101 protein-coding genes and 1 pseudogene (2 of these 102 cut by a window edge) are annotated in these 112,618 nt (G+C 71.6%); 48 read left to right on the top strand and 54 right to left on the bottom strand.

Translation table 11 applies throughout. From position 1 onward, the window contains the following. Together AB0J66_RS29840 and AB0J66_RS29835 are read right to left on the bottom strand one after the other, a co-directional pair. Positions 1-413: the 5' portion of a GNAT family protein gene (locus tag AB0J66_RS29840; RefSeq protein WP_364667473.1), read on the bottom strand. 220 nt of this gene lie to the left of the window's left edge; only the first 413 of its 633 coding nucleotides appear in the window; its start codon is at positions 411-413; its stop codon lies off the left edge, out of view. 9 nt (positions 414-422) lie between these two features. Further along, complete coding sequence (locus AB0J66_RS29835) at positions 423-1,181, bottom strand: GNAT family N-acetyltransferase (RefSeq protein ID WP_364667471.1); 759 nt, start codon at positions 1,179-1,181, stop codon at positions 423-425. 147 nt (positions 1,182-1,328) lie between these two features. Between AB0J66_RS29835 and AB0J66_RS29830 the strand changes: the two genes are divergently transcribed. Continuing rightward, complete coding sequence (locus tag AB0J66_RS29830; protein ID WP_364667468.1) at positions 1,329-1,793, top strand: cupin domain-containing protein; 465 nt, start codon at positions 1,329-1,331, stop codon at positions 1,791-1,793. 24 nt (positions 1,794-1,817) lie between these two features. Here the strand turns inward: AB0J66_RS29830 and AB0J66_RS29825 are convergent, their stop codons facing one another. After that, positions 1,818-2,228, bottom strand: coding sequence for a hypothetical protein (locus tag AB0J66_RS29825; protein ID WP_364667465.1), 411 nt, complete (start codon positions 2,226-2,228; stop codon positions 1,818-1,820). Between the two features lie 242 nt (positions 2,229-2,470). On the opposite strand from AB0J66_RS29825, the gene AB0J66_RS29820 reads away from it, so the two are divergent. Next, a complete protein-coding gene (locus tag AB0J66_RS29820) occupies positions 2,471-3,751 on the top strand; it encodes an FAD-dependent monooxygenase (protein WP_364667463.1) in 1,281 nt (426 codons plus the stop codon). Positions 3,752-3,775: 24 nt separating this feature from the next. Here the strand turns inward: AB0J66_RS29820 and AB0J66_RS29815 are convergent, their stop codons facing one another. Further along, positions 3,776-4,117: a helix-turn-helix domain-containing protein gene (locus tag AB0J66_RS29815; protein WP_364667460.1), complete on the bottom strand. Its 342-nt coding sequence runs from the start codon at positions 4,115-4,117 to the stop codon at positions 3,776-3,778. Between the two features lie 863 nt (positions 4,118-4,980). Between AB0J66_RS29815 and AB0J66_RS29810 the strand changes: the two genes are divergently transcribed. The 3 genes from AB0J66_RS29810 to AB0J66_RS29800 all read left to right on the top strand — a co-directional run bounded on the left by AB0J66_RS29810 (position 4,981) and on the right by AB0J66_RS29800 (position 6,993). Beyond that, on the top strand, positions 4,981-5,469 hold the full coding sequence (locus tag AB0J66_RS29810; RefSeq protein WP_364667457.1) for a sigma-70 family RNA polymerase sigma factor: 489 nt from the start codon (positions 4,981-4,983) through the stop codon (positions 5,467-5,469). A 142-nt stretch (positions 5,470-5,611) separates the two neighbouring features. Next, a complete protein-coding gene (locus tag AB0J66_RS29805) occupies positions 5,612-6,526 on the top strand; it encodes a sigma-70 family RNA polymerase sigma factor (RefSeq protein WP_364667455.1) in 915 nt (304 codons plus the stop codon). 200 nt (positions 6,527-6,726) lie between these two features. Beyond that, entirely contained in the window at positions 6,727-6,993 is a 267-nt protein-coding gene (locus tag AB0J66_RS29800) for a helix-turn-helix domain-containing protein (protein ID WP_364667452.1), read from the top strand. 38 nt (positions 6,994-7,031) lie between these two features. Here AB0J66_RS29800 and AB0J66_RS29795 read toward each other — a convergent pair whose 3' ends face one another. Next, positions 7,032-8,000 carry an alpha/beta hydrolase gene (locus tag AB0J66_RS29795; protein WP_364667449.1) on the bottom strand — a complete coding sequence of 323 codons (969 nt, stop codon included), beginning with the start codon at positions 7,998-8,000 and terminating at the stop codon, positions 7,032-7,034. 2 nt (positions 8,001-8,002) lie between these two features. Continuing rightward, positions 8,003-8,512, bottom strand: a complete 510-nt coding sequence (locus AB0J66_RS29790; protein WP_364667446.1) for a hypothetical protein — start codon at positions 8,510-8,512, stop codon at positions 8,003-8,005. Between the two features lie 220 nt (positions 8,513-8,732). On the opposite strand from AB0J66_RS29790, the gene AB0J66_RS29785 reads away from it, so the two are divergent. After that, positions 8,733-8,897 carry a hypothetical protein gene (locus AB0J66_RS29785; protein ID WP_364667444.1) on the top strand — a complete coding sequence of 55 codons (165 nt, stop codon included), beginning with the start codon at positions 8,733-8,735 and terminating at the stop codon, positions 8,895-8,897. Positions 8,898-8,907: 10 nt separating this feature from the next. On the opposite strand, the gene AB0J66_RS29780 is transcribed toward AB0J66_RS29785, so the two are convergent. The 3 genes from AB0J66_RS29780 to AB0J66_RS29770 all read right to left on the bottom strand — a co-directional run bounded on the left by AB0J66_RS29780 (position 8,908) and on the right by AB0J66_RS29770 (position 13,588). Beyond that, the gene (locus tag AB0J66_RS29780) at positions 8,908-9,948 is read right to left on the bottom strand and encodes a S66 peptidase family protein (protein WP_364667441.1); all 1,041 of its coding nucleotides are present in this window, start codon (positions 9,946-9,948) and stop codon (positions 8,908-8,910) included. 106 nt (positions 9,949-10,054) lie between these two features. Next, a complete protein-coding gene (locus tag AB0J66_RS29775) occupies positions 10,055-12,862 on the bottom strand; it encodes a BTAD domain-containing putative transcriptional regulator (RefSeq protein ID WP_364667439.1) in 2,808 nt (935 codons plus the stop codon). A 186-nt stretch (positions 12,863-13,048) separates the two neighbouring features. After that, positions 13,049-13,588 carry a sigma-70 family RNA polymerase sigma factor gene (locus tag AB0J66_RS29770; protein ID WP_364667436.1) on the bottom strand — a complete coding sequence of 180 codons (540 nt, stop codon included), beginning with the start codon at positions 13,586-13,588 and terminating at the stop codon, positions 13,049-13,051. A gap of 299 nt (positions 13,589-13,887) precedes the next feature. Here AB0J66_RS29770 and AB0J66_RS29765 point away from each other — a divergent pair, with 299 nt between their 5' ends. Beyond that, on the top strand, positions 13,888-15,024 hold the full coding sequence (locus AB0J66_RS29765) for an FAD-dependent monooxygenase (RefSeq protein ID WP_364667433.1): 1,137 nt from the start codon (positions 13,888-13,890) through the stop codon (positions 15,022-15,024). A 357-nt stretch (positions 15,025-15,381) separates the two neighbouring features. Here AB0J66_RS29765 and AB0J66_RS29760 read toward each other — a convergent pair whose 3' ends face one another. Together AB0J66_RS29760 and AB0J66_RS29755 are read right to left on the bottom strand one after the other, a co-directional pair. Beyond that, positions 15,382-16,188: a hypothetical protein gene (locus AB0J66_RS29760; protein ID WP_364667430.1), complete on the bottom strand. Its 807-nt coding sequence runs from the start codon at positions 16,186-16,188 to the stop codon at positions 15,382-15,384. Between the two features lie 4 nt (positions 16,189-16,192). Then, on the bottom strand, positions 16,193-16,720 hold the full coding sequence (locus AB0J66_RS29755) for an RNA polymerase sigma factor (RefSeq protein ID WP_364667427.1): 528 nt from the start codon (positions 16,718-16,720) through the stop codon (positions 16,193-16,195). 210 nt (positions 16,721-16,930) lie between these two features. On the opposite strand from AB0J66_RS29755, the gene AB0J66_RS29750 reads away from it, so the two are divergent. After that, a complete protein-coding gene (locus AB0J66_RS29750; RefSeq protein WP_364667424.1) occupies positions 16,931-17,803 on the top strand; it encodes a methylenetetrahydrofolate reductase in 873 nt (290 codons plus the stop codon). 10 nt (positions 17,804-17,813) lie between these two features. Here the strand turns inward: AB0J66_RS29750 and AB0J66_RS29745 are convergent, their stop codons facing one another. Continuing rightward, positions 17,814-20,558 carry a BTAD domain-containing putative transcriptional regulator gene (locus AB0J66_RS29745; RefSeq protein WP_364667423.1) on the bottom strand — a complete coding sequence of 915 codons (2,745 nt, stop codon included), beginning with the start codon at positions 20,556-20,558 and terminating at the stop codon, positions 17,814-17,816. A gap of 260 nt (positions 20,559-20,818) precedes the next feature. Further along, positions 20,819-21,342, bottom strand: a pseudogene (locus tag AB0J66_RS29740) (helix-turn-helix transcriptional regulator); the annotation flags it as partial. A gap of 119 nt (positions 21,343-21,461) precedes the next feature. Here AB0J66_RS29740 and AB0J66_RS29735 point away from each other — a divergent pair. Next, positions 21,462-21,770, top strand: a complete 309-nt coding sequence (locus tag AB0J66_RS29735; protein WP_364667420.1) for a hypothetical protein — start codon at positions 21,462-21,464, stop codon at positions 21,768-21,770. Further along, complete coding sequence (locus tag AB0J66_RS29730) at positions 21,767-22,264, top strand: hypothetical protein (protein WP_364667417.1); 498 nt, start codon at positions 21,767-21,769, stop codon at positions 22,262-22,264. The genes AB0J66_RS29735 and AB0J66_RS29730 overlap by 4 nt, the downstream gene beginning before the upstream one ends. Here AB0J66_RS29730 and AB0J66_RS29725 read toward each other — a convergent pair. Then, positions 22,252-23,295, bottom strand: a complete 1,044-nt coding sequence (locus tag AB0J66_RS29725; protein ID WP_364667415.1) for an Lrp/AsnC family transcriptional regulator — start codon at positions 23,293-23,295, stop codon at positions 22,252-22,254. The genes AB0J66_RS29730 and AB0J66_RS29725 overlap by 13 nt on opposite strands. Before the next feature lie 56 nt (positions 23,296-23,351). Between AB0J66_RS29725 and AB0J66_RS29720 the strand changes: the two genes are divergently transcribed. The 3 genes from AB0J66_RS29720 (at position 23,352) to AB0J66_RS29710 (ending at position 26,417) form a co-directional block, all read left to right on the top strand. Continuing rightward, complete coding sequence (locus tag AB0J66_RS29720; RefSeq protein ID WP_364667412.1) at positions 23,352-24,338, top strand: amidohydrolase family protein; 987 nt, start codon at positions 23,352-23,354, stop codon at positions 24,336-24,338. Positions 24,339-24,371: 33 nt separating this feature from the next. Beyond that, positions 24,372-25,661 (top strand): serine hydrolase domain-containing protein, encoded by a 1,290-nt coding sequence (locus AB0J66_RS29715; protein ID WP_364667410.1) that lies wholly within the window; start codon positions 24,372-24,374, stop codon positions 25,659-25,661. A gap of 345 nt (positions 25,662-26,006) precedes the next feature. Continuing rightward, positions 26,007-26,417 (top strand): hypothetical protein, encoded by a 411-nt coding sequence (locus AB0J66_RS29710; RefSeq protein ID WP_364667409.1) that lies wholly within the window; start codon positions 26,007-26,009, stop codon positions 26,415-26,417. On the opposite strand, the gene AB0J66_RS29705 is transcribed toward AB0J66_RS29710, so the two are convergent. The 4 genes from AB0J66_RS29705 to AB0J66_RS29690 all read right to left on the bottom strand — a co-directional run bounded on the left by AB0J66_RS29705 (position 26,400) and on the right by AB0J66_RS29690 (position 31,711). Continuing rightward, a complete protein-coding gene (locus AB0J66_RS29705; RefSeq protein WP_364667406.1) occupies positions 26,400-27,221 on the bottom strand; it encodes an SAM-dependent methyltransferase in 822 nt (273 codons plus the stop codon). The two genes, AB0J66_RS29710 and AB0J66_RS29705, sit on opposite strands and share 18 nt — an antisense overlap. Then, positions 27,218-28,648 (bottom strand): glycoside hydrolase family 76 protein, encoded by a 1,431-nt coding sequence (locus tag AB0J66_RS29700; protein ID WP_364667405.1) that lies wholly within the window; start codon positions 28,646-28,648, stop codon positions 27,218-27,220. Before AB0J66_RS29700 ends, AB0J66_RS29705 begins: the two co-directional genes overlap by 4 nt. A 78-nt stretch (positions 28,649-28,726) precedes the next feature. Next, positions 28,727-30,700 (bottom strand): AarF/ABC1/UbiB kinase family protein, encoded by a 1,974-nt coding sequence (locus AB0J66_RS29695; RefSeq protein WP_364667403.1) that lies wholly within the window; start codon positions 30,698-30,700, stop codon positions 28,727-28,729. Between the two features lie 24 nt (positions 30,701-30,724). Continuing rightward, on the bottom strand, positions 30,725-31,711 hold the full coding sequence (locus tag AB0J66_RS29690; RefSeq protein WP_364667400.1) for an aldo/keto reductase: 987 nt from the start codon (positions 31,709-31,711) through the stop codon (positions 30,725-30,727). Between the two features lie 81 nt (positions 31,712-31,792). Between AB0J66_RS29690 and AB0J66_RS29685 the strand changes: the two genes are divergently transcribed. After that, positions 31,793-32,656: an AraC family transcriptional regulator gene (locus AB0J66_RS29685; protein WP_364667398.1), complete on the top strand. Its 864-nt coding sequence runs from the start codon at positions 31,793-31,795 to the stop codon at positions 32,654-32,656. Here AB0J66_RS29685 and AB0J66_RS29680 read toward each other — a convergent pair. The 5 genes from AB0J66_RS29680 to AB0J66_RS29660 all read right to left on the bottom strand — a co-directional run bounded on the left by AB0J66_RS29680 (position 32,628) and on the right by AB0J66_RS29660 (position 35,911). Further along, the gene (locus AB0J66_RS29680; protein WP_364667395.1) at positions 32,628-33,500 is read right to left on the bottom strand and encodes a PhzF family phenazine biosynthesis protein; all 873 of its coding nucleotides are present in this window, start codon (positions 33,498-33,500) and stop codon (positions 32,628-32,630) included. The two genes, AB0J66_RS29685 and AB0J66_RS29680, sit on opposite strands and share 29 nt — an antisense overlap. A gap of 51 nt (positions 33,501-33,551) precedes the next feature. Then, positions 33,552-33,785: a hypothetical protein gene (locus AB0J66_RS29675; protein WP_364667392.1), complete on the bottom strand. Its 234-nt coding sequence runs from the start codon at positions 33,783-33,785 to the stop codon at positions 33,552-33,554. 160 nt (positions 33,786-33,945) lie between these two features. Beyond that, positions 33,946-34,587, bottom strand: a complete 642-nt coding sequence (locus AB0J66_RS29670; protein WP_364667389.1) for a fasciclin domain-containing protein — start codon at positions 34,585-34,587, stop codon at positions 33,946-33,948. A gap of 81 nt (positions 34,588-34,668) precedes the next feature. Next, positions 34,669-35,376, bottom strand: a complete 708-nt coding sequence (locus tag AB0J66_RS29665) for an anti-sigma factor (protein WP_364667387.1) — start codon at positions 35,374-35,376, stop codon at positions 34,669-34,671. Next, entirely contained in the window at positions 35,330-35,911 is a 582-nt protein-coding gene (locus AB0J66_RS29660) for a sigma-70 family RNA polymerase sigma factor (protein WP_364667384.1), read from the bottom strand. Before AB0J66_RS29660 ends, AB0J66_RS29665 begins: the two co-directional genes overlap by 47 nt. A 157-nt stretch (positions 35,912-36,068) precedes the next feature. Here AB0J66_RS29660 and AB0J66_RS29655 point away from each other — a divergent pair, with 157 nt between their 5' ends. From AB0J66_RS29655 to AB0J66_RS29630, 6 genes are all read left to right on the top strand, one after another. Next, entirely contained in the window at positions 36,069-36,893 is an 825-nt protein-coding gene (locus AB0J66_RS29655) for a DUF4397 domain-containing protein (RefSeq protein WP_364667381.1), read from the top strand. Continuing rightward, positions 36,890-37,552: a class F sortase gene (locus tag AB0J66_RS29650; RefSeq protein WP_364667379.1), complete on the top strand. Its 663-nt coding sequence runs from the start codon at positions 36,890-36,892 to the stop codon at positions 37,550-37,552. The genes AB0J66_RS29655 and AB0J66_RS29650 overlap by 4 nt, the downstream gene beginning before the upstream one ends. 20 nt (positions 37,553-37,572) lie before the next feature. Beyond that, the gene (locus AB0J66_RS29645) at positions 37,573-40,242 is read left to right on the top strand and encodes an AAA family ATPase (RefSeq protein ID WP_364667376.1); all 2,670 of its coding nucleotides are present in this window, start codon (positions 37,573-37,575) and stop codon (positions 40,240-40,242) included. Positions 40,243-40,381: 139 nt separating this feature from the next. Continuing rightward, positions 40,382-42,016: a methyl-accepting chemotaxis protein gene (locus AB0J66_RS29640; RefSeq protein ID WP_364667724.1), complete on the top strand. Its 1,635-nt coding sequence runs from the start codon at positions 40,382-40,384 to the stop codon at positions 42,014-42,016. A gap of 47 nt (positions 42,017-42,063) precedes the next feature. Next, complete coding sequence (locus AB0J66_RS29635) at positions 42,064-42,702, top strand: GntR family transcriptional regulator (protein WP_364667373.1); 639 nt, start codon at positions 42,064-42,066, stop codon at positions 42,700-42,702. Next, positions 42,689-43,702 (top strand): 1-aminocyclopropane-1-carboxylate deaminase, encoded by a 1,014-nt coding sequence (locus tag AB0J66_RS29630; protein WP_364667370.1) that lies wholly within the window; start codon positions 42,689-42,691, stop codon positions 43,700-43,702. The genes AB0J66_RS29635 and AB0J66_RS29630 overlap by 14 nt, the downstream gene beginning before the upstream one ends. Here the strand turns inward: AB0J66_RS29630 and AB0J66_RS29625 are convergent. Then, the gene (locus tag AB0J66_RS29625; protein ID WP_364667368.1) at positions 43,695-44,585 is read right to left on the bottom strand and encodes a hypothetical protein; all 891 of its coding nucleotides are present in this window, start codon (positions 44,583-44,585) and stop codon (positions 43,695-43,697) included. The two genes, AB0J66_RS29630 and AB0J66_RS29625, sit on opposite strands and share 8 nt — an antisense overlap. Before the next feature lie 61 nt (positions 44,586-44,646). Between AB0J66_RS29625 and AB0J66_RS29620 the strand changes: the two genes are divergently transcribed. Continuing rightward, positions 44,647-45,426, top strand: coding sequence for a hypothetical protein (locus tag AB0J66_RS29620; protein ID WP_364667366.1), 780 nt, complete (start codon positions 44,647-44,649; stop codon positions 45,424-45,426). A 3-nt stretch (positions 45,427-45,429) separates the two neighbouring features. Here AB0J66_RS29620 and AB0J66_RS29615 read toward each other — a convergent pair whose 3' ends face one another. From AB0J66_RS29615 to AB0J66_RS29585, 7 genes are read right to left on the bottom strand one after another with little or no spacing between them, the layout of a single operon-like run. Continuing rightward, positions 45,430-46,530 (bottom strand): Gfo/Idh/MocA family oxidoreductase, encoded by a 1,101-nt coding sequence (locus AB0J66_RS29615; protein WP_364667363.1) that lies wholly within the window; start codon positions 46,528-46,530, stop codon positions 45,430-45,432. Then, positions 46,500-47,201 carry a ThuA domain-containing protein gene (locus tag AB0J66_RS29610; protein WP_364667361.1) on the bottom strand — a complete coding sequence of 234 codons (702 nt, stop codon included), beginning with the start codon at positions 47,199-47,201 and terminating at the stop codon, positions 46,500-46,502. Before AB0J66_RS29610 ends, AB0J66_RS29615 begins: the two co-directional genes overlap by 31 nt. Positions 47,202-47,219: 18 nt before the next feature. Further along, on the bottom strand, positions 47,220-48,041 hold the full coding sequence (locus AB0J66_RS29605; protein WP_364667358.1) for a carbohydrate ABC transporter permease: 822 nt from the start codon (positions 48,039-48,041) through the stop codon (positions 47,220-47,222). Between the two features lie 2 nt (positions 48,042-48,043). Then, entirely contained in the window at positions 48,044-49,015 is a 972-nt protein-coding gene (locus AB0J66_RS29600; protein ID WP_364667355.1) for a sugar ABC transporter permease, read from the bottom strand. Positions 49,016-49,020: 5 nt separating this feature from the next. Then, the gene (locus AB0J66_RS29595; RefSeq protein ID WP_364667353.1) at positions 49,021-50,319 is read right to left on the bottom strand and encodes an extracellular solute-binding protein; all 1,299 of its coding nucleotides are present in this window, start codon (positions 50,317-50,319) and stop codon (positions 49,021-49,023) included. Between the two features lie 3 nt (positions 50,320-50,322). Then, entirely contained in the window at positions 50,323-51,999 is a 1,677-nt protein-coding gene (locus AB0J66_RS29590) for a glycoside hydrolase family 43 protein (protein ID WP_364667350.1), read from the bottom strand. A gap of 33 nt (positions 52,000-52,032) precedes the next feature. Beyond that, positions 52,033-53,403 carry an endo-1,4-beta-xylanase gene (locus AB0J66_RS29585; RefSeq protein WP_364667721.1) on the bottom strand — a complete coding sequence of 457 codons (1,371 nt, stop codon included), beginning with the start codon at positions 53,401-53,403 and terminating at the stop codon, positions 52,033-52,035. 489 nt (positions 53,404-53,892) lie between these two features. On the opposite strand from AB0J66_RS29585, the gene AB0J66_RS29580 reads away from it, so the two are divergent. Beyond that, positions 53,893-55,416: a sigma-70 family RNA polymerase sigma factor gene (locus AB0J66_RS29580; RefSeq protein WP_364667347.1), complete on the top strand. Its 1,524-nt coding sequence runs from the start codon at positions 53,893-53,895 to the stop codon at positions 55,414-55,416. 57 nt (positions 55,417-55,473) lie between these two features. Here the strand turns inward: AB0J66_RS29580 and AB0J66_RS29575 are convergent, their stop codons facing one another. Continuing rightward, positions 55,474-56,946 carry a non-reducing end alpha-L-arabinofuranosidase family hydrolase gene (locus tag AB0J66_RS29575; RefSeq protein ID WP_364667345.1) on the bottom strand — a complete coding sequence of 491 codons (1,473 nt, stop codon included), beginning with the start codon at positions 56,944-56,946 and terminating at the stop codon, positions 55,474-55,476. Between the two features lie 31 nt (positions 56,947-56,977). Beyond that, positions 56,978-59,008 (bottom strand): RICIN domain-containing protein, encoded by a 2,031-nt coding sequence (locus tag AB0J66_RS29570; protein WP_364667342.1) that lies wholly within the window; start codon positions 59,006-59,008, stop codon positions 56,978-56,980. 199 nt (positions 59,009-59,207) lie between these two features. Here AB0J66_RS29570 and AB0J66_RS29565 point away from each other — a divergent pair, with 199 nt between their 5' ends. Continuing rightward, positions 59,208-60,830 carry a ricin-type beta-trefoil lectin domain protein gene (locus AB0J66_RS29565; protein ID WP_364667339.1) on the top strand — a complete coding sequence of 541 codons (1,623 nt, stop codon included), beginning with the start codon at positions 59,208-59,210 and terminating at the stop codon, positions 60,828-60,830. Positions 60,831-60,837: 7 nt separating this feature from the next. Here the strand turns inward: AB0J66_RS29565 and AB0J66_RS29560 are convergent, their stop codons facing one another. Continuing rightward, positions 60,838-61,851 carry a LacI family DNA-binding transcriptional regulator gene (locus tag AB0J66_RS29560; RefSeq protein ID WP_364667336.1) on the bottom strand — a complete coding sequence of 338 codons (1,014 nt, stop codon included), beginning with the start codon at positions 61,849-61,851 and terminating at the stop codon, positions 60,838-60,840. A 203-nt stretch (positions 61,852-62,054) separates the two neighbouring features. On the opposite strand from AB0J66_RS29560, the gene AB0J66_RS29555 reads away from it, so the two are divergent. The 6 genes from AB0J66_RS29555 to AB0J66_RS29530 all read left to right on the top strand — a co-directional run bounded on the left by AB0J66_RS29555 (position 62,055) and on the right by AB0J66_RS29530 (position 70,069). Continuing rightward, on the top strand, positions 62,055-63,026 hold the full coding sequence (locus AB0J66_RS29555) for a glycoside hydrolase family 6 protein (RefSeq protein ID WP_364667333.1): 972 nt from the start codon (positions 62,055-62,057) through the stop codon (positions 63,024-63,026). 207 nt (positions 63,027-63,233) lie between these two features. Beyond that, positions 63,234-64,598, top strand: coding sequence for an endo-1,4-beta-xylanase (locus tag AB0J66_RS29550; protein WP_364667330.1), 1,365 nt, complete (start codon positions 63,234-63,236; stop codon positions 64,596-64,598). 72 nt (positions 64,599-64,670) lie between these two features. After that, positions 64,671-65,897 carry a cellulose binding domain-containing protein gene (locus AB0J66_RS29545; protein ID WP_364667327.1) on the top strand — a complete coding sequence of 409 codons (1,227 nt, stop codon included), beginning with the start codon at positions 64,671-64,673 and terminating at the stop codon, positions 65,895-65,897. Continuing rightward, positions 65,894-67,249, top strand: a complete 1,356-nt coding sequence (locus tag AB0J66_RS29540) for a glycoside hydrolase family 43 protein (RefSeq protein WP_364667325.1) — start codon at positions 65,894-65,896, stop codon at positions 67,247-67,249. Before AB0J66_RS29545 ends, AB0J66_RS29540 begins: the two co-directional genes overlap by 4 nt. Further along, positions 67,242-68,603 (top strand): non-reducing end alpha-L-arabinofuranosidase family hydrolase, encoded by a 1,362-nt coding sequence (locus AB0J66_RS29535; protein WP_364667322.1) that lies wholly within the window; start codon positions 67,242-67,244, stop codon positions 68,601-68,603. Before AB0J66_RS29540 ends, AB0J66_RS29535 begins: the two co-directional genes overlap by 8 nt. Before the next feature lie 101 nt (positions 68,604-68,704). Next, positions 68,705-70,069, top strand: coding sequence for an aromatic acid exporter family protein (locus tag AB0J66_RS29530; protein WP_364667319.1), 1,365 nt, complete (start codon positions 68,705-68,707; stop codon positions 70,067-70,069). Between the two features lie 5 nt (positions 70,070-70,074). On the opposite strand, the gene AB0J66_RS29525 is transcribed toward AB0J66_RS29530, so the two are convergent. From AB0J66_RS29525 to AB0J66_RS29515, 3 genes are read right to left on the bottom strand one after another with little or no spacing between them, the layout of a single operon-like run. Further along, the gene (locus AB0J66_RS29525; RefSeq protein ID WP_364667317.1) at positions 70,075-71,520 is read right to left on the bottom strand and encodes a S8/S53 family peptidase; all 1,446 of its coding nucleotides are present in this window, start codon (positions 71,518-71,520) and stop codon (positions 70,075-70,077) included. A 4-nt stretch (positions 71,521-71,524) separates the two neighbouring features. Further along, complete coding sequence (locus AB0J66_RS29520; protein WP_364667315.1) at positions 71,525-71,998, bottom strand: hypothetical protein; 474 nt, start codon at positions 71,996-71,998, stop codon at positions 71,525-71,527. Next, positions 71,976-72,596: a sigma-70 family RNA polymerase sigma factor gene (locus AB0J66_RS29515; RefSeq protein ID WP_364667312.1), complete on the bottom strand. Its 621-nt coding sequence runs from the start codon at positions 72,594-72,596 to the stop codon at positions 71,976-71,978. The genes AB0J66_RS29520 and AB0J66_RS29515 overlap by 23 nt, the downstream gene beginning before the upstream one ends. A gap of 158 nt (positions 72,597-72,754) precedes the next feature. Here AB0J66_RS29515 and AB0J66_RS29510 point away from each other — a divergent pair, with 158 nt between their 5' ends. From AB0J66_RS29510 to AB0J66_RS29470, 9 genes are all read left to right on the top strand, one after another. After that, a complete protein-coding gene (locus AB0J66_RS29510) occupies positions 72,755-75,391 on the top strand; it encodes a CHAT domain-containing protein (RefSeq protein ID WP_364667309.1) in 2,637 nt (878 codons plus the stop codon). A 72-nt stretch (positions 75,392-75,463) separates the two neighbouring features. Then, complete coding sequence (locus AB0J66_RS29505) at positions 75,464-76,057, top strand: adenylate/guanylate cyclase domain-containing protein (protein WP_364667306.1); 594 nt, start codon at positions 75,464-75,466, stop codon at positions 76,055-76,057. Further along, entirely contained in the window at positions 76,054-77,841 is a 1,788-nt protein-coding gene (locus AB0J66_RS29500; RefSeq protein WP_364667304.1) for a hypothetical protein, read from the top strand. Before AB0J66_RS29505 ends, AB0J66_RS29500 begins: the two co-directional genes overlap by 4 nt. 352 nt (positions 77,842-78,193) lie before the next feature. Beyond that, positions 78,194-78,367: an FxSxx-COOH cyclophane-containing RiPP peptide gene (gene fxsA / locus AB0J66_RS29495; protein ID WP_364667301.1), complete on the top strand. Its 174-nt coding sequence runs from the start codon at positions 78,194-78,196 to the stop codon at positions 78,365-78,367. Then, the gene (locus tag AB0J66_RS29490; RefSeq protein WP_364667299.1) at positions 78,367-80,673 is read left to right on the top strand and encodes an FxsB family cyclophane-forming radical SAM/SPASM peptide maturase; all 2,307 of its coding nucleotides are present in this window, start codon (positions 78,367-78,369) and stop codon (positions 80,671-80,673) included. Before fxsA ends, AB0J66_RS29490 begins: the two co-directional genes overlap by 1 nt. Then, positions 80,673-81,458 carry an AAC(3) family N-acetyltransferase gene (locus tag AB0J66_RS29485; RefSeq protein ID WP_364667719.1) on the top strand — a complete coding sequence of 262 codons (786 nt, stop codon included), beginning with the start codon at positions 80,673-80,675 and terminating at the stop codon, positions 81,456-81,458. The genes AB0J66_RS29490 and AB0J66_RS29485 overlap by 1 nt, the downstream gene beginning before the upstream one ends. A 163-nt stretch (positions 81,459-81,621) precedes the next feature. Next, a complete protein-coding gene (locus AB0J66_RS29480) occupies positions 81,622-82,632 on the top strand; it encodes a hypothetical protein (protein WP_364667297.1) in 1,011 nt (336 codons plus the stop codon). A 14-nt stretch (positions 82,633-82,646) separates the two neighbouring features. Continuing rightward, positions 82,647-86,537, top strand: a complete 3,891-nt coding sequence (fxsT, locus tag AB0J66_RS29475) for an FxSxx-COOH system tetratricopeptide repeat protein (protein ID WP_364667294.1) — start codon at positions 82,647-82,649, stop codon at positions 86,535-86,537. 11 nt (positions 86,538-86,548) lie between these two features. Then, positions 86,549-87,373, top strand: coding sequence for a hypothetical protein (locus AB0J66_RS29470; protein WP_364667291.1), 825 nt, complete (start codon positions 86,549-86,551; stop codon positions 87,371-87,373). Here AB0J66_RS29470 and AB0J66_RS29465 read toward each other — a convergent pair. Next, positions 87,363-88,229: an alpha/beta hydrolase gene (locus AB0J66_RS29465; RefSeq protein ID WP_364667289.1), complete on the bottom strand. Its 867-nt coding sequence runs from the start codon at positions 88,227-88,229 to the stop codon at positions 87,363-87,365. The genes AB0J66_RS29470 and AB0J66_RS29465 overlap by 11 nt on opposite strands. Before the next feature lie 71 nt (positions 88,230-88,300). Here AB0J66_RS29465 and AB0J66_RS29460 point away from each other — a divergent pair, with 71 nt between their 5' ends. Genes AB0J66_RS29460 through AB0J66_RS29445 form a run of 4 tightly spaced genes read left to right on the top strand, consistent with a single transcriptional unit; the run spans position 88,301 to position 90,609 of the window. Further along, a complete protein-coding gene (locus AB0J66_RS29460) occupies positions 88,301-89,632 on the top strand; it encodes a DNA polymerase IV (protein WP_364667287.1) in 1,332 nt (443 codons plus the stop codon). Positions 89,633-89,642: 10 nt separating this feature from the next. Continuing rightward, positions 89,643-89,783 carry a hypothetical protein gene (locus AB0J66_RS29455; RefSeq protein WP_364667284.1) on the top strand — a complete coding sequence of 47 codons (141 nt, stop codon included), beginning with the start codon at positions 89,643-89,645 and terminating at the stop codon, positions 89,781-89,783. Positions 89,784-89,787: 4 nt separating this feature from the next. Further along, a complete protein-coding gene (locus AB0J66_RS29450; RefSeq protein WP_364667282.1) occupies positions 89,788-89,916 on the top strand; it encodes a hypothetical protein in 129 nt (42 codons plus the stop codon). Positions 89,917-89,931: 15 nt separating this feature from the next. Then, entirely contained in the window at positions 89,932-90,609 is a 678-nt protein-coding gene (locus tag AB0J66_RS29445) for an enhanced serine sensitivity protein SseB (RefSeq protein WP_364667279.1), read from the top strand. A gap of 3 nt (positions 90,610-90,612) precedes the next feature. On the opposite strand, the gene AB0J66_RS29440 is transcribed toward AB0J66_RS29445, so the two are convergent. From AB0J66_RS29440 to AB0J66_RS29415, 6 genes are all read right to left on the bottom strand, one after another. Next, positions 90,613-90,873, bottom strand: coding sequence for a hypothetical protein (locus tag AB0J66_RS29440; protein WP_364667278.1), 261 nt, complete (start codon positions 90,871-90,873; stop codon positions 90,613-90,615). 15 nt (positions 90,874-90,888) lie between these two features. Then, positions 90,889-91,173 (bottom strand): hypothetical protein, encoded by a 285-nt coding sequence (locus tag AB0J66_RS29435; protein ID WP_364667275.1) that lies wholly within the window; start codon positions 91,171-91,173, stop codon positions 90,889-90,891. Continuing rightward, on the bottom strand, positions 91,170-91,859 hold the full coding sequence (locus AB0J66_RS29430; RefSeq protein ID WP_364667273.1) for a CHAT domain-containing protein: 690 nt from the start codon (positions 91,857-91,859) through the stop codon (positions 91,170-91,172). The genes AB0J66_RS29435 and AB0J66_RS29430 overlap by 4 nt, the downstream gene beginning before the upstream one ends. 25 nt (positions 91,860-91,884) lie before the next feature. Continuing rightward, on the bottom strand, positions 91,885-95,550 hold the full coding sequence (locus AB0J66_RS29425) for a CHAT domain-containing protein (protein ID WP_364667270.1): 3,666 nt from the start codon (positions 95,548-95,550) through the stop codon (positions 91,885-91,887). A gap of 89 nt (positions 95,551-95,639) precedes the next feature. Continuing rightward, positions 95,640-96,854 carry a pectate lyase gene (locus AB0J66_RS29420; protein ID WP_364667268.1) on the bottom strand — a complete coding sequence of 405 codons (1,215 nt, stop codon included), beginning with the start codon at positions 96,852-96,854 and terminating at the stop codon, positions 95,640-95,642. Positions 96,855-96,989: 135 nt separating this feature from the next. After that, a complete protein-coding gene (locus AB0J66_RS29415; protein WP_364667265.1) occupies positions 96,990-97,604 on the bottom strand; it encodes a TetR family transcriptional regulator in 615 nt (204 codons plus the stop codon). Between the two features lie 64 nt (positions 97,605-97,668). Between AB0J66_RS29415 and AB0J66_RS29410 the strand changes: the two genes are divergently transcribed. Continuing rightward, on the top strand, positions 97,669-98,805 hold the full coding sequence (locus AB0J66_RS29410) for an FAD-dependent monooxygenase (protein ID WP_364667263.1): 1,137 nt from the start codon (positions 97,669-97,671) through the stop codon (positions 98,803-98,805). A gap of 6 nt (positions 98,806-98,811) precedes the next feature. Here the strand turns inward: AB0J66_RS29410 and AB0J66_RS29405 are convergent, their stop codons facing one another. Further along, positions 98,812-99,453, bottom strand: a complete 642-nt coding sequence (locus AB0J66_RS29405) for a GntR family transcriptional regulator (protein ID WP_364667260.1) — start codon at positions 99,451-99,453, stop codon at positions 98,812-98,814. An 84-nt stretch (positions 99,454-99,537) separates the two neighbouring features. On the opposite strand from AB0J66_RS29405, the gene AB0J66_RS29400 reads away from it, so the two are divergent. Continuing rightward, positions 99,538-100,227, top strand: a complete 690-nt coding sequence (locus AB0J66_RS29400; RefSeq protein WP_364667258.1) for an alpha/beta hydrolase — start codon at positions 99,538-99,540, stop codon at positions 100,225-100,227. A gap of 100 nt (positions 100,228-100,327) precedes the next feature. Here AB0J66_RS29400 and AB0J66_RS29395 read toward each other — a convergent pair whose 3' ends face one another. Continuing rightward, positions 100,328-101,653, bottom strand: coding sequence for a hypothetical protein (locus tag AB0J66_RS29395; protein WP_364667256.1), 1,326 nt, complete (start codon positions 101,651-101,653; stop codon positions 100,328-100,330). 73 nt (positions 101,654-101,726) lie between these two features. After that, positions 101,727-102,962 (bottom strand): family 16 glycosylhydrolase, encoded by a 1,236-nt coding sequence (locus AB0J66_RS29390; RefSeq protein ID WP_364667253.1) that lies wholly within the window; start codon positions 102,960-102,962, stop codon positions 101,727-101,729. A 182-nt stretch (positions 102,963-103,144) separates the two neighbouring features. Here AB0J66_RS29390 and AB0J66_RS29385 point away from each other — a divergent pair, with 182 nt between their 5' ends. The 3 genes from AB0J66_RS29385 (at position 103,145) to AB0J66_RS29375 (ending at position 106,543) form a co-directional block, all read left to right on the top strand. Continuing rightward, the gene (locus AB0J66_RS29385) at positions 103,145-104,449 is read left to right on the top strand and encodes an FAD-binding oxidoreductase (RefSeq protein WP_364667251.1); all 1,305 of its coding nucleotides are present in this window, start codon (positions 103,145-103,147) and stop codon (positions 104,447-104,449) included. A gap of 64 nt (positions 104,450-104,513) precedes the next feature. Next, the gene (locus AB0J66_RS29380) at positions 104,514-105,152 is read left to right on the top strand and encodes a hypothetical protein (RefSeq protein WP_364667248.1); all 639 of its coding nucleotides are present in this window, start codon (positions 104,514-104,516) and stop codon (positions 105,150-105,152) included. A gap of 23 nt (positions 105,153-105,175) precedes the next feature. Beyond that, entirely contained in the window at positions 105,176-106,543 is a 1,368-nt protein-coding gene (locus AB0J66_RS29375; RefSeq protein ID WP_364667246.1) for a protein kinase, read from the top strand. Here AB0J66_RS29375 and AB0J66_RS29370 read toward each other — a convergent pair. From AB0J66_RS29370 to AB0J66_RS29360, 3 genes are all read right to left on the bottom strand, one after another. After that, entirely contained in the window at positions 106,516-107,073 is a 558-nt protein-coding gene (locus AB0J66_RS29370) for a hypothetical protein (RefSeq protein ID WP_364667243.1), read from the bottom strand. The two genes, AB0J66_RS29375 and AB0J66_RS29370, sit on opposite strands and share 28 nt — an antisense overlap. Beyond that, positions 107,070-107,624 (bottom strand): RNA polymerase sigma factor, encoded by a 555-nt coding sequence (locus tag AB0J66_RS29365; RefSeq protein WP_364667241.1) that lies wholly within the window; start codon positions 107,622-107,624, stop codon positions 107,070-107,072. The genes AB0J66_RS29370 and AB0J66_RS29365 overlap by 4 nt, the downstream gene beginning before the upstream one ends. Positions 107,625-107,932: 308 nt before the next feature. Next, a complete protein-coding gene (locus AB0J66_RS29360; protein ID WP_364667238.1) occupies positions 107,933-108,364 on the bottom strand; it encodes a hypothetical protein in 432 nt (143 codons plus the stop codon). A 219-nt stretch (positions 108,365-108,583) separates the two neighbouring features. Here AB0J66_RS29360 and AB0J66_RS29355 point away from each other — a divergent pair, with 219 nt between their 5' ends. Further along, positions 108,584-108,811, top strand: coding sequence for a hypothetical protein (locus AB0J66_RS29355; RefSeq protein WP_364667235.1), 228 nt, complete (start codon positions 108,584-108,586; stop codon positions 108,809-108,811). Positions 108,812-108,824: 13 nt separating this feature from the next. On the opposite strand, the gene AB0J66_RS29350 is transcribed toward AB0J66_RS29355, so the two are convergent. The 4 genes in view from AB0J66_RS29350 to AB0J66_RS29335 are tightly spaced (at most 5 nt apart) and all read right to left on the bottom strand, a layout consistent with a single transcriptional unit that may run on beyond the window. Then, positions 108,825-109,919, bottom strand: a complete 1,095-nt coding sequence (locus tag AB0J66_RS29350) for an oligopeptide/dipeptide ABC transporter ATP-binding protein (RefSeq protein ID WP_364667234.1) — start codon at positions 109,917-109,919, stop codon at positions 108,825-108,827. Continuing rightward, positions 109,916-110,896: an ABC transporter ATP-binding protein gene (locus AB0J66_RS29345; RefSeq protein ID WP_364667716.1), complete on the bottom strand. Its 981-nt coding sequence runs from the start codon at positions 110,894-110,896 to the stop codon at positions 109,916-109,918. Before AB0J66_RS29345 ends, AB0J66_RS29350 begins: the two co-directional genes overlap by 4 nt. Positions 110,897-110,901: 5 nt before the next feature. Continuing rightward, positions 110,902-111,843, bottom strand: coding sequence for an ABC transporter permease (locus tag AB0J66_RS29340; protein ID WP_364667232.1), 942 nt, complete (start codon positions 111,841-111,843; stop codon positions 110,902-110,904). Beyond that, positions 111,840-112,618: the 3' portion of an ABC transporter permease gene (locus AB0J66_RS29335; protein WP_364667229.1), read on the bottom strand. 229 nt of this gene lie beyond the right edge of the window; the window shows 779 of its 1,008 coding nt (coding positions 230-1,008); its start codon lies off the right edge, out of view; its stop codon occupies positions 111,840-111,842. Before AB0J66_RS29335 ends, AB0J66_RS29340 begins: the two co-directional genes overlap by 4 nt.

Raw genomic sequence — 112,618 nt, 5'->3', positions numbered from 1 at the left:
CCGAGGCCCTCGAACGCCAGGTGCAGCGCGCCGGCCGCCATCAGGGTCCCGAAACCCTTGCCCTGGTCCTGACCGCGAACCCATGAACCCGTGGCGACCTCGGCCCGGACCGCGAAGTTCTCGGCCCGGATGTTGTGCAGGCCGACGGGCGTCCCGTCGACCGACGCGGCCAGGATGAGCGCCCATTTGGCGGGCGTCCACTGGCCCATCGCCGCCCAATGGGCCTGAGCCGTGCGCCGTTGCCGGGCGAGCGGGGTGTCCTCGGCGACGGCCAGGAACGGAACCGACGAGTCGTACGGCTCGGCGCCGGCATCGCGGGCAAGGTGCGAGATCTCAGCGGGCGTCGGCAGGCGTAGCTGAAGATCCCGTACCCAGACGGTCAGCCCGGCCAGCGGCCATGTCCCGGTGTCCATGGTCCCGGGTCACAGGCTGAAGAGCTGGTACTCGCTGACGTCGGCGAATCCCAGGCGCCGGTAGACCACCGCACCCCGGGCGCTGGCCGTCAGAGTAGCCACCTTGAGCCCTTGCCGGCGCGCGTCGCGAAGCAGCCGTACGGCCAGCGCAGTGGCGATGCCGCGGCTCTCGAACTCGGCCTTGGTGGCCATGTTGTAGACCCCGGCCACGCCATGGCTGACCGACAGCGCGCCGCAGGCGACCGGCTCGTCGCCGATCCAGGCGACGTACCGGTGCTGCTGCTCGTAGCGGCTGTCGCGAGCGATCTCCACCTTGGTCGCGGCCGCCGCTTGGTCCGTGCTCATACCGTTCGGCACCAGGTAGGTCGCCGCGAACGCGGCCAGCTCCTCGCCGGTCTGCGCGGGCTCGATACGCACGCCGGCCGGCGCCGGCACGTCGGGCACGTCGGCCAGCCGGGCCGCCATGACGGGGACCGTGCCCACGCGGGTGGCGCCCCGGGCGACCAGCAGATCGGCCACGTCGGTGTCGCTGTCGACGCCGTGGTACCACCACAGCCAGCTGGTGCCCGCGAGTGCTTCCCGCGCGCGGCTCACGGCGGTGTCGATGTCGATGTCCCGGGCCCGGAGAACTCCGTTGAGCATGCCGTGCGGGAGATCGCTGCGGTAGATCGGCAGCTCGGCGTCGACGTCGGAGTCGCTGCCCCATCCGAGCCAGTAGGCGCGATTGTTGGCCAGTTGCGGGGCCAGGTCGTCGATCGAGTCGACCACTGAAGTCTCTTTCTCCATGACCGGTTCGACGAAACGAACCGGAGAACGTTCACCGGGTGACTGTGGGCCGTGCCTCAAACCGTTGGCGCGTCGAACGACCGTCCGGGCCGCTCGTCGGTCCCAGCAGGAGCTATCAGGAGGTGTGTCATGGCAGTTTTCACGACTCCGGACGATCAGCCGGTCTACCGCTTGCTAAACTCGAACGCCCGGATGCTGGCGACGGAACAGCAGACCATGGGTGAGCTGACCGTGGTCGAGAGCACCGGTGGCCGGGGACACTCGACGCCGCGGCATCGGCATCTGCGCGCCACCGAGACGTTCATCCTCCTCGAGGGAGAGATGCTCATCGAAGTCGGCGATCAGCGCCACGAAGGGGCGGCCGGCCACGTGGCGGTTCTGCCTCGGGGCATCCCGCACAGTTTCGCGGTGATCAGCCCGTCGGTGCGGTACCTGACCCTGCACACGCCGGCCGGCTTCGACCGTTTCGTGCACGAGCTGAGCGAGGCCACGGCGGGAAACGGGCCGGTCGACCCGGCGACGCTGGCGGCCGTGGCCGCCCGGCACGACATCGAGATGCTCGGTCCGGGCGTCTCGCTTCCCGACCACCTGTGACGCGGCGCCCGGCCGCGGTGCCGTCTACTTCGCGAAGACCGGCAGCGCGGTCGTGGTGGTCTTCTTGGTGGCGAGGTCGGTGACCTTAGCCCGGGTGAAGACGCGGTGGCCGTCGGAGAGCTGGACGTCGGTGAAGTGCAGCTTGACGCGGGTGTGCTGGTAGTGGCCGGCGGCGCAGGCGGGGCTGCAGGTGTTGACGTTGCGGGTCGCGGTGGCGTCGCCCGCGGTCGCGGTCAGCGACGTCCACTTGACATTGGTGAAGTTGACGTCCTTGTACGGCTGGAAGGCCGTCGGCTTGACCTTGACGGTGTGGGCGGCGTAGTCGACGACGACGCCGGGCCCGGGGGTTGCCGCCTGGGCGGTTCCGGCGGTGACCAGACCGGCGACACCCAGCGCGGCGGTGGTGGCGGCCAGGACGATGCGACGCTTGTTCATTTCCGGGGACCTTTCGTGGTGGATCATGTCTCGTGATCGAGTCTGATCTCGCCGGGCGGGCGCCGGCACGGCGGGCGCGGAGCGTGGCACGAACCCGGTACGTGGCCTGTCACCTGCGTAAACTCGAGTGAAAGGGCACTACTGGAGCTGAGTTCCGGAGTCACTGTGGAAGGTGGACGTGAGCAAGAAGTCGTCGTTCTGGATCAATGCCGGCGGTGGTGCCGATCTCTAGCGTTGTCCGGGTGAGTGACGAAACCGAAGTGATCATTGTTGGCGCCGGGCCGGTCGGGCTGATGCTCGCCGCGGAGCTACGACTGGCCGGCGTCTCCACGGTCGTCCTGGAACGGGCGGCGGCGCCGGCCCCGCATGCCCGGGCCCTCGGCCTGCACGCCCGCACGCTGGAACAGCTGGCCATGCGCGGCCTGCAGGAGCCGTTCCTGTCCGCCGGTGTTCGGGTGCCGTCCTGGCATTTCGGCTTCCTGCGGGAGCGGCTCGACCTGACCCGCCTGGACAGCCCGTACCCGTTCATGCTGGCGTTCCCGCAGAACCGGACGGAAGCCATCCTCGAGCAGCGGGCCTTGGAGCTCGGCGCCCGGGTGCTGCGCGGAGTGCCGGTCACCGGCCTGACCCAGGACGCGGACGGCGTACGGGTCAGCACCGGCGACGGCCCCGGCTGGCGCGCTTCCTGGGTGATCGGGGCGGACGGCGCGGGAAGTACCGTACGGCGCAGCGCCGGTATCGAGTTCCCGGGCACCGACGCCGACACCTATGCCTATCTGGGCGATGTCCAGGCCGACGCGCCGCCCAGGCCCGGCTACGGCGTGCAGAACGAGAAGGGCGCGTTGATCGTGGCGCCGGCGCCCGGCGGTCTGCTGCGCTTCACCGGCTATGACCCGCAGGATCAGTCGGCCGGGCGGCGTGAGCTCACCCTGGACGAGTTGCGGGAGATCACCACTCGTATCGGGGGCACCGACTTCGGCCTGCACGACCCGGTGTGGCTGAGCCGCTTCGGAAACGCCACCCGAGTCGCCGCGCAGTACCGCAAAGGCCGTGTGTTGCTGGCCGGGGACGCGGCCCACATGCACTTCCCGGCCGGTGGAGTGGGCCTCAACCTGGGCCTGCAGGACGCGATGAACCTCGGCTGGAAATTGGCCGAGGTGATCGGTGGCCGGCGCGGCGACGAGCTGCTCGACACCTATCACGACGAACGCCACCCGTGGGCCGAGGACGTCGCCGAGCACACGCTCGCTCAGACCGCTCTGATCACCGCGACCAGTCCGACCGGTCAGGCCCTGCGCCACCTGCTCGGCAACCTGGTCGAAAGGCTGCCCGAGCTGTCCCTCATCCTGGCCCGCCGCCTCGCCGGCCTCGACGTTCGCTACGGCACCCCCGGCGAGCTGGCCGGGTCCCGGGTGGCGGAGACCGGAGAAGCGCTGATTGACGGCCGGCCCGCGGAAGCGGTCATCGACGGGCAGCGCGTCACCATCCGCCCCGACGGGTACGTCGGAGCCGTCATCGAGTGACCGGCCGGGGCGACGGTGGGGGAGTCACCCGTGGGTCTGCCGGTGGAGGGCGGCGGTGTGGCCCCACCACCGGCGGGCGCAGCGGCTGAGCACCGCGGGCTCGGCGAAGTCGAGGCGGGTGGCGACCTCCGCCAGCGGTAGGTCGGTGCTGGTCAGCAGATGATCGGCGCGCTCCCGGCGTACGCAGTCGAGGATCTCGGCGAACGTCAGGCCCTCGTCGATGAGACCGCGCTGGATCGTGCGCGGATGTACCGCGATGACCTGGGCCACGTCGGGCAGCGCCGTCGGCCGCACGCCGAGCCGGTCGCTCAGCGCATGCCGGACCCGCCAGGCGAGACCGGAGCGTTCGACCTGACCGGAGAGCACCCCCGGCGGGCACTCGGAGCACAGCGGTCCGGTGTCCGGAACTGACCTTCGCCCCGAACGCCTCGCTGTAACCGTGCGCCGCACCGGCCGGGATGCCGGGCAGGTCGACCGACCGCGGACCGTAGTCTCCCCGAAGCCGGCGCAGACCGTGATGCACAGCGAGCAGGGCCGGGCCGGGCGGTCGCGTGTCGTCGGTCAGGCGCAGCCCGACGACGTGCCGCGCTCCCCGCGGGTCGGGTACCACGGAGAAATCGGGGGCATCCGTCAGCCGCGGCGGTGCCAGGGGCCGCTTGACGATTTGTGGAGTCATGGGCACTGAGCTCATCCATGTCGTAGACCGGGCCGGACGGGTCCTGCGATCGGGGGAGGGGGCGTCCGCCGACAGCCGACCGTGGCCGGACGCCCCCTCATGCCGGCCGGCGGTGCCGAGGCAAGCCCCGCGGCCGAGGAGTGGTTGACGGCTCGGCGTCCCGCTAGAAGCCGGCCGCACCCCTCCGGCTGTTGAACGTGTGGGCGACGGCGAAGTTCACCATAGGCGCCGGAAGCATCCCCGCAGGCTGTCCGTCACCCCAGTCTCATATCACTAGGAGCCGGCGACGATGGTGTCGCCGGCTCCTTGTCGTTTCCTGAGATTCTGGGTGTTGGATGTGAACCCTAAACCTGGGATGCCGTTGTCATCTGTGTGAGCCGGCCGACATCAGTCGATGGCACTTTCTTTCCACTTGCGTTCCATAAACCTTGAACATGGTGGCTCCTACGCTCGGGTCGAGAAGGAATCGATCCTGGGGGTAGTTGTGACTGCGGCTTCTATGTGTTCACCGGAATGGGCCAGTGGTCCGCGTCGCCGGGAGGCGGAGTCGCGGATGGAGGCGATCATTTCTGCGTACTCGCGGCCGTTGATGCGTTTTCTGCTGGGTTTGACCCGGCATGAGCGTCCGGCTGCTGAGGATTTGCTGCAGGAGACGATGTTGCGGGCGTGGCGGCATTTGGAGTCGTTGCCCAGTGGTGAGGAGAGTGCTCGGCGTTGGTTGTTCACGGTGGCCCGGCGGGTCGCGATCGATGCGGCCCGGATGCGTCAGGTGCGGCCGGCGGAGGTCAATCTGCAGGAGGCGACCGATGTGGCGGTGGAGGATTCGTCGGATAGTGCTTTGGCGCTGCAGAGTGTGGTTGACGCGTTTCGTGGGCTCAGTGTGGATCACCGTAATGTGTTGACTGAGTTGTATCTGCGGGGGGCGTCGGTGGAGGAGGCCGCGGAGCGTTTGGGTGTGCCTCGGGGCACGGTCAAGTCGCGGGCGCATTATGCGATGCAGTCGCTCAAGAGCACGGTCGGTGACGTCGACAAGGCCGCCTGAGATGGCCGGAGGCGATCGGGTCATGGGCCAGGGGTCACGGGAAAGCTCAAGTGACGACGGCCCGGGCCGATGTGGGTTCAGGTGAGCATCACCATGGCGCAGGACACGGCGTTCAGCGCCGGGCATTCGTAACGTGGGATACATGAGTGTTGACCTGGCCCGCGCCGCCCACGACGGCGACGACGTCGCGTTCGCCGTTCTGATCGAGAAGCATCGGGCGGGTATGCGCGCGGTGGCGATCTCTCTTCTGGGCTACTCCGACGAGGCCGACGACGCCGTACAGGACGCGGTGCTCGTGGCCTGGCAACATCTGCCGGAGCTGCGTGACCCGCAAGCGGCCGGCGCCTGGCTCCGGGCCGTGGTGCGTAACAACTGCCGGATGGTGCTGAGGTCACGCCGGGCCGTGCCGGTCGCCGAGCCCGAGCCGCTGCTGCCCGCCGACGAGCGGCTCGATCCGCAGGCGATGCTGGAGCGCGCCGCGACGCGCGAGAGGGTTCAGCAGGCCGTCGCCACGCTGCCCGAGCCGGTTCGCGAGGTCACCGTGCTCCGCTACTTCTCTGACTACTCGTCCTACCGGCAGATCGCCGAGCTGTGCGCGTTGCCCGAGCACACCGTGCGCAGCCGGCTGCGTGACGGGCGCAAAGCCCTGCGCCAGTCGCTGGAGGCGGCCGCGGCGCCGGCTCTGGCCGGCGCCGGCGTGGACTTCACGGCGAGCTGGGATGCCGCCGCGGCCACCATCGAAGCCGCCCACGCCGGGGAATTCCACCGGATGCTGCCGACGTCCTATCACCCGGCGACCCGGCTCACAGTGTCGGGCGGCCTCACGGGTGACTCCGCGACCTTGCTGATGATGTTCGATTACACGCTCGACGCCGGCGTACGGATGAAGCTGAGTCACGCGACCGCGAGCCGCGACGTCATGGTGTGGGAGACCGACTTCGTGAACCCGGCCGACGCGCCGGATCACTGTCCGCCGGGCATGGTCTGGCTGCACAGCGTTCACAACGGTCGTACCGATCGGCTGCGGCTGGCCTACCGGCAGGAGGCCCCCGCCTGACCGGCGGAATCCGACGGCGAAGGCCGGGCCGGTGCCGCACGTGGCGGCCTGATTGAGGCACGTACACCCGGAAGCTCTTGGTGGCGACGTCCTTGCCGTCCCGAGTCAGCGACGGCGCCGAGTACGCGGTGTGGTCGCCGGGAGTGTTGCAGGTCGTCGACGTGGTGAGCAGGCTCTGAGCCGGCATCGAGGAGCCGGCGGTGGCTTGGGACGAGCACCCCGACCTCGTTCTGCGGGCGCGGATCGTCACCTCGTCGTGGGACGGGCTCACGGTGGCGGAGGTCGCCCAGCGGCTGTCCTGTCAGGAGCGTAAGGTCCGCGCCTGCATCCACCGGTTCAACGCCAGAGGCCTGCCCGCTCAGCATGTGCGCCGTGGCCCTGGCGGCCTCGCCGCCTCACCGAAGCCGACCGGGGACCGGCCGGGACCTACCCCCACCAGCGTGCACCAGACCGCGGACTGCATCTGAAAGCCGGCCATGCCCGCTGTTGATCCGAGTCCAGCCATTCACCCACGAGAACATGATCTGTCACAAGAAGAGCCCGGGAAGACCACGGCGTTGGCCCAGGCGATGGCCTGCCTCAGCACCTGGGCGCGGACGGCGGGGGCGGACAGCGTCAGATCGTGCATGGCGCCGGGGAAGGCGGCCGTCGTGACATGGTCGCCGAGTGTGGAACCGAGCCGGCGCATCGCCTCGACGTCGAGCACGACGTCGGTTCGGGCGGCGGACCCCGGCGGGTCATGCCGCCCCAGCGAGCGGGCGGCGCTGCCGAGGAAAACCGGGAGGGGCAGGCTGAGCCCTCGCCGCAGCCGGGTATGGGCGCGTTCGACGGCGGCGAGCCAGCCCAAGGTCACGGGGTGGCCCGCGGGCGGTTTGAGCCGAAGGTCGTAATCCCATTCGCCGTTCCATCGGCGGTGGGTGGCCTCGGCGAAGACGGTGGCGGGCCGGTGCGGCGCCGCCGCCTTCGGGAAGCGGCGGGCCAGGGGGCGCAAGGCCCGCAGCGCCGGCCCGCGGAGGATCCAGGGCAGGGGCAGTTGAAGCAGCGGACTGTTGAGGAACAAACCGCGCGCGATCGGCGGGCGCCGGTCGGCGATCCAGGCCGAAGCGATGAGGCCCCCGGTCGAATGACCCCACACCAGGACTTCCCGGATGCCGTCACCGGCCATCATCGCCGCGGTGGCGTCCAGCTCCGGGTAGTAGTCGGCGAGATCGCGGCAGAAGTTCGGGGTCTGCCCGGGCAGCAGGCTGCGGCCGTAGCGACGTGGGTCGAGCCCGTAGACCGACCACCCTTGGCCGGCCAGCCGGTCCGCGACGTGCGTCTGGAAGAAGTAGTCGGCCAGGCCGGGCAGCATGAGCACCGCGCGGCCGGAGGTGGGCGCCGATCGCCGCACGACGGTGGCGATCACCGGCCCTTCCTCGTCCACGCCGAGCTCCAGGACATGCCGCTCGTAGCCGGGCCCCAGTACGTCGTCCATGGTCACCGGCTACGAGTGGCAGAACGCGGTGGCGTCCCCGGCGCTTCGAAGGCCACCGGCGCGCTCACCTCCGGATCCGGATGGAGCACCCGGTCGGCGAAGTCGTCGTTCTCGTCGGTGCTCAGCTCCCGGACGACCAGGGGCACCAGGTCGATGTCCTCCCGGGCCAGACCGCTCTTGGTCACGGCGGCGACCGACCGGAGGTGCAGGATCAGGTCGTAGCGCTGACGCTCGGCCGGCGATCGGCGCCAGCGGCGCGCGGCCGGCCAGCACTGCCGCAGCGTGCTTTCCACGCTCCGGTGCTGGGTCGTGAGCGAGGCCAGCAACGGCTCGAGGTTCTCTCTGCTGCGGCTGAGCAGCTTCGGCCAGATGACCTCCGCCTTGTAACGATGAGTAGCGAAGATGAGATTGATGATCGAGTCGATGTGGTCACCCACCGTGGCGATGTGTCCCTTGCTGTAACCGCTGGCGGTTACGAGGCTCGAGAGCCGCCCGACCTCTCGGCGTATCACTTGATGCACCAAGTCGATTCCTGTGGCGTCCGTCCGCGACATGCTGCGTGATCTCCCATGGTGACTGCCGGCGGACCCGTAGGCCCATGCTCCAGTCGACGCGCGACGTTGAGTAAGGTTCACCATGTACGCTGAGTAATCTCATGGTGACCCCGGCGCCGGTTAGATGTACGCGGGGTGGCGGATGCACGGTCGTTGCCGGTCGAGAGACCGTGAAACTGTGAAGATCACACGTGCTGAGGAACCGGCTGATTCGCGCCCCGGCCCGTCGGCCGCGCGCCGGCTGATCGACGACCTGTTGCGCCGGCCGTCGCCGGACCCGGCGGCCGAGGACCCGGCGCGGCTGGCGACACGCGTCAACCCCATTGCGGCGCCCGCATGGTGAGGATCCTGGGTCATGCCAGGGTCTGGGTGATGCGGCCGGCGCCGCCGGCAAGGACGACGGTGGCCCGCGCCCCGTTGACGAAAGGCATGGTGGGCGGGACGTGCCCGCACTCGACGTCCGCGATGATCGGCACACCCACCGATCCGAGCGCGTCCAGCACGGCCTCGTCCTGCGTCAGGGTGGGGATCGACGGCGCGGCGGTGCGCCCGACGAGAATGCCGGTGGCACGTTCGAAGAATCCGGCCAGGCGCATGCCGTGCAGGGTCCGGCAGGCCTCGTCGGCCTCGGCGCCGGCCACCTCGACATAGACCAGCAGTCCCTCGGGGGCGTGGCGTTCGGCGAAGGCGCTGGTGTCCCCGTACGGCGTGCCGGCCAGGTTGCCCAGAGTCTCCACGCACCCACCCAGGAGCCGGCCGGTCAACCGGACCTCGCCGTCGCTGCCGCCGTTGAGAAGCCGCCAGGAACCGGCCGACTCGTAGTCGATCGCGGTGGCTTCGGGCCGCGCTGACCACTCGGGCGGGCCGCCGCCGTTGTGGTAGCGCCCGGGCGACGTCTGGGTGAAGGCGGCCCCGCCCGGGGACTCGGCGACGTCCAGCCAGCTCATCAGGCCGGGCGCCGGCTCGTACGGCGTGTCCAGCAGATTGGACCCGTGCACCGTGGCGACGCCCGTGAGCAGGGTGAACGGCAGCAGGATGGTGGAGATGTCGGAGTATCCGCACAGCCAGGTCGGCTCCGCCGCCCGGATCGCGTCCCAGTCCAACGCGGACAGCAGGTCGATCGCGACGCTGCCTCCTCGCGGCGGAACGACGGCCCGTACTCGCGGGTCGAGCAGCATTGCCGTCAGCTCGTCGCGGCGGTCGGCGAGCGGGGCGCTGACGTGGCCGTCGCCGTTCATGCAGTCTCCGACGGTCACGTCGTAGCCGCGCTTCTCGAGTGTTCGCACGGCGAAGTCCATCCGGGGGCGCAGGGCGGCGTTGACACCGGCGGACGGCGCCGTCACGCCGAGGCGGTCGCCGGGCCGTAAAGGCGCCGGGAAACGTACGGTCGACATAGCGGGAACCCCATTCTGAAGTACGTGGCGTGGGAAGCACGCCGGCCCACATCGGGGTTCGACGGAACGGGGCGGCCCGAGTTCACCGCACGGTCGTTCGGCGGCGTCAGTCCGTTTCCCAGGCCGGTTCGGACTGCCGCAACCGCTCCTGCAAGCCGACCGCGTATCGGACGCGGGGGTCGTCGAAATACGTCAGCGCCTCACGCCAGGCCTCGCGGGCAGCCTCGGCCCGCCCTAGGGTGGCGAGGATGTCACCTTGAGTGGTGAGCGCCTCGGCCTGGGTGATTCTGAAGTGACTGCCCGCCAGCCGCTCGATGCCCCGGCCGGAATGGTTCAATGCCTCGATCGCGCGGCCCTGAGCCAGCGCGCAGCGGGCGAGCAGCTCGTCACAGATGGCCAGCCCCTGGGTGTCGCCGATCGCGGCGCACAGGTCGGCCGCTCGCCGGGCCAGGGCCTCGGCCACGCGGGGCCGCTCGACGACGAAGTGGTTCGCCACGACCTGAAGGGCGGCCACCTCGGCCCGGGACAACCCGTGCGCGCGCAGGATCAGGATGGCCCGCCGGTGCTGCCGGACCGCCTCGGCATAACGCCCCTCGCTCAACAGCACCCGCGTGAGGTTCATCAGCACCTGAGCCCGGTCGGGATCCAGTCCGGCCTTCTCGAACAGCTGCTGGGCCGTCCGCAGACGGACAAGCGATTCCTCGTGATGGCCCAGGAAGTAGAGAGCGCCCGCCAGGGAACGCTCCATCTGGGCCCGGCCGAGTGGATCACCGGCCCGCTCGGCCGCTTCCACCGCCGTCTGCGCCACGTCCCGCCACTCGCTCCACCAGCCGTACCGGTGATAGAAGAACTGAGAGGCGCTCACCAGCCGCCAGGCTGTCGTGGAATCACCGCGTTCCGCCGCGTCCTCCACGACTGAGCGCAGCACCTCGTGCTCGGTGATGAACCACATCATGGCGTCCGCCACCTCGGCGTCCGAGCCGGTGGTGCCCTCGACGGCACGGTTCGCCGCTTCCGCGGCTTCGAGGTAGAAGCCGTACAGACGGTGGGCCGCGCTCGTCTGTTCCGCCCGGCTGTCGGTGGCCGCCGCCAGCTCCGCGGCGTATGTGCGCACCAGCACGTGCAGCCGGTACCGATAGAGCCGGTGCTGGGTGACCACCCGGGTCCGGATCAGCTCACCCAGCAAAGCGCGCGCCTGGACCTGGGGGATGTCGGCCAGGGCGGCCACGGACTCGGCGGTGATGTCGGGTCCGGGGTGCGCCGACAGCAGCCGGAACAGGTGCGCCGCGGCCGCGGTGAGCCGGTGGTAGGACCACGAGAAGATGCCACGGAGGTTGTTGTCGAGGTTCTCGTCGTCGAACGCGTCCAGGCTGCGCCGCGCCGACCGCAGCTCGGCCGCGATCGCCGGGAGCGGTTGATCGTCGGCCCGCGCGGCGACGAGCGCCATGGCCAGGGGCAGGTGCCCGCACCGTTCGATGATCTCGTCGAGGGCGGCCGTTTCGGTCTCGGCCCGGCCGGGCCCGATCCGGTTGACGAAATTCGCCCGGGCCTCCTCTGTGCCCGGGACGTCCAGGGTGAGCAGAAAGGCTCCCATCGTCGTGTCCAGAGGCGCCAGGCGGCTACGGCTGGTGACGATGACCAGGCAGTCGGGGGCGCCGGGCAGCAGCGGCACGACCTGATCGGCGTCGTACGCGTTGTCCAGCAGCACCAGCATCCGGCGGCCGGCCAGGACGCTGCGGTACAGCGCGGCCCGGGCCTCGAGGTCATCGCTGTCCGAGCCCTCGATGATGCCCATGGCCGACATCAGGACGCGCAGCGCTTCGGCGGGGTCCAACGGCTGCCGGAGCGCGTCGAACCCCCGCAGATCGACGTAGAGCTGCCCGTCCGGGTAGTCCGGGGCCAGAAGGTGGGCGAGGTGGACGGCCAGGATCGTCTTCCCGACGCCCGGGATGCCGTCAATGCCGAGCAGCGGGAGACTGCCGGTGCGGCGCCGGGCCCGGCCCGCAAGCTCGTCGAGTGCCTCCTGCCGCCCGGTGAAGTAGGGATGATCGGACGGCAACAGCGCCGGAACGCGGTTCGCGGCAATCGCGCCCGCCGTCACCTCCGGCTCGGGGCGCGCCGCGGGCTCGGTGACGGCCGGCGCCGCGGCGCCGCCGGCGCTGTGCAGAACCGACTGCAGCGCCGCCCGCATCTCAGGCCCCGCGCCGACGCCGAGTTGTTCGTCCAGAGATTTCGTCACGGTCTGGTACAGCGTGAGCGCTTCGGCCTGGTTGCCGTCGGCGGCCAGCAGCAGCATGACCTGAGCCTGCAGGCCTTCGTCGAACGGGTTGCGCGCCGCCGACCGGCGCAGAGCCGGCAGGACCGCGGCCGGCTGCCGCAGACGCAGGGCGAGCCGGGCTGCCTCGCGGGCGACGCCGGTGCACTCGTTCTCGAGCGCGACGAACCAGGGATGGTCGGACAGCGCGGCGTCCAGGCCGGCCGCGCACCGGTCGCGCCACAGCTCCAGAGCTCCGCCGATCTGCGCGAGCGCGTCCTCGAGCTGCCCCGACTCGGCCGACAGCCGGCTTTTCTCGACCTCCCGCCGGAAGGCCAGCAGGTCGAGGGAGTCGGCCGTGACCCGCATCCGGTAGCTGCCGGCCGACCCGGTGAGCCATTGCCCCTCGGCCCGCCGGGGCAGCTCGGGTTCGAGCAGGCGGCGAAGGGCGCCGACGTAGCGATGCACCACGTTGACGGCGCTGCCGGGCGGACGGTCGCCCCAGACCACCTCGACCAGGTCGGCCAGGCTGACCGATTCGCCGGCGCGCGACAGAAGAAGCGCAAGGATGAGCCGCTGCTGTTTGGCGCCGAGAGGAAGCTCTTCGTCCCCTCGCCAGGCGCGCAGCGGCCCCAGCAAAGTGAATCGAATAGGTTCCACTTCTCCCGTGCTTCCGGCCGTCCAGATCGTCACGGCAACCGTACGCCGAGAACGCAAGGGGCGGCCTTGATCGGCGTGTCATGCATCTTACTTCTGCGATCTTCTGCAAAAACTACAACGCCGGAAGCCGGGAATTTGTTGAGTCCGGTCGTCCTCATCCCGCTCGCTGGGAGGGTAACGACCGGCCTATTCGGTGGCGAGGAGCCGGCTTCGGAGCAACCGCATGGCGTAATGCGCCCGTGACTTGACCGTTCCGGCCGGAAGGCCCAGCCGCTCGGCCGCCTCCTCGACGGAGGAGCCACGCAGGTGCAGTTCACGCAGGATGACCTGGTGGGCCTCGCTCAGCCGGCCGAAAGCCGCCACGAGATCACCCACGACGAGCGCCGACTCGGCCGTGTCACTGCTGGTGAACTGGAAGGCCTCGACCAGGCTGACCTCCGACGGCCGGGTCTGGCGCATCCGGGCGGCGTCGATGGCGACCCGCCGGGCGATCGTGAACAACCACCGGCGGGCATTCTTCTCCTCGCGCGGCAACGAGTCGATGTGCCGCCACGCCCGCAGCATGGTCTCCTGCAACAGGTCCTCGGCGGCGGGACGTTCGTTGCGGGTGAGGCCCAGCAGGAAGCGCAGCAGCGGCCGGGCGTGAGTCGCGTGCACCGACTCCATCAGCGTTCCGTCGTCGTCCCGGCTTGTGCGGGGCGACAGGGCCGGAAGGGTCGCGGTCATGAGCAATCAGCCTTTCCCTGAACCTGCGGCGGCGCGAGACAAAATGTCGCTCCGAGCGGTTACCGGGACAGCGTAGGAATGGCCTTGTGACAGCGAACTTCAAAGAAAATGGACGACTTGTTCAATCCTCCGGTGCCGCCGATTGCACGAATACACAAGATAGGACGGCGACGCGGCTCGCAGGTTCAGTGTGTTGACAGTTGCCCGCCTCGGTGATCGGGCGCCGTTGATTGAACAATCGCCGACCGGCGCCGTCGTCCGCTCGGCCGCGGCATCAGGTCGCGGCCGAAGGAGGACCGATGACCGACAACACATCCGTACTGATCGCCGGCGGCGGAGTCGCCGGTCTTGCCCTGCGGCGCGCCCTGCTCGGGCGAGGGCTGCCGGCCGAGGTGGCCGAGCGTGATCCGCAGCGGTCGAGCGGTGGTCTCGCCATCCACCTCACCGGCAACGCCGTGGCCGCCCTGGGCGTCCTGGGCCTGGAGGATCACATCGAGCGGATGGGCCGCCCGGTCCGGCGCCGCGAATACCGCGACCGCACCGGCCGGCTGCTGTGTGAGCTCGACGAACAGGAGTTCTGGCCGGTCGGCAGCCGGCCGCGGCTCGTGCGCCGGGCCGATCTCGTCGCGGCGCTCGCGTCCGAGCCGGTGGGCCCGTCGTCCCGCACGCCGGACGAGGTCCGCCTCGTACAGCTCGTTCCGAACGGGGTGGAGGTGTCGTTCGCCGACGGGCGGGTCGAGGAACACGGCTTCCTGGTCGGCGCCGACGGTGTTCATTCGACCGTCCGCTCGCAGGTCCTCGGTGACGCGGCACCCCGGGCGGCGCTGTTGAGCGCGGCCGGCTGGCGGACCATGACCGTCAATCCGGGGCTCGACTGCTTCACCGCCTGGAACGGCCCGGAGGGAGTGGTGCTGCTCATACCCCTGTCCGACACCGAGGCATATTTCTATGCCTCGGCGGTCGACGGAGGCCCGGTCGGTACGGACCCCGGGTGGCTGCAGCGTGCGTTCCGCGGCTTTCCGGACCCGGTTCGTGAGGCGCTCGACCACATCGCCGCCGACCCCGCGCAGCTCTATCACTCACCGATCGAGGAGATCCGCATCCCGGTCTGGAGCCGGGGCCGGGCCGCCCTGATCGGTGACGCGGCGCACGCCATGGCGCCGGTCTGGGCCGCCGGGGTCGGGCTGGCCCTGGAGGACGCGATCGTCCTGGCCGACGTCCTGGCCGACGGCGACTGGGACACGGCGGGCGCCCGGCTGGAACAGCGCCGCCGGCCCCGGGTCGACCACGTCGCGAAGATGACCGACCGGACCAGCCGCGGCGCGAACACGCCGGCCTGGCTGCGGCGGCTGATCATCCCGCGCGCCTATCGATCGACCTACACGGCCCTGCGGAAGCCGATCGAGGTGACGCGGGGGCTCGAAATGTCGAGGTGACCCGGCTCGGCGGGACCGGCGGGAGCAGTCTGCGTCAGGACGGCGACCGGGCCAGCTCGTCGAGGACGGCGGCGAGCCGGGCCGGTGCGGTCCAGAAGGGGCTGTGACCGGCCTCCATCGGGCGAACGTCCGCGGTCGCGCCCCCGCCGGCTCCCGATCGCCTCCCGCATGGGTGCGGTGTACGGCGTCAGGTCGCTGTCGAACCAGGACAGGCCCCAGCACCAGGCATCGTGCCAGGCGCCGTGGACCAATACGAACCGCGCCATCCGCTCCACCTCTCCGCCGGCCTACCGGTGGTCGACGGCCCGGCGACGGCGAGGTTCACAGCGGGCGGCCTGAACCTCCGCCCGGCGGGCGCTACCTTGAGAAGAAGGGAACGGCGCCGTAACGCAAGGTCCGGGTCCGACCGGTGGCCGAGGTCACCGTGACCGACGCGTCGTCGTCGAGGGTCGCGTCGCCCGGCTCCGGCCACCAGGCCGTCCAGCGCCCACCCTCGACGGTGGCCCGCACGGCGATGCCGGAGCCCTGCAGGGTGACCCCCTTGACGGCGGCGCCGGCGAAGCCGCCCACGTAGCTGAAGCTCGCGTCGCCGTTGCCGTGGCCGCCGGCGGTGTCGATGATCAGCGCGTCGGCGGGCAGGCCGGCCGGCACGGGATCGACGAGCTCGCTGAGCCCGGCGCCGTCGCTGCCGACCAGGCACAGGGTGGTGTCCGGACCGCTGGTCAGGTACATCGAGGCGATTTTGCCGCGGAGATCCGCGCCGGTGACCGCGGGCGACGGGTCGTCGGTCCGGTCGCCGGTCAGATGCCGTCGGCAGTAGTCCAGCGCCCGGCGCCCGGTGGGGCTGGACATGTCGAGTTTCGCCGGCGTGGGGGTCCACGCCGCCAGCTCCACGCTGCTGAGCAGCTGGCTGTTCTTCGAGACCCGGCTGACCGTGACCGCCGCGACGCCGCCGGCGACCAGCACGGCCGCGGCCCCACCGGCGAGGATCAGGGCCGGGAGCCGTCGCCGGCGGGCCGGCGCCGGCGGCGCGGCCGCCGCCAGCGGCGGCTCCGCCATGATCTGAGCGAGTATGTCGTCGCGCCGATGGTGCTCGGCCGGGGACAGCGAATGCGGCGGCGCCACGTCGTACGGCGCCACCATGGTGGTCACATCGGGCTTCATCGGATCACTCCTGTCCGGTGGTCAGAGCGAGGCCGGCCGGGATGGCCGAGGTGCGAAGGGCGCGCGCGAGGCGGCGCTTCGAGCGGGTCAGGCGCATGGCGTACGACGCCCGGCTGCACCCGAGGACCGCGGCGGCCTCGGGCCCGCTGAGGCCGTCCCAGACGTGCAGCGCGAGCACTTCCTGGTCGCGCGGGTCCAGCCGGCGCCAGGCGCCGGCCACATCGAGGCGGTCGTCCACCTGGCCGGTCCGGTCGGGGCTGGCCGGGGCCGGTTCGGCGGCGATCCGCACCGCGACGGCCTGCTGACGCTGGGCGCCCCGGTGGGCGTTGAGCATGTTGTTACGGGCCACGCCGAACAGCCATGCGCGTGGCTCGGCCGGCAGTTCGCCGTACCTGCGCCAGGCGGCGAGGAAAGTCTCCGCGACCACGTCGTCGACGTGTGACGGATGTGCCCGCCGGGACACGAATCGCCGTACGTCCTCGTACTGCGCCCGGTACAAGGCCGCGAAGGCGGCTTCACTGGAGGTTGCCATCGTGCTCCTTCCGTTCACTGACACGTGTCCGGCCGGGGCAGACGTGCAACACGGCATCTCCTATCGGCCGCGGGCGGGACGGGATTCGGCAAAGGCGCGGCGGGCCCGGGCCTGGACAGCCCCGCCGCCGACTGAACCTCCGCTCATCAGTTACGTCGTGACGACATACGACAAGTCACGGCCACAACTGCCCGTGGTCGAGGAGGAACATTGAGTTGTCAACCCAACCCGGCCACCGCCGTCCTTTCGGCGCTGCTGACGGACTTCTCTCTCGAGATGACCGGCAAGGACAAAGCCGATCTGACCTCGGCCCAAGATCTCATCCCTGACGGAACCCGCATCAATGTGACGTTTCTGGGCGCCGAGGACGCGCAGCTTCGGGTGGCCGCCGCGCAGGCGGTCCGCGAGGGCGGCTTCAGCCCGGTGCCGCACATCTCCGCACGCCGCCTGGCTTCTCGGGGAGCGCTTGATGCGTTTCTTTCCGGGCTGCGCTCGTCCGCCGGCGCCGACGACGTGCTCGTTGTCGGCGGCGATCTCAGCGAGGCGCGGGGTCCGTACGTCGACGCCTTGTCGATCATCGAGTCCGGCCGGCTCGAGCGGCACGGCATACGACGGGTCAGCGTGGCCGGCTATCCGGAGGGACATCCGGACATCGGCGACGACGTGCTGTGGGCCGCATTGAGCGACAAGACCGCGGCGCTTCAGGCCCGCGGTCTTTCCGGGGAGATCATCACGCAATTCAGCTTCGACGCCGGGCGAGTCCTCGACTGGCTGGCCACGCTACGCGGTCGAGGCATCACCGCAACCGTCCGGATCGGCGTGCCGGGGCCGGCCGGCGTCCGCCGGCTCATGCGTTACGCCGCCCGCTTCGGCGTGGGCACGAGCGCCGGCATCGCCCGGAAGTACGGCTTGTCGATCGCCAACCTGATGGCCACCGCGGGACCGGATCGTTTCCTCGAAGAATTCGCCAGGGACCATGACCCCGAGCGGCACGGGCCGGTCAAGATCCACCTCTATACGTTCGGCGGGCTGAGCGCGACGTCGCGATGGATCGAGGACTTCCGGTCACAAAGGCTCGGGTGATGCGGGTGGATCAGTCCGGTCCGGGCCGGGCGGTGCTGTGCAGCCGGGCGAGGAGGTGGTGGGCGATGTCGACGTCCATGTCGTCGCAGAAGGTCAGCCCCTCGAGCCAGGCCTCGCGGGCCTCGTCGTGGCGGCCGTAGGCGGTCATGATGTCGCCCAGCGTCGCATGGACGGCCGCTTGGGAGTACCGCTCGTGCTGAGTCAGGTGCGAGAGCGCGCGCTTCGCGAACTCCAGCGCCTCGTCCAGGCGGCCCTGAGCCAGCGCCGCCTGGCTGTAGACGTGATCGGAGATGCCCATGCCGCGCACGTCGCCCTGCTTCTCGAAGATGGCTTCCGCGCGCCGGGCGAGCATGATTGCGCTGTTCGGATGCCGGTCGACGTATTCCAGGGCTATCGCCTGCAGGAGGTTGGCGTGGGCCCGGTGCAGGCCGTAGCGGTGCAGCAGTGGTAGCGCCTGACGGTAGAGGGCAGACACCCGGTCGATCCGGCGGCGCACGCACCAGATCCGGGCCTCGTTCGCGAGTGCCAAAGCGCGTTGCGGCTGCAGGTCGAGTTCTTCGAAGAGCTGCTGGGCGGACACGAGGTGAGCCAGCGCGGTGTCGTAGTCTCGCGCCACGAAGTAGGCGCCGGCCAGGGAGCGGTGCATCTGGGCCCGGCCTTCCCGATCACCCGCCGCCACGGCCACGTCCAGGGCGAACCGGGTGGCGTCGCGCCACTGCAGAACGCGATTCGTGCGGTGGTAGAAATTTTGCAGGCCGAGCGTGAGGCGCCAGACCCGGCCGGACTCGCCCCTTGCGGCGGCATCCTCGATCAGGGCCTGGACGACGTCGAGCTCGGCCAGCAGCCACGGCATGGCACCGGCGGCCATGGCCTCCTCGACCTTGCGGGCCTGCTGGACGCGGGTCATCGCCTGCTCGAGGCCGTCCTTGTAGAGATCGTAGAGCCGGCTGCGGATCGCGGCGATCTCGGCGGGCCGGTCCAGTTTGGTGGCGAGTTCGGTGGCGTAGGCGGCCGACAGGAGGTGCATCTGGTAGCGGTGGGGCCGGTGCTGGGTGATGAGCCGGGTGCGCAGGAGTTCGCCGATCAGATGGCGCATCGCGGTTTCGCCGGTGGCGAGGGCGGCGGCCATGGCTTCGATGGTGAAGTCGGGGCCGGGGTGTACGGACATGGCGCGGAACAGCCGGGCCGCTTGCGGGCTCAGCCGCTGGTAGGACCAGGAGAAGACGGCGCGGAGGCTGTTGTTCAGGTTGGCGTCGGTGAAGGCGTCGAGGTTGTTGTGCGCGTGACGAAGGTCGTCGAGGACGGCTGACGTCGGTAGGCCGTGGATGCGGGCGCCGACCAGGGCCATGGCCAGCGGGAGCCGGCCACAGCGCTCGATGATCTCGTCCAGTTCGGCCGGATCCGCATCGTCCCAGCTGCCCGGGTCGGCGAGGAATGCGGCCCGGGCCTCGGACAGCTGGGGGATGCTCAAGGTGATCAGTTTTGCGCCCGCGGTGACGGCCAGGGGAGTGAGGCGGGTGCGGCTGGTGATGATGACCAAGCAGCCGGGGCCGCCGGGCAGCAGGGGGCGGATCTGCTCGGCGTCGGCGGCGTTGTCGAGCAGGATCAGAACCCGCCGGTCGGCGAGGGTGCTACGCAACATCGCCGCCAATGTGGCGTCGTCATCGGTGACTTTCGCCGCCACCCCCAGACCCGCCAGCAGGATCTGCAGTGCTTCGGCCGGCTCGGCCGGAGCAAGCCGGGCATCGAATCCGCGCAGGTTGAGATAGAGCTGCCCGTCGGGGTAACGCGGCGCCAGTTGGTGGCTGACGTGAATGGCCAGGGTGGACTTGCCGACGCCGGGGATGCCGTCGATGCCGATCACCGGCACTATGCCGGACGAGGCTTGCGCGTGGTGACGAATCTGCTCCGCCTCTCGATCTCGTCCGAAGAACCGGCCATGGTCGGAGGGAAGCTGGGCCGGCCGCACCGTGGGACGCAGGAAGGTTGTCTCGTCCGGCTGGTGGGTGAGGTTGTGCAGGGCGGTTTCGAGTTCGGGGCCGGGTTCGACGCCGAGTTCGGTGTCGAGTCGGTGTTTGGCGTTCTGGTAGACGCGGATCGCTTCGGCGGTGCGGCCGTCGGCGGCCAGCAGGGTCATCAGTTTGGCGTGCATTGCTTCGTCGAGGGGGTTGCGGTCGGCGGAGCGGCGTGCTGCCATCAGCACTGCGCTGGGGTGGTTTTCGGCCAGGGCCCAGTCGGCGGTCTCGCGCACGGCTTGTGAGCATTCGTCCTCGAGGGCGGCGAAGACGGGGTGGGTGGTCAGGGCCGGGTCGAGGCCGGCGGCGCAGCGGTCCTGCCACAGGGCCAGCACCCGGGCGGCCCTCTCCAGGGCTTCGCCGCGCCGGCCTTGGGCGGCGGCCTGCCGGCTGCGGGTCATCTCGTGGCGGAACTGGGCCAGGTCCAGCGATTGGGGGCCGACCCGGAGGCGGTATTGCCCGGCCTCGCCGAGAAGCCAGGCGCCGGTGGCTCGTCGGGGCAGGCCGGGTTCGAGCATTCGGCGTAATGCGCCGATGTATCGGTGCGTGGCGTTCACGGCGCTCTCGGGCGGGGCGTCGCCCCACAGGATGTCGATCAGCTCGGCGGTGGACACCCATTCCCCGCCGCGGGCCAGCAGCAGGGCCAGGATCAGCCGCTGCTGCTTCGGGCCCAGGGTGAGCTCCTCCTCGCCCCGCCAGGCACGCAGAGGCCCGAGCAGAGCGAACCGAATCTCCCCCATTGGTGACCATTCTTCGTATGTCGGGACCGGTGGTCAGATCGATAGTCCCCCTACGGTCATCGCGTATACCAATCTTTGACTGAAGTCACGGCCGTCGCGGCTGTGGTGGGTCAGTAGCGAGGGAACGGCGCCCACTGTTTGACCGCGAAGGCGTCGCCGCGGTGTTCGACCTCGAGGGCGCTGTGGCCGGCGAGGTGGGCCGGGAGGCCACCCAGGCGCCGTCGACCAGGCGGGAGTTCCAGCCGATGTGGTCGGGCCGCGTACAGCTCGCGGGTGTGCGGGTCGAGGAAGACCAGCCGGGCCATGTTCGGCCGTTGCCGCGGCCGTTCCGGGGCCGGCCGGTCGAGGTGCCCGGCGAACAGGGCGTGCCCGGCCGCGTTCCAGGCCAGGACGTCGCTGCGCCGGCCCAGCACGATCGTGGGCACCTCGCCGAGCGCGTGGAGCAGTTGCCGTACGGCCGGGGTCATCTTTTCCGGGGTGACCCGCCGGCCCGCCGGTGGCCGCCGCGTCCCCGCCGCCAGTTGATGCAGGTGCCGGCGTTCGGCGTCGTCGAGGCCGAGCGCCCGGGCCAGCGCGTCGAGGACGTCGGGGAGGCATTGGACGCCTGGCCCTGCTCCAGCCGCGCGTAGTAGGGGGCGCTGACCCCGGCCAGCTGGGCCAGTTCCTCGCGGCGCAGGCCCGGCACGCGGCGGCGGTCGCCGTAGGTGGGCAGGCCGACGTCCTCGGGCCGCAACTGCGCGCGCCGCGTCTGGAGGAACTCGCCGAGCTGGTGTTTCGTGGCCATGGACTCAGTATTGGCGGCTGTCGCGGGCCCAGCCACACCCTCGCGGGGTCAGGCAATCATCGGTGTTGATCGATTGCGGGCGGGGCGGTTGTACCGTGCCGAAGGGGAAGGGGGACCCCATGGCACAGCCGATGCAGGAAGTCGACATCCCGGGTCTGACGCTGGCGGCGGCCACCGTCGAGCAGTCCGCGACGATGCTGGACACGGCCCGGGCCGCGCACGGGGCGCAGCTCGCACCCGGTGGGGCGATGGTCGGGTGGATCACCGAGGGGCGCCTGGCGGCGACCGCGGCGATCTGGGTGGCTCATCTGACGCAGCTCGGTGCGCAGGTGCACGTGTTCGCGGCGGGGCTCGGCACGTCCGCCGACGAGTATCAGGTCATCGATGAGCACGTCGCGGAGCGCTACCGGCAGGTGCAGCCGCGATGAATCTTCAGCTGCTCGCTCAGATGAACACGGAACTGGTGGCCGCGAGCGCGGCCGAGTGGACCGCGCTGGCCGGCGGCATCGCCGGGGCCGGGGATCAGCTGGTGCGCGGCCGGCAGGAGGTCGAGGACGCCTGGCGGTCGGGAACGGCCGCGGAGGCGGCCCGGCAGCGGGCCACCGTGCTGGTGACCGAGGTCTCCGCCGCCGAGCCGCCGTGCCGGCAGATCGGCGTGGCCCTGCAACAGCACGCCGACACGGCCCGGGCTTTGCAGGTCTCGCTGCAGCAGATCGTCGCCGCGGCCACCGGGCAGGGGCTGATCGTCAACCTGGCGGCGGGGACGGTCTTCGCGCCGGCGGCGGTGGTCTCGGTGTTCGGGGCGGCCGCTGGCGCGCAGCTGGTCGCCGTCTACACCGCCCAGTTGCAGGCTCTGCTCGCGCAGGCCGTCGCGCTCGACGCTCGTACGGCCGGGGTGCTCGGCGCCAATCAGCCCCGCTGAGCCGGCGTCAGTCGGTCGCCGTCGACGCGGGTGCCGACCTGTTTGATCTGGCGCCAGGTGGGTGCGACCTCCAGCGCCTCGACGCCGGGGAGCGGGCCGACCCGGTCGGTGGTGAACTCGAACAGGCCGTCGAGGTCGCGGCTGTGCACGACGGCGTGCAGGTTGTGGGGGCCCGAGACGGCGGCGGCGAACGCGACTTCGGGCATCCGCGCGAGCGTACGGCCGACGGTTTTGAGGTGAGCCGGATGCACCCGCAGTAGGAGGTTGGCTCGGGCGTGCAAGCCGAGGGCGACCGGGGCGATCTCCACGTCGAGGTAGAGCACGCCCTCGTTCAGCAGCGCCTGGAGGCGGCGGGACGCCCGGCCCGGGGTGAGGCCGGCGGCGGCGCCGAGGTCGACCAGGCTGGCCCGGCCGTCGGCGGCCAGGGCGGCCAGGAGCTGGTCGTCCTGGGTGCTCAGGGCGGCCGGCTGGTCGCGGACGACCGGGCGTTCGGTGAACGGGCTCGCGCCGGTCGAGCCGAGGGCCGCCTCCTCGTCGGGGGTCAGCACGCCGGCCAGGGCGGCCCAGTAGTGCCCGCGCCCGGCGACGAACTGGCGCAGCTGCACCGCCGCCTGCACGTCCAGCACTGCGGCAGCCCGGGGCAGGCGGCGGCCGAGCAGGTCGTCGCGCTCACCCGCCGACCGAGAGCGGACGGCGCAGGTCACCTCGGAGCCGGCCGCGGCCAGCGTCACCCAGCTGACGTCCTCACGCTGGGCCAGGGCGTCGGCGATGGCGGCGCCGCTGCCGGGCCGGCAGCGCAGCCGCACCATCCATTGACTCTGGCCGAGCGCGCCGGGGTCGACGACGCCGACGACCCGCAGAAGGCCGGCGCGGTGCATCCGGCGGTAGCGGCGGGCGACCGTCATCTCGGACAGGCCCAGGGCCGACCCGACCGCGGCGAAGGCGGCGCGCGGGTCGATTTGAAGTGCGCGCAGGATTCGTACGTCATCAGGCTCCAGCATGTTGGAATCTGCTATCTCCCGCGCCGCCATGGAGATGATTTTACGTCCTGTCCTCACCCCGAAAAACGACGATCGACTCTTGGGCCATGACTCTCATCGCGATCGAAGAACACTGGATCATGCCGGAGCTGACGTCGGCGCTGCGCAGCGCGCCACGCGACGGGCAGGACGACAGCCTGGCCTTCAACGACCTGGGTGACCATCAGGAGCGCCTGCGGGACCTCGGCGCCGGCCGGATCGCGGCGATGGACGCCCAGGGCATCGACCTCGCCGTGCTCGCCCTGACCCCGCCGGGCACCCAGACCCTCGACCCCGAGGAGGCCGTACGGCTGAGTCGCGCCGCCAATGACGTGGCGGCGGCCGCCGTCGCGGCGCACCCGGATCGATTCCGCGCGATGTCGACGCTGCCCATGTCGGCGCCGGGCGAGGTCGCGGCCGAGCTGGAACGCGCGGCCGGCCTGGGCCACGTGGGCACGATGGTCTACGGGCGCTCGGGCCCGCTGATGCTGGACGACCCGGCCTACGACGACTTCTTCGCGGCGGCGGCCCGGCTCGGCCAGCCGGTGTTCCTGCACCCCCAACTGCCGTCGCGGGCGGTACGCGACGCCTCGTACCGCGGCTTCGACCCGATGACGGAGCTTGCCCTGGCCACCTTCGGCTGGGGGTGGCATCTCGACACGGCGACGGCGGCGCTGCGTCTCATCCTGCGCGGTACGTTCGACCGGCACCCGGATCTGCAGATGGTGCTCGGGCACTGGGGCGAGATGCTGCTGTTCTGGCTGGACCGGGCGGACAGCCTGTCCCGGGTCGCCGGCCTGCCCCGGCCGGTGTCGGACTACGTGCGCTCGAACTTCCACATCACGACGTCCGGGATGCTCAACCCGGCGCTGCTGCGGCACGCCCTGTCGGTGACCACCCCGGACCGGCTGATCTTCTCCACGGACTATCCGTTCCAGCAGCCGACCCAGGGCGAGATCACGGCCTTCCTCGGCGAGTTCCCGAACCCCGAAGGGTTCATGTCGGGCAATGCCGCGGCCCTGTTCGGCATCGATGCCCGTGCCCCGCGTCCCTGACGTGGTGACGCGGTTACCCCTATGATCTCGGGCATGTCTGTGACCCGCCGCCATGTCCTGAGCGCCGGCGCCGCCGCGCTCACCGCCACTGTGGCCGGCTGCGGCCGTGACCGCAACGACTGGGTCGACGGGCAGACAGGCGGTGGTACGGGTGGTGGCGTCACCGCCGCCGCGGCCACGCCCGCCTATGTCGCCCCGCTCAAGGCGGTGCTGACCAAATATCTGAAGCCCACCCCGGCCAACCCGAAACACCCGACGTACGCCGGCGCCGCCCTGGTCGTCATGGTCAACAACTCGACGACGGCCAACCTCGCGGTCGGTCACGCGCTGCGGTACGGCGCCGGTCCGGTCGAGCTCCCGGCGGCCAAGCGGGTCGCGATGCGGACGGACTCGATCTTCGACCTGGCCTCGCTGACCAAGGTGTACGTCTCCATCGCGCTGCTCCAGCAGGTCGACCGGGGCAAGATCGTCCTGGACGCGCCGGTCGCCCGCTACCTGCCCGGCTTCACCGGGACCAACAAGAGCAAAGTGACCGTACGGATGTTGCTGACCCACACCAGCGGGCTGCCCGTCGGCGTCACCGGGGTCAAGGGTCTCTCGGTCGCCGCCCAGCGGGCCAAGGTGCTGGCCACACCGCTGGTCAGCGGCGCTGTGCCGGGCAAGACGTTCCGCTATTCGAGCGCCGGGCTGATGGTCGCCGGTCAGCTCGTCGAACGGGTCACCGGCACCACCCTCGAGGCCGCCATCCGCAGCGGGATCACCGCGCCGATGGGGCTGACCACCATGGGGTTCAACCCGAAGAAATGGCTGAGCGCGGCCGATCAGGCGGCCCGGCTGGCCGCCACCGACGCCCGGACGTCGCGCGGCCTGCTCCGCGGTGTCGTCCACGACGACATCGCGGCCCAGATGGGCGGGGTGATCGGCAGCGCCGGCCTGTTCGGCACGGCCCGCGAGGTCGCCCTGACCGGCCAGATGCTGCTCGCCGGCGGCGTCTACGGCGGCAAGCGCCTGCTGTCGGCCTCGATCGTCAAGCAGATGCTGACCAACTACAACGCCGGCCTGCCCGCGGTCGACCCGGAGCGGCCGGGCCGCCCGTCCGACCACGGTCTCGGCGTGACGCTGCGCCAGCCGTGGTTCATGGGCGCCCTGTCGTCGCCCACGACGTTCGGCCACACCGGTTTCACCGGTACCTCGCTGCTGGTCGACCCGCGCCGCAAGCTCGTGCTGTCGTTGATGACCAACCGCGCCCACCCCAATTGGAGCTGGGCCGACCCCGACCCGATGCGGGCCGAGATCGCCAGCACCCTGGCCAAGTACCTCTGACCGGGACGCAGCCCCGCCTGGACCCGATCCGCCCACAACGGCAACGGGTGACGGATCCTTGCCTCAGCCGCCGGGCAGGGTCGCCTGGCCCCGGCGCAGCGAGACCCGCAGGCGCCCGTCCGAGCCCTTGTGGGATGACGACGACGGCGGCGGGTGGCAGAGCCGCCACACGGTGGATCGCCCGTAGCGGCGGCCGCGTGACCGGTGAGGCGTCGACGTGGACGGGGCCCGGGGCGAGCCTGCCGGGTCGCCAAGGCCTCGAACCGCGGAGGCGCCGGGACCGCGGTTGGCGGGCGTCTGCGCCCTCCTGATCCGAGCGAGAGTCGTGGACGGGATCATAGACGGGTGGTATCTGCCGAGACGGCGCTGCTTGCTGCAGCCGCCGTCCATCTGGGTTTTCAGGTCACCGTGACGGCGGTGGTCTATCCGGCGCTGGCGCGAACGCCGCCGGAGCAGTGGATACCGGCTCACCGGGCCCATTCCCGGGCTATCACCCCGGTCGTCGTCGTGGTCTACGGGGCGCTGCTCGTCACCGGCGGGTGGGCGTTGTGGTCGGCGCCGGGGGGCTGGACCTGGGTGGCGGTGGCCGGGACGGCCGTCGCGTTCCTGGTGACGGCGCTGGTGGCCGCGCCTGCTCACGGGCGGCTCGGGCGCGGCCGCGATCCGGTTGTCCTGCGCCGGCTGCTGCGCGCAGACCGGGTGCGGACGCTTGCGGCGGCCGTGACGCTGGCCGCCGTGCTAGTGGTGGTTCTTTGACGCGATCACCGTGCGCTCGCCCGGGAACACCGCCAGCGTGCGGCCGAGGGGCCGCAGGAGCTGCTCCTGATATTCCTCGGCACCGAGGTCGGCGAGCACCGACAGGCCCTGACCAGCCAGCCGGTCCTGCAGCTCGGCCGGGTCGAAGGCGGTCCGCCAGTGCAGGCGGCGGGCCCAGCCGCCGTGGCGCGGGTCAGCGGCCACTGCTTGCGGCAGGTAGGTCAGGACGAATCGGCTGCCGGCGGGTTGTCCGCCGGCGTACGTGAGCAGTTTTTCGGCCGCCTCCCGTGGCAAGTACATGCTCACCGCCTCGCACAGCAGCAGGACCGGCTGGTCGAAGCCGGCGTCCACCGGTTGCTTCGTCAGGTCGATCGGGGCGTACCGCACATGGGCCGGCAGCGCGTCCAGGACCCGTACCACCGCGGTCTTCTTGGCCTTTTGAACCGTCGGCAGGTCGAGCTCCACCACCGAGGCGGCGGCCATCTCCGGCATGCGGTAGGGGCGGGTGTCCATGCCCGCCCCGATGATGACGACCTGTTCGATGCCCTGCGCGAGCGCTTGCCGGCACGCGTCGTCGATGGCGCGGGTGCGGCAGACGACGGCGCCGTAGAAGCCCGGCCCGGCGCGCTCCAGCAGGCTCAGGAAGACCCGCCGCAGAACCCGGTGGCGGGTGACGTACGCGGGCCAGCCGGTCAGGAACCGCTCGGCGAGCGGGTCGTCGAACAGCGGTTGCGGGGCGTGCGCCTCCAGCGCCCGCATCATGCCGGCGCCGGACGCGGTCCGTTCCGCCCCGTCGGCCGTCACGGCGCGGCGTTCAGCAGGTCGAGGGCGCTGTGCTGGCAGCTGTGGTTGGTTCCGGCGAACGGGCCGGTCCAGTGCGAGCCGTACAGGTCGAGGCTGTCGCGGCTCTTGCCGTACGCGCTGTCGGCGTTGCGGGTCAGGTACGCGTTGTACGCGCCGCCGACGGCCGTGTTGAGCACGCCCAGGCCGCGGATCGCCGCGCCCTTGAACGAGGCGCCGTCGCCGCCGCAGGAGTCGGGCTCGTTCGGCTCGCGCAGGATGCCGTTCGGGGACAGGTAGGTGCTGGTGGTCATCGCGTCGCCGATGCGCCGGGCGGTGGCCAGCGCGGTGGCGTCGCCGGTCAGCTTGTTGAGCTGGACCAGCCCGTTGATCAGGACACCCTGGTTGTACGTCCACGTCACGTCGCCGTTGTTCTTGCAGGTGCTCAGGTTGATCCCGTCGTTGACCAGGTTCGAGCCGTTGAGCATGCCGGTGCTCTGGAACCATGACCAGCCGGCGCGGGCCCGGTCCCGGTAGGTGGTGTCGCCGGCCAGGCGCTGGCTGAGCATGGCGTTGAGCTGGATGTACAGGCTGTTCTCGATGGCGTTCTTGTTCTTGCGGTCGGTCTTCCACCAGACGCCGCCGCCGCAGGTGCCGTCCCAGTAGCTGTGCATCCAGTCGGCGTCGGCCCGGGCGGTGGCCAGGTAGCGGCTGTCGCCGGTCACGTCGTAGGCGGCCACCCAGGCCAAGCCCCACCAGCCGGTGTCGTCCAGGAACTCGTTGCGGAACTGGCCCTGCCGGGCGTTGACGTTCTTGTCGTAGGTGGCCGCGATCGCGTACTGGTAGCTGCGCAGGCCGCTGCGCTGCAGGTTGCCGATGACCGCGGTGAGCGCGTTGGCCCCGGTCCACCAGCCGTTGCCGTCGAACAGGCCGGTGCCGCGGTCGAAGCGCATCATCAGCGCGGTGGCCGCGGCCGTGCGCCGGTCCCACGCGTTCCAGGTGCTGCGGGCCCACGCGGTGCAGCTGATCTCCGGCCGGTCGCCGGCCTTGCCGCAGGCGCGCAGGGCCCCGACCCCGTTGGTGTTCCAGTCGTCCACGTTGTACTGACCGGTGCGCCATCCGGTGCCCCCGGCCGGAACCGTGGTGTCGCCGAGCTTGGAATCGCCCGCCCACGAGCGCCCGCCGTCGAAGGAGCGGTCGATCCACACCTCGTCGGCCGCCCGCCCGCCCTCGACCGAGGCCCAGGCCATCGCGTCGGTGTCATTGAGGTGGAGCTTGAACGTCCGGCCGTAGAGCGTGCTGCTCACGGCGACCCGGTCCCCGGGCGCCGACGCCGCGTCCCGGCCGTCGCAGTAGCGATTGCAGATCGTCGCGGCGGCGGCCGGGGCCGCCGGCACCAGGACGGCCGACGTTATCAGCACGGCCGTGGCAATTTTCGACAGCGTACGCACACGGGCTCCTCTGCATCGGGAGAGAGCGCTCTTACGGCGACGCTAGGCATCGAGTGACATCGATGTCAATGGTTATCGTCAGTCGGGGCGGAAGACGGTGACCAGCACGCGCAGGACCAGGACGGCCGAGACGACCAGCAGGCCGTAGCCCAGCAGCGGGAACAGGGCGACCCCGTCGCTGACCCGAGGGCCGCCGTCGGTGCCGAGCAGCAGGGCGGCCATCACACCGGCGGTGGCGCCGATGATGGTGAGCAGGGTCTGGTGAAGCAGGCCGGTGACCAGCCGCCGGTCCTGATCGTCGGCGAACAGGCGGACGTTGAAGCGCAGCCGGCCGTGCTCGACCGCGTCGCCGATCCGGTCGAGGCGGCGGGGGAGGCCGCGCAGCATCGGCAGCAGGGTGGTCAGCTCCTGCTCCAGCGCGTCGCGCAGGTTGTCCGGGGTGAGGGTGTCGGCAATGCGGCGGCCGGCCGAGGCCCGGGCCTGACCGACAAGGTCAAATTCCGGGTGTACGAGGGAGAGCGTGCCCTCCAGCGTCGTGACGGCCCGGAACACGGCCGCCACGGGCGCCGGAACGCCGAGGCCGTGCGCGGCGAACGTGGTCAGCAGCGCGGTGACCGCCGCGACGCCGACGGTGCTGCCCGGCGCCGCGTACCGCACGATCAGCGCACCCACCACCCGCTGCAGCTCCCGCTCGTCCACATCGTCGGGCCGGTCGAGCAGTTGCAGCAGCGCGTCGGTGACCGCCACCGAGTCGCCGCGGCCGACGGCCAGGAGCAGCCGGCCGATCGCGGTGCGGGTCACCGCGTCGATCCGGCCCACCGAGCCCAGGTCGAGCATGCCCAGCGTGCCGTCCTCGTCGAGCAGCAGGTTGCCCGGGTGCAGGTCGACGTGGAAGAGGCCGTGGACCAGGATCTGGTCGAGCATGCTGTCGAGCAGGCCGGCCGCGATCCCGGCCCGCCGACGGTCGTCGAGGCGGGCCAGCACCGGGGCGGCCGCGCCCAGCGGCGTGCCGGGCAGGCGGTCCATCACGAGGACCCGTTCCGAGCCGAGGGCCGGGTACGCCCCGGGCACGCGTACCCCTCGCCCGGGCGAAGCCGCCAGCGCGGCCGCCATGGCCTGCAGGTTGTCGCGCTCGACGGTGAAGTCGAGCTCCTCGCGGAGCGCCGCCGCGAAACCGGACGCGAGACCGCGGACGCCGAAGGCCCGCCCCCAGGCCGTCCGGTCCTCCAGCATGTCGCCGAAGCGGAGCAGGATGTCCAGGTCGCGCTCGACCACGCGGGCGATGCCCGGCCGCTGCACCTTCACGACCACCTCGGCCCCGCCGGCCAGCCGGGCCCGGTGCACCTGGGCCACCGACGCGGCGGCCATCGGCGCCGGGTCGATCTCGGCGAAGACCTCGGCCACCGGCCGGCCCAGCTCGGCCGCGAGGACCGCCTCGATCTCCGGCCACGGTACCGGGGTCGCCTTGTCCTGCAACGCGGTCAGCTCGTCGATGAACTCGGCCGGCAGCAGATCACGCCGGGTCGACAACAGCTGCCCGATCTTCACGAAGGTGACGCCGCCCTCGTCCAGGGCGGCCCGCAGCGAGCGGGCCAGCCGCCGCCGCGCCGCCGCCGACGTCGGGCCCGGCTGCGGCCGGCCCCGCAGGAACCGGCCGAGGCCGTGCCGCAACGCGATCCGCACGATCGTCGAATAGCGGCGGGTCCGCTCGATCCGGCGCCGCACACCCCGTACGGCCTCGACCGGACCCGGCAGCGACCCCGTCGGCAGCAGCACCTCGAGCACGACCAGCGCCACCATGGCCAGCAGAACGGCCACCACGAGCGAGGCCGTGGCGAGCAGGAACGCCTCGCCCCCGCCGACCTCCGCCGGGTCGGCGGGCGCGAACGCCGACAGGATCGGCGCCGTCACCAGCATGGCCAGCACCGCGGCCAGCAGCGCCCGCACCAGCCCCACCCGCACACCGAGCAGCCGCCGGATGACCGCCGCGAACGCCAGCACCGTCACCACGACGACGGGGACGAACAGCAATATCGACAGGGTTCGCTCCACGAGCAGTGACGGTATCGCCACCTGTCACCAGGTCGGGAGCATCACCTCCGGGTAGCGGGCGCCGAAGCCGCCGTGGGGCAGGATCTCCTGGATGCGGGCCAGGTCGGCGGCGGTCAGGGTGACGTCGGCCGCGGCCACGTTCTCGGCCAGCCGGTGGGGGCTGCGGGTGCCGGGGATCGGCACGATGTCGGGGCCCTGGGCGAGCAGCCAGGCCAGGGCCAGTTGGGTGACGGCGATGCCCTTGCTCTCGGCGAGCGCGCTCAGATCCCGTACGGCCGCCAGGTTCTTCTCGTAGTTGCCTGGTTGCCAGCGGTCGTCGAAGCTGCGCATGTCGTCGGCCGGGTAGTCCGCGGCGGGCTTGACCGAGCCGGTGAGAAAGCCGCGGCCCAGCGGCGAGTAGGGCACGAAGCCGATGCCGAGCTCGCGGACGGCCGGCAGGACCTCCGCCTCCACGGCCCGTTCGAAGACCGAGTACTCGGTCTGCAGGACCGAGACCGGCTGTACGGCGTGAGCGCGCCGGATGACGTCGGGGCCGGCCTCGCTGAGCCCGAAGAACCGGACCTTGCCCTCGGCGATCAGCTCGCCGACGGTGCCCGCCACGTCCTCGATCGGCACGTCCGGGTCGACCCGGTGCTGGTAGAGCACGTCGATGACGTCCGTGCCGAGGTGGCGCAGGCTGTTCTCGGTCACCTCGCGGATGTGCGCGGGCCGGCTGTCCAGCCCGACGCCGACGTTGGCGGGATCGCTCAGGTCGAAGCCGAACTTGGTGGCGATCACCACGTCGTCCCGGAAGTCCTTGACGGCGCGGCCGACCAATTGCTCATTGCTGCCGGTGCCGCCGCCGTACAGCTCGGCCGTGTCGAAGAACGTCACCCCCAGCTCGTACGCCCGGCGGATGGTGGCGATGCCGCCCGCCTCGTCGGCCGCGCCGTAGGCCATCGTCATGCCCATCGTGCCCAGCCCGATCGCGCTGACCCGCAGGCCTTGCTGTCCCAGTTCGCGTTTCTGCATGCCTCAACGCTAGGAGCGCGATCACGTCGCGCCATGGGCTGCGACTCGCATAGGATTGCCCGATCCTCTCAAGGGAGTCTCATGTTCGAGCGCCTCGTCGACCTGGTCGAACGGCACAGCACCGGCTTCGGCACGTCGACCGCCGTGCCCCGGCAGAGCCTGGTCGCGCTGGACGAGCCGATCATGCCGGCCGACCTGATGTACACGCCGATGATCTGCTTCATCGTCGGCGGGGCCAAGCGCACCGTCGCCGGCGAGCGCAGCTGGGTGGTCGGCACCGGGGACATGTTCCTCAACTCGGTGGCCATGCCGGTCACCGCGGTGTTCGAGCGCGTGCCGTACAGGGCGGTGGTCCTGAGTCTCGAGGGCCGGGCCCTGGACGACGTCCTGCTCGACGCGGACCCGCCGGAGCTGGTCGAGATGCAGACGACCGCGCCGATGACCCCCGAGATCGTCGACGCGGTCACCCGCTGGGCCGGCCTGCTCGACTCCCCGCGCGACATCAGGGCCCTGGCCGGGCGGATCGAGGGCGAGATCCTCTACCGGCTGGCGACCGGTCCGCTCGGGCCGGTGCTGCGGCAGTGGGCGCGCACCGACACCGCCGCCGCCCGGGTCCGCGCGGCCGCCTCCTGGCTGGTCGGGCACTACCGGCAACCGCTGAGCGTCGGCGACCTGGCCGCGCGGGCCCACATGAGCCCGGCCACCCTGCACCGCCACTTCAAGACGGCGACCGGCATGAGCCCGCTGCAGTTCCAGAAGCAGCTGCGCCTGCAGGAGGCCCGCCGGTTGCTGCTGAACGGAACGGCCACCGCGGCCCAGGCGGCCCAGGCCGTCGGCTACGCCAGTGCCAGCCAGTTCAACCGGGAGTACCGCCGCTTCTACGGCCTCCCGCCGGTCCGCGACGCCGCCCGGTTGCTCACAGCCGGAGCTCCCCCGACGCGGTGATGACCCCGGATCCGGAGAGCCGCACCCGGTCGCCGGTCACGTCGACCCGGATCCGGCTCGGGCGGCCGAGCCGGTGCCCCTGCTCGATCAGGACGGGGTCGCCGGCCGGCACGTGACCGGAGCGGATGAGAGCGACGGCGAGTGGGCCCGCCGCGGTGCCGGTCGCCGGGTCCTCGGCGATGCCCACGGTGGGATTGAAGAACCGGGTGTACGCGCTCGCGCCGTCGTCGCCGTCGGTGGTGAACAGATAGCAGCCCTCCCCGCCGGCCTCGGCCAGGATCGCCGCCAGCTCACGGTTCTGGGCCACGCTCGCGTCGACCGTCTCCCGGCTGATCAGCGGGACCAGCAGATGGCCGACGCCGGTCGACACGACCTGGGCGACGGCCGCGAGGTCGTCCGGAACGAGCCCGAGCGCGGCGGCCAGCCGTTCGCCGTCGGTGACCCTCTCACCGAAGCGGGGCTCGCCCTGGTCCATGACGATGCGGACCGGCTCGCCCGGCACGCGCAGGATCTCGACCGGGAGGACCTCGGAGCCGATCCGCTGGCGCATCGTCACCGATGGCTCGTCGCCGGTGAGTCCCTGGTCGGCCAGCCACAGCCAGGCGCCCAGCGCGTTGTGACCGGCGCCGTCGACTTCGACCCCGGCCGGGGTGAACGAGCGCAACCACCAGTCGGCGCCGTCGTCGGTGGGCCGCAGCAGGAACGTGGTCTCCGACTGGTTGAACTCACGGGCGATCGCTTGCATCTGCGGCACGCTCAGCTCATCGGCGTCCGGCACCAGGGCGAGCGGGTTGCCGGTCAACGGCCGCTCCGCAAACACATCGACGAAAAAGAATCGAGTCATCGGCACAGTCTCGAACCAGGCCGACCGGGACGCCACAGACTTCCCGCGCAGTCAGGGCTCGGTGTAGACGACGATGCGCAGATCGCCCGGGTTGAGCGTCAGAACGTCCAGATCAAGGTCCAGGTGGCCGTGGACCGGGCTCGGCACCCGCAACCGGTCGGCGTGGCCGCCCGGAGCCGGTGGGGCATCCCAGAGCCGCACGAACTCGGGACTCCGGGCGTGCAGATCGGCGATCATCGAGGACAGCTCGGTGTAGTCGTCGCCATCCTCGACCGCGCCGGTCATCGCGATCGGGGGTGCCGATCAGGCGCTCCACCGTTGCGTTGCTCATGCCGGACGACGCCACCCACGCGCCCGCGGTCCGGGCGGGGCCAAGATGTACCAGCTCGGGCAAAGAGAACCGGGCGCGGACCGGTGTGGTCCGCGCCCGGAGCTGGGAGAAGGGTCAGGGCAGGTCGATCGGGCGGAGCACCCGGTCGATGCCGTGAGCGATCTGCTTGTTGCCCTTGTTGACGTCGAACCGGTTGACCCGCGGGTTGCGGTCGTTACGGTCGGCGTCGATCAGCGCGATGCGCTTGTACCAGCGGCCGTAGACGTCGACCTTGACGGTCGAACCGGCGGCGGTCTTCAGCTTGGCCCCGTCGGCCTTGAGGGCGGCCTTGCGGTCGATCGTGGCGCCCGGGACGACGTGGTAGAGCAGGACCGACTCGACGGTGTTGATGCCGAGCCCGGTGACCGCGGTGAAGGCCGCCTTCTCGCCCGGCAGCTTCCTCGTGTGCTGGATGTCGGCCACGAGCCGGCGGAAGGCCAGGTCGTTGGGGATGAACGCGGTGACCGCGGTCTTGCCGTCGGCCAGCACCTTGACCGGGCTGGCCGGCTTGGCCTTGAGGACGGCCTGCACGGCGGCGGTCAGGATGTCGTAGTCGTAACCGTTGCGGTCGAAGCCGCTCTTGTCCGCGGTCAGCACCGCGGCCAGAGACCTGGTGCCCAGCGGCTTGGTCTTGGGGTGGGCGCTGGCCGGGACGGCGGTAAGGGCGGAGGCGACGATGGCCGCGGTTGCGACGGCGGCGACTCGGGTGATCCTCATTCGAGCGTCCTTTCCGGTACGGGATGGTGGCCTCGGTGCCACCACCCCGTACTTCGCCCGGCGGTCGCCGGTTGGATGCACCTAACTCGTCAGAGTTCCGCGCAGCAGGCTGCGACCCGAGTGGGTGGCGTCGCCGTCGTGCGGCTCGTCGCTGACGTCGACCAGGTTGAACCGCTTGAGGTCGGTGCCCGGCGGCACCGGCAGCAGCGCGTCCGGCTTGTCGGACAGGTTGCCGATGGCCACCATCTTCCCGGGCTCCTTCGGGTCGAGCAGCCACACCTCGTGGAAGCCGGTGGTCAGCGGCAGGTTGCGGACGTCGATGCGCAGCTGCCCGTCGGAGAGCACCTGCACGTCACCGCCGGCGTCGGTCGGCACCGTCTTCAGCGGCGTGAGCGTGGCCCGCGCCAAGACCTGCTCCGCCGGCGGGCCGGTGAGCCGGTCGACGGCGATCACGCCGGCCACCGCGAGGACCGCCGCGGCGGCCGCGGCGAGCACCGGCGTCAGCCACCGTGGGCGTGAGCGGCGAGGTCGCGGTACTTCCGTGCGGATCGCCCGGACCGGAGCGGGGGCCCGCGTCACCTCGGCCTCGATGGCCTGCCAGACGTGCTCGGGCGGCGGGGGCAGGTCACGCAGCTCCTGGCCGCCCGAGCCGAGCTCGGCCACGTGCCGAAGGGCCTGCATCTCGTGTCGGCAGACGTCGCACTGCGTCAGGTGATCGGCTTCGCTGAGTTCCTCGAGTTCTTCAGAGAGCGCGAGTAGGACCAGCCGATCGGGATCCAAATGTTGCACCGTCCACCTCCCAACGACGTCGCAGGTTGGCCATTCCCCGGCGGATATGGCTCTTGACCGTACCGAGCGGCAGTCCGGTGACCGCCGCTATCTGTGGATGAGTGAGATCGTCGAAGAACGCCAACTCCAGTGTGCGCCGTTGCTCGGCCGGCAGCCGGGAGAGCTCGTCGGCCACCACGAGGCGGTCGACCGTCTGCTCGGGGGTGTGCTCCGGATCCGGCGGTGGTGGTTGCTGAGCCTGGACGACCTCGGCCGTCCGCTGCTCCCGGGCCGCCGACCGCAGCCGGTCGACGGCCTTGCGCCGGGCGATGCCGAGCAGCCAGCCCAGCACGCTCCCGCGTTGGGGATCGAAGCCGTCCCGGCCGGTCCACGCCGCCACGAACGTCAGCTGGGTGACGTCCTCGGCGTCGGCCCGGTTGCCCAGCAGCCGCTGGGCCAGGTACAGCACGGCGGCGCCATGCCGGTCGTACGCCATCCGTAATGCCGTCTCGTCGCCGTCGCGTAAGCGCTCGGCGAGCTCGTCGTCGGAGCTCATCGACCTCCTTCCTCCGATAAGGGTTCACCTGTGTGTTCGCTCGGCAGGGCCCCCGCGGTTGCACCCGATATTTTTCTTGCCGCCGTGCATCCACGCGCCGCCGCCACGACGAAGGACCGGTCGTACGAATCATCGACGAACACCTGAAGGAGCTCAGATGCGCACTCTGTCCTTCCGCCGCGCGGCCACCATCGGCGCGGTGACCATGCTCGCCCTCGGCGGCACCGCGGCGCTCGGCATGACGCCCGCGTACGCCAAGGCCAACTCTCAGGTGTCGGTCGTGCACGGCATCCCCGGCCAGCCGGTCGACGTTTACGTCAACGGCGAGAAGACCATCCCGAACTTCCAGCCCGGTAAGGTCGCCGGCCCGCTCAGCCTACCCGCTGGGCAGTACGACATCGCACTCACCAAGCCCGGCGACGCCATCGGCAGCGCCCTGCTCAAGGTGGACGACGCCGAGGTGCCCGGCGGCGCCAACATCAGCCTGGTCGCCCACCTGAGCGCGGACGGCAAGCCGACGCTGACGCCGTTCGTCAACGACACCGCCAAGCTGGCCGCCGGCCAGGCCCGGCTGATCGTGCGGCACACCGCGGCCGCGCCCGCCGTCGACATCCGGGCCGGCGGCAAGCCGGTCTTCGAGGACGTGACCAACGGCAAGGAAGGCAAGGCCGATCTGGCCGCCGGCAGCGTCTCGGCCGACGTGGTGCTGGCCGGCACGCAGACCCGCGTGCTCGGCCCGGCCGACCTCGACCTGAAGGAGGGCACCGCGACCATCGTCTACGCGATCGGCTCGGCCGAGGACAAGACCCTCGGCATCGTGTCGCAGTCCATCACCGGCCTGCACTCGGCGCCGGGCGGTGTGCCCAGCGGTGACGGCGGCCGCGCCGACGGCAACGGCTCCCTGCCCTGGTACGGCGCCGGCGCCGTGGGCATCCTGCTGGCCGCCTTCGGGCTCACCCGGCTGGCCACCGGACGTCGATGAGATCGCATCGCGGCACGCCCCGGACCGGTCCGGGGCGTGCCCTGTCCCTCACCCTGGCCGGGGTGGCCCTGACGGTCACGGCCGGCGTGGTCGCCTGCCAGTCCCGGCCGGACGGCGACTTCGGCGCCCCGGCGGTCACCGCCCTGGCCTCGACGGCCCCCGCGCCGCGCGTGCCCATCCAGGACGGTGCGCTGCCGCGCGCCACCGCCGACGGGCCCACCCGCCTGCGTATCCCGGCCCTCGAGCTCGACGCGGCCGTCGACGCGGTCGGCATCGACGAGGCCACCGGCGACTTCGCCGTCCCGCCCAGCGTCGATGAGGTCGGCTGGTACCGGTACGGGCCCGGCTTCGCCGCGACGGCCGGCTCGATCGTCGTCGCCGGGCACGTGGACAGCGCCGCCGAGGGCGAGGGCGCGTTCTTCCACCTCGGCCGTCTCGACGCCGGTGACACCGTGACGCTCACCGGGCCGGACGGTCGCGAGCGGGCGTTCGAGGTGATCGCCCGCGAGCGCTACCGCAAGACGGCCGTACCGCTGGAGAAGTACTTCGCCCGGGACGGCGCCCCCCGCCTCACCCTGATCACCTGCGGCGGCCCGTTCGACCCCAAGACCCGCCACTACCGCGACAACGTGGTGGTCACCGCGGCCGCCCGCTCCTGAGACTCGTATCATTCCGCAGCATGAGGGTCACCTCCGACGAGATCGCCGGCCGGCCGGCCGAGCTCTCGGCACTGGCCCGGGCGCTGGACGACGCCGTCGCCGGGCGGGGATCGTCTCTTCTGCTGCACGGCCCCGCCGGGACGGGGCGGTCCACCCTCGCCCGGTGGGTGGAGGCCGAGGCCGCGGATCGCGGGTGCACCGTCCTGACCACCTCCGGGGTCGAGGCGGAACGCTGGTTTCCCTTCGCCGCACTGCATCTTCTGATGCGCCCGCTGGGCGACGACCTTGTCGTGCCGGGGGCGGAGGCGGACGCCGCGACCGGCGTGCACCGCCTGGCGCCGACCGTGCTCGGCCTGCTCACCGGAATCGCCCGGCGAGCACCGGTCGTGGTGGTGGTCGACGACTTGCAGTGGGTGGACCGGGAGAGCCTCGCGGTCCTCGGCTTCGTGGCGCGGCGGGCCCGGGGCGCCGCCTTGCTGGTGGTGGGAACCGCCCGGACCGGCGATCCCGAGGACTACGCGTCCTTCGGCGCCGGCCTGCTGCTGGCGCCGCTCGGCCCCGGGGCCGCGGCGGCGCTGCTCGACAGCCGGTCGCCCGGTCTGCCGGCCGATCTGCGTGACCTCGTCCTGGCCGAGGCCGTGGGCAACCCGCTCGCGCTGACCGAGCTGGCCGAGGCGGTCACCCAGGCGGCGGACGACGGCGACCCGCTGCCCCTGACCCCCCGGCTGGAGACGGCGTTCAGCGCCCACCCCGGGACGTGTTCGCGCGGGTGCCGCCTCTTCCTGCTGGCCCTGGCGGCCGAGCCGGAAGCCTCCTTGCCGAAGCTGCTCGAGGTCGCCACCGAGCTGGCCGGGACCGAGGTGACGGCGGCGGAGGTGCAGGAGGCGATCGACGACGGTCTGATCGTCCTGACCGGTCTCCGGCCGGCCTTCCGGCATCCGTTGAGCCGCCCGGCCACCTACCGCCGGGCTGGACTCCCCGATCAACTGAGAGCCCACCGGGCCATGGCCGTGGCGCTGCGCGACGACCCCCGGCGATCTCTGCTGCACGAGGCGGCGGGCACCATCGAGCCCCACGACGGTCTGGCCGGACGGCTGGTGAGCCTGGCCGACGACGTCCTGGCCGACGGCGAGGTGGCTACCGCCCTGACGGCGCTGCGCCGGGCCGCGGCTCTGACGGCGGACCGGCGGCGGAGCACCGGCCTGCTCATCCGGGCGGTCGAGCTGGCCGGGCAGCTGAGCGAGCACGACCAGGCCCGGCGCCTGCTCGGCCGGGCCGACCTGGGAGCGGCCGGGCCGGTCGACCGGGGACGGCTGCTCGTCGTCTCGGACGGGGCAGCGGTCGAGCTGAGCGAGGTGCCAGAGCGCGTCGGCGACATGGTCGCCGCCGCCGGCCGGGCCCGCGACGAGGGCGCTGTCGAGGTGGCCGAGAGGCTGTTGTGGCGGGCCGCGATGAGATGCAGCACCCAGAGCCCGCCCGAGGAGGCCCGCCGCGCCGTGACCGCCGAGCTGGACCGATGGCGGATCGACCCGGCTTCCCCGGTCGCCCTCGCGGTCGTGACGCATGCCGATCCGTTCGACCGGGGCGCGCGGGTGCTCGCCGCGCTGGCGGCCGCCTCCGGCCCGGTGGACGCGGAGGCCCTGCACTTGCTGGGCAGCAGCGCTCTGGCCCTCGGCGAGAACACGCTGTGCGCCGGCTATTTCGCGCGTGCCGCGGACGGATGGCGGGCGCAGGGACGGCTGGGTCTGCTCGCGCGGTCCCTGGTCGGTGCGTGGCCGCGGGTCTACCTGGGCCAGCTCGGGCGGGCCGCGGAGGAGGCCACCGAGGGTCGTGAGCTGGCCCGGCAGGCGGGAGAGACGAACATCTGGCTCGGCCTGACCGGCGTCGCGGCGCTGGTGGCCACGATGCGGGGCGATCACGACACGGCCGCGCGGCTGCTGCGGGAGCTGCGCTCGGACCCTTCGATCGGCACGCTGCCGCTCGCGGCCGAGCTCGAACGGCAGGCCACCGGACTGCTGGCGCTGCTCGACGGCCGGGCGGCCGAGGCCTACGAGATGCTCTCCTCGCTGTTCACCCGGAGCGGTCCCTACCCGATGAGCAAGTGGCGCGGCGTGCCGGATCTGGTCGACGCCGCCGTGGCCGCCGGCACCACCGACGCGGCCCGCCGTCTGCTGGCCGATCTGCCGGATCTGGCCCGGCGGCTGCCGTCCGAGCAGATGGTCATCGCGCGGGTGTACGCCGGCGCCGTCCTCGACGGGGACGACGACCGGTACGCCGAGGCGCTGGCGGCGTTGCCACCGACCGCGGCGCTCGCCCGGGCGCGGCTGCATCTGCACCACGGCCGATGGCTGCACCGCGGGCGACGGTACCTGGACTCCCGCGAACCGCTCCGCGCGGCGCGCGAGGCCTTCGAGCGGATGGGCGCCCGGCCGTGGGCGGAGGCCGCCGACCGGCAGCTCCGGGCCACCGGCGAACGTCAGGCCCGGCCGGTGGCGGGGATCGGCGCCGTGCTCAACGCCCGCGAGCGGGCGATCGCGACGATGGCCGCGCGGGGTGCGAGCAACCGCGAGATCGCGGAGCGGCTTCAGCTGTCGCCCCGCACCGTCTCGTCCTACCTGTACCGCATCTTTCCGCGGCTGGGCATCAGTAAGCGGCACCAACTGGCGAAGGCCCTGGCCGAGCTTTCCTGACGGCGGGCCTCCCGGTAGCGCGGCCATATTGTGAGGAATTTTCCGGATGTGACCGATACGGGGCCCGGGCACTCGCATAGTGAGATCGGTGGACGCTTCCCGCCAGGATTTCGCCCGGAAGAGGACGGCTATGACCTCGATGACCCTTTCCGCCGGGTACGGCGCGCCGGCCGGCGCAGCGCGCCGCCGGTCCTCCTTCGCCGATCTGAGCGTCAGTGTGAAGGTGATCGCGTCGGTGGCCACGGCGGCGGTGGTCGCGCTGATCGTGGGCATCGTCGGCCTGGTCTCGCTCGGCAACGCGAGCGACTCGGCCCAGCTGATCTATCGCAGCAACGTCACCGGCATCAAGGCGATCGGCGACATCAAGTTCATCATGACCAAGACCCGGTCCGACGTCGCCAACCAGGCGCTGTCGCTGACCCCGGAGACGACCCAGCAGTTCACCAACGACGTCAAGACCGACATCGCGAACGCGGAGAAGGCGCTCGCGGCCTACCGCGCCAGCACGCCGGCTGCGGGCGCCGATGCGATCGACAAGCTGGAGACGACCTGGGACACCTACACGGGCCTGGTCACCACCAAGCTGCTTCCGGCCGGCACCAGCAAGGACCTGAAGACCTGGATCTCCGTCCGCAAGAACGAGACGATCCCGGTCCTGAACTCGATCTACGACCAGCTCACCACGCTGGACGGGATCGAGACGGCCGACGCGGCGAAGAACGCCGCCAGCGCCCGGTCGGGGTACGAGTCCGGCCGTACCACCTCGATCGTCACCCTGGTCATCGGGCTGGTGCTCGCTCTCCTGCTCGGCTTTCTGGTCGCCCGCAAGATCGTGCAGTCGCTGTCGCGGGTCACGTACGTCTGTGACGGTCTCGCCGAGGGGGATCTGACCCGCGAGACCGGTCTGCAGACCCGGGACGAGCCCGGCAAGATGGGGCGTTCGCTGGACGCCGCGATGGCCCGCCTGCGCGCCACCATCGCGACGATCGAGGGTTCCGCCGCCTCGCTGGCCGGGGCGTCGGAGCAGATGACCGGCACCTCGGCCCAGATCGCGGCGTCGGCCGAGCAGGCCTCGGCCCAGGCCCAGGCGGTCTCGGCCGCGGCCGAGGAGGTGTCGCGCAGCGTGGAGACGGTCTCGGCCGGCAGCGAGGAGATGGGCGCGTCGATCCGGGAGATCTCGCAGAACGCGGCCGAGGCGGCCCGGGTGGCGTCCGAGGCGGTCACGGTCACGGCCTCGACGTCGGCCATCATGAACAAGCTGGGGGAGTCGTCGGCCGAGATCGGCAACGTGATCAAGACGATCACCGCCATCGCCGAGCAGACCAACCTGCTCGCGCTGAACGCGACGATCGAGGCGGCCCGGGCCGGGGAGATGGGCAAGGGCTTCGCCGTGGTGGCCAGCGAGGTCAAGGACCTGGCGCAGGAGACCGCCCGGGCCACCGAGGACATCTCCCGGCGGGTGGAGACGATCCAGGCCGACACCGGCGGCGCGGTGGCCGCGATCGAGGAGATCTCGATCGTGATCGAGCGGATCAGCGAGTTCCAGACCACGATCGCGTCGGCGGTGGAGGAGCAGACCGCGACCACGGCCGAGATGAACCGCAGCGTGGCCGAGGCCTCCGGCGGCACCAACGAGATCGCCCAGAACATCACCGGCGTGGCCGAGGCGGCCCGGATGACCAGCCAGGGGGTGGCGGAGACGCAGCAGGCCACCGCCGAGCTGGCCCGCATGTCGACCGAGCTGAGCGGTCTGGTCTCCACCTTCCGCATCTGACGAGGCGCCGCTTGTCATCGTGCTAGCTGACATCTAACATTTCAGTTGTGGAGCGAGTGGGGCGCAATCTTCTGCGCGATGCGGCGTACGAGCGGCTGCGGTCGGCGATCGTGGACGGCACGCTGCCGCCGGGGCTGATCCTGCGCAGCGACGACATCGCCGAGCGGCTGGGGCTGTCCCGGGCGCCGATCCGCGACGCCATCGGGCGGCTGACCACCGAGGGGCTGGTCGAGAGCAAACCGCAGAGCTTCACCCGGGTGACGCCGCTGGTCGAGCAGGACGTCCGGGACGCGGCCGCGGTCGTGGGGGCGATGCACGACCTCGCCCTCGACTCGGTCACGCTCTCGGCCGAGCAGCTCGACCGGATGCGGGAAGCCGGCGAGCGTTTCGCGACGGCGGTCCGGGCCGGGGATCTCGACGCGGCCCTCGAGGCCGACGACGCCCTGCACGCCGTGCCCGTGCTCGCCTGCGGCAACGCCGCCGCGGCCATGACCATCGAACGCTTCACCCCGATGATCCGCCGCGCCGAGCGCCTGCTCTGGGCGTCCCCGCACGGGGAGAGGTCCGTGCGCCAGCACGACGAGCTGATCGCCGCCCTGTCCGAGCAGGACAGCGCACGCGCGCGGGAAGTCAACCGCGTCATCTGGGGTCACATCCACCAGGGAGACAACCGTGCCGCTGAGTGACTTCGACCGCTATCCGCTGCTGTTCGGCCCCTCACCCGTGCACCGGCTCGACCGGCTCACCCGCCACCTGGGCGGGGCCGCGCTCTGGGCCAAGCGCGAGGACTGCAACTCCGGCATCGCCTACGGCGGCAACAAGACCCGCAAACTCGAATACCTGGTCGCCGACGCCCTCGCGCAGGGCTGCGACACGCTGGTCTCGATCGGCGGCGTCCAGTCCAACCACACGCGGCAGGTGGCGGCCGTCGCCGCGTACGCCGGGCTGAAGTGCGTCCTGGTCCAGGAGAGCTGGGTCGACTGGCCGGACAGCGTCTACGACAAGGTCGGCAACATCCTGATCAGCCGGCTCGCCGGGGCCGACGTGCGCCTGGTCAAGGCCGGCTTCGGCATCGGCTTCAAGGAAAGCTGGGATCAGGCTCTGGCCGAGGTCGAGGCGGCGGGCGGCAAGCCGTACGCGATCCCGGCCGGCGCCTCCGATCACCGGCTGGGCGGGCTCGGGTTCGCCGGCTGGGCGGCCGAGGTCGCCCGGCAGGAGACCGAACTCGGCGTCTTCTTCGACACCATCCTGGTCTGCTCGGTGACCGGCAGCACCCAGGCCGGCATGATCGCCGGGTTCGCCGCGCTCGGCGACGACCGGCCCCGCCGGGTCCTCGGCATCGACGGCTCGGCCAAGCCGGCCGAGACCCGCGACCAGGTCGCCCGGATCGCCCGCGCCACCGCCGCCCTGATCGGCGTCGAGCGCGAGCTGACCGACGAGGAGATCCTGCTCGACGACCGCTACCACGCCGGCACGTACGGCATCGCCGACGAGGCGACGGTCGAGGCGATGAAACTCGGCGCCCGCACCGAGGGCATGGTCACCGACCCCGTCTACGAGGGCAAGAGCCTGGCCGCGGCCATCGACCTCATCTCCCGCAAGGAGATCCCGGCCGACGCCACCGTCCTCTACGCCCACCTGGGCGGCCAGCCGGCCCTGAACGCGTACTCCGCCCTGTTCAGCTGACCGGCCGGGCCTCGGCGGGTGGGCGGGGCCAAAAGCAGAGGGCGAGGATGGCCAGGATCGGGAGCGGCGACAGCAGGGCCAGCGGCTCGGCGCCCCAGATGACGAAGCCGCCCCAGTAGACCGAGGGGCCGGCGCCGTTGCGGTTGGTGTTGGCCAGCAGGGAACCGGTCGAGGTGGGGATGTTGCCCAGGCCGGCCGGGGTGAGCAACAGCAGCGTGGTCACGCAGAGCCAGACGTACGCCCGCTGCCGGCCCGGCCCGTAGCGGCGCATCCGCTGCGACGTGACGAATCCGAGCAGAGCGCCGAGCAGGGCGCCGGCCAGACCGCCGAGGACGGTGTCGCGCACGTGGCCGGGCGGCTCGGCCCACATCAGGTCGAGCCGGAGGGTCGCCGGGTTGGCCTCGTCGGCCGAGGTGATCTGCACGGCGGCGAGGTAGCCGTCGCGGACACCGGTCACGTCGGCGACCACCGCCGGATCGTACCGGTGCACCGTGGTCCCGACGTCGCGCCAGCCGTGCTCGCGCATCCGCTGTTCGACGACGGCGGCGGCCTGCTCGATGCCGGCGCCCGGCGGCACCATCCCGGTCAGCTCGGCCCGGCCGACCCGGACGCCGGTGCCGCCGTGCAGGCTGTTGTTGCTGTACGGGTTCCAGAAGGTGCTCCGCCCGTAATACTCCACCCGGCTGTCGACGGGACCGGGCACCACGGTGGGCGCCAGCCGGAGCACGGCCGCCGCGCCGGGGGCCATCGGGTCCACGTCGCGCCAGGCCAGCCAGGAGCCGAGCGCGAGACCGCTGAGCCCACCGAGGATCGCGGCCACGACCGCGACGGCGACCTCCCGGCCGCCGATCCGTGTCCGCGTCGCCGCGATCCCGGGACTCATCCGTGTTCACCCTCGATCGTCGAGTCTGGTTGACTGTGGTCTCTTCGGGGGAGGATTCCACATGCGACGCATTATCGCGGCCGTGCTCGTGCTTTCGGCTCTGGTCTTCGCCTCGCCGGCGAGCGCGGCGACGACGCCGCCGCCGAGCGTGCGGCTGGTCTCGACGACCATCGTGGCCGGCGGGGCCGCGGTCGACTTCCGCTACACCGTCAACTGCGGGGTCGCGGCCGGCCGCTTCAGCCTCTGGGAGCAGATCTCGCAGGAGATCGGCGACCGGCGGACCGGCGCCGGCGGCAACCAGCTCGTCGACTGCACGGGCCGTGCGCAGGACGTGTCGCTGCGTGCCTGGTACGCCTTCCGCTACGCCGTGGTCCCGGGCCCGGCCACCCACCAGCTGAGCGCGGGCTTCATGCTGCCGGCCGGCAACCGGGAGGTCTCGCTGGACGGCGCGGTCACCCTGAAGGAGGGGGCGCCGCGGAACACCATCAGCGCCGAGGGCGTGCCGATGCTCTTCTTCTACGGTGAATCGGTCGACCCGGCCACCGATACCATGACGTTGAACGCCGTCTGGAGGTGCGACTCGAGCAAGGCCACGGGGGCCGGCATCACGGTGGCCCAGGCGGTCGACGGCCTGGTCGCTCTCGGCCACGGCGGCTTCGAGTACGAGTGCACCGGCGACTGGGAGACCACCAGGGTGGTCTTCACCGGCGCGGCCGGCGCCCCGTCCCTGCGCGCCGGCCCGGTCAGCGTCACCAGCCAGTTCAGCTGGTGCGGCAACGACGAAAGCGGCGAGTTCTCGTGCACCGACCGCTACCTGAGCGACACCGTCACGGTGGCCTGAGCGTCAGGCCCGGCGCGGGAACCAGCTTTCCGGGGGAGTCAGGGGCACGGGGGCCGGGCGCTCGGCGGTGGTGTTGAGGTCGATGCGGCGGCCCTGCTCGGCCGAGCGGAGCAGGGAGGTCATCGCGTCGAGGATGTGCAGGGCCAGGGTGCCGCCGGCCCGGGGCGTGCCGGTGGTGATCATGTCGAGCAGGCCGATGCCGCGGGCCGCGCCGATGTAGCCGGCCGACGCCTCGAGCGGGCGCCAGTCGGCGGCGCCGAGCTCGAAGAGGCGGACGTCGCCGTCGAAGTGGTTGGGGTCGGGCACGGCCAGGGTGCCGGTCTCGCCGTGGACCTCGATCGGGGCGGCCGTGGTGCGGACGGCGTCGAAGCTGGTCGTGATGGTCGACAGGGCGCCGCCGGCGTGGTGCAGGACGCCGGTCACGTGGGTGTCGACCGAGACCTCGACGCGTTCGCCGGCGCGGGGGCCGGAGCCGATCACCCGGACGTCGCGCAGGCGGGAGGCGGCGCCGGTCACCGACGCGATCGGGCCGAGCAGGTGGACCAGGGCGGACAGGTAGTAGGGCCCCATGTCCAGCAGCGGGCCGCCGCCGGGCCGGTAGTAGAAGTCGGGGTTCGGGTGCCAGCGCTCGTGCCCGGGCGTCGCCATCACCGCCACCGCGGACAGCGGGCGGCCGATCAGCCCGGCGTCGACGGCCGCCCGGGCGGTCTGGACCCCGGTGCCGAGCACCGTGTCGGGGGCGCAGCCCACCGCCACGCCGGCGTCGGCCGCCCGGTCGAGCACCGAGCGGGCGGCCGGCAGATCGGCGGCCAGCGGCTTCTCCCCGTACACCTGCTTGCGGTGACCGATGGCACCCAGCGCGACCGAAGCGTGGGCCTCGGGGGTCGTGAGGTTGAGGACCGTGTCGACGCGCTCGTCGCGCAGCAGCCGCTCGACCGGCAGGGCCCGGCATCCGTCGATGCCGGCGGCCACCGTCGTGGCCCGCGCGAGGTCGAGGTCGGCCACCGCGGCGATGGTCACCCCGGGATGGCCGTGCAGGGTCGAGAGGTACGCGCCGGAGATGTACCCGGCGCCTACGATGCCGACGCGGTGCGGCTGGCCCACAGCATTCCCCTCTCGACGACGGTACGCACGTTCGGGTCCCGAAGGACCTCGGGGCTGTGCCCGGGTGTGCTGACCACGACCCGGCCCTGGCCCCACTGCCGGGTCCAGATGGCGGGGGAGACGATCGGGCGCCGCCACGGATGCCACGGCCGGACCGGGTGGGTGGTGGTGGCGAGCACGTCGTTGAGGCTGTCGTGCAGCACCCAGTACTGCTCGGTGGTGAGCTCGAAGTCGCCGAGACCGGCCGTGATCGGGTGCTCGCGTCCCAGCTCGGTCAGCTCGATGCGGTGGGGCAGGAAGTTGTCGGTCTCGTCGCCGGCGCAGGCGCCCGGCTCCTTGCTGGGATGGGTCGCGAACTGGCCGCCGACCAGCTGCAGATAGTCGGACGAGGCCCGGAACGAGTCGGCGATGCCACCGTGCCAGCCGGTGAACCCGGTGCCGGCCGCGACCGCCGCCCGCAGCCCGGCCACCTCGTCGCGCTCGATCGACGACATGGTCACGCACTGCACGATCAGGTCGGTCTCGGCCAGCGCCGAAGCGTCGGCGTAGACGGCCGTCGAGTCCTCGACCCGGACGTCGTAGCCACTTGACCGGAGGAAGGGCAGGAACAGCTCCGTGGCCGCGACCGGCTGGTGTCCCTCCCATCCGCCGCGAACCACCAATGCTCTCATCCATCTATTCCTATCAAATCAACCCTTCACCGCGCCGGTGAGGCCGCCGACGATGCGGCGTTCGAAGAGGCTGAAGAAGACCAGCGCCGGGATCATCGACAGGGACGTGAAGGCGAGCACCTTGGCCGTGTCGACCGAGTACTGCGAGGAGAACGCCTGCACGCCCAGCGGCAGCGTGAAGGTGTCCTGGTCGTTGAGGATGAACAGCGGCAGCAGGTAGCTGTTCCAGCTGCCGATGAAGGCCAGGATCCCGGTGGTGATCAGGCCGGGCACCGAGAGCGGGAGCACCATCCGCCAGAAGAAGCCGAGCCGGCTGCACCGGTCGATCGCCGCGGCCTCCTCGATCTCCTTGGGGATGGCCCGCAGGAACGGGACCAGGATGATGATCGTGGTGGGCAGCCCGAAGGCGATCTGCGGGAGGATGACCCCGGGCAGGGTGTTCACCAGGCCCAGGTTCTTGATCAGGATGTAGAGCGGCGTGATGGCCACCGTGGCCGGGAACATCAGGCCGGCGGCGAACAGCGCGTACATCGCGCCGCGGCCGCGGAACCGGTAGCGGGCGAGGACGTAGCTGGCCATGACGCCCAGCCCCACGACGGCGACGGTGGTGACGACCGCCACGATCGTCGAGTTGCCGACCTGGCGCCAGAAGGTGCTGCCGGTCAGCACGTCGGTGTAGTTCTCGCTCACCCACGGGTCGGGCAGGCCGGCCGGGGCGACGGTGATCTGCGAGTTGGTCCGGAAGCCGCCGACGATGATGTAGATGACCGGCCCGAGCATCAGGCCGACGAACATCAGGGCGACGACGTAGACGAAGGGATTGCGCCGGGAGCTGGCCATGCCTACCGACCTCCGGTGAGGGCGCCCTCGGTGTCGCGGCGCAGAACGAAACGCTGATAGATGAGCGCGATAGCCATCGAGATGACGAACAGGACGACCGCCACGGCGTTGCCGTAGCCGTAGTTGGCGGCGTTGCGGCCCTCGGTGACCATGTACGTCGCCATCGTGGACGTGCCGGCAGTCGAGGCGACGTACTGGCCCCAGATGATGTAGACGAGGTCGAACAGCTGCAGCGACCCGATGATCGACAGGAAGGCCCAGATCCGGATGGTCGGGCCGAGCAGCGGCAGGGTGATGTGCCGCTGGGTCTGCCAGAAGGAGGCGCCGTCGACGGCGGCCGCCTCGGACAGCTCGTCGGGGATGTTCTGCATGCCGGCCAGGAACAGGATCACCGCGAATCCGACGTACTTCCAGGTGAGGACGAGCATCAGGGTCCAGATGGCCAGCTTCGGGTTGGCCAGCCAGTCCTGGGCCAGCCCGTCCAGGCCGGCCGAGCGCAGCACGTCGTTGACCGCGCCGTTCGTCTGCAGCATCAGGGCCCAGGCCGTGCCGGTGATCACCTCGGAGATCACGTACGGCACGAAGATGAGCACCCGGATGACCGACTGACCGCGCATCCGGCGGTTGAGCAGCAGGGCGAGGCCGATGGCGATCGGGCCCTGCAGGACCAGCGAGAGCACGAGGATCTGCCCGTTGTGCCACAGCGCCTCGTGGAACGAGCTGTCCTGCAGGATGGTGATGTAGTTGTCGAGCCCGACGAAGTTGGTCGGCTTGCCGAAGCCCTTCCACCGGTAGAAGCCGTAGTAGCCGGCCATGATCACCGGGAAGATGACGAAGCCGACGAAGACCACGATCGCCGGGCCGGACAGGGCCACGATCTCCAGCCGCTGGGCCCAGCCGATCCCGCGCCGGCGGGGCCGGACCGGCGGCGGCGTCTGCACGCCACCCCCGGTCCGCACCTCGGTGACCGTCACGCTGCTCAGCCCTTCTTGGCCGCGTCGTTCACGGCCTTGATGATCCCGGGGACGTCCCCCTTGCCCGCGAGCAGGTTCACGACCCCGATGTTCAGGGCGTTGCCCACATTCTGGCCGTAGACCGTGTCGAGCCACTGCGACACGTACGGGGCCTTGTTGTAGGCCTCGAGGACCGCCTTGAGGTAGTCCTCGGTGACCGCGCCCTGAGCGTCCTTGCTCACCGGCAGCGAGTTGAACGCCTTGTAGTAGGCCTCCTGAACCGGCTTGGTGATCAGGTAGTTCAGGAAGTCGGCGCACTCCTTGGGCGCCTGCGCCGAGCAGGAGTAGCCGTCGGCGCCCCCCATGATCGCGTTGGCGTCGCCCTGGCCGCCGGCGACCGCCGGGAACGGGAAGAAGCCGAGGTCCGGGGGCGGCTTCTTGTCCTTCGTCAAGCCGGCGATGACGCCCGGGTCCCAGGAGCCCATCAGCTCCATGCCCGCCTTGCCGTTGGCGATCAGGCCGGCCGAGCTACCCGCGCCCTGCTGGGCCGAGGTGGTCAGGAAGCCGTCGTTGAAGGGCTTGGTGTCGGCGAAGGCCTTGAGGTCCTCACCGGCCTTGGTCCAGCACGGGTCGCCGAAGTTCTTGTCCTTGGCCGCGGCGTCGAGCGACGCCTTGCTGCAGGCGCGCAGGGCGAAGAAGTAGTACCAGTGGGCCGCCGGCCAGGCGTCCTTGGCGCCGAGCGCGATCGGCGTCCCGTTGGCCTTGAGCTTGGCCGCCGCCTGGCCGAGCTCTTCCATGCTGGTCGGGGTGGCCGTGATGCCGGCCTTGGAGAAGGAGTTCTTGCTGTACCAGAAGCCGCCGGGAAGGATCGAGACCGGCACCGCGTACGTCTTGCCATCGACCTGCCCCGCGCCGAGGGCGGCGTCGCCCAGCGCCTGCTTGGTCTCGGCGGTGACGTCGCCGGTGATGTCCTTGAGCTGCCCGGCCTCGACCATCGCGGCCATCTTGCCGCCGCCGCGCTGCAGGAAGAGGTCGGGCGCCGAGCCGGAGTTGAGCGAGGTCTGCAGCTTGCCGTCCAGGTCCTCGTTCTGGATCGACTGGATCTTGATCGTGACGGTCGGGTGGGCGGTGTGGAAGTCGGCCGCCGTCTTGTCCCAGAACGCCTTGCCGGGACCGGTCGTGGAGTTGTGCCAGAGCGTCATCGTGACGTTGCCACCGGAGTCGGAGCCGCCGTCGTCGCCGCCGCTGCAGGCGGCCAGGCCGGAGGCGCTCAGCGCCAGCGCGGCCGCCACGGTGAGAATCTTCTTAGGTGCCAAGGGTTTCACCTTTCAGATATCGGGTTCGGTGCGGTAGGTGGCCCGGTCGAAGTCGGCGTGCGCGCCCTCGGCGCCCAGGTCCTGCACCCAGAGCCCGACGAAGGCGCCGGTGAAGCCCCAGGCCTCGGGCTCGCCGGGCACGATGGTGGCGGCGTACTCGTCGGACAGGGTGGTGGCGTCGAAGGTGCGGGGCAGCTCGTGCCAGTCGGCGTCGGGTCCGGGCGCGGTCGTGTAGGCGAAGCTCAGGTCCGGCCCGTCCAGCCGGGCCCGCAGACCGACCCGCCGGGCGCCACCGAGCGGCGTCCACAGCCCGGGCGCGACGGTGACCCGGCCGCTGTCGCAGCACAGCACGTCGAGCACCGGGGCGCCGGCGTCGTCCGCGGTCAGGTGGAGGTAGTACCAGTTGCGGGTGTTGTAGTACGCGGTGATGCCGGCCAGCTGGCGGGTGTTGTCCGGCTCGAACTCGAGGGTCGCCTCGAAGACGCAGCGCCGGGCCGTCACCCGGCGGGCCACCAGGCTCGGGCGGTGCCGGGCCATCGGCGACTGCCCGCCGCGGATCCGCAGGTACGAGGGCCGGCTCACGAGATCGATCCAGTCCGGGGCGGCCGGGCGGCGCAGGGTCGACCAGTTCGGGCCGAGCACGGGGGCGTCGAAGTGGTCGTCCTCGGACTGCTCGGTGGACGGCGTCCGCACCGGGACGACGGCGCCGGTGGGGGCCGGGGTCCGCTCGGCCGGCACGCCGTCGCGGATGCGGGGCCAGGCGCCGGCCGGCCACTCCACTTTCTGCAGGGCGGCCTCACGGCCGAGGACACAGCGGCCGTACGGGGTGTAGGGCCGGGCGACGAGGTGGGCCATGTACCACTCGCCGGCCGGGGTCTCCACGAGGCTGCCGTGGCCGGCCTTCTGCAGGGTCAGCTCCGGGCGCCCGGCCGAGGTCAGCAGCGGCCCGTCCGGATCCACTTCGTACTCGCCGAACAGCTGCCGGGACCGGGCGACGGTGACCTGATGGTCCCAGCTGGTGCCGCCCTCCGCGGTGACCAGGTAGTACCAGCCGTCCCGGCGGTAGACGTTGGGCGCCTCGGTGAGACCGGCGCCGGTGCCCTCGAAGATCAGCCGGGCCGGGCCGGTCAGGCGGCGCCGCTCACGGTCGTACCGCTGGATCTCGATGCCGGCGAAGCGGTCGCGGCCGGGCCGCCAGTCGGCCCGCATGGAGAGCATCCAGGTGGCGCCGTCCTCGTCGTGGAACAGCGACGCGTCGAACCCGCGGCCGTGCAGGATCACCGGGTCCGACCACGGGCCGGTGATGCTCGGCGCGGTGATCAGATAGTTCTGCGGATCCCAGTAACCGCCGGCGAAGGTCGCCACGTCGCTGTAGAGCAGGTGGAACAGGCCATGGGCGTACGTGAGGTTGGGCGCCCAGACGCCGCACGAGTCGGCGGCGCCGGTGAGGTCGAGCAGCCGCCGTTCGGTCAGCGCGCCCCCGAGCGGCTGCCAGTGGACGAGATCGGCCGAGTGGTGCAGCCGCACGCCCGGGTACCACTCGAAGGTCGAGGTGGCGATGTAGTAGTCGGAACCGACCCGCACGATCGACGGGTCGGGGTGGAACCCGGGCAGCACGGGGTTCCGGATCATCCGGAGCCCCGTGCCGCCGTCGTCGTCGAGCGGGACGGCAGCCTTGGCAATCGTCATGAAGAGTCCTTCCGCCGCCGTGCCTGCTCCGCCTCAGCTCAGGGCGAACCGCTGGTTGGCCTGGCCGTTGCAGTCGTAGAGCTGGACCTGCTGGCCGTTGCCGGTGCCCCACACGTCCAGGCAGCGTCCGGACTGGACGCCGGTGATGGTGCCGTTGGAGTTGACGTTCCACTGCTGGTTGGCTTGGCCGTTGCAGCTGTAGATCTGCACGGCCGAGCCGTTGCCGGAGCCGGCCGCGTCCAGGCACCTCGAGCCGTAAACGGTCAGCTGCTTGCTCGACGTGAGCGTCCACGTCTGGTTGCTCTGCCCGTTGCAGTCGTAGAGCTGAACCCGGGTGCCGTTGGTCTGCGACGAGCCCGGCACGTCAATGCAGCGGCCCGACTGGGCGCCCAGGATCCGCGTCCCGTTGCCCGAGGGCGGCGGTGTGGTGGTCGGGGGCGTGGTCGGCGGCGGTGAGGTCGGGTTCGACGGGCCGGCGGAGTTGAGCGCATTCAGCACCGAGGTGTACGCGGCCTTCTTGTTGCCGTTGCCGTCGAACAGCAGCGGGCTCTCGCTGGAGCGCCACGAATCGCTGTCCCGGACGCCCCACACCGTGATGCCGATGCAGCGGGGCACGTTGAGGCAGGCCTGGGTCAGCCCGGCGTACTGCGACGTCGACGCGTTGGTGACGTCGACCTCGGTCAGCGCGACGTCCACGCCGAGGGCGGCGAAGCTGGACAGGGTGGTCTGGAAGTTGCCCGGGAGTGAGCTGCCACCGGTGAAGTGGGTCTGCAGGCCGACGCAGTCGATCGGGACGCCGCGGGATTTGAAGTCGCGGATCATGTTGTAGACGCCCTGCGTCTTCGCGTACGTCCAGTTCTCGATGTTGTAGTCGTTGTAGCACAGCTTGACCGACGGGTCGGCGGCCCGGGCGGTACGGAACGCGACCTCGATCCAGTCGTTGCCGGTGCCTTGCAGGTTGGAGTTGCGCCGGCTGCCGTTTTCTTCGAAGGCCTCGTTGACGACGTCCCAGGCGGCGAGTTTGCCCTTGTAGTGGGCCATCACGCCGTTGATGTGGTCGATCATGGCCTGGCGCAGGCTGCTGCCGCTGAGGCCGCCCCACCAGCTCGGCTGCTGGGCATGCCAGGCCAGGGTGTGGCCGCGGACCTTGAGACCGCGCTGGGTGGCCCAGTTGTAGATCTGGTCGCCGGCGCTGAAGTTGAACTGACCGCGCTGGGGCTCGGTGGCGTCCGGCTTCATCTCGTTCTCGGCGGTGATCATGTTGAACTCACGCCCGGCGATGGTGCTGTACGTCGAGTTGCTGAGCCGGCTCGCGGCGATCGCGGTGCCGAAATAGCGGCCCGATTGCGCGGCGGCGGCGCCCAGCGTGCTCTCCGCCGCGCTGGCGTTCGGCATCACCATCATCACGCCGGCGGCGGTGACGGCGGCGATGGCGGCGCCGGTCAGCAAGCGGAATCGCGCCGGCCGGCGCCGGCCCGGCCCGGGGACGGGGGTGGGGACGGATGGACTTGGGGTCACGGGGGTCTCCCTTCTCGAGGGTCGCGTCGCGCCGGTCGGGCACCGCGCAGCAGACGGCCGGTGGACGCCGTCCGCGCGGGGGAGTCGGTGATCGAGAGCGACGAACCTCAATGTGGGGTCATGCTGGCACGGGCAACACCGCTGAAACAATAGTTTCCGGAAGTATCCCGGAAGTTTTTCCCCGCGAGCCGACCCGCTTGAAACGTTCTACCAGGGTGTTTGCCCAGATAATCGGCGTTGCCGACCATGATTCGTCCGGGCCACATGATCCGAGTTTGCCGTAAGTTTCGAAGGTCCGACTTTCGTGATCGAGATCAGATAACAACTTTCTGCTCGGTTCCTTTACCTCTGTGGACGGCATAAGGTGTCGTCGCTATGGATCTGACGAGTGCGAACGTGGCCGAGCTCGTCACCGCGGCCCGCAACGGTGACGGCCGTGCTCTTCAGCAGCTGATCGCCGACCATCTCCCGCTGGTCTACGACCTCGTGGGCGCGGCGATGGACGATCCCGCCGACGTCGACGACGTCGTGCAGGACACGATGCTGCGGGCCGTGCGCGAGCTGCCCGGCCTGCGCGCCCCGGGCAGCTTCCGCGCCTGGCTGGCCGTGATCGCCATCCGCCAGGTGGGCACCCACCGGGAGCAGCGGCGCGCGGCCGATCGCCGGTTCCGGCCGCTGGACGAGGCCGCCGGCGAGGCCGACCCGCAGGCCGAGATCGAGGACGTGACGGCCCTGCGCACCCGGCTCAGCCGGGAGCGCCGCCAGGTCGCCGAGGCGACGCGCTGGCTCGACCCCGACGACCGCCGGCTGCTGGCGCTGTGGTGGCAGGAGGTCGCCGGCCGGCTGACCCGGGCCGAGCTCGCGGAGGCGGCCGGGATCAGCGTCGCCCACGCGGGGGTACGCATCCAGCGCACCCGCGAGCAGCTGGACCTGGCCCGGGCGGTCGTCGCGGCCCTCGCCGCCCGGCCCGCCTGCCCGGGGCTGGCCGCGGTGACCGCCGATTGGGACGGACGGCCGAGTCCGCTGTGGCGCAAGCGCATCGCCCGGCATGTCCGTGGCTGCCGCGCCTGCACGGCGGCGGGTGACGGCCAGCTGCCGGCCGACCGATTGCTGGCGACCTCGGCGGCCGTCGCGGTGCCGGCCGGTCTCTCCCATGCCGTCGCCGCCCAGATCGCCGCCGGAGCCGTGCCGATTGTTGCCGGCACTGTCCCGATCGCCTCCGGTGCCGCCTCGATCGCGGCGGCCACGGGTGTGACGACGGTTGCGGGCAAGGTGATCGCCGGCATCGTCGCCGGTGTCGCCGCCGTGGCCGTCACCGTCCCGCTGGTCGTCTCCGACGAGCCCGATCGACGTGACCCCGGCCCGATCGCCGCGCCGGTCCCGACCGCCTCCACGGCGTTCTTCCGCACCTCGGCTCCGGCCCCGGCGCCGAGCCGTACCACCTCCCGCCCGCCGGCCCCGGCCGCCACCGTGCCTCTCGGGCCGCTGTCTCTCGAATGGGCCGGCGGTGGCTATCTGACCCGCGGCGAGAACACCGACGCGGTGGTGGTGGCCAAGGTGGACGCCGGAGGCCGCCGCCGGGCCACCTTCACCGCCGTCAACGGCCTGGCCGACCCCAGGTGCGTCTCGTTCCGCGACGCCGACGGGCGCTATCTGCGGCACTACGAGCTACGCGGATATGTGGCGCCGTTCGACTACAGCCAGATCTTCCGCGAGGACGCCACCTACTGCCCGCTTCCAGGGACGGCGGCGGGCACGGTCTTCCTGCGGTCGTTCAACTATCCGGAGTTCTACCTGCGGTGGACCGGTACGCAGTTCGGCATCGGCTACATCAAGGACACCGACGACTTCCGGGCCGCGAGCTCGTTCCGCGTTCGCCCCGCCCTGGCCACCGGGTAAGGGCAGGCGGCGTTCCGCCCCGGCCGCCCGGGAAGGGCGGCCGGGGCGGAACAGTGGTCAGCGCTGGCGGGTGAGCAGGCCCGGCCGGTAGGGCAGCAGGCCGTAGTCACCGCCCGAGCTGGGGGAACGACCCTGGTAGAGCAGCTGCAGGTTGCACGGGTCGACCGTGAAGGTCTGGTCCGCGCTGACCCGCACCAGCTCACCGTGGCTGATGTCGTTGGTCCAGGTGGCGCCGCTGTTGGCCTTGCCCGCGAACGGGTTGCTCTCGGTGGCCGCGTTCGGGGTCCAGGAGCCGTTGAGGCTGGTGGCCGTGAAGGACCGGAAGTAGCGGCCCTGGCTGCCGATGGCCTCGACGATCATCAGGTACTGGTTCTGGCCTTGGATCTTGTAGACCTGGGGTGCTTCGAACAGGTTGTTGGTGGAGTCGCTCATGATGGTGGTGTAGGAGGATCCGAAGTTGCCGGGGAAGTTCCCGATCGGCATGGAGGCCCGGTAGATCTTGCCGTTGTCGCCGGCGAAGAACAGGTACATGTTCTGGCCGTCGGCGATCAGGGTCTGGTCGATCGGCCCGGTGCCCGAGCCCGAGATGCTCCCGGTGAACAGCGTCTGCGCCGACGACCACCCGTTGGGGTTGGTCGGGTCACTCGAGGTGCGGTACGAGAAGGCGGTGCCGCCCCACTGGTAGGCCAGCACCCAGATGCTCTTCGGGGCGAAGTAGAACAGCGTCGGCGCCACGGTGGCCGACGACATCGCGTTCTGCGACGCCGAGCCCATGTCGGACCAGTTGGTGAAGAGGCCGAAGTTCATCGAGCCCCACGTCGAACCCGTGTCGTGCGTGGTCGCGTAGACGAGCTGCCGCCCGTTGTAGGGCACGGTCGTGAAGTCCTTGAGCGAGACCCACCCGGACCGTGGCTGGGCCAGGGCGCCGGTCGAGCTCCAGCGGTACGACGAGGGCAGCGTGCACGACCCGGACGGCGGTGGCGTGGTCGGGTTCGAGCCGCCGACCCGGGCCAGTTGCCATTGCTGGTTGGTGCCGTTCCAGTCGGCGTACTGCACGATGTTGCCGCCGTCAGCGGTGGAAGCGCCCTGCACCTCGAGGGCCTTGCCGCTGTTGCGGTTGATCAGCTGGATGTAGCCGTCGATGTCCTGGATGCTGAACTGCTGGTTGGTCGTGTTGTTGTCGGTCCACTGCACGACCGCGGCGCCGTCGGCCGTCGACAGGTTGTAGACGTCGAGGACCTTCCCGGACAGCCGCGACTTGAGCCGGTAGTTGCCGCCGCCGGAGTCGACGAACTGCCACTGCTGCTGGTTGCCGTCGTTGCGGGTCCACTGGGTGATCCGCGCGCCGTCGTTGGTGGCCAGGTTGTAGACGTCGAGGGCCTTACCGCTGTTGCGGTTGACCAGCACGTACCAGGCGCTGGTGTCGATGGTCGCGGCCGACGCGGCGGGGGCGTTGGCCACGGCGAGCACTCCACCGGCGACCACGGTCGCGGCGGCGGTGATGGCGGTCAGCCATCGGGATCTTCTCACAACGGTTCCTTCGGGGTGTGGGGGAAAGGGATCACGGCGCCGTCAGGTCGAACCGGTTCACGGTGACCGAGCCGCCGAGGGCGCTCGTCGCGTAGTTGAAGAGGCCGAACCGGTAGCCCATGAAGAACTGCCAGTCGTTGTTCAGCGTGAAAGCCGGCCCGAGCGTGGTGAACGTCGTGCCGTTCGTGCTGTAGGAGAACGTCGCCGTACGACCGGATCCGGGCTGGATGTTGGCGGTGACCCGCAGCCAGATCGTGCCGCCGGAGACCGAGGCGCCGGCCGCCTCGGCGCCGGTGCCGGTGGTGGCCCAGCCGTTGGTGGACATGGTCAGGCCGTTGGTCATCGAGACGCGGGTGGCGCCGTTGTCCTTGCGGATGCCGATCCACGCCGACTGGTCGCGCAGCATGGCCAGCCCGGCCCGGTCGCCGTTGGCCATCGACGCGTAGTTCAGCTGGATGGTGGCCGTCGAGGCGGGGCCCTGGATCCGGTGCGTCAGCGTGTTGCGGGCGTTGTAAAGGTCGTTGGTGACGGTCGCGGTCGAAAGTCGCAGTCCGTTGCCGGTGCTGAACTTCGACGTGTCCGGGTTGTGGTTCCACTCCCAGCGCGGCGACAGCGTGCCGGCAGTGAAGGTGTCCGGGCCGATCATCGACTGCACGGTCTTCGTGGTGCTGATGTTCGGCTTCGGGTAGGTGGCTCCCCACCGGCCGTTCACGGTGGTCAGCACCGGCCAGCCGTCGCCGCTCCAGGTGATCGGGGCCAGCGTGGGCATCCGGCCACCCGGGTAGGCGTCGGTGAACGCCATGTACCACCAGTCGCCGTTCTGCGTCTGCACCAGGCCACCCTGGTGCGGGACGCCACCGCCGGAGATCGGCCCGGGCAGGTTCAGCAGGACCTGGCGCTGCTCGTACGGTCCCCACGGGCTGGTCGAGCGCAGCACGTACTGGCCGTTGGCGGGCCGGGTGAGCCAGATGTAGTAGTAGTTGCCGCGCTTGTACATCCGCGATCCTTCGAGCGTGCCGATGCTCGACGGCGTCGTGTAGACCGTCTGCGACCGCACCTCCGAGCTGAGATCGCCGGAGAGCTGGGCGACGCTGATCGTGCCGTTGCCGTAGGCGACGTACGGAGTGTCGCCGTCGAAGAGCAGGCCGGCGTCGTAGTAGCACTTGTTGATCCGCGCCTTCTTGTTCCACCCGCTGTCGACGGCGGCCGAGGTGTAGACGTAGGTGCGGTTGAACTCGGTGCATCCGAGCCAGTAGTAGGTGCTGTTGCTGGGCCGGTAGTTGAAGGCCGAGGCCCAGATGCCCTTGACGTACGCCCGGCCGCCGCTCAAGTCGTACGCGCCGGAGTCGAAGTCGAGCCGCGGCACCGAGTGACCCGCGTACTCCCAGTTGACCAGGTCGTACGACCGCAGAATGGGCGCACCGGGCGAGTAGTGCATGGTCGAGGCCGAGTAGTAGTACGCGTCCCCGACCCGGATGATGTCCCCGTCGGCGAAGTCCTGCCACACCACCGGATTGGTGAAGCTGCCGCCGGCCGGGGGAGTCGACGTGCCGATGGGAACGAGCTGCCACTGCTGGTTGGCGCCGTTCCAGTCGGCGTACTGCACGATGTTGCCGCCGTCGGCGGTGGAGGCGCCCTGCACTTCGAGGGCCTTGCCACTGTTGCGGTTGATCAGTTGGATGTAGCCGTCGATGTCCTGGATGCTGAACTGCTGGTTGGTCGTGTTGTTGTCGGTCCACTGCACGACCGCGGCGCCGTCGGCCGTCGAGTTGTTGCTGACGTCGAGGACCTTGCCGGACAGTCGCGACTTGAGCCGGTAGTTGCCGCCGCCGGAGTCGACGAACTGCCATTGCTGCTGGTTGCCGTCGTTGCGCGCCCACTGGGTGATCCGGGCGCCGTCGTTGGTGGCCAGGTTGTAGACGTCGAGGGCTTTGCCGCTGTTGCGGTTGACCAGCACGTACCAGGCGTTCGTGTCGATCGTGGCGGCCGACGCGGCCGGGGCGGCCAGCACGAGGCCGGTCAGCAGAGCCGCCGCGACCAGCCACCGCAGAGAGATCCGCATCGTTCCTCCACTGTAGTGAACGTTAACATCGGCGTGCGCATTGGATTTCGTCGATGTTGCCACGACATTAAGCGGACCGGCAACGGCTTGAAGTGGGCGACTATCGCGCGGGTAGGCGCATAACACTTATTGGGAGCTTGTTAAGCAAAAAAGGGTCTGGCACTGTGCTGTGAACGTTCTCAATTAGAGGGTGGTAGCAATGAGAGGACTGAGGGCCGCGCTGTTGGCCGGAATGCTGCTAGCCGTGACCGTCTTTTCCGCCCCGGCCGCTCAGGCGCTCGACAACGGTGTGGGCCGCACGCCGCCGATGGGGTGGAACAGCTGGAACACGTTCGGCTGCAACATCAGCGAGTCGCTGATCCGGGGGATGGCCGACAGCATCGTGAGCACCGGCATGCGCGACGCCGGCTATCAGTACGTGGTGGTCGACGACTGCTGGATGAACCCGAACCGCGACTCGAGCGGCAACCTGCAAGGGGATCCGACCCGCTTCCCCAGTGGCATGCGGGCGCTCGGCGACTACATCCACGGCAAGGGCCTGAAGTTCGGCCTCTACCAGGCGCCGCTGGACAAGACCTGCGCGCAGTACTTCGGCTCCTACCCGGGCGCCACCGGCAGCCAGGGCCACGAGGCGCAGGACGCCCGCCAGTTCGCCGCCTGGGGCGTCGACTACCTGAAGTACGACTGGTGCTCACCCACCGGGACCATCACCGAGCAGGTCACCACCTTCGCCAAGATGCGGGATGCGCTGGCCGCCACCGGCCGGCCGATCCTCTACAGCATCAACTCCAACAGCATCCACCCGAAGACCGGCCCGCAGCGCGACTGGGGCGACGTGGCCAACATCTGGCGCACCACCGAGGACATCCAGCTGGTGTGGAAGACCGACCAGGTCAACAACTATCCGATGGGTGTGCAGAACATCATCGACGTGACCGTGCCGCTGGCCGGCTACGCGGAGCCGGGTGGCTTCAACGACCCGGACATGATGGAGGTCGGCCGGGGCACGCTGACCGACACCGAGCAGCGATCCCACTTCGCCATGTGGGCGGTCATGGCCGCGCCGCTGATCGCCGGCAACGACCTCCGCAGCATGAGCGCGGCCACCCAGACGATCCTGAAGAACCCCCGGCTCATCGCCGTCAACCAGGACACCCTCGGCCGACAGGGCGTCCAGGTCGCGGGGGACGCCAACCAGCGGGTGCTGGCCAAGCGGCTGGCCAACGACGACATCGCGGTCGCGCTGTTCAACCAGTCGGGCTCGACCCGGACCATCTCCACCACGGCCGCGGCGATCGGCAAGACCGGCTCGTCGTTCAGCCTCGTCGACGCCTGGACCGGGGCCACGACCGCCACCGGCGGCACGATCAGCGCGAGCGTCCCCTCGCACGGCACGGTCGTCTACCGGGTCAGCGGCGGCACCACCGGCAACCCGCCCACCCCCACCTCGACCGCCCTGGTCAGCGCCGCCTCCGGGCGTTGCCTGGACGTGCCCAACAGCAACACTGCCAACGGGACTCAGCCGGTCATCTGGGACTGCAGCCGGGCCGCCAACCAGCAGTGGACCGTCTCCGGCTCGACCCTGCGGGCGCTCGGCAAATGCCTGGACGCCCCGATCGGCGCCACCGCCGGCGCCAAGGTCCAGATCTGGGACTGCAACGGCGGCGCCAATCAGCAGTGGACGCTCAACGCCGACGGCACCGTCCGGGGCAACCAGTCCGGGCTCTGCCTCGACGTCGACCGCAACCTCACCGCCAACGGCACCCTGACCCTGCTCTGGACCTGTACCGGCGCCGCCAACCAGCGCTGGTCACGCTCGTGAGCCGGGCTCACGCGGAGTCGCGGCGGACCAGGCGGGTGGGCAGGATGAGGGAGCTCCGCTCCTGCCCGGCGATCAGGTCGATGAGCAACCGGGCCATCTCCTGGCCCAGGGCCTGGACCGGCTGATGGACCGTGGTCAGGGGCGGGTCGGTGTGGCCGGCCGCGGCCAGGTCGTCGAAGCCCACGACGGCCACGTCGCCCGGCACCGACCGGCCGGCCTCCCGCAGGACGCGCAGGGCGCCCGCGGCCATGTTGTCGCTGGCGGCGAAGACGCCGTCAGCGCCGGGGTGGCGCTCGAGCAGGGTACGCATCGCCGCGGCTCCGCCGGCCTCGGTGAAGTCACCCTCGACCATGCCGTACGGCGTCAGGCCGGCCATGGTCATCGCCTCGCGGTACCCCCGGTGGCGGGCGTCGGCGGCGCCGCTGCCGGTCTCGCCGGCGATCGTGACGATGCGGGTCCGGCCGAGGCCGATCAGGTGCTCGGTGGCCAGCCGGGCCCCGCCGAGGTTGTCGCAGTCGACGTACCACCGCGGCTCGAAGCCGAGGGGCCGGCCACCGTAGACGGTGGGCAGACCGGCCTGGGCGGCGATCCGGTTGACGGGGTCGTCCTTGCGGGTGGCCAGCAGCATGAGGCCGTCGACGCCCCCGGTGTGCAGCAGGTTGGTCAGCCGGGACCGGCCGCGGCCGGAGCTGGCCAGGCACAGCAGCAGGTGCAGGTCGGTCTCCTCGAGCATGGCCGAGACGCCGACGATGACCTGGGCGAAGAACGGATCGGCGAACAGCTCGGGATCGTCGTGCGAGACCGCGAGGGCGACGACGCCCGTCTGCTGGGTGGCCAGGGCGCGGGCGGTGCGGTTGGGCCGGTAACCGAGCTCCTTGATGGCTCGCTCGACGGCCTCGCGGGCGGCCCGGCTGACGTGCGGCGCCTGGTTGATGGCGCGCGACGCGGCCGAGCGGGACACGCCCGCGCGTTCGGCCACCTCGTCGAGAGTGGGTTTCCGCCCCGGTGACTGCGCCGCCATCTCGATGCTGGTCCTTCCGCCGACGAGCGTCGATGGATCATATCGACTTTCGTGGACTGGAAGCGGTCCCAGTTGTAGGTCGTAGCTCAGACGGCGAAGCACCGAGTGTCTTGACAGTAAAACGGTTCACGCGCAACCTGTTATCGACATCGATGGATCAAACAGACCGGAAGCGCTTCCAGTCGCGTCGAGGAGTCCTGCCGATGAAACGACCGACCCGTCCCCGGGCGCTGGCCGCCGCGCTGGCCCTGATCGTCCCCGCCGTCCTGCTGATGGCCGCGCCGGCCGCCCACGCCGACCCCGTCAGCCAGACCAGCGGCTTCTACGTCAACCCGAACTCGAGTCCGGCGGCCTGGGTCGCCGCCAACCCCAACGACGGCCGGGCCGGCGCGATCCGGGCCCAGATCGCGCAGCGGCCGATGGCCAGTTGGTTCGGCAACTGGAGCGGTGACATCGGGTCGGCCGTCGGCTCGTACGTGGCCGCCGCCGACGCGGTCGACAAGCTGCCCGTCCTGGTCGCCTACAACCTCCCGGGCCGCGATGCCTGTGGCGGGCACTCCGGTGGAGGGGCCGGCAGCGTCGCCGCCTACGACGCGTGGATCTCCGCCTTCGCCGCCGCCATCGGCAACCGGCCCGCCGTGGTGGTGCTGGAGCCCGACTCGCTGGGCGACTTCAACTGCATGAGCCAGGCGCAGATCAACGATCGCACCGGCATGCTGGCCCGCGCGGCCGGCCAGTTCCGGGCCAAGGCGCCCAACACCTGGGCCTACCTCGACGCGGGCAATCCCGGGTGGATCGACGCCCGGACCATGGCCCAGCGCCTGAACTCGGCCGGCGTCTCGGCCGCGCACGGCTTCGCCCTGAACGTGTCGAACTACTTCACCACCGGCGAGAACGTCAACTACGGCAACAATGTCGCGTCCGCGCTGCGCAGTTACGGCTACAGCAAGCCGTTCGTCATCGACACCAGCCGCAACGGCAACGGCGCCAACGGGGCCTGGTGCAACCCGGCCGGCCGCCGGATCGGCACCCCGAGCCAGCTCGGCGGCGGGGCCGAGATGCTGCTCTGGCTCAAGACGCCGGGGGAGTCCGACGGCAACTGCGGTGTCGGCGCGGGTTCGTCCGCCGGGCAGTTCCTGCCCGAGGTCGCCTACAAGATGATCTTCGGATACTGAGCCGCCCGCGGCTGATCGTCCCCGGCCCCGGTGGCTCCGGCCGGGGACGATCGGCGCCCGCCGACAATCGGCGCCGAAAAACAGTTATGACCGGGCTTGGTATTTGGTCATAAGCGGTTAGTAAAACGACACCCTTGAATGCGTGGGAGCGCTCCCGTAACGTTTTCGTAATCCCCGGTATTTCCTCGAGAAAGGTTCGGCGTGCTCATGTCCATCCCCAGGCACGGCCGGTCGGCGCTGCTCGCGGCGGCGGCGGTGGGCCTCGCCGTCGCGGCCAGCGTCGCCGTCATCGGCACCGCGGACGCGGCCACCACCCTCGGCGCCTCGGCCGCCCAGAGCGGCCGCTACTACGGCGCGGCGATCGCGGCCGGCCGGCTCGGCGACGCCACGTACACCCGGATTCTGACCACCGAGTTCAACTCGGTCACCCCCGAGAACGAGATGAAGTGGGACGCGACCGAGCCCTCCCAGGGCCGGTTCACCTACACCAACGGCGACCGCATCCTCAGCCAGGGCGCCTCGATGGGGGCCAAGGTTCGCGGCCACGCCCTGCTCTGGCACCAGCAGCAGCCCTCGTGGGCGCAGTCGCTGTCCGGCAGCGCGCTGCGCAGCGCCGCCATCAACCACGTCACCCAGGTCGCCACCCACTACAAGGGCAAGATCTACGCCTGGGACGTGGTCAACGAGGCCTTCGCCGACGGCGGCAGCGGCGCCCGGCGCGACTCCAACCTGCAGCGCACCGGCAACGACTGGATCGAGGCCGCGTTCCGGGCCGCCCGCGCGGCCGACCCGGCCGCGAAGCTCTGCTACAACGACTACAACACCGACGGCATCAACGCGAAGTCGACCGGCATCTACAACATGGTCCGCGACTTCAAGTCCCGCGGCGTGCCGATCGACTGCGTCGGCTTCCAATCCCACCTGGGCACCGGCCTCGACTCGACCTACCAGGCCAATCTGCAGCGCTTCGCCGACCTCGGGGTCGACGTCCAGATCACCGAGCTCGACGTCGCCCAGGGCGGCAACCAGGCCAACGTCTACGCCGGCGTCACCCGGGCCTGCCTGGCCGTGTCCCGCTGCACCGGCATCACCGTCTGGGGCATCCGCGACAGCGACTCCTGGCGGACGGGTGAGAACCCGCTGCTGTTCGACAACTCGGGCAACAAGAAGGCGGCGTACACCTCGGTCCTGAACGCCCTCAACGCCGGCGGCACCACCAGCCCGCCCCCGACGACGCCGACCACCACCCCGCCCACCTCACCGCCGACCACCCCGCCCACCGGCGCCTGCGCCGCCACGGTGTCGCTGAACTCCTGGAACGGCGGCTACGTGGCCACCGTGCGGGTGACCGCCGGCTCGGCGGCCGTCAACGGCTGGACGGTCAGCGTGAGCCTGCCCTCCGGCAGCGCGATCACCGGCGCCTGGAGCGCCACCAACAGCGGCACCAGCGGAGCCGTCAGCTTCCGCAACGTCAGCTACAACGGCCAGATCCCGGCCGGCGGCTCGACCGAGTTCGGTTTCCAGGGCACCGGCAGCGGGCCCACGGCCACCCCCACCTGCGCGGCCGGCTAGCCGCCCGTCCTCCCTGTGCTCTCCGGCCGGGCTCCCCTCGGCCGGAGAGCCGCCTCGGCGAAAAGAGGAATCGTGAAGTCTCTCCGGAAACTCGCCGGCGTGGCGGCGGCGGCCCTGCTCGCCACCGCGGCGACGGTGGTGATCACGACGGCGGCCCCGGCCGGGGCGGCCACCACGGCGGGCTGCGGCAAGGCGCCGACGCTGACCAGCGGCACCCGCACCATCTCGAGCGGCGGCCAGAACCGCTCGTACATCCTGCGCCTCCCCGACAACTACGACCGCGCCAAGCCGTACAAGCTGATCTTCGCCTTTCACTGGCTGAACGGAACCGCGGGGAACGTGGCGAGCGGGGGCTACTACGGGTTGCAGGGGTTGTCGAACAACTCGGCCATCCTGGTCGCGCCGCAGGGCATCGACAACGGCTGGGCCAACACGGGTAACCGCGACCTCACCCTCGTCGACAACCTGACCGCCCTGATCGAGGGCGACCTGTGCGTCGACACCACCCAGCTGTTCGCACTCGGCTGGAGCTACGGCGGATCGATGAGCTACGCCGTCGCGTGTGCCCGGCCGACGGTCTTCCGCGCGGTCGCGGTCCTGTCCGGGGCCAACCTCAGCGGCTGCAACCCGGGCACGCAGCCGGTCGCCTATCTCGGCATCCACGGCACCCACGACAGCGTGCTCAACATCTCGCAGGGCCGGGCGATCCGCGACACCTTCGTCCGCAACAACGGCTGCACCGCCCAGAACCCACCCGAGCCGGCCCGCGGCAGCCTGACCCACATCACCACCGCCTACGCGGGCTGCCGGGCCGGATATCCGGTGGCCTGGGCCGCGTTCGACGGCGATCACACCCCGGAACCCGTCGACGGATCCACCTCGACCAGCGGCGCCCTCACGTGGGTGGGCGCCGAGGTCTGGCGGTTCTTCTCGCAGCTGACCAGCGGCACCCCGAGCACGCCGCCGACCACACCGAGTTCCACGCCGCCGGTCCCGTCCGGCGCCTGCACCGCTGCCTACCGGATCACCGGCCAGTGGCAGGGCGGTTTCCAGGCCGAGGTCACGGTGACCGCCGGCGCCACGGCGCTGACCGGATGGCGGGTCGGCCTGACCTTCGCCGACGGCCAGACGATCACCCAGCTCTGGGGTGGCCGGGTGACCGGCACCGGCAGCACGCCGACTGTGGCCAACGAGAGCTGGAACGGCAGCCTGGCCGCGGGCGCGTCGACCACCTTCGGGTTCCTCGGCACCGCGAACGGCACCAACAGCGTGCCCTCCACCACCTGTGGGCCCGCATGAGACGCCGTACGCTCGCGGCGATCCTGGCCGTGCTGGCCGTGCTCGGCCTGCAGCCGCAGGCGGCCCGGGCCGACAACCCGATCGTCCAGACCATCTACACCGCCGACCCGGCCCCGTTGGTGCACAACGGCCGCGTCTACCTCTACACCGGCCACGACGAGGACAACTCGACCTGGTTCACCATGAAGGAGTGGCGGGTCTACTCGTCGGCCGACATGGTCAACTGGACCGACCACGGCTCGCCGCTCAACCTGGCCAGCTTCAGCTGGGCCAGTGCCAACGCCTGGGCCGGGCAGACCGTGTACCGCAACGGCAAGTTCTACTGGTACGTGCCGATGACCGTGCGCGCCACCGGGCAGATGGGCATCGGCGTGGCCGTCTCGTCCAGCCCGACCGGCCCGTTCACCGACGCGATCGGACGGCCCCTGGTCAGCAACAACCAGATCGACCCGACCGTGTTCATCGACGACGACGGGCAGGCGTACCTCTACTGGGGCAACCCCGACCTCTGGTACGTCAAGCTCAACGCGGACATGACCTCGTACGCGGGCAGCCCCACCAAGATCCCGCTGACCACCGCCGGCTTCGGCACCCGGACCGGCGACGCGAACCGGCCCACGCTGTTCGAAGAGGGCCCGTGGGTCTACAAACGCAACGGCCTCTACTACCTCGTCTACGCGGCGAAGTGCTGCTCCGAGTTCATCGCCTACTCCACCGCTCCCGGGCCGACCGGGCCGTGGACCTACCGCGGCACGATCATGCCGACGCAGGGCAGCAGCTTCACCAACCACGCCGGGGTGATCGACTTCAACGGCGGTTCGTACTTCTTCTACCACAACGGCGCGCTGCCCGGCGGTGGTGGCTTCACCCGCTCGGTCGCCGTCGAGAAGTTCGCCTACCGCTCCGACGGCACCTTCCCGGCGATCACGATGACCAGCGCCGGCGCGCCGCAGATCGGCTCGCTCGACCCGTACGTCCGGCAGGAGGCCGAGACGAGCGCCTGGGCGAGCGGCGTGGAGACCGAGCGCGCCGCCGAGGGCGGCCTGAACGTCGGTTTCATCGAGAACGGCGACTACGTGAAGGTCAAGGGGGTCGCCTTCGGCGGCGGTGCCCGGTCCTTCACCGCGCGGGCCGCCTCGGCCACGAGCGGCGGACGGGTGGAAGTGCGTCTCGACAGCCCGACCGGCACCCTGGCCGGCGCCTGCACCGTGCCCGGCACCGGCGGCTGGCAGACCTGGACGTCGGTAACCTGCCCGGTCAGCGGCGCCACCGGCACCCACGACCTCTATCTGCGCTTCACCGGCGGCAGCGGTTACCTGCTGAACCTGGATTGGTGGCGTTTCGATGCGTAAACGTCTACTTGTCCCGGCCGTCGCCGGACTGGTGCTGGCGCCGGTGGGCGTCGCCGTGGCGCCGTCGGCCGGCGCGGCCACCACGGGCTGCTCGGTGAGCTATGCCGTGTCGTCGCAGTGGCAGGGCGGATTCAACGCCGACGTGTCCATCACCAACCTGGGCGACCCGCTCTCCGGCTGGTCGCTGACCTGGTCGTTCGGCGCCGGTCAGAGCGTGACCCAGGCCTGGAACGCGACGGTGACGCAGACCGGGTCGGCCGTGAGCGCCACCAACGCGAGCTACAACGGCGCGATCGCGACCAACGGCAAGGTGTCGTTCGGCTTCAACGGCTCGTGGACCGGCAGCAACCCCGTGCCGGCCGGGTTCGCGCTCAACGGCGTCGCCTGCACCGGGTCGACCGGCCCGACCCCGACGTCCTCGCCGACCACCTCGCCGCCGCCGGACGGCACGTGCACCCTCCCGTCGAGCTATCGCTGGACGTCGACCGGTTCTTTGGCCAACCCCAAATCGGGCTGGGTCTCGCTGAAGGACTTCACGGCCGTGCCCTACAACGGCAAACACCTGGTGTACGCGTCGAACGTGGCCGGGTCGTCGTACGGCTCGATGAACTTCACCCCGTTCACCAACTGGTCGGACATGGCCTCGGCCTCGCAGAACGCGATGTCGTCGGGCACGGTGGCGCCGACGCTGTTCTACTTCGCCCCGAAGAACATCTGGGTGCTCGCCTACCAGTGGGGCGCGTGGCCGTTCATCTACCGGACCTCCAGCGACCCGACCAACCCCAACGGGTGGTCGTCGGCGCAGACGCTGTTCACCGGGAGCATCTCCGGCTCGGGCACCGGGCCGATCGACCAGACCCTGATCGCCGACAGCCAGAACATGTACCTGTTCTTCGCCGGCGACAACGGCAAGATCTACCGGGCCTCCATGCCGATCGGGAACTTCCCCGGCAACTTCGGCTCCTCCTACACCACCATCATGAGCGACTCCACCAACAACCTGTTCGAAGCACCCCAGGTCTACAAGATCCAAGGCCAGAACCAATACCTGATGATCGTCGAGGCCATCGGCAGCCAGGGACGCTACTTCCGCTCCTTCACGGCCACCAGCCTCAACGGCTCCTGGACCCCGAACGCGGCCACCGAGAGCAACCCGTTCGCCGGCAAAGCCAACAGCGGCGCCACCTGGACCAACGACATCAGCCACGGCGACCTCGTCCGCAGCACCGCGGACCAGACCATGACCGTCGACCCGTGCAACCTGCAACTGCTCTACCAGGGTAAGAACCCCGGCGCCGGCGGTCCGTACGACCAGCTGCCGTGGCGGCCGGGCCTGCTGACCCGGCAGCGCTGAGCAGGCTCCCTCACAAATTCCCGCAATCGGGATATATGACAGCGTTGGCGGGGGTACTTTTTGCGACCGGATCATCTGCTCGTGAAGAGGAAGCCGCAGCGTTGCCCGAGTCGCTCGTCGAGTTCGCGGACCCGATCACCGTCGTTGCCGTGGGCCTGGTGCTCTGTGCGCTGGCCGTGGTGTTGTTGCGCCGCAAGGTGAAGCCGGTGGTCGAGGCGGCCGCCCGGGCCGTGCTCGACGAGGTGGGGCCCCATCTGCCGGCCGGGCTGCGGCGCGTGGCCGGCCGGTGGTACGAGCGGGTGGACCCGGCCGTCGCCCGCTCCATCCTGGTGGCGGCCATCGCCGCCGGCATCGCCTGGTCCGCTGCCACGACGCTGCACCTGGTGGGCGCGATCACCGCCTCGATCACCGCGATCCTGTCGGTTCACCTCAGCGCCCACGCCTCGCTCCGGGACGGGACGAAACGCCTGGTCGGCACGCTGGCCGGGATCGGCGTGGCGGTGGGCGTGTGGGGTGTCTTCGGCCCGAGCCCGGTGTCGATCGCGGTGATCGCCGGGTGCGGGCTCATCGTCGGGCGGCTGCTGCGCCTCGGTGACGGCTCGGTGATGGTGCCGGCCACCTCGCTGGGTGTCCTGGTCGCCGGCAGCGCGGTGACCGAGACCTTCGTCTGGGAGCGGGTCGGCGCGACGGGGCTGGGCATCGTGGTCGGCATGATCCTGTCGCCGCTGGTCGGCGGGATGACACCGCTGGAGCGGGCGCACTGCAAGCTGGCCCACCTGTCCACCGAGATCGCCCGCCTGCTCGGCGACCTCGGGACCGGCGCGGCCCGCGGCTACGGGCGGGAGCAGGCCGCGCAGTGGCTGGCGCGCTCCCGCGAGCTCGGCGAGACCCTGGGCGAGGCGGTCGATGCGGTGGACGACCTGGACCGCCAGGCCCGCTGGTCGCTGACCACCCCGCTGACCGAGGTGACACCGGTGCACCACACGTTCCGCGTCCTCGAGCACGGGGTGCACCAGGTCAACTCGGTGGCCCGGTCGATGTTCGACGCCGCCGCCACCCCGCACTCGCCCAGCGTGCCCGACGACATCGGGCCGCTGCTCACCGCGGCCTCGGAGGCGTTCGCCGCGCACGCCACGCTGGAGACGGACCCGGACGCCGACCCCACGCAGGACGCCGACAGCCTCGAGGAGCTGCTCGACGATCTGCGCGAGGCCCGCCGGCAGACCCTGCACAAGGTGCGCACCCAGATCGAGGACACCGGGGTGCTGGTGCTGGCCGGCTCGATCATCACCGACATCGACCGGATGGCCGGGTCGCTGGAGCGCTCGGCGCCGGCCCTCACCATCGACGTGCGGGAGCCGGGCCCGGGCATCCCGGCGGTCTCCGAGGTCGTGCCCGCGGTCCGCAGCTTCTGGGAGAAGGCGGTGACCCCGAAGACCAACCCCGGTCCCGGCTCGAACCGCTGACCGCCTCAGTGCCGCGGGATCCCGGAGAGGATTCTGAGGCCCTTGCCCTTCTGCTCCGTACCCTGCTGATCCCTGACCGTCGCGCCGGCGTCGGAAAGGTAGTCGACCGCCTGTCGTGGCGTCATTCCACGCTCTTGCTGAAGGCGGGCGACGGCACCGGCGATCTGCGGCGCGGCGAAGGACGTGCCGCTCCACAGAGCCCACGCGTTCGGCGGGAAGACTTCTGGTTCGTCGTCGAAATCAGGCGACTCGTTTCCCGTGACGAAGGTCGACCGCACTCCCTCGCCGACCGTCCAGAATTTGATGTGGTCACCTTGGCTCGACCAGTCGGCGGTCTCGAACCTTCCGGTCCGCCTGGCGGAGGCGAGGTTTTCGACGTCTTCGGTCTCGATCAGTGCGCCGACCGCGTGCACCGCCGGGGAAGCGGCGGGCCAGCATCGGGTTCTGTCGCCGAAGTTGCCGGCTGCGGCGATGATGACGACCTCTTTGTCGCTGTAGTCGTTGGTGATCCGCTTCAGGGTCGTCTCGAGCACCGGCGGCGGCTCGTCGTTCTCGGTGGTCATGCCCAGCGACAGATTGATGATCCGTGCGCCCTCGTCGAACGCTTGCTGGAGGGCGTCGGCGATCGCGGTTTCGTCGGCCAGGCCGTCGGTGTCGGCGGCGCGGTAGACGCGGACCTGCGCGGTCGGGGCGACGCGCTGGACGATGCCCGCGACGAACGTCCCGTGGCCGGCCTGGTAATCCAGGTAACCGTCCGGCTGCGGCAGGTGGTCCAGCAAGTCGCGGTTGCCGTCTCCGCGTGGCACGTCATCCAGCCAGCCGTCGGCGCGGATCATGGTGCGCAGGCCGTCCTCGTCCTTGCCGGGGATGCCGGTATCTATGACGGCCACGATCGGCCCCGGACCCTCCGGGGCCCACCTGGCCTGTGAGCGGTAACTCTCGAACGTCGACTCCGCGCCCATCGGGTTCAGAACCGAATCGGGTCCGCCGACCCCTTTGCCGACCGATGCTGTCACGGCAAGGGTGTTCGGCATCGCCGGCGTCCCGGTCAGCTTCTCGATTTTCGGTCGAATCTCCTGGGCGCGAATCTGATTGTTCACCAGCCGCACGAACGGCCCATCGGCCGAGCCGCGGTTGGTGAATCCCGCCGCCTCGACCGCGTCGCGCACCCCTTGACCCGACAGGATCTCGGCCTCGACGATGACCTCCCGGCCGGCGAGCAGGACCCGGGGACCATCGGAGTCGGCCGTGGGCGCGACCTCGGCCTCCACCTGGAAGGTCTCCCGCCGGCCGGACCGGCGACCTCGCAGGAAACCGATGACAGCGGCGTCCTGGACGCGATCCTTGCGATTGAGCTCGGCGAGCTGGCGGTCCAGAAGGTCTCGAAGGTCGCTGACCCGGTCGTTGTAGACCTCTTGGTAGTCGTTCGGGAAAGGATATCCGTCGCCCATGGTCTTACCCCTCTCGGTTGGCGTGCACGCTGATCCATTCGGTGAGCAGGGTGTTCTCCGCGGTCGCGCACTCGAGGCGGATCGGGCCGCGGGCCGGAAGCGGGAACGAGAAGCAGCCGACCTCGTCGACGATCGTCTCGGCCTGGGTCCCGGCCACGGTGCACAGGCGGATCACCCCCGGCCGGGGCGGGATGAACTGCCCCTCGATGCCGTCGTCGCTCACCTCGACCTCGATCTGCACCGGGCCGTGACCGAAGACGAGCGTCTGCGGCTCGCCGTGGCCGCCGGCCCGGACCGTGATCGACGCGTCCAGCCCGGAGTCGTAGAGCAGGGCCGCCATTTCTTGTTCGGCCCGTAGCCGCCACGCCAGCAGCCCGGTCGCCGCCTCGGCCACCCGCTGTTCGGTCGGGCCCGGTCGCAGTACCTCACCCAGGTCGTGCATGAGCACGTCGTCGTTACTCCAATCCCGCGAACGCATGCTGTCCGCCCCCCGTCTGTGCGGCTTCATCGTTGGCCAGCAGGTATTTCTGGACGGCAGCGGTGGCGCGGAGCTTGTCGAGGATCCGGCTGCGGGTCGGCCCGATGCTGCCGATGGGTATGCGCAACATGCGACTTATCTCGGCGTAGCTGTGGGGCGGGTCCGCGACCAGGAGGGCGAACAGTTCCCGCTGCTGCGCCTCGAGCTCGTTCAGGGCGTCGAGGAGCACTTGGTGCCGTTCGGCGTGCAGCAGGGAGTCGCCGATGCGTTCGTCGCCGGCCTCGAGCCGGTTCATCGTCTCGGGATCGACCGGCAGGCTCCGCCGGCTGGCCCGTAACCACCGCTGGCATTCGCGGCCGGTGGTGGTGACCATCCAGCCCGGCAGGGCGTCCGGTTCCCGGATGTGCCGTAGGTGCTCAATGAGGCGAAGCCACACGAGCTGACTGATGTCTTGAATGTCGGCGTCGGTGATCCGGTACCGGCGGATGACCCCGGCGACCAGACCGGCGTACCGGCGGACCAGTTGGTTCCAGCACTCCTCGTCGCCCGCGATACTGCCGTTCACCAGGCTGACGAGGTTGCCGTCATCGATTTCCACGACTCTCCTTCTGTCGAAGGAACCACCGCTTCTTCTGGCTAGGGAGCGCGGCCGGAACCCTCGTGATACAGCGCCGGGCCGCCGATTTCTGTCGGTCTCCCGACCACGGCCGGCTAAATCGGTTGGGGCGACGGCCGGCCTCCGGGGAGGGTGAGACCATGCCGGACCCGCATGCCTCGATCGATCTCGTGAGCCACGCCCGGCGGGTGCACGAGGCGGTGGTGGCGGATCCCCAGCGTTTCCGCCCGGTCGCGGCGGCGCTGGTCCGCCGGGTGCGCCGGGACGGCCCGGCCGAGGCCCTGGTCCTGGCCGTCCGCGCGCTGGCCTGGGCCGAGCGGGCCCGGCTGGCCGACGGCGAGGCCAAGCGGCTGCTCGACGAGGCGGCCCGGCTGGCCCGCCGGCACGGCCTGAAGCAGTCGCTGGCCGACGTGCTGATGAGCCGGGCCGCGGTCAACCAGGAGCTGGGCCGGCTGGCCGCCGCGCACCGGGACCTCGAGGCCGCCGCCGTCACCGTGGCGCCGGGCCGGGTGGCCGACCTGACCTTCCAGCGGGCCGTCCTCGACCAGAACGTCGGCCGGTTCGCCGAGGCCGCGGCGGCCTACCGGGAGCTGCTGGCCGACCGGTGCACACCGCTGCGCATCCGGGTGATCGCCGGCAACAACCTGGCCATCATCGCGGTGGAGCAGGGGCGGCACGCCGAGGGCCGGCGCCGGCTCGACGAGGCGACCCGCCGGGCCGGAGAGGTGGGCCCGGCCCTGGTCGCGATGGTGGCCGAGACGCGGGCCTGGGCCACGGTGCAGGAGGGCCGGCTGGCCGAGGGTTTGCGGCTGTTCGAGGAGTCGATGCGGATCTTCGAGGAAGCCGGGCTGCCGTTGGGCGAGCAGTACGTCGAGTACGCGGACGCGCTGATGGATCTGCGGCTGGTGCCTGAGGCGAGCGAGGCGGCCCGGTCGGCCGCCGCGGTGTTCCGGCAGAACCAGGTGCCGCTCATGGGGGCCGAGGCCGACCTGCGGGTGGCCCAGCTGGCCATGCTCACCGGCGACCTCGACGAGGCCCGGCGGACCGCGGCGGCGGCGATCGACAGCTTCACCCGGCAGGGCCGGGGCGCCTGGAGGGCCCGTGCGGCCCTGGTCGACATCGAGATCCGGACGCTGGCGGGCCCGCTGGGCCCGGCCGACCTGCGCGACGCGCGGCGGGTGTGCCGGGCCCTGGAGGCGGCCGAGCTGCCGGCCGCGGCGGTGCACGGACACCTGATCGCGGGCCGGATCGCGGCCGGGGTCGGGCGCCCCGAGGTCGCGGTCCGGTCGTTCCGCCGCGCGGCCGACCGGGCCCGCGGCCGCCCGTTCCTGATCCGCCTGCGGGGCCGGCTGGCCGCGGCCCTCGCCGCGCGGCTGCTCGGCCGGGCCGACGAGGTGCTGACGCACTGCCGGACCGGCCTCAACGATCTCGACCGGCACCGCGCCGCCCTGCCCTCGGCCGAGTTGCGGGCGCTCGCGTCGGGCCACGGCGCCGAGCTCGGGCAGCTCGGCCTCGAGGTGACGATCAACCGGGGCGGCGCCCGTCCGGTCCTGGCCTGGATGGAACGGACCCGGGCGGCGGCGCTGCTGGCGGTCGAGCCGACCGGGGTCGACGACCTGCAGGAGCAGCTCGACGAGCTGCGCGCGGTCCACGCCGAGCTCGACGGCCTGGCCGAGCGGGACGGGCACGGCGGCCGGGCGCTGCGGACGCTGCTGACCCGGCAGGTCGCCATCGAGGGCCGCATCCGCCGGGCGACCTGGCGGGGCAGCTCGGCCGCCGGGCGGGGAAAGGTGGCGGCCGGGCCGGCCCGGCTGCGCGAGGCGCTCGGCGGGCGGGTGCTGGTCGAGTACGGCATGCTCGGCGACGAGCTGGTGGCGGTGGTCGTCGAACCGCGGCGCAGCCGGGTGGTCCGGCTCGGCTCGGCCGGCGCGGTCCTGGAGCAGACCCGGGCCCTGTTCTTCGCCCTGCGCCGGCTGGCCCAGCCGCGGACGCCGTCCTCGTGGCACGCGGCCCGGCTCAGCGCCGATCTGCGCCTGGAACGGCTGCGCGCCCTGCTGCTCGGCCCGCTGTCCGTTCCGTACGGCGCCGAACTGGTCGTTGTCCCCGTGGGTGACCTGCACGGCATGCCGTGGTCGGCGTTGCACGACGCGCCCGTCTCCCTGGCGCCGTCGGCCCGTCTCTGGGCGCGCAGCCGGCAGGCCACGGTGGCGGCTGCCCGGAACCCGTCGACCGTGCTCGTGGAGGGGCCGGACCTGCCGGGGGCCACCGCCGAGATCGCGCAACTGCGACAGCTGCATTCGAAGGCGGTCGCGCTCACTCCGCCCGAGAGCACCGCCGCCGCCGTGCTGCGCCTGCTCGACGGGGCCGGGCTGGCCCACCTGGCCTGCCACGGCCAGCTCCGGGCGGACAACCCGTTGTTCTCCTCGCTGTCGCTCAGCGACGGGCCGCTCACCCTGCAGGAGCTGGCGACCCGGGCGGTGGCGCCGCACCGGCTGGTGCTCGCGTCGTGCCAGTCCGGGGCGGACATCAGCTACGCCGGCGACGAGGTGCTCGGCTTCGTCAGCGCGGTCCTGGCCCGGGGCACGGCCGGCGTGGTCGCCAGCGTCACCACCGTGCCCGACGTGGCCGCGGCCGAGCTCATGGTCGCGCTGCACGATCGGCTGCGGGCGGGCCGCACCCTCGCCCGGGCGCTGTTCGAGGCGCGGACGGGTCTCGACCGTCAGGATCCGGCGGCGTACGTGAACTGGTGCACTTTCAACGCGTACGGCGCCGCCTGAAGGTCTTGGTGTATCAGCGCGCGCCGCCGCGGTCTCCGTCCTCCTGTAGTTCGGCAAGGGGGGTACGGACCGATGAAAACTCTGACTCAGACCCGTGACGGGACCAGTGTGGTCCGCCGGCACGTCGCGGTTCTCTTCGCTGATCTGAGCGGCTTCACCGCGCTGGTCGAGACCGTGCCGCCGGAGATGGTCTACGAGCGGGTGGCGCCGAGGCTGGACGAGCTGGCGCTGCTGGTCACCGAGCACGGGGGATTGATCCAGCAGGTTCTGGGCGACGGCTTCATGGCGGTCTTCGGGCTCGGGCCGGCCGGTGACGAGGTCACGTGCGCCGTCCAGGCGGCGCTGCGGGTGGTCCGGGCCGGCGGGGACGCGCCGCCCGGCCTGCCCGTGCACGTCGGCGTCGAGTGCGGCGAGGTGCTGGTCAGCCCGTCCTGGGAGTCGGCCCGTTACGGGGTGTGGGGCCGCGCGGTCACGGTGGCGTCGCGGCTGTGCGACCGGGCCGGTCCGGGCTCGGTCTACGTCGGCCCGCAGGCGGCCCGGCGGGGCGGGGATCACATTCTCCGGACCTGGCCGTACGGATCCACGACCGTCCTGCGCACCCGGCTGAAGGGCATGACGGGGGAGGTCGTCGTGCACGCGTCGGCGCCGAAGGACGGGCCGGCATGACCCGCGAGTGGCTCGTGCAGAACGAGACGCCCCGGCCGGTCTGGCTCAAGCACGACGGCCGGGTGCTCCTCCTGGCCCCGCTCGAGACCCGGCTCTGGTCCGGGGACGACGTCTTCGCCGCGTTCCCGCACCTGCATCGGCTCGTGGACCGGCGCCAGATCTCGGTGTGCGACAAGCCCCGGCCGGTCGACACCGACGCCTCCCTGACCGGTTCGATCCGGGTGGCGGCGGTGGTCGTCTTCCTGTGGGTGGTCGCGCTGTGGCCGCTGCCGATGTGGTGGTGGTGGCGCATCGGGGCCGCCCTCGGCGTCGTGCTGATCCTGTGGTTCTTCGTGATGCTGAGCCGGCCGTCGCACCGCGAACGCAAACGCAACGCGGGCCGCCGGGCCTGGTACAACTTCACGATGGCGGTGGTGGTGGCCACCGGGGTCCTCATTCCCACGGTGATCGTCTACCTGGCCACCGACCTGCGCAAGGTGGTCACGTTCTGGCCCGACGGGTTCGCCGTCCACGCCGAACCGCCGATGATCCTCGTCGGCCGGCTCATGCAGCTGACCTTCATCTCGGTGGCCGCGCTGATGCCGGCCCTGATGTACTTCCAGTTCGACGCGGAACGGCTGAGCACCCTGCGGCAACGGTGGATCCAGAACGTGTTCCGCCTCGACCCGACCGTGGCCACCATGTCCGACGTGCGCGCCAAGTACGACCAGCAGCTCGAGGAGGCGTACGGCGCCGACAGCGGACGGGGCCGGCTGACCCGCGGGCGCCGCTCGCCGATCATCGTGGCCACCCTGGTCCTGGCCTTCGGCTGGCTCCTCATCCTGCTCCGCGCGGGCGACGTGATCGAGGCCGGCCCGGACAAGAGCCTGTCGTTCCTGGCCCTGCTGAGCCCCGACCAGTCGCTGGTCGCCTTCGCGTTCCTCGGCGCCTACTTCTTCGCGCTGCGCCTGGTGTGGCAGGGCTTCGTCCGCTCCGACCTGCGTCCCAAGACCTACACCACCATCGCCGTACGGGTGCTGGTGGTCGTGATCCTGGCCTGGCTCATCGAGGCGGTCACCAACGCGGCCGACAACTCCCAGCCGCTGTTCCTGCTCGCGTTCACCGCGGGTTTCGTACCGGACACGGTCCTGCACTTGCTCTGGGAGAAACTGCTGCGGCACAAGGCCGTGCTGCTCAACCTGGACCAGCAGCAGCCGCTGACCGAGATCGAGGGCATCGACCTGTACGAACGGACGCGGCTGTCCGAGGAGGGCATCGTCAATGTGGAGGCGCTGGCCCACCACGACCTGCTCGACCTGTTCTTCAAGACGCGGATCCCGGCCGCCCGCCTGGTCGACTGGGTCGACCAGGCCATCCTGGTGATGCACCTGGACAGCCGCCCGGACGCGCCGGCGCTGCGGGGCGCCCTGCGCTCGGCCGGCGTGCGCACCGCCAGCGACCTGGTCGAGGTCACCCGCCGCGGCGTCGAACGGACGGCCGAGCTCTCCGCCCTGCTCGCCCCGCTGCTGCCCGAGGCCGAGCGTCCCGGGCTGGCCCAGCGGCTGCAGGTGCTGAGCGAGGCGCTGGACCACAGCGAATGGCTCGCCCGCATCGAGAACTGGCGCCGCAGCGACCTGATCGAGGCCGACCCCCGGCGCCGCCGCTGGATCGACGAGTCGGGCGACCTGCGCTGGGGCGACCCCCGCGTCACCCCGGCCCCGGCCATGCCCTCGGCCGCCGCCCTGAACGTGCAGTCCCGGACGGATTCCCACCTGAGCCGGGCGCCCGCCGGAACCTCGCCCTAGCCGCCCGTTCGCTTGAACTGGTGCTGGATGCGCCTACGTACTATCGGGCGGCAACGGACTGTTTCGGGCCCGGCGATAATGGGCGTCCTGCGATCGGGAGATACACATGGTATGCGATGATGTGGGTTGGCCCACAACGCGGACCAAACGCCAAATCCTGCGCGGAGGCGCTCCCTTCGGCGGCGACACCGCAGAGGGCCGCACCTCGGCCTGACAATTCTGATCGAGCCAATTGCACCAGGACCGTTACCCACTCGTGTGACGGTCTTGACAGCGCCGTGCCCCAGCCACGCCAGGGTCGTTACGCCAGGCGGCAAGCTGCCCGCGACGCCATAAACATTTTGGAGACATCGTGAAAACCGTTCCGGCGACCGTGGAATCACTGGCCGAGCCACTGGTCACCATCAAGGCGGCGGCGCTGCGGGAGATCCCGGCCGAGCAGGCCGCCCGGGTCGTTCGCCGCATCGTCGACAATGAGTCGTTCCTGCGGCGGCTGGACGTCGCGGCATTCAATTCCGCACCCTGATGTCCCGCACCCGCGGCGCGGCTCCCCCCATCGGCCAGTACGTCCTGAAGCTGCACGGGCGTTGTGATCTCGCGTGCGACCACTGCTACGTCTACCAGTCGGTGGACCAGAGCTGGCGCACCAAGCCGCGGTCGATGTCCCTGCCCGTCCTGCGCAAGGCGGCGCACCGCGTCGCCGAGCACGCGGCGGCCCGGAGCCTGCCCCGGGTGAGGGTGATCCTGCACGGCGGGGAGCCTCTCCTGGTCGGCGTCGAGCGCATGCGGGAGGCTCTCGCCTGCCTGCGCTCGACGATCGAGCCGGTGGCCCGGCTCGACCTCGTCATGCAGACCAACGGCGTCCGGCTCGACGCCGCGATGTGCGATGTGCTCAAGGAGCAGGGCGTCAAGGTCGGCGTCTCGCTCGACGGCGATCGCGAGGACAACGACCGGCATCGCCGCTTCGCCCACGGGGCCGGCAGTTTCGATCAGGTGCGCGCGGCTCTCGCCCTGCTGCGCACCCCGGCCTACCGCGAGCTGTACGCGGGTCTGCTCTGCACGATCGACATCGCCAACGACCCGATCCGGGTCTACGAGGCCCTGCTCGCCGAGCGGCCGCCGCGGGTCGACTTCCTGCTGCCGCACGCCACGTGGGAGCATCCGCCCCCTCGCCCCGGGGACGACCCGACGCCGTACGCGACGTGGCTGTCGGCGGTGCACCGGCGCTGGCTGGCCGACGGGCGGCCGATGCGCGTGCGTATGTTCGAGGCGCTCGAGTCGACCGCTCGCGGCGGTCCCAGCGGCAGTGAGCAGCTCGGCGCCGACGCCGTCGACCTGGTGGTGATCGAGACCGACGGCCGCTACGAGCAGGTCGACACGATCAAGACCGCGTACGAGGGCGCCCCGGCCACCGGCCTGAGCGTCTTCACCCACCCGGTCGACGAGGTGGCGCTTCTCGAGGCGGTCGCCGGGCGCCAGTCGGCCGTCACCGGGCTCAGCCCGATCTGCCGCAGCTGCCCGGTGCTCTCGCAGTGCGGCGGCGGGTTGTACGCGCATCGTTACCGCCCGGGGGCGGGCTTCGGCAATCCGTCTGTCTACTGTGCTGACTTACGCGTCCTCATCGACCGGACGAACGAGGAGAGCCGGATGCACGCCGAGAACGCCAAGCCCGACGACATGAGCACCGTGCCCGCCGCCGTGATCGATCAGATCGCCACCGGTTTCGGCGACGACGAGGCCATCGGCTGGCTGGCCGACCGGGAGCTGTCGATCACGCGGGCGCTGCTGTTCGCCGTGGCCGATCAGCACGGCCCCAGCGCCGCCTGGGAGACGCTCGCCGCGGTCGAGGCGACGTCGCCCGACGCCGTCCGGGAGGTGCTCAGCCATCCCTACGTGCGCCCGTGGGTGGTGGAGCGGCTGCGCGGCAGCGAGGTGTCGTTCCTGGGTTCGCTGGCCGCCGCGGCCGCCGTGCGCGCCGGGCAGCCGGCCGACCTGGAGGTCGAGATCGCCGACGGCGTGGTGCACCTGCCGGCGGTCGGCACGGCCTACCTGCCGGCCGGGTCGTCGGGATCGGCCCGGGTCCGGGCCGACGGCGGGGTCCTGCGGCTGACCGGCCCGGGCGGGGTGGTGATCGTGGCCGATCCGGCCGATCCGGCCGCGACCGTCGCGACCGGCTCCTGGCAGCCGGCGCGCCGGATAGCGCTGGAGGACGGGTGGACAGTGCGCCTCGAGGACGGCGATCCCGTCCGTGCGTGCCACCGGTGGTCGCCCGCGGAACGCCTGCGGGACGCCGACGAGTCGCAGTGGCGGTCGGCCCTGGCCGAGGCGTGGCGGCTGATCCGGGCCGAGGCGCCCGGCTACGCCCCCGGGCTGCGCACCGGCCTGCGCACGGTGGTGCCGCTACGGGCCGACCCGGCCGGCGCGCAGCGGGCCTCGACGGCGCGGCACGCGTTCGGGTCGGTGGCGGCCGCCTTCGCCGAGCCCGCCGACCTCGCGGTGCTGCTGGTCCACGAGTTCCAGCACGGCAAGCTGGGGGCGCTGCTCGACCTCTGCGACCTGATCGATCTGGAGTCCGACCGGCGGATGACGGTCGGCTGGCGCCCCGACCCCCGCCCGATCGAGGGCGTGCTGCAGGGCGTCTACGCCCACGCCGCGGTGGCCGACCTGTACCGGGCGCGGCTGGGCCGGGCCGAGCCGGCCGAGAAGCTGTACGCGAAATATCACGGCTGGACGGTCGACGCGATCGCCGGCCTGCGGGCCACCGGCGCCCTGACCCCGCTCGGCGAGGACTTCGTGGAGCGGATGGACGCCACCATCCGGCAGTGGCCCTGATGATCGGCCGGGCCCGGCTGGTGGAGGAGCTCCGCGCCCTGGAGATCCCCGCGGCGGGCGTCGTCCTGGTGCACTGCGCCCTGCGCCGGGTCGGCCGCATCGAGGGTGGCGCGGCCACCCTGCTGGCGGCGCTGCGCACGGTGCTGGGCGGCCGGGGGACGCTGGTGACGCCGGCCCAGACGCCGGGCAACTCGTTGACCAGCCGCGTGTACCGGGCCGCGACGGCCGGGATGACCGACGACGACCGGGCCCGGCACGAGGCCGCGATGCCCGGCTTCGACCCCGCCACCACCCCCTCCGAGGGCATGGGGGCGCTGGCCGAGGCGGTCCGCCGGCATCGTGCGGCCCACCGCAGCCGCCATCCCCAGACGTCGTTCGCGGCCGTCGGCCCGGCGGCGGAGGAGGTCACCGGCGTGCACGACCTCGACTGTCACCTGGGCGAGCGGTCGCCGCTCGGAGCGCTTTACCGGCTCGGCGCCACCGTCATGATGATCGGCGTCGGAATGGACAAGTGCACGGCGCTGCATCTCGCCGAATATCGCCTTTCCGTGCCGCCCCCGTTGATGGCGTTCTCCTGTTTCGTGATCGACAACGGACGTCGCGCGCTGCGCCGATTCCAGGCGCCGCAACTCGACGACCGCGATTTCGCGGTGATCGGCCGAGATCTGCTCGAGCAGCCGTGGGTGCGGGCCGGCCGGCTGGGTTCCGCCCCCGTTCACCTGCTGCCGATGGTGCCGACGGTCGACCACGCGGCCACCTGGTTCGAGAAGAACCGCCAACCTTGATTCAGTTATCGACGCAGATCGAACCATCCGAACGGCTGACGATGACAGGGTGGAACCCTCCCATTACGCTAGGACTCATCGTGATGATGTTCTGACCGAGCGGAGCGGACGTGCGCGCTGAGAGGATCTTTCCCCTCCTCGGCGCGTCGATCGGAATTCGATCTTGAGCCGCCCGGATCTTTACTTCTCCCTTATTCATGATCGTGGCTCCTTTCCGGACGAATGGGTCGAGCGTTTCCACCGCCGGCTCGAAGAGGAAGTGCGCAGCCGCGCCACCCCGTCACCCGGCCTGCGCGCGGGCTCCCTCTACTTCTCGACCAGGCGTGAGGCCCAGGTGGCGCCGGTCGCCACCCGGCAGAACGCCCGCGTGCTGGTGCCGCTCTACACCCGCGAGTTCCTGCACTCCCCGCCGCCGGACTTCGCGCCGTTCCTCAACCGGCCCTCCGACTCGGCCGACCTGCCCTTCGTCCACCCGGTGATGTGGGACGTCTACGTGCCGCCGCGCGAAGTGTGCGGCATGGCGCAGGCCCTGTCGCTGGGTCACGGCGTCCGCGAGTACCAGGCGTGCGGCATGGCGACCATCTGCCGCCACAACGCGTACGCGGGTGAGCTGCGGCAGCTCGTCGAGCTGCTGGCCGACCGGATCGTGCGCGCCGCCGAGCACCCCGGCCGCCTTCCGGACTGGATGCTGCTCGAGGCGCCGCCGATCGCCGCCCCGGAGCCCGAGGCCCGTTTCCTGATCATCGTGGCCCGGCCGGCCGGCGCCGGCCGGGAGTGGACCCCGTTCGGGCCGGACCGCTCGTCGGCGATCGAACGCGCCGTGCAGGCGGCGCACCAGCTCCGGCTGCTGCCCGAGATCGTGGACGCGCTGAACGGGCCGCCGGGCGGCGAGGACGTGCGCGACTTCGCCGGCATCCTGCTGCTCGACCCGGAGACGCTGCTCGACGCGACGACCCGTACGGCCGTGGAGGAGCTTCTCCGGGACCTGCCGCGGTGGACGACCGTGGTCGTGGTCAGCGGGCACGAGCCGCGGCTGCGGGAACCGGCGGCCCGGGCGGTCCGGCTCACCGGCGGCGCGGCCCGAGAGGCCCGGAGCGCGCCCGACTTCTCCCGGGCCGCCGACGAGGCGATCCGCCGCGCCCGGCGCTACTTCCTACGAGGACATCCCAGCTGAGGGGAGGGCCGGCCATGGACAGCGACCAGTACGGCCAGGTCGTCACGTTCTACTCCTACAAGGGCGGCACCGGCCGCACGATGGCCCTGGCCAACGTGGCCTGGATCCTGGCCGCCAACGGCAAGCGGGTCCTGGCCGTCGACTGGGACCTGGAGTCGCCCGGGCTGCACCGCTTCTTCACCCCGTTCATCGACCCCGGCGTGCTGGCCGGCACCCGCGGCATCATCGACATGATCCGCGAGTACGAGTGGTCGACCACCCGCGGCGACAACACGACCGGCTGGATCGAGCGGTACGCCTGCGTCCAGCGCCACTCGTTCTCGCTCGACTGGGACTTCCCGGCCGGCGGCACCCTCGACTTCCTCTCGGCCGGGCAGCAGAACCACGAGTACGCGGGCGCGCTGGGCGAGATGGACTGGGACGACTTCTACCAGAACCAGAACGGCGGCCGGTTCTTCGACGCCATGCGCGACGACATGCGCGACCACTACGACTACACGCTGATCGACAGCCGGACCGGGCACAGCGACATCGCCGGCATCTGCACCAGCCACCTGCCCGACGTGCTGGTCGACTGCTTCACCTTCAGCGAGCAGGGCATGGACGGGGCCGCCCAGATGGCCCGGCACCTGCTCAGCCGGCGCGACATCCGGGTGCTGCCGGTGCCGATGCGGGTCGACCCGGCCGAGAAGCGCAAGGCCGACATCGGGCGTACGGTCGCCATGCGCCAGTTCGCCGACCTGCCGGGCGGGATGGACGAGCGGGGCCGGCAGGCCTACTGGCTCGGGGTGCAGGTGCCCTATCAGGCCTACTACGCCTACGAGGAGACGCTGGCGACCTTCGGCGACGTGCCCGGGGCGAGCGGGACCCTGCTCAACGCGTACGAGAACCTGGTCGGGCACATCACCAACCAGGAGATCATGTCGCTGCCGCCCATGTCGCGGGGCGTCCGGGCCCAGATCAACGCCCGGTTCGAGCGCAAGCCGTTCGCCGAGGCCGACGTCATGCTGCTGACCGGGGCCAGCGCCGAGCAGGTGTGGACCGAGTGGATCGAGCACGTGCTGGTGGCCAGCGGGTTCCGGGTTCTGCGGGTGCCCGACCCGGACAAGCCGCCGCCCAACGGGGTGCAGCGCCTGCGGATCATCTCGCGCCGCGAGGGCGCCGTGCCGGTCGACGACCCCGACCTGTGCGCCGTCTACACCGCCGACATCGCGCCGTGGCGGCGGATCGCGCCGGCCAACTCGGCCTTCGTCGCCGGGCTGTCCGCCACCGCCGCCGTCGAGCGTGTCCTCGACCTGGTCGGCCGCCCGGTCGGCGACACGGACGCGGTGCTGGCCGGAGCGCCCCGTTACCCGGGCGAGGAACCCCAGCTGGTGGCGAACCTGCCCGCCCGCAACGCCCGCTTCACCGGCCGCGAGGCGGTGCTGCGGGAGCTGCGGGAGCAGCTGCGGTCGGGGTCGGCCGTGGTCCTGTTCGGCACCCAGGCCGTCGCGCTGCAGGGCATGGGCGGGGTCGGCAAGACCCAGCTGGCCCTGGAGTACGCGTACCGCTACCGCACGGCGTACGACGCGGTGGCCTGGCTGCGGGCCGACAGCGAGGAGAGCCTGGAGAGCTCGCTGCACGACCTCGGCGAGCAGCTGGACCTGCGCTCCGAGCAGTACGGCGCCGACTACGCCCGGGCCGTGGTGCAGGAGATCGGCCGGGACAAGCGGCGCTGGCTGCTGATCTTCGACAACGCCGACGAGCCCGAGGTGATCCGCAGCTACCTGCCGCACGGCCCGGGCCATGTCCTGATCACCTCGCGCAACCTGTCCTGGGGCGAGCAGACCCAGCCGATCCAGGTCGACGTCTTCACCCGTGAGGAGAGCATCGACCACCTCGTGCAGCGGGTCGGCTCGCTGAGCCGCGAGGACGCCGCGCTCGTGGCCGAGCAGCTCGCCGACCTGCCCATCGTGGTCGCCGCCGCGGCCGCCTGGCTCGCCGAGACCCTCACGCCGGTCGCCGACTATCTCGACCTGATCCGCGAGGAGGGCCCGAGCGCCGCCCTGACCGCGACCACCGACCGGTCGATCGCCCGCACCTGGGACCTGTCGCTCAACCAGCTCCGCGACCGCGACCCCGCGGCGTACCGGCTGTTCCAGCTCTGCAGCGTGATGGCCCCGGAGATCCCCCTCGACCTGATCTACAGCGACCAGATGGCCGAGTACCTCAAGCCGCTCAACCCGGCCCTGTCCGAGCGGATGGCCCGCGGCTCGCTCGTCCAGCAGATCAACCGGCTGGCCCTGCTGCGTCTCGACCAGCGCCCGCCCACCGCGGGCGAGACCGACCGCCGGGGCCAGATCATCATCCACCGCGTCGTGCAGAACGTCGTGCGCGACCGGATGAGCGAGGCCGAGCTGGCCGAGGCGCGCCGGCAGGTGCACCAGGTGCTGTCCCGGGCCCGCCCCGACGGCGAGGTCGACGATCAGCGCAACTGGCCCAAGTTCCGGCTGATCTGGCCCCACCTCGACGCCTCGGACGCCGCCCTGAGCACCGAGGAACCGGTGCGCCAGCTGATCGTCGACCGGATCCGGCTCTACTTCCAGCAGGGTGACTCGGCCGCCGGCATCGAGCGGGCCGAGCGCACCAGCCGCCTCTGGGCCGAGCAGCTGGCCGGCATCACCGATCCGGCCACGGCCGAGGTGTTCCGCCGGCAGCTGCTCTACCTGCGCTTCAACTACGCCAACATGCTGCGCGACCTGGGTGAGTTCCAGCAGTCGTACCGGGTCGACGAGGAGGTCCTGGCCGCACAGGAGGAGCTGCTGCCGGCCAACCACCCGCACGTCCTGATGACCCGCGGCGGGCTCGCGGCCGACCTGCGCGGCCTGGGCCGCTATCCCGAGGCCCTGCGCCTCGACCTCGAGACCTACACCTCCTGGCAGGAGCACTACGGCGAGGAGAACGCCCGTACGCTCGCCGCCCGCAACAACCTCGCCGTCTCCTACCGCCTGATGGGCGACTTCCGGCGGGCCGCCGAACACGACGAGCAGACCCTCATCCGCCGCCGGGAGGTGCTGGGCGAGGTCGCCTTCCTGACCCTCGCCTCGGCCGCCTGCCTCGCCCGGGACCTGCGCGACGCCGGCGAGTTCGCCCGGTCGGCGGCGCTGCTCGAGCAGACGGTCAGCGACGTGCTGGAGACGCGTGGCCCCGACTCCCGGATCACCCTCACGACGCAGGCCAACTACGCGGTCTCGCTGCGCAGCCTCGGGCGCATCGATGAATCCGTACCGCTGCACCAGGCCACCTTCGCCAAGCTGGAGCGGCTCTTCGGGGCCGAGTACCCCGAGACGGTCAGCTGCCGGCTCAGCCTGGCCCTGAGCCTGCTCACCTCGGGCGACCCGGAGCGGGCGATCCTCGAGATGCTCGAGATCCGCGCCTTCTACGAGCAGCGGCTCGGCTCCCAGCATCCGTACACGCTGGTCTGCGCCAACGACCTCGCCATCGCCGAACGCACGGCCGGCCGCAATGAGGCGGCCCGGGAGTGGATCCGGCCCGCCGTGGCCAGCCTCACCTCGGTGCTCGGGCCGCGGCACCCGTACACGCTGTCGGCCCAGATGAACATGGCCATCTGCGAGACCGAACCGGACGACCGCGGCGGCGGCCCGGCCCTGGCCGGGGCCCGGGCCCGGCTGCTGGCCGTGGTCGAGGCCGGCCCCGAGGTCTTCGGCGCCGAACACCCCAGCACGCTGCGGGCCGAGGCCAACCTCGCCCTGATGGACCTGATGATCGGCGACCGCGGGGCCGAGGACCGGATCGTGGCCCTGCGCGAGCGGATGATCGCCCGGGTCGGCGATCACCATCCGATCGTCGAGGGCCTGGACCGCCGGCGCTTCCTGTACCGGATCATCGACCCGCACCAGTTCTAAGAGGAGCCGAGGTGACCGAGCCCAAAGACACCGTTCCCTCGCTCATCGCGTCCGCCTGGCGGGGATCGCCGCCGGTGCTGCGGCGCTTCGCCGGCTGGATGTGGGGCCTGGGCCTCCCGGCCGCCGCGGTGTCGATCGCCGGTGATCTCGCGGGCTGGTGGGAGGGCCTCCAGTTCGTGCCCAACATCGTCTCCGAGGTCATCTCGGCCATGGTGGCGCTGCCGGTCGCGCTCGTCATCATCGGCCAGCTGGCCGAGTACCAGCTCAAGGAGCTGGAGAAGGCCCGCCTGCGATCCCGGTTCGCCGGCCTGCGGGAGCAGCTCGTCACGGCCGCCCGGACCACCCGGGAACGGATCGAGGAGGTCACCCAGGACGTCGAGGCCACCACCGACGAGTTCCTGCGCGCCGCCAAGATCGAGGACGGGCTGCTGGCCGACCCGGCCGCGGCCAACGAGGCGGTGCGGACGCTGCACACCCAGATGGACGGCCGGCAGTGGCTGATGTACCAGCGCATCGTGACCCCGCTGCGGATCCTCGGCACCCATCTGCAGACGCTGCTCATCGAGCGGGACCGCGCGGGCGACCTGTCGGCCGAGACCACCCGCTACGCCGAGCTGTGGCTGGATCTGGAATCGGCCCTGGCCGCGCTTCAGCAGCTGATGGCGGCCGGGAGCGACCTGTTCGGCTCGCAGGTCCTGTCGGTGCGCAACGTCGCCCGCGCCGACCGGTTGCGCGACATGGCGGTCGACCACCTCCGGGCGATCGACCGGCTCAAGGAGCTGTGCCGCGAGCTCGAGCACCACATCGGCGGCGAGACCGCGATCGTCACGCCGTGAGCCAGGCCAGGATCCGGGGGAGCACCTCGACCGCGCCGAAGTGGGCCGCGCCGTACTGCACGTGCACCTCGGCCCCGGGGATCCGGTCGGCCAGCCACCGGCTGTGGCTGGCCGGTGAGAAGGTGTCGTCGGCGCCGTGCCACAGGCGCACCGGCGGCACGATGCGATCGAGGGTGAAGCCCCAGTCGCCGCGGAAGGCGAGCACGTCGTCGATCCAGCCGTACGGCCCCACCCGCAGCGCCTCGGCGTAGCTGGCGCTGAGCATCCGGCGGTACATGACGCTCTGCATGAAGCGCAGATCCGGCTCGGCGGCCTGGGTGCGCAGCTCCTCGATGAGGCTCTCGGGGTCGGCCGCGGTGCGCACGGCGAGCGCGAGCATCTCGCGCATGAACCGGGCGTCGCCGCGCTCGGCGGTGGCATGGTTACGGGCGTTCTCCTGGGACATGCCCTCGTACCAGTCGAGCCCTGCGGCGTTGGCCGGGGCGAGCCCGACCAGCACGGCGGCCCGGACGACCCGGCGCGGGAGCAGGGCGGCGCAGGCCAGCGCGTGCGGGCCGCCGCCGGACCGCCCGACCACGCTGAACCGTTCGATGCCGAGCTCATCGGCCACGGCCTCGACGTCGCGGGCGGCGTCGGCCACGCGCCGGCCCGGCATGCGGGTCGAGCCGGCGTACCCGGGCCGGTTGTAGCAGATCAGCCGGACGCCCTGGCGGTACAGGACGCTGCTGCGGGGTTTCGGGCCGGCCGAGGAGCCGGGCGTGCCGTGGAGCAGGAAGACCGGCGTTCCGTGATGAGCCCCCGTCACCTCCGTCGTGAGCACTCTGCCGTCCAGGCGGATCTCGAAAGATGCACTCAACGTGATGCCTCCCGCATCGATGGTAATCGGTGCGCTGCCGGCGGGGCGGGAGACAATGGAGGGGTGAGGTCGTGGTGAGGCGGGAGGCGAGCATCGCGCACGTCGACCTGGATGCGATGTTCGCGGCGGTGGAGCAGCGCGACAAGGTGTCCCTGCGTGGCCGGCCGGTCATCGTGGGCGGGGTGGCCGGGCGCGGGGTGGTGGCGACCGCGTCGTACGAGGCCCGGCGGTTCGGGGCCCGGTCCGCGATGCCGACCGCGGAGGCCCGGCGGCGCTGCCCGTCCGGCACGGCCTTCCTGGCGCCGCGCTTCGCCGCGTACCGCAAGACCAGCGAGGTGGTGATGGCCCTGCTCGGCGAGTTGTCGCCGCTGGTCGAGCAGGTGTCGATCGACGAGGCGTACATCGACCTGGCCGCCGCCGGCCGGCACGACCTGTCCGTGCGCGGAGTCACCGAGCTGGCCACCGGGGTCAAGGCGGCGATCGCCGAGGCCACCGGCGGGGTCACCGCCTCGATCGGCGTGGGCAGCTCGAAGCTCATCGCCAAGATCGGTTCCGATCTGCACAAGCCGGACGGGCTCACCGTGGCCGCCCCGGGTGACGAGCAGGCGCTGCTGGGCCCGCTGCCGGTGACCCGGCTGCCCGGCGTCGGCCCGGCCACCGCCGACCGGCTGCGCCGCTCCCACCTGCACACCATCGGCGATCTGGCCCGGGTGAAACTCGCCGACCTGGTCGACTGGTTCGGCCAGGCCCACGGCACCGGCCTCTACCGGCTGGCCCGGGCCGACGACGACCGGCCCGTCGTCGGCGAGCGCGAGGCGAAATCGGTGTCGGCCGAGGAGACCTTCGAGGTCGACCTGACCGACCGGGCCCGCCTCAACACCGAGCTCGAGCTGCTCGCGGCCCGGGTCGGCGGCCGGCTCCGCGCGGGTGGCCTGTCGGCCCGCACGGTCACGATCAAGGTGCGCCACTACGACTTCACCACCATCACCCGCTCGATCACCCGCGCCCAGCCGACCGACGACCCCCGGCTCGTCGCGCAGCTCGCCCGCCGCCTGCTGGCCGAGGTCGACACCACCTCCGGCATCCGGCTGCTGGGGGTCGGCGCCACCACGCTGGCCGACTTCGTCCAGGACGACCTGTTCGGGTCCGGCGAGGCCTTGGAGATCACCGATTCCGTCCGTACGCCCCCGGTCGCGCGGCCGATCGCGACGCCCCTCGAGTGGCGGCCCGGCCAGGACGTCCGCCACGACACCCACGGCCCCGGCTGGGTCTGGGGCAGCGGCAAGGGCCGGGTGACGGTCCGCTTCGAAGGCCCCACGACACCACCCGGGCCCGTACGGACCTTCGCCGTCGACGACCCGGCCCTGCACCCGGCCGACCCGCCGGAGTGGGCCCGGCCATAGCCTTGATCTCATGCAGGTGCGCAGCGGTGTCCTCGATGTCAGTGTGGAGACGGCCGGTCCCGAGGACGGATGGCCGGTGGTCCTGCTCCACGGCTTCCCGTACGACCCGCACTGCTACGACGCCGTGGCGGCCGGTCCGGCCGCGCTTTAAGCAGTTGTACGGCGGTGGGCGCGACTTCTCCGACTACTACATCGAGCGCCGCAGCTCGGCCGAGCGCATCGCCGTCAACGAGCACCTGTCCGCGCTGGTCGCCCGGCTGCGATCATTGCTGTTCGGCGACTGAAGGGTCCACATCACCATGCCGTTCCCGGCGAACCCCCTCGAGACGGCCCTGGCCGGGGCCCGAGCGGGCGACACCTCTTCCGAGCAGCTGCTGGCCGCCCTGGCCGATCAACCATTGTGGGTGCCCCTGCCCGGCGGCGCCGACCCGGCCGGGCCCACCCGGCTGCCGGTGATGGCGCTGGACGGCCGGCCCTTCGTCGCGGTCTACACCTCGGCCGAGCAGTACGCCCGGGGCGCCGGCGCCCAGCCCCACATGGAGATCACCGGCCGCAAGCTGGCCGAGCTCATGGCGGCCGAGCTCGGTCTCGCCGTCAACCCCGGGGCCGAGCTGGGCCTGCCGGTGAACCCGGAGGGCGTCCAGGTCATCCGCGGTGGCCGCCGGCAGGTTCCGGCCGGCGCCCGGCTGCGGCTGGGCGAGCCCGACCCGGAGCCCACCGAGCTGCTGACCGCCCTCGCCGCGGCCTTCACCACCGTCCCGGCCGTAATCGAGGCCCGCCGCGCCCTGGCCCAGATCGGCGACCAGCCCCCGGCCCTGCTCATCGGCGTCCGCCCCGACCCGACCGTGCCGTCGTGGCGCCAGGACATCCTCGACGCCACCCAGCCCTACCCGGTCGACACCACTTTCCTCGACGAGGACGACTCCGTCTCACGCTGGATGCTGACCAGGACGGAGCCGTTCTACACCCGGCGTTAGCGCTCAGAAGAGGCGGAAGACCATCACGCCGATCAGGCTGCACATGACCAGGAGAGTCAGCAGGACCGCGGCGAAGCCGATCATGCCGACGGCGAACTTGATTTTGCCGGGAGGTGGGTCGCCCACCTCCGGATACCGCTTCGGGCCCTGCTCCAGGTTGCTCCAGGCGACGTTCTCGCGCCGCCAGCTGTCCATCATCTCCTTGTTCCGTTGATCTCGCTGTCGCCGGTTCTCGTTCTCGAGCCTTCCCCAGTGGTCGGTCATGGTCGCTCCTGGCGGTCAGCGCAGGCGGCCGCGGATCCAGCGGCTGGTCAGCGAGAGGGTCAGGACGACCAGGGCCAGGAAGATGCCGGCGCGCCAGGCGTCGGCGCTGGTGTTGTGGCCGGTGTAGGAGAGCATGCCGTAGAGGAAGAAGACGGCGTCGAGGGCCAGGATGACCAGCAGCGGCTTGGCGCTGGGCGGGGCCGCGCCGTTGGTGATCCTGATGTGGCCCTTCTGGGTGGCGTAGACGTTCTGGCCCGAGTTGTACTGGTTGTTGGTGCCCTGCGGCCCGTAGTTGGTCATCGCGGCCCTTCCGTCAGGTGAGGGCTGGCGCCCGGTCGCGCCAGCAGTTCGGGGATGTGCCGTCCGGCCAGGCCGTGCACGGCCAGCGCGGCCACCGCCTGGTCGAAGGCCTGCGGCACCGGGCAGCGGAAGCCCAGCGCCAGGTAGAACGCGGCGGCGAAGACGGTGGCGGCCTCGTCGCTGATCGGCGCGGTCATGCCGATGACGTAGTCGACGTGCTGCCCGATGGCCCGGACGGCGCCGGCCGACCAGCAGGCGTTGAGCAGCACGACCCGGATCCGGTGGTTGGCGACCCGGAACAGCTCGCCGAGGGCGTCCGCGCTCACCCGCTGCTCCCGGCCGCCGCCGGCGGCGAGCACGATCTGCCCGTCGCGGTCGCCGTGCCCGCTGAAGTGCACGATCTGGGGGCGGTGCTGATTGAGGTACTGCAGAAGATCCATGGGCCGTACGGCCCAGCAGGTCACCAGCTCGTACGCGTCGCGCTCGTCGCCTAGGCGCAGCCGCTCACCGATCAGCCGGGCCTCCTCGTCGATGGCCAGCCGGGAAGACCGGGCCGGGTTGGCGGCGAGCATGAGGACCCGGACCCGCTCCCCGGCCGCGGTGGGCTGAGACGCGTTGACGGTGATGTCGCCGTGCCGGGTCGCGTAGACGTTGCCGCCGTACGCGGTATTGAACTGATCCCTCATGACTGTTCCTGACGGACAGCGGAATTCACCGGCCTAGATGGACGAAGCCGGCCCAGTCGACCAGGGTCGCGCCGTCGTCGCGCATCGCGCGCTGGGCCGAGCGCAGGGCGGCGTGCGGCGGCCGGCCGGGCGCCGCGAGATTGTCGTGGAAGGCGACCATCAGCCGGGCCGTCGCCCGGTCCGGTACCGGCCACAGGGAACCGATCGCGGTGCTCGCCCCGGCCACCAGGAACGCGGTGGAGAGGGTGACCGCCTCGTCGTAGGCGCGCCCGGCCCGGTGGGTGGTGCACGCGGCCAGCGAGACAAGGCCCGGCGACCGGGCGGCCGGCCGGTCGGCCGCGGCCCGCAGCAGGTCCTCGGCCGAGACCCGGGCGCCGTGGGCCAGCAGCAGGTAGGACGAGGCGGGCCCGTCCGCGCGGATGACGCCGTGGCAGGCCAGATGCAGCACGGTGGCGGGCGGCGTCCCGGTGGCGGTCAGCCAGTCGTAGACGTCCTGCGGCCGGCCGGGTCCGTCGGCGAGCACGGCCGGGCCCGGCCGCCCGCAGTACCGGCCGGCCGCGTAGTGCCGGCGGAAGATGGTGGTCGCTTCGACGCCCGCGCCCGGCAGCGCCCCGGCCGGGTCGCCGGTGTCCGGGTTGCCGATGACCAGCCCCACGGCGCCGGGTGGCGGCGCGCTGCGGCGGGCGACATCGACCAGCAGCCGGGCCGAGGCGATGTACGAGAACGCCGCCTCGTCGATCGCCCAGCGGTCCCCGCTGTGGGCGGCATGCCAGGGCACAGCGGCCAGGGCGCCGTCGGGCACCAGCACGAGGTGGGGCTCGCCGTGATGCCCGGAACGCCAGTGGTCGAGCAGCGGCCCGATCGCCACGTGCCACGCGTCGCGGCACACGTCGGCCAGGGTGCGTTCGGTCCGCGGGTCGTCCGGGACCGGGCCGAGGTCGCGCGCCCCGATGGCCCGCTGGAGGGTCTCCGGGTCCGACCAGTCGCCGGTCAGCCCGGGCAGGTCCAGGGCGCCGATCCGGCCGCCGGGCTCGACGAGCAGCGCGAAGCCGGCCTCCCCGCCGGCTCCTGGGAACAGGTAGACGAGCGCGTCGGCGCCCACGGCGGTCAGCGCGTCGCCGACCGCCTCGGCCGGCGGCGGGTCGAACAGGGTGGCCTCGCGCTCGAGCACCCCGAGGGCGCGGTAGCGGGCGTCGCTCGGCATGGCCGGGGTGGCCGTACGCCAGCCGGCCGCGTCAGTATCGGCCGGGCCGGCATTCCACTGGCCGGCGAGCCCGGTCTCACCCGCCGCCCGCAGCAGGCCGGGAACCGTGGCGGCGACGGTGGCCGCGTGCAGCACGAGACCGCGGCCGGTCTCCAGGGCGAGCCAGGCGCCGGGCCGATCACCGGCCTTCAGCGCCGCCCGGGCCACGTTGAGCGCGTCGGCCGCGCTGCGCCGGGCGGTGGTCATCGCGTCGTGCGTGCCGGACTGCAGCAGCACCTGCCAGGCCCGGGCCCGCATCCCGGCCCGCCCGGCCGCCGCCGCGCCGGCCGGATCACCGGAGAGGGCGAGCGCCGCCGACCGGCCCATCGCGATCTCGGCCGCGCCCCGCTGCCCGGGCTCGGCGGTGGCCGCGGCGTCGGCCTCGCGCAGGACGGCCAGGGCCCGGTCGAGGTCGCCGGGCTGCGGGGCGCGCTGGTGGAGAGTGAGCAGCGCGAGGCCGTACAGGGCGAGGTAGCGGCCGCGCAGCAGCCGGCTGGCCGGATCGTCCGAGGTGGCGGCGAGCAGGTCGGCGCCCTCGCGGAGCAGGCCGAGGTCGTCGAGCTCGCGGCCGGCCAGCAGCAGGGTTCCGCCCGCGCTCAGCCGCATGAGACCGGTGAAGGCGGCCTGCGGTGGCACCGCGGCGAGCAGCTCACGCGCGTACCGCACGGCCCGTCGCCAGTCCCCGGCGTCCTTGCTGTACCCGGCGCGCATGGCCGACCCACCGGCCAGGCTGCGCAAGGCCTGGACCCGCCGTGGATCGCCCGGGGGCGCTGCGGCCGCGACGCCTTCGAGAAGGACGAAGGTCTCCGCCGGCGGCGGCTCGCCGACCGCCTCGCTCCACATCAGCTGCGCCTGGGCGAGCGCGAGGAGCAGCTCGTCGCGGTGCGGGTCGTACGGCCGTTCGTCCCGCAGGTCCTGCAGCAGGTCGAGCGACCAGCGCAGGTCGGACAGGTCGCCGCGCATCTCGTAGCGTACGAGCAGGGCGCCGGCCAGGGCGGCGGCGAACGCGGCCCGGTTGATGTCGTCGAGACCGGTGGCCCGCAGCGTGTCGCGGGCCAGGACGATGGCGGCGTCCAGCTCGGACGGATCGCCGCCGAGGTAGTAGACGGTCGCGGCGACGGCGGTGGCGAGTTGACCACCGGCCGCCGCCCGCACCTTGGCCGAGGCCGCCGGGTCGGCCGCGACCTGCCGGAACAGGGCGACGGCGCGCCCCGAGGACTGGGCCATCAGCTGGAAGGCGAGGTGATAGCGGACCTCGGCCTTCTCGGCGGTGCCGTCGGGCAGGCGCTGCAGGGCTTGCGTCGCCCAGTCGGTGGCCGCGGCGGCGTCCCGTTCGCGGCCGGTCAGCCGGGACCGCTCGGCCAGCACGCGGGTGATCTGGGCATCGGCGACCCGGCGCTGGTCGCCTCGGAGCAGCGGGAAGGCGGCCGTCAGGTCGGCGGCGAGCGCGTCCACGTCGACCGTGTGGACGCCGGTGGACGAGGCGTGGTCGAGCTGCACACTGGCCCGGATCCACCGGGCCTCGGCGGCCAGATCCGGCTCGGCATGCGGGTGCCCGATCAGCCGGCCGGCCGCGGCCACGGTGGCCGGCAGGTCGGCCGGGTCGTGGCGCTCGCCGAAGCGGCGGAAGTGGGCCATCGTCACGAGGTAGTGGAACTGCGGTTGCAGCATCGCGGGCAGGGCGCCGACCTCGACCGTGGCCAGCTCCTCGATGAGCTCGTCCAGCTCCTCGGGGCTGGTCGGGACACCGGAGTTGACGGCCGCGTCGGCGTAGGCGAGGGCGAGCAGGGGACTGGCCGGGTCCTCGGCCCAGCCGGCCCGGAAGGTCTCGAGGGCCTGCCGGTGGTCGCGGACGTCGTCCTGGGCGCGGAACCGCTCCTCGTAGAGCGCGCCGAGCCGCATCCACAGGTTGGCCCGCTCCGGCCAGCCGGCGTCGAACGCGGTCCGCAGCGCCCACTCGGTCGCGGTGAAGTCGTCGGCCCGGTGGTCCTTGGTGTAGCGGGCGTAGTGCCGGTCGCCGAGCCCGCTGACCGCCATCACCCAGGCCGGCGAGTCCCGCGGGAAGCGCCGGACCGCCTCGGCCATCACCTCGATGGCGCGGTCGGTGTCACCGGGCGCGTCACGCAGCTGCAGCGCCTCGGCGACGACCTGCAGCACCATCGACTCGGACTCCACCGAGGGCTCCTCGGCCCGCCGCAGCCAGGCCAGCGCCCGCTCGCCGGCGCGGACGGCCTGGTCGAGGTCGTCGGGCGCGGCGAAGCGCCCGGGGGTGAAGGTGGCCTGGATGTGCCGGATCAGCCGCAGGGAGGCCACGAGGAACAGCTGCTTGCCGTCCGGGTCGCCACCGCGCCGGGCCAGGTGGGCGATGGCCTGGTCGATCCGCTCGGGCGGGGTGTCGAGGTCGAGGTCGCCCAGGCCGTCGAGCCAGCCGTCCTCCGGACTTGTCATGCCCGCTACTGACGGACAGAGCGCCGGCGGGTCAGAAGATGCGGCGGAGGGACGCCGGCCGGGGCGTCCCTCCGCGGCGGGGGTGCGATCTAGCCGTACGTGATGTCGCTGCGGTTGACCTTGCAGTTGGCGTCGTTCCAGCCCTCACCGAGGTACTTCGGCTCGCTGCCCTTGGCCACGCCCTGGTACTTGCCGCAGACGGTGGCGCTGGAGCTGTTGCGCAGCGTGACCCGGGTGATGGTGGCGGTGTCGCCCCAGTTGCTGTTGATGCCGGCGACCATGTCGATGTCGTTCAGCAGCACGTTGTCGATCTTCACGTTGCGCTGGTACGAGCTGGAGCAGTTGCCGCAGGCCCGGTACAGCTTGCCGGAGCCGCTCAGGTAGAAGCCGGAGATGCTGACCGTGCCGTTGCCGTTGTGCTGGAAGGTCTTGTCGCTGCCGGAGCGCGCGCCGCCGCCGATGACGTAGCTGGTGCCGCCGCCGGTGCCCTTGAAGGTCGCGGCGTCCTCGCCGATGTCGTTCCACCACACGTTGCGGATCGTGCAGGTGCCCTCGCAGTGCACGCCGTCGCCGGCCGGCGAGCCGATGATGACGTTCTGCAGGGTGCCGCCGTTGGCGATGCTGAACATCGGGTCCTGGGACTCGCTCTGCGAGCCGTCCCCGATGCAGCAGTACGTCTTCATGCCGCCGTCGAACGTGCCGGAGACCTTGACCGTGCTCGAGATGCTCACCGAGCCGGCCGAGGACGGCCAGGCGCCGGTCGGCGTGCCGCCGTTGCTGGGCGGCGGGGTGGTGGTCGGTGGCGTCGTGACCGGCGGGGTGGTCGGGGTGGTGCCGCCACCGGAGGAGTACGTCTCGAACTCGGCGATGCGCGGCGCGGCGGAGGCGCTGGTGATGTCGAAGGTGAGCTTCTTCAGCGACGTCGAGGTGAAGTTGATGGTGCCCGGGCTGCCGCTGCCGCTGCTCAGGACGGCGCCGGTGTCGGCGTTGAGCAGCCGCCAGGCGCTGATCGAGCCGCCGCCCGAGGCCTGCCGGATGACGGCCGAGGAGACGGTCGTGGCGCTGCTCCACTTGACCGAGACGTAACCGGTCGCGCTGCTCGGCGACCAGTACGTGCCGGTGTTGCCGTCCTTGACGTTGCCGTAGCTGGTGCCGCCGGCCTTGCTCGAGCCGTCGGCCCCGGCCCCGAGGCTGAGGTTGTCGGCGGCCAGGGCCTGGGTGGCCGGCAACGTCATCATGATGGCGGCGGCCGTGATCGCGGTGGCGGCCCCGGCGCTCCATCTGAGGGCGACTGAACGTTTCATCCCTGTCTCACTTTCACGAGCTTCATCGGCGGGAGTGCGTCGTCGCGCCCACCTCCCACGATTAGGAAAGCGCTTACCTCGGGACGATAGACACGCGTCGATATCAAGACAAGGAGTTGCAAGATTTGCAGTGAATCAGCTTCCGGAGGTGAGGGCGCGCAGCACGGTCGCGACCGCTGAGGCGAGGTCGGCCCGGTTCGCCGCTGTGCCCGGGGCCGGCGCGCTCCGGCTGCCCGCGCCGGCCAGCCGGTCGAACAGCAGGCCGTCGATGAAGGCGACGAGATGGTCCCCGCGGCGTTCCGGCTCCGGGGCGCCGGCCGCCGCGAGCATGGCCCGGGCCTGCCGGCGGGCGGCGTCGCCGTAGGCCAGGATCGTGTGCAGCTCCGGATGGTGGGTGGCCTCCAGCAGGCACGCGTAGCGGGCCAGGGTGCGTTCCCGCCCGGTGCTCATCCACCGGTCGAGCAACGCCGCGATCCCCTCGGCGGCGGCGTCGAGGTCGTCGAGGGCGAGCGGGGGAGCGTCGGCGCCGGCAGGCAGCCGGCCCGCCTCCAGGTCGGCCCGGTCGAGATCGGCCAGCCGGTGCACGACCGCCTCGATCAGGGCCTTGCGGGTGCGGAAGTAGGCCGAGGTCGTGCCCGTCGCCAGGCCGGCCCGGGCGTCCACCGCGCGGTGGGTCAGCCCGCGCATGCCCAGCTCGGCCAGCACCTCGATGGCCGCGTCGGTCAGTACGGCGAATCGGTCTGTGGGCACGGTGGCGCCTCCCTCTTCTACAGACGTAGTATGGCGTTCTACAGATGTAGAAGGGATGTGGGGTATGGCGTCCTCGGCAGTGGTGATCGGGGCCGGCATCGGCGGCCTGAGCGCGGCCATCGGACTGTGCCGCCGTGGATGGGACGTGACCGTGCTCGAGCGGGTGCCCGTCTTCGGGCCGGTCGGGGCCGGCCTGGTGCTCCAGGCGAACGGCATGCGCTGTCTGGACGTGCTCGGCGTGGGCGACGAGGTGCGGCGTCACGGCCTGCCCGACAACCCCGGCGGCACCCGGCGGGCGGACGGCCGGTGGCTCGCCCGCATACCCGCCGGCGACCTGGACCGGGTGCTCGGCACGTCCGCCATCGGCGTGCACCGTGCCGCCCTGCACGACATCCTGCTCGGCGCCCTGCCGGCCGGCACGGTCATCTCCGGCGCCCGGGTCACCGCCGTCACCGCCGAGGGCCAGGTGACGTACGAGGGCCCGGCCGGCCCGGCCCGGATCGAAGCCGGCCTCGTCGTCGGCGCGGACGGCATCCACAGCACCGTGCGCCGGGCGCTGTGGCCCGGGGCGGCCGAGCCCGTGTCCGTCGGCGTGCGGGCCTGGCGCGGGGTGACGCCGGTCTGGCGCGGCGAGCTGGTCGTCGCGATCAGCTGGGACCGCGGGGCCGAGTTCGGCATCGTCCCCCTGGTCGACGGCCGGGTCTCCTGGTTCGCCGCCGTGAACGCCGGCCCCGGCGCCCGGGCCCCCGGCGCGGCGCCGGTGCCCAGCCGTTTCGGCCGCTGGCACGACCCGATCCCGGCGCTCGTCGCGGCCACCGACACGGTCCTGTACGACGACCTCACCTGCCTCGACGAGCCGTTGGAGACCTACGTCCGGGGCCGGGTCGCGCTGCTGGGGGACGCCGCCCACGCGATGACGCCGAACCTGGGCCAGGGCGCCAATCAGGCTTTGGAGGACGCGGTCGTGCTGGCCGCGGTCGCCGGGCGGCCCGACGGCCTGGCCGTGTACGACGCCCAGCGCCGTCCCCGCAGTCAGCAGGTCGCGAAGGCCTCGCGGGCGGTCGGCCGCTTCGGTCAGCAACTCGAGAACCCGGTCGCCGTCGCCGCGCGCAACACCCTGATGCGCGTGACCCCGGCCCGCGCGGCCCTGCGCACGATGGCCCGCTACGCCGACTGGCATCCGCCGGCCCTGCCGTCCTAGCCGGGGTCAGGTGGCCGGCAGGGTGTGCCAGATGTCGAACGCGACAGACGCCGCCGCCTGCGCGTCTCCGGCCGCGATGAGCTCGATGAGCCGGTCGTGCAGCTCGACCGAGGCGTGACCGTCCGTGCTGAAACGCAGGCGCTCGGCCCGGCGGACCAGCGGGTCGAACTGGTCGAGCACGGTCGTCAGGGCCTGGTTGCCCAGCGCGGCCACGGGGATCGCGTGGATCTGTTCGTCGGCCTCCAGGGCGGCGCCGACGTCACCCGCGGCCACCGCCTCGGCGAAGCGCCGATTCGCGTCCCGCATGCGGCGGAGGTCGTCGTCGCCGAGCCGGCCCGTCGTCTGGCGCACGGCCAGCTCGTGCATGGCCGCGATGACGTCCCGGGCGTCGCGCACCGCCGGCGCGTCGATGGTGCTGACCGTAGTCGAGCGGCCGGGGCGGGCCACCACGAGCCCGCTACCGCCGAGCCGCAACAGGGCCTCGCGAACGGGCGTACGGCTGACCCCGAGCCAGGCCGCGAGCTCGCCGTCCTTGAGTTGCTCGCCGGGAAGGAAGGTGCCCTCGACGATCGCGTCGCGAAGGCGCCGGTAGACGTCGTCGCGCAGCAGCGAACGGTCGAGAGCGGGAACGCTGGACGGGATGGGCATGCAATATATTGCGCCCATTGCGCGTCCTTGCACAAGCCGCGATCGCCCTGGCCGGACCTACGACTGATGTGCAATATATTGCATATGGATATCAAGAACATTGTGCTGGTGCACGGCGCGTTCGCCGACGGTTCGGGCTGGCGCGGCGTCTACGACAACCTGACCGCTCGCGGCTACCGGGTCACGATCGTGCAGAATCCGCTGACCTCGCTGGAGGACGACGTCGCGGCGACCACCCGGGTGCTCGACCGGCAGGACGGCCCGGCGATCCTCGTCGGCCACTCGTGGGGCGGCACGGTCATCACGGAGGCCGGCGTGCACCCGAAGGTGGCCGGCCTGGTCTACGTGTCGGCCCTGGCCCCCGACGCCGGCGAAACCACGGCCCAGCAGTACGAGGGTTTCGCCCCCACCCCCGACTTCGTCATCGACGTGGCCGAGGACGGCTACGGCTTCCTCAACCCCGGCAAGTTCCAGGCCGGGTTCGCGGCGGACGCCGGCGACGCCGACGCCGCCTTCCTCCGCGACTCGCAGGTGCCGGTCAACATGGCGGCGTTCGCGGCCCCGGTGAAGAACGCCGCCTGGCGCGACAAGCCGAGCTGGGCCGTCATCGCCACCGACGACAAGGCCTTCGACCAGGCCATGCTGCAGCACATGGCCAAGCGCATCAACGCCCGCGTCACCAACGTCGAGGCCAGCCACGCCCTGTTCCTGACCCAGCCCACCGCCGTCGCCGACGTCATCGCGACCGCCGCCCAGACCGTCGTCGCCGGCTGACCCTCGCCTGCCCGGCATGCCGTTGGTTGTTCGGCGCGATCGCGGCGTCGAAGGCGCGCTCCCTGGGCGTCGGCGAGGTGGGCGCTGGTCGCCTGAGGGGTCACGGCGAGCGGCGGGACAGCAGCTCGGAGCTGTCCCGGCAGTCGATGATGGCTTGCCGTACGGCGGTGATGCGGGCCAACGCCACAGCGCGCGGCAGCGTTCGTAGCTGCCGCCACAAAGTGACAGCGCTCCGGTTGGTCCCCGGGCTCTCGCCCGTGACGCCGGGCATGACGCCGACGTCCGAGACCGGCTCACGGCCGAGCAGGTAGTAGGCGGCGGCCCGCTCGACCCCGGCGTACCGGTTGTCGCAGGGGCCGTAGGAAGTGACGCCGAGCGAGCCGACGACCATGGGGACGACCGCGTCGGGATGGGCGAGTCGTCCGCGACTGTCCACCGTCACCTCGATCAGGACGACGTCGGTCCGCGGCGCGGCCGGCGTCTTCCAGGAGCCGTCCGGCCGGATGTCCTCGTGCACCTCGGTGGGCGTGCCGGGCAGCCGGTTGAGGACGGCCAGACCCTCGCGGGCCAGCGGCGTCAGCTCGTCGAGCACGCCCGCCTTGACCCGGCTGACGCAGACCGCCGGGGCGTCGCCGGTGCAGACCAGGTGGGCGGCGGCCGGGTCGATCGGCGCGGTGAGGGCGGCCGGATCACGGGGGACGGTCGCCACCGCGAGGCCGATTCCGATCAGAGCCGGCACCACCGCCGCCACGCGCAGCCGGCGGCGCTCGGTGACGAGCAGCAGGGCGCCGGTGACCGCCAGCCCGGCCATCCAGACAGCGAAGGCGGCGCTCACCCGGCCGTCGATGGTCTGGTACGGGTAGGACTGGAGGCTGCCGTACATCGGTGACAGCACCGCGCCCGGCCACAGCGGAGCGGCGATCGCGGCGTAGACGACGAACAGGACCCCGGCCACGGTCAGCACGGGAACGACGGCGGCGGCCGGCAGCAGCCGCCCGATCCCGAGGCCGAGCCAGCCGGCGGCGATCAGCGACAGCACGCCGGCCGCGCTGACGGCGAGAAAGCGGACCGGGAAGTAATGCGCCGGCGCGACGAGCCTGACCCCACCAACGACCAGGATCAGGACGTACGCGAGGGAGGTCGCGGCGGCCATCGCGAGGAGCACCGGCAGCTGGCGGCGGGCGCGGGACCGGGGCGTGGTGGCGAACAGCTCGGCCACGCCGCTGCGGTGCTCACGGCGGCCCTGCCACGCGCCCGCGGCCAGGGCGAGGGGCCACAACAGCACCGAATACTCGCGTGTGGTCAAGGCGAGCGACATCCATCCGCTCGACCACTGCCCGGGATTGACGTAGAGCGCGGTGACACCCACGAGCAGCAGGAGCGACGCGACGCCGAGGGCGGCTCGCCGGTCCGGTCTTCGTTCCACACCGGGTAGACGACAGCGGCGCCGAGAAAGGATCTCGGCGCCGCTGTGACCAGGGCCACTCACAAGCCGTACGTCAGGCGCGGGTCCACTTCTGGTTGGACTGACCCGTGCAGTCCCAGAGCTGCAGCTGGGCGCCGTTGGCGGTGTTGCGGTCCTTGACGTCCACGCACTTGTTGGCCGAGACGTTGACCAGGTCGCCGGCCGCCGAGAGGGTGAAGCGCTGGACCGGGTTGCCGTTGCAGGTGACCAGCTGGATCGGGGTGCCGTTGGTCAGCGCGCCGCCGGCCGGGTCCATGCACTTGCCCAGGGCGCGCATCGTGCCGTCGCCGTTGGCCGCCCACTGCTGGGCCGCGGTGCCGTTGCAGTCGTACGTCTGCAGGCGCGCCCCGTCCACCGGGTTGGCCCCCGGGATGTCGATGCAGCGGCCGCTCAGGCTGGACTTGAGCGCCTGGCCGCCCCCGCTCGGCGGCGGGGTGGTGGTCGAGGTGCTGACGTGCACGTAGTCGATCAGCATCTTGCTCTCGGCGGGCAGGCCGGCCGGGTTGCCCTGGCCGAAGTTACCGCCCACGGCCAGGTTGAGGATGATGAAGAACGGGTGGTCGAAGACCCAGCGGGCGCCGTTCTTGGCCGCCGCCAGCGACGACGGGGTGGCCCGGAAGTACTCCTGACCGTCCACGGTCCACACGATCGCGCTCGGCGACCAGTCCACCGCGTAGTTGTGGAACGCCTGGTACCACGGGGTGCCGGCGACGATGTTGCCGCCGAACGAGTCACCACCGGAGTAGCCGGGGCCGTGCAGGGTGCCGAAGAGCCGGTTGGGGTCCCGGCCGACGACTTCCATGATGTCGATCTCGCCGTCGGTCGGCCAGTTGCCGCCGCCGAGCATCCAGAAGGCGGGCCAGAGGCCGGAGCCGTTGGGCACCTGGATGCGGGCCTCGACGTGCCCGTACTGCTGGGTGAACTTGCCGGCGGTCTGGATCCGGCCGGAGGTGAACTGGCAGGTGCCGTTCCAGCAGTCGTTGTGCCCGCCGCTGCCCTTGCGGGCGGTGATGACCAGGCGGCCCTGGCCGTCCATGGCGACGTTGCTGGTGCCGCTGGTGTAGTACTGCAGCTCCTGGTTGCCGAAGCCGCTGCCGCCGGTGTCGAAGTTCCACTTCGAGGTGTCGACACCGGTGCCGGCCGCGCCGTTGAAGTCTTCGTTCCAGACCACGGCCGCCTCGGCCGTGTCACTTCGGGAGCCGACGGCCAGGCCGCCGCTCAGGGCCACCACGACGGCGGCCGCCGCGATGAAGAACCGGGACTTACGCATGGGGGATTCCTCCGGGGGAGAGGGGTGTTAATGCTTAATAGTCTTTTCAATTGCTAGGGACGAGTCAAGCCGGCAGCGAGGTTCCGGGACCTCCGAGCACTCTTCGTGCCCTCGCACCGGGTGGATCGATGCTTGTCGTATTGGCGACCGCACCGAGCGTCACCGGCGGCTAGGGTCCGCCCATGACCGGACTGCTCACTGAACGCGACGACGAGTTCTCCGCGGCCTGCCGGGTCTGGAACGCCGACGTGGTCCGCCGGCCCGCCCTGATCAGCCGATGTACGACCGCGGCGGAGGTGAGCGCGGCCGTCCGGCTCGCCCGGGAGAAGGGTCTCCCGCTGTCGGTGCGCGCGGGCGGCCACGACTGGGCCGGGCGGGCCCTGCGCGACGGCGGGCTGGTCGTCGACCTCACCGGCCTGCGCGAGGTGACCATCGACGCGGACGCCGGCGAGGCCACCGTCCAGGGCGGCGCCCTGTCGGCCGGCCTGATCGCCGCCGCCGCGCCCTACGGGCTGGTCGCGGCGACCGGGGTGGTCGGCGGGGTCGGGCTGGCCGGGCTGACCACCGGCGGCGGCTACGGGCCGCTGATCGGCCGGTTCGGCCTGGCCGCAGACAACCTGCTCGGCGCCGACGTCGTGCTGGCCGACGGCCGTACGGTCGTGGCCGGCCCGGACGACGACGCCGACCTGTGGTGGGCGCTGCGGGGCGGCGGCGGCAACTTCGGCGTGGTGACCGCCCTGCGGATCCGTCTCTACGAGCTGCCGCTGATCGTGGCCGGCATCCTCATGTTCCCGCCCGCCGAGGCCCCGTCCGTGCTGGCCGGCTACGCCGACCTCGTGGCGACCGGCCCCGACGAGCTGACGGTCATGACCGGGTTCCTGCCCGGCCCCGACGGCCCGCTGGCCTTCCTCTGCCCGTTCTGGTGCGGCGACGACCTGGCCGCGGGCGAGCGCGCGATCGCGCCGATGCGCGCGCTGGGCCACGCGGTGGTCGATCAGATCGGCCCCATGCCGTACGCGGCGGCGCTGCGCATGTTCGACGCCAGCGTCGTCGAGGGCAACCACTATCTGCTGCGCAGCCGCTGGCTGGCCACCGTTTCACCACCCGCGGCGGCGGCCCTGACCGACGCCGCCTCCCGGGTCACCTCACCCTTCTCGGCCCTGGTGGTCAACCATTTCCACGGCGCCGCGACGAAGGCCGACCCGGCCGAGACCGCTTTCGCCCACCGCGCGCCGCACCATCCGATCGAGATCATCGCCGCCTGGCCACCCGGCGACACCCCCGACCGGCACCGCGACTGGGCCGACTCCCTCGCCGCCGCCCTCGACCCGCTGTCCCTGCCGGGCGGCTACCCCAACCTGCTCGGCCCGGAGGAGGACGCCCGCGCCCGCGACTCGTTCGGCGCCAACCTGGGCCGCCTGCTCGACCTCAAACGCCGCTACGACCCGGACAACGTCTTCTCAGCAATTCCGGCCCTGATGCCGTAAACAAAAGCTCCTCGCGGTGGGACGAACAAAGAAAGTAGTCCCGTCACGAACAAGGAGTGCCGTCATGCATCGTCATCATCACCGGCTCGGCTGGGCCGTCCTGGCCGGGCTCGTGGCCGGCCTCATCGGCGCCGCCACCCCCGCAGCCGCCGCGCCGAAAGCCGCCCCGACCTGCTCGGGAGCCGTGGTGCGCACCGTCGACGTCGCTCAGCCCGGTCCGCTGCCGCGGCTGTGCGTCGCGGTCGGCGGGGTCGTGCGGCTCGTCAACATCGGCCCAGGATCGCTGACCGCGCAACCGTCGGCGGCGGTCGACTGCTTCTACGCCGGTGGCACCTACCAATGCCGGCTGATCCGGACCGGCACGGTGCGGTTCACTCTGGCTCCCGAGGGCCGGACGCTGACCGTCACGGTGCCGGCCGCCGTGCCGGGTCAGCCCTCGACGGCGTGCGCCCCGGCCGGCGCCGTGGTCGACCTCGACACCAACGACGAGCTCGGCTGGTGGTCCCCCTGCCTGCGGCTCGGCGCCACCCTGCGGATCGTCAACCTCGGCCCGGGCCTGCTCACCAAGGCCCCGGCCGATGCCGTGAGCTGCTTTTACGAGGCCGGCATCCACACCTGCCAGTTCCGCCGGCCGGCCACCGTCACCTTCACAGCCGACCTGGAGACCACCACCCGCTCCGTCGCGGCAGTAGCGGTTCGGTAGAAACGGGCGTCTATGGTCGGGCTGTGACCGGGCCGGAGCGGATCGGCGCCTATCGCGTCGTGCGGCTGCTCGGGGCCGGGTCGTTCGCCACCGTCTGGTTGGGGCACGACCCGGTCCTGGACGCGCACGTCGCGATCAAGGTGCTGGCCGACAACTGGAGCCACGACCTGCGGGTACGCGAGCGCTTCGAGCAGGAGGCCCGGCTGCTGTGGCGGCTGGCCGACGAGCGGGCCGTCCGCGTGCACGCGGTGGGCACGCTGCCGGACGGACGCCCGTACTTCGTCATGGACTTCGCCGAAGGCGGCAGCCTGCGTGACCGGCTCGCCCGGGGCGACCTGCCGCCGGCCGAGGCGCTCGAGGTGCTGCGGGAGATCGCGGCGGGCGTGGCCGTGCTGCACCGCAACCGGATCGTGCACCGTGACCTGACCCCGGGCAACATCCTGTTCCGGTCGGGGCGGGTCCTGATCGCCGATCTGGGTCTGGCCAAGGCCCTCGCGGCGGCCTCGGGTCTGACCGCGCGGGCCGGCACCCCCGGTTACATGGCGCCCGAGCAGGAGAGCGCGACGGCGGTCGTCGGGACCACGGCCGACGTGTACGCGCTGGGGCGGCTGGGTCTGCGTCTGCGCGTACCGGCCCGGGTCGTTCCGGTGTTGCGGCGGGCGACGGCGCGCGATCCGGATCGCCGCCACGCGGATGCCGCGGCCTTCGGCGCGGATCTGGACCGGGCCGTACGCAGGAAAGCGGCGGCCCGGTTCGGCCCCGCGCGACGGACGGGGTGCCTGGCCGCGGCCGGGGTGGTGCTCGCGGTCGTACCGTCCGGTGGTGTTCTTCCCGCCGGACCCCGCACGGCCAGTGACCGGACCGGTCAGATCAGGGTCGTCCTGCCCGACGGGTGGCGCGGTCTCGGATCGGGCTGGGCGGGCCGGTTCGACGCGGCCGGACGGCCGGAACCGGCGATGGTGGTCTCGCCCGATCCGCCGCGCTGGCTCGCCGATCCGGGCCTGCCGGGCGCTTTCATCGGGCTGGCCCGCGGGCCAGCGGCTTCTGCCGAGCCGGACCGCACGCCGGCTGCTTCTGCTGGGCCGGGCCGCACTCCCGCGGCTTTCGCTGGGCCGGATCGCGCAGTGGCGGCCGAGTTCGTCGCCGCTCGTCCGCACGCGAGTTGCGACGCCGTGCCCACGCGGCGCAGCCGGCAGGCCGGCGTGGACTGGGTGGTGGCCCGGTTCGCCTGCCCCACCGGGAAACCCGTGATCGTCGAGGCGGCGGGGACGGTCGCCGGCGCCCTGGTGTACGTGCAACTCGCGCCCCCGGCCGGGGCGAGCGACCGGGACGTCGATGCCTTCCTCGGCCGGGTGAGCGTGCGTCAGCGCACCACGACCGGGACGTCGTAGGCGCGGTCGCCCTGCGGGATCGTCACGACGACGGTGCCCGGGCGCAGGAAGCGGATCTCCACGATGCCCGCCTCGTAATTCTGGTCGACCAGGTCCGGCGCGTCGGTGGTCACCTGGCCGGGCCCGATGTTCTCGATGCGCAGCACCGCGCCGGCACCGAGGCAGAGCGAGGGCACGAGCGCCAGCTCATCGGTGGTCAGGTCGACGGTGCGTACGACGGCGCCCTGACAGGCGGGGCCGGACGGCGCGGTCGTGGTCCGGCTCGGGCGCGGCGGGGTCGCCGGCCGGCTGCGGGTGGCCGGTTTCGCCGCGGGCGACTGGGCCGGCGGACGGGCACTCGGCGGCGGGGCGCTGATCGATCGCGTGGTGCTGATCGATGGCGGGGCACCGGGAATTGGCCGGGCGCTGGGCGATCCCGGGGCGCTGGGGGGAGCGGCCGCCTCGGTCGGCAGCGGCGACACCGGCGGCTCGGCGTAACACCCGGCCAGGGCCAGCGACGCGGCCAGGACACCGGCGGTCAGCCGGCTCATCCCGCCTCGCGCTCCACGCTCAGGCGCTGCCGCAACGCCGTACGGCCCTGGTGAATGCGTGATTTGACGGTGCCCTCGGGCACCGCCGTGAGCGCGGCGATGTGCTGATAACTCACGTCGAGCAGATCGCGCAGAACGACCGCCTCAGCCAGCTCGGGCCGCAGGTTCTCCAGCGCGTCGAGCAGGTCGAGCCGGGTGCCGGCGACCACACTGGTCCGGCGCGGGTCGGCCCGCTCCGGCAGCGGCGCCCCGCCCGACTCGGCCAGGAACCGTCCGCGCAGCCGCTGATAGGTCGACCGGGCCCGGTTCGCCGTCAGCCGGTAGAGCCACGTCCGGAACGACGACCGCCCCTCGAACCCCCTGATCGACCGGGTGAGCGCCAGCAGCGTCTCCTGGCAGGCGTCCTCGGCGTCCTCGCGGTGCGGCAGGAAGCGGGCACAAACCCGCAGGACATCAGGCCGTACGACCCCGAGCAGCCGATCGAGCGCGACGGCGTCCCCGCCGGCGGCCGCCCTCGCCAGCTCCTCGATCTCGGTGGCTCCACTGTCCACAGCCACACCATAGGCCGGTCCCGCCAGGGCGCCGGCACATCCACCACGGCGGTGACGCCGCCTCAGACCAGACGCCGCCAAGCTGCCTGTCGCGAACGTTGTCGACGACGTGGTCGCCTTCGCCGACCCGGCATTGGCATCTGCGGTCGCGAGTCATGCGAGCTGGACCGCTTTGAGCGCCAGCTGGAACGAGTAACCGAAGTCGTTGGCCCGATTCGCCACCTCGAATCCGCTTCCGCGACACCGATCGCGCGGTGACCCCCGCACACGACGGCAACAAGCGGTGGAAGTGTTCGAGTCGCCGGCGCTCAGACGGGCACGCCGCGGTTCCGCGGTAGACCGGCGGCATCGGCAAGCCGGCGCAACTGAGCCTGGTTGTACCGTCGCCACGTCATCGGCCACCGAGGGTTGTCCGCGAAGATCCAGACCGGCGTCCACCGCGCCCGGCCGCGGCTGTCGCGCCACCGCAGCGCGGGATAGCTCGTCAGCCGTTCCACCTGACCGACGCCGATCATCCGCTTGCGGAAGAAGCCGTACACGACGATGACACCCCGCTCGACGACGACGCGCATCTGCCATCCACGTAGGCAGGCGATGAACCCGATCACCGGGAAGAGCACGGTCACGGCGAGCCGAGGAATACCTGAGGACGACGACCAGACCAGGGCGGCCACGCCGATCCCGGCAGCAGGGAAGACCAGCCCGGTCATCTGGACCTTCCTCGGCTGAGACAGAATCACCCCATCATGATCCACCGTCAGAAGGGGCGGCGGGCGGCGCCCGATCCGCCGTCTCACACTCGGAATCGGTCAATCGGCGTCAGCGCGGGCATCTGCTGCGGAATCATGAGGTGTGCGGCGTGGCGAGGAACGCCGCCTAGGTGTCGGAAAGCCGTTTGGGGTTCGTGGTGAAGGTGCTCCTTGACGAGCCGCGTGTCTTCGTGACGTACGTCTGGGGGTGTGCTCGAGCAAGCGAACCCGCCACGGACCAGCGTGCCGACGCCGCCCGACGGTGAAGATGAGCAGTCACCGCAGGACTGGGCGATCAGCACTCTGTTCCACTCGGCGATGGACGACTCTCTCGCGGCTGCGCTCGAGGTTGTGGTTTGCCTCGCTTACGTCCACGGCCGCGACGGCTACCGCCAAGCGCTCGCCGACCTGCGAACACGCTTTCCGCAGCTGCGGTGATACTGATCGCGGGCTACGGCGTCCCGCTCTGGATCAGCCCGTCGCCCACGTCAGGGGCCTGCTCGGTGTCCGGCCGTACGATCTCCGCCCGTACCTCGTGTGGCCGTAGCTCCCCGCGCAGGATCTCCTCGGCGAAGTGGCAGGCGACCCGCTGGCCCGAGTCGTCGAAGACGCGGAGTTCGGGACGTTCCTCGGCGCAGCGGGTCTGGGACCAGGGGCAGCGGGTGCGGAAGCGGCAGCCGCTCGGTGGGTTGGCCGGGGACGGGAGGTCGCCGGCCAGCAGCATGCGTTCGCGCTGGTCCTCGACGTACGGGTCGGGGATGGGGACGGCGGACAGGAGGGCCCGGGTGTACGGGTGCAGCGGGCGCTCGTACAGCTGGTCGCCGTCCGCCTCCTCGACCAGCGCGCCCAGGTACATCACGCCGATGGTGTCGGAGATGTGCCGGACGATGGCCAGGTCGTGGGCGATGACCAGGTAGGTCAGGCCGAGCGAGTCCTGCAGGTCGCCGAGGAGGTTGACCACCTGGGCCTGGATCGAGACGTCGAGGGCGGAGACCGGCTCGTCGGCCACGATCAGCTCGGGGCCGAGGACGAGGGCGCGGGCGATGCCGATGCGCTGCCGCTGGCCGCCGGAGAACTCGTGCGGGTACTTGTTCAGCGCCGACGCCGGGAGGCCGACCGAGTCCAGGGTGGAGCGCAGGCGCGTACGGGCCGCGGCCTTGTCCTTGTGCAGACCGTGGGCCTTGAGACCCTCGACGAGCAGCGACTCCACCGATTGCCGGGGGTCGAGGCTCGACATCGGGTCCTGGAACACCATCTGCATGCGCCGGCGGAACAGGCGCATCCGCTCGCCGGTGAGCGCGCGAACATCCGTACCGTCGAAGTGGATTTCTCCGCTGGTCGGCTCGACCAGACGCAGCAGGCCGCGGCCGAGCGTCGACTTGCCGCAGCCGGACTCGCCGACCAGGCCGTAGGTCTCGCCGCGCTTGATCTTCAGGGAGACCCCGTCGACGGCGTAGACGTGACCGACCGTACGGTCGAAGATCAGTCCGCTCTTGATCGGGAAGTGGACCTTGAGGTCGTCGATCTCGACGAGGGCGTCGCTCACGCCGGCACCTCCTGAGGTACGGGGTTCGTGCACCGCAGCGCGCCGCCGCGCACGACGGGCTCGAGGGGCACGGTGTCGCCGATGCAGTCGTCGATCACCCGGTCGCAGCGCGGGGCGAAGGCGCACCCCTCCGACCAGGGGATGTTGTCGTTGACCGAGCCGCGGATCTGGTGCAGCCGCCCGCCCCGGTCCACGTCCAGGCGGGGCACCGACTGCAGAAGACCGTGGGTGTACGGATGACGCGGGGCGGCGAAAAGCTCGTGGCGCTCGGCTCGTTCGACCACCTTGCCCGCGTACAGCACGTTGACCGTGTCGCAGAGACCGGCCACCACACCGAGATCGTGCGTGATCATGATCAGGGCCGTGCCGGAGTCGTTGACCAGCTCCTTGAGCAGCGTCAGGATCTGCGCCTGGATGGTCACGTCGAGCGCCGTCGTCGGCTCGTCGGCGATCAGCAGCCGCGGCTTGCAGGCCAGCGCGATGGCGATCAGCGCCCGCTGCCGCATGCCGCCGGAGAGTTGATGCGGGAATTCCTTGAGCCGCCGGGACGGGTCGGGGATGCCGACCGCGTCGAGCAGCCCGCGGGCCTCGCGCAGCGCCTCCTGCCGGCGACGGCCCTGGTGGCGTTCCAGCACCTCGGCCACCTGCAGGCCGAGCGGGATGACCGGGTTGAGCGAGGAGAGCGGGTCCTGGAAGATCATGCCGATGTCCCGGCCGCGCCGGTCCCGCAGATCGGAGGGGCGCAGCCGGAGCAGATCGGTGTCGGAGAAGAGGACCTCGCCGGTGACCTTGTTGCCGCGGCGGGGGAGCAGGCCCATGATGGCCAGGCTGGTCACGGACTTCCCGCATCCGGACTCGCCGACCAGCCCGACCGCCTGGCCGGGCTCCACCGTGAAGCTGACGCCGTCCACCGCGGTGAACGGTTTCGCGTCGTGCTGGAAGACCACCGAGAGATCGCGGACGTCGAGCAGGGGCATGGCCGTCACCGCCGGTTCTTCGGGTCGAGGGCCTCGCGCATGCTTTCGCCGAGCAAGGTGAAGCCGAGGGCCACGAGGATGATCGCCAGGGCCGGGAAGTAGGCCAGCTCCGGGCGGACCTCGAAGTAACGGACGCCGTCGACGCCCAGCATCAGGCCCCACTCGGCCCGGTTGATGTCCGGGTCGCCGAGCCCCAGGAACGACAGTGCGGCGGCGTCCAGGATGGCGACCGCGAAGGTCAGGGTGGCCTGCACGATGACGGCGGTAAGTGAGTTCGGCAGCATGTGCCGCAGCGCGATGTCCCGCGGCTTCACGCCCAGCGCCCGGGCCGCGAGCACATGATCGCTCTCCCGTTGCGCCAGCATCGAGCCGCGGAGTAATCGGGCGAAGATGGGCACGTTCACGATCGCCACCGCGAGGATCACCGTCCATTGCGTGGACTGGCGGGCCAGGGCGACCAGGGTGATCGCCAGCAGCAGGCTGGGCAGGGCCAGCATGACGTCGGTGAACCGCATGATCACCACGTCCACCCAGCCGCCCACGGCGCCCGCGATCGCGCCGAGCAGGACGCCCAGCAGCAGGCCGATCATCGTGGCCAGGACGCCGACGAACATCGTCTGCCGGGCGCCGTAGACCATCCGCGAGGCGAAGTCGCGGCCCAGCGGATCACTGCCCAGCGGGTGCCCGGCGGTGGCGCCCGGGATGCTGTCCACGGTCAGGTCCTTGGTCAGCTCCGGGAAGCGCTGCACCGGGTCGTGCGGCGCCACCAGCGGCGCGAAGATCGCCATGATCAGGAAGAGCAGGATGATCGTGGCGCCGACGATCGCGGTCGGGTTGCGCAGCAGCCGGCGGCCGGCGTCGCGGAACAGGCTGACCCCGCCCGCCTCGGCCGTGCGCGCGGTCAGCTCGTCGATGCGGCGACGTTTGTGCTCGGCCAGCTGGCTCATCGCACACGCACCCGCGGGTCGATGATCGCGTACGAGAGGTCGACCAGCAGGTTGACCACGACGAAGACCAGGGCGGCCAGCAGGATCAAGGCTTGCAGTACGGGATAGTCGCGGCTCCCGCTGATGGAGTCGGTGATCAAAGTGCCCAGTCCGCCCCAGTTGTAGACCTTCTCGGTGAGCACCGCGCCGGCCAGCAGCGCGCCGGTCTGCAGGCCGATGATGGTGACCACCGGCAGCAGCGCGTTGCGCAGCACGTGCCGCTTGCGGATGGTCGGGTTGCGCAGGCCCTTGGCGTCGGCCGTACGGATGTAGTCGGCGTCGAGCACGTCCAGCACGCTGGCCCGGGTGATCCGGATGATGATGGCCAGCGGAATGGTGGCCAGGGTGAGGGCGGGCAGCACCAGATGCCAGAGGGCGTCCGCCGAGGCGTCGAACTCCCGGGTCAGCAGCCCGTCCAGGACGAAGAAGCCGGTCACGTCGGTGTTGTCCGTCCCGGTGCTGATCCGGCCCGAGGGCGGGAAGAGGTGCAGGCTCTGGGTCAGCCAGTCCTTGAGCAGGTAGCCCAGGAAGAAGATCGGGATCGAGATGCCGATCAGGGTGATGACGATCGTGGCGTTGTCGAGCAGCCGCCCGCGGTGCCGGGCGGCCAGGTAGCCCAGCGGGACGCCCAGGCCGATCGCGATGATGATCGCCGCCAGGGCCAGTTCGAAGGTGGCCGGGAAGGACCGGCCGATCACGTCCATCACCGGCTCGCCGGTCCGGATGGAGTTGCCGA

It is taken from the genome of Actinoplanes sp. NPDC049598 (assembly GCF_040675435.1).
Taxonomy (GTDB): domain Bacteria; phylum Actinomycetota; class Actinomycetes; order Mycobacteriales; family Micromonosporaceae; genus Actinoplanes.
Note: the sequence above shows the minus strand (reverse complement) of the source record. Positions and strands in the feature narration are given on the sequence as shown.

Excerpts from the sequence above, each read along its gene's own strand:
- AB0J66_RS29410 (WP_364667263.1), top strand. The coding sequence starts at position 97,669 with ATGGCGTCCTCGGCAGTGGTGATCGGGGCCGGCATCGGCGGCCTGAGC.
- AB0J66_RS29400 (WP_364667258.1), top strand. The coding sequence starts at position 99,538 with ATGGATATCAAGAACATTGTGCTGGTGCACGGCGCGTTCGCCGACGGT.
- AB0J66_RS29490 (WP_364667299.1), top strand. The coding sequence starts at position 78,367 with ATGTCCCGCACCCGCGGCGCGGCTCCCCCCATCGGCCAGTACGTCCTG.
- AB0J66_RS29675 (WP_364667392.1), bottom strand. The coding sequence starts at position 33,785 with ATGACCGGCGCGGTCGAGGATGGCGACGACTACACCGAGCTGTCCTCG.
- AB0J66_RS29760 (WP_364667430.1), bottom strand. The coding sequence starts at position 16,188 with ATGAAGCCCGATGTGACCACCATGGTGGCGCCGTACGACGTGGCGCCG.
- AB0J66_RS29725 (WP_364667415.1), bottom strand. The coding sequence starts at position 23,295 with ATGGCGGCGCGGGAGATAGCAGATTCCAACATGCTGGAGCCTGATGAC.
- AB0J66_RS29830 (WP_364667468.1), top strand. The coding sequence starts at position 1,329 with ATGGCAGTTTTCACGACTCCGGACGATCAGCCGGTCTACCGCTTGCTA.
- AB0J66_RS29570 (WP_364667342.1), bottom strand. The coding sequence starts at position 59,008 with ATGCGGATCTCTCTGCGGTGGCTGGTCGCGGCGGCTCTGCTGACCGGC.
- AB0J66_RS29420 (WP_364667268.1), bottom strand. The coding sequence starts at position 96,854 with ATGAAACGTTCAGTCGCCCTCAGATGGAGCGCCGGGGCCGCCACCGCG.
- AB0J66_RS29405 (WP_364667260.1), bottom strand. The coding sequence starts at position 99,453 with ATGCCCATCCCGTCCAGCGTTCCCGCTCTCGACCGTTCGCTGCTGCGC.
- AB0J66_RS29440 (WP_364667278.1), bottom strand. The coding sequence starts at position 90,873 with ATGACCGACCACTGGGGAAGGCTCGAGAACGAGAACCGGCGACAGCGA.
- AB0J66_RS29585 (WP_364667721.1), bottom strand. The coding sequence starts at position 53,403 with ATGATGGTGATGCCGAACGCCAGCGCGGCGGAGAGCACGCTGGGCGCC.
- AB0J66_RS29435 (WP_364667275.1), bottom strand. The coding sequence starts at position 91,173 with ATGACCAACTACGGGCCGCAGGGCACCAACAACCAGTACAACTCGGGC.
- AB0J66_RS29550 (WP_364667330.1), top strand. The coding sequence starts at position 63,234 with ATGTCCATCCCCAGGCACGGCCGGTCGGCGCTGCTCGCGGCGGCGGCG.
- AB0J66_RS29690 (WP_364667400.1), bottom strand. The coding sequence starts at position 31,711 with ATGCAGAAACGCGAACTGGGACAGCAAGGCCTGCGGGTCAGCGCGATC.
- AB0J66_RS29765 (WP_364667433.1), top strand. The coding sequence starts at position 13,888 with ATGACCGACAACACATCCGTACTGATCGCCGGCGGCGGAGTCGCCGGT.
- AB0J66_RS29720 (WP_364667412.1), top strand. The coding sequence starts at position 23,352 with ATGACTCTCATCGCGATCGAAGAACACTGGATCATGCCGGAGCTGACG.
- AB0J66_RS29505 (WP_364667306.1), top strand. The coding sequence starts at position 75,464 with ATGAAAACTCTGACTCAGACCCGTGACGGGACCAGTGTGGTCCGCCGG.
- AB0J66_RS29555 (WP_364667333.1), top strand. The coding sequence starts at position 62,055 with ATGAAACGACCGACCCGTCCCCGGGCGCTGGCCGCCGCGCTGGCCCTG.
- AB0J66_RS29730 (WP_364667417.1), top strand. The coding sequence starts at position 21,767 with ATGAATCTTCAGCTGCTCGCTCAGATGAACACGGAACTGGTGGCCGCG.
- AB0J66_RS29680 (WP_364667395.1), bottom strand. The coding sequence starts at position 33,500 with ATGACTCGATTCTTTTTCGTCGATGTGTTTGCGGAGCGGCCGTTGACC.
- AB0J66_RS29795 (WP_364667449.1), bottom strand. The coding sequence starts at position 8,000 with ATGGACGACGTACTGGGGCCCGGCTACGAGCGGCATGTCCTGGAGCTC.
- AB0J66_RS29390 (WP_364667253.1), bottom strand. The coding sequence starts at position 102,962 with ATGCGTAAGTCCCGGTTCTTCATCGCGGCGGCCGCCGTCGTGGTGGCC.
- AB0J66_RS29500 (WP_364667304.1), top strand. The coding sequence starts at position 76,054 with ATGACCCGCGAGTGGCTCGTGCAGAACGAGACGCCCCGGCCGGTCTGG.
- AB0J66_RS29455 (WP_364667284.1), top strand. The coding sequence starts at position 89,643 with ATGCAGGTGCGCAGCGGTGTCCTCGATGTCAGTGTGGAGACGGCCGGT.
- AB0J66_RS29560 (WP_364667336.1), bottom strand. The coding sequence starts at position 61,851 with ATGGCGGCGCAGTCACCGGGGCGGAAACCCACTCTCGACGAGGTGGCC.
- AB0J66_RS29380 (WP_364667248.1), top strand. The coding sequence starts at position 104,514 with ATGCATCGTCATCATCACCGGCTCGGCTGGGCCGTCCTGGCCGGGCTC.
- AB0J66_RS29590 (WP_364667350.1), bottom strand. The coding sequence starts at position 51,999 with ATGACGATTGCCAAGGCTGCCGTCCCGCTCGACGACGACGGCGGCACG.
- AB0J66_RS29645 (WP_364667376.1), top strand. The coding sequence starts at position 37,573 with ATGAGGGTCACCTCCGACGAGATCGCCGGCCGGCCGGCCGAGCTCTCG.
- AB0J66_RS29565 (WP_364667339.1), top strand. The coding sequence starts at position 59,208 with ATGAGAGGACTGAGGGCCGCGCTGTTGGCCGGAATGCTGCTAGCCGTG.
- AB0J66_RS29655 (WP_364667381.1), top strand. The coding sequence starts at position 36,069 with ATGCGCACTCTGTCCTTCCGCCGCGCGGCCACCATCGGCGCGGTGACC.
- AB0J66_RS29805 (WP_364667455.1), top strand. The coding sequence starts at position 5,612 with ATGAGTGTTGACCTGGCCCGCGCCGCCCACGACGGCGACGACGTCGCG.
- AB0J66_RS29580 (WP_364667347.1), top strand. The coding sequence starts at position 53,893 with ATGGATCTGACGAGTGCGAACGTGGCCGAGCTCGTCACCGCGGCCCGC.
- AB0J66_RS29535 (WP_364667322.1), top strand. The coding sequence starts at position 67,242 with ATGCGTAAACGTCTACTTGTCCCGGCCGTCGCCGGACTGGTGCTGGCG.
- AB0J66_RS29485 (WP_364667719.1), top strand. The coding sequence starts at position 80,673 with ATGATCGGCCGGGCCCGGCTGGTGGAGGAGCTCCGCGCCCTGGAGATC.
- AB0J66_RS29670 (WP_364667389.1), bottom strand. The coding sequence starts at position 34,587 with ATGAGGATCACCCGAGTCGCCGCCGTCGCAACCGCGGCCATCGTCGCC.
- AB0J66_RS29735 (WP_364667420.1), top strand. The coding sequence starts at position 21,462 with ATGGCACAGCCGATGCAGGAAGTCGACATCCCGGGTCTGACGCTGGCG.
- fxsT (WP_364667294.1), top strand. The coding sequence starts at position 82,647 with ATGGACAGCGACCAGTACGGCCAGGTCGTCACGTTCTACTCCTACAAG.
- AB0J66_RS29810 (WP_364667457.1), top strand. The coding sequence starts at position 4,981 with ATGGAGGCGATCATTTCTGCGTACTCGCGGCCGTTGATGCGTTTTCTG.
- AB0J66_RS29370 (WP_364667243.1), bottom strand. The coding sequence starts at position 107,073 with ATGAGCCGGCTGACCGCCGGTGTCCTGGCCGCGTCGCTGGCCCTGGCC.
- AB0J66_RS29605 (WP_364667358.1), bottom strand. The coding sequence starts at position 48,041 with ATGGCCAGCTCCCGGCGCAATCCCTTCGTCTACGTCGTCGCCCTGATG.
- AB0J66_RS29345 (WP_364667716.1), bottom strand. The coding sequence starts at position 110,896 with ATGCCCCTGCTCGACGTCCGCGATCTCTCGGTGGTCTTCCAGCACGAC.
- AB0J66_RS29610 (WP_364667361.1), bottom strand. The coding sequence starts at position 47,201 with ATGAGAGCATTGGTGGTTCGCGGCGGATGGGAGGGACACCAGCCGGTC.
- AB0J66_RS29510 (WP_364667309.1), top strand. The coding sequence starts at position 72,755 with ATGCCGGACCCGCATGCCTCGATCGATCTCGTGAGCCACGCCCGGCGG.
- AB0J66_RS29620 (WP_364667366.1), top strand. The coding sequence starts at position 44,647 with ATGCGACGCATTATCGCGGCCGTGCTCGTGCTTTCGGCTCTGGTCTTC.
- AB0J66_RS29770 (WP_364667436.1), bottom strand. The coding sequence starts at position 13,588 with ATGACCGCGACCCTTCCGGCCCTGTCGCCCCGCACAAGCCGGGACGAC.
- AB0J66_RS29625 (WP_364667368.1), bottom strand. The coding sequence starts at position 44,585 with ATGAGTCCCGGGATCGCGGCGACGCGGACACGGATCGGCGGCCGGGAG.
- AB0J66_RS29525 (WP_364667317.1), bottom strand. The coding sequence starts at position 71,520 with ATGGGCGACGGATATCCTTTCCCGAACGACTACCAAGAGGTCTACAAC.
- AB0J66_RS29445 (WP_364667279.1), top strand. The coding sequence starts at position 89,932 with ATGCCGTTCCCGGCGAACCCCCTCGAGACGGCCCTGGCCGGGGCCCGA.
- AB0J66_RS29540 (WP_364667325.1), top strand. The coding sequence starts at position 65,894 with ATGAGACGCCGTACGCTCGCGGCGATCCTGGCCGTGCTGGCCGTGCTC.
- AB0J66_RS29745 (WP_364667423.1), bottom strand. The coding sequence starts at position 20,558 with ATGGGGGAGATTCGGTTCGCTCTGCTCGGGCCTCTGCGTGCCTGGCGG.
- AB0J66_RS29640 (WP_364667724.1), top strand. The coding sequence starts at position 40,382 with ATGACCCTTTCCGCCGGGTACGGCGCGCCGGCCGGCGCAGCGCGCCGC.
- AB0J66_RS29660 (WP_364667384.1), bottom strand. The coding sequence starts at position 35,911 with ATGAGCTCCGACGACGAGCTCGCCGAGCGCTTACGCGACGGCGACGAG.
- AB0J66_RS29825 (WP_364667465.1), bottom strand. The coding sequence starts at position 2,228 with ATGAACAAGCGTCGCATCGTCCTGGCCGCCACCACCGCCGCGCTGGGT.
- AB0J66_RS29425 (WP_364667270.1), bottom strand. The coding sequence starts at position 95,550 with ATGACAAGTCCGGAGGACGGCTGGCTCGACGGCCTGGGCGACCTCGAC.
- AB0J66_RS29650 (WP_364667379.1), top strand. The coding sequence starts at position 36,890 with ATGAGATCGCATCGCGGCACGCCCCGGACCGGTCCGGGGCGTGCCCTG.
- AB0J66_RS29685 (WP_364667398.1), top strand. The coding sequence starts at position 31,793 with ATGTTCGAGCGCCTCGTCGACCTGGTCGAACGGCACAGCACCGGCTTC.
- AB0J66_RS29430 (WP_364667273.1), bottom strand. The coding sequence starts at position 91,859 with ATGAGGGATCAGTTCAATACCGCGTACGGCGGCAACGTCTACGCGACC.
- AB0J66_RS29385 (WP_364667251.1), top strand. The coding sequence starts at position 103,145 with ATGACCGGACTGCTCACTGAACGCGACGACGAGTTCTCCGCGGCCTGC.
- AB0J66_RS29520 (WP_364667315.1), bottom strand. The coding sequence starts at position 71,998 with ATGCGTTCGCGGGATTGGAGTAACGACGACGTGCTCATGCACGACCTG.
- AB0J66_RS29340 (WP_364667232.1), bottom strand. The coding sequence starts at position 111,843 with ATGAGCCAGCTGGCCGAGCACAAACGTCGCCGCATCGACGAGCTGACC.
- AB0J66_RS29715 (WP_364667410.1), top strand. The coding sequence starts at position 24,372 with ATGTCTGTGACCCGCCGCCATGTCCTGAGCGCCGGCGCCGCCGCGCTC.
- AB0J66_RS29755 (WP_364667427.1), bottom strand. The coding sequence starts at position 16,720 with ATGGCAACCTCCAGTGAAGCCGCCTTCGCGGCCTTGTACCGGGCGCAG.
- AB0J66_RS29780 (WP_364667441.1), bottom strand. The coding sequence starts at position 9,948 with ATGTCGACCGTACGTTTCCCGGCGCCTTTACGGCCCGGCGACCGCCTC.